Origin of the sequence: Streptococcus mitis (assembly GCF_946188695.1) — a bacterium.
Lineage (GTDB): Bacteria > Bacillota > Bacilli > Lactobacillales > Streptococcaceae > Streptococcus > Streptococcus mitis_DF.
Map to the genome: position 1 here is coordinate 1 of NZ_CAMHWI010000005.1, position 99874 is coordinate 99874.

Genomic DNA, 99874 nt, shown 5'->3' on the forward strand with positions numbered 1-99874 from the left:
TCTTCTAGAGTGAGATGTTTTTGTTTTTTCGTCATGAGGTGCCTCCTCACGAAAAGTCTCAGACTTAATTCTAGCATCATTCGTCGTCTGAGACTAACTTCCAGTTTTGGGAGAGAGATGGAAGTTACTTTTAGAAGTTACGATTTTATCATATTTTTCAGAAAATTCATCAAAAACTTGCCAAATTGTCAGAATTATGAGAAAATAGAGGATATTTATCATGTGGAGGGACTGTTATGAGAGACGATATCAAAATCAATGACCGTGCTTTGGCCTTACAAGACCAAATTATCGAAAAACTAGAGAAGGTTTTTGATACAGATGTGGAATTGGATGTATACAATCTAGGACTGATTTATGAAATTAATCTGGATGAAACAGGTCTCTGCAAGATTGTCATGACCTTCACTGATACTGCTTGCGATTGTGCAGAAAGTTTGCCTATCGAAATCGTTGCAGGTCTGAAACAAATCGAGGGTATCGAAGATGTCAAGGTTGAAGTTACCTGGTCGCCTGCCTGGAAGATCACACGAATCAGTCGCTACGGCCGTATTGCCCTTGGACTACCACCTCGTTAATACTCTTCAAAAATCTCTTCAAACCACGTCAGCTTAGCCTTATCGTATAGATGTTACTGACTTCGTCAGTTCTATCTGCAACCTCAAAACGGTGTTTTGAGCTGACTTCGTCAGTTCTATCCACAACCTCAAAACAGTGTTTTGAGCAACCTGCGCCTAGCTTTCTAGTTTGCTCTTTGATTTTTATTGAGTCTAAGCAGGCAAATCACTTTTGAAGATGAAAAGAAGCAAGCCGAGATTGGCTTGCTTTTTAAGTTTATTTTTTACCTGACTTGTCCATATTCCAGAAGTCTGTAACGGCTCCGCGTGAAGCAGATGATACGATATGGGCATATTTACCAAGGACACCACGGCTGTAAAGCGGTGGCAAGGTTGTTTCTGCCTTGCGTTTTTCAAGTTCTTCTTCGGATACGGCCATGGAAATTTCTTTGGTATCCTGGTCAACCGTAACGATATCACCTGTACGGAGGTAGGCAATCGGTCCACCATCCTGAGCTTCAGGAGCGATATGTCCAACAACCAGACCATAAGTACCACCAGAGAAACGTCCGTCTGTCAAGAGGGCAACCTTGTCTCCTTGACCTTTACCAACAATCATGGAGGAAAGTGACAGCATCTCAGGCATACCAGGACCACCCTTAGGTCCAACGAAACGAACAACGACAACATCGCCATCAACGATTTCATCTGTCAGAACAGCCTGAATCGCATCTTCTTCTGAGTCAAAGACCTTAGCTGGTCCAACGTGACGACGCACCTTAACACCTGATACTTTGGCAACCGCACCATCAGGAGCGAGGTTCCCTTTCAAGATGATAAGCGGACCGTCTGCACGTTTTGGATTTTCAAGTGGCATGATGACTTTTTGGCCTGGTGTAAGGTCTGCAAAATCAGCCAAGTTTTCAGCAACAGTCTTACCAGTACATGTGATGCGATCGCCATGAAGGAAACCATTTGCCAAGAGGTATCTCATAACCGCAGGCACACCACCGACTTCATAGAGGTCTTGGAAGACATACTGACCAGATGGTTTCAAGTCGGCCAAGTGAGGAACGCGTTCTTGGATTGTATTGAAGTCCTCAAGTGACAAGTCAACATTTGCGGCATGGGCAATAGCAAGCAAGTGAAGAGTGGCATTTGTAGAACCACCGAGAGCCATAGTCACAGTAATGGCATCTTCAAAGGCTTCACGAGTCAAGATATCTGATGGTTTAAGACCAAGCTCCAGCATCTTAACAACAGCACGTCCTGCTGCTTCGATATCTTCTTTCTTGTCAGCTGATTCAGCTGGGTGAGATGAAGAGCCTGGCAAACTCATCCCTAGAACTTCGATAGCAGTCGCCATGGTATTGGCAGTATACATACCACCACAGCCACCAGGGCCAGGGCAAGCATTACATTCAAGACGTTTCACGTCCTCAGCTGTCATGTCACCGTGGTTCCATTTCCCGATTCCCTCAAAGACAGAAACCAAGTCAATGTCTTTACCATCAAGATTTCCCGGTGCAATAGTCCCACCATAGGCGAAAATAGCTGGAATATCCATATTGGCAATGGCAATCATAGAACCAGGCATGTTCTTGTCACAGCCACCGATAGCAACAAAGGCATCCACATTGTGACCACCCATAGCCGCCTCGATGGAGTCCGCGATGATATCACGAGATGTCAAAGAGAAACGCATACCAGGCGTTCCCATGGCAATCCCGTCCGCTACGGTAATGGTTCCAAACTGTACAGGCCAAGCACCTGCAGATTTGACACCTTCTTTCGCTAATTTCCCAAAATCATGCAAGTGGATGTTACATGGCGTATTTTCCGCCCAAGTTGAAATCACTCCCACAATCGGTGTTTCAAAGTCCTTATCTGTCATACCAGTCGCACGAAGCATGGCACGGTTTGGTGATTTAACCATGCTGTCATAAATGCTACTGCGGTGACGTTTATCTAATTCAGTCATTTGTTCCCTCCCATTTCAGTTTTTACTATTATAGCACATTTTAAAAGCAATGAACAGAAGAAAATTCTTGAATTTTCAGAAAATTCTATATACATATGAAATATTTAAAATTAAAAACAACAAAGCGGATTAGTGCACTTTCTGGTGACCAGAATATGCTTTGTAATCCGCTTTCTTTAAATAACGTAATGTAATTTTCACAGAAATTCTTTCAGATAAGTGTATTTAACATCTATCTTGCATTATAAAACTCTAGAACTTTCTCTTTTATATTCGATTCACTCAAACCATACTCATTAAGAAGATAATCCATTTTCCCTACTTGACCGAATCTTTCTTGAACACCCATCCGATGAATTTTTGTTGTTCCATCGTCAGAGAATAATTCACATAAAGCACTGCCAATTCCACCTATCTGATTGTGGTTTTCTACAGTAAATATAGTTTTTCCACTTAACATTGTTTTTATTTGTTCTGGTATTGGTTTGATTCTAAATAAATCTATGACACCTACTGAATAACCTAATTTAGACAGTTCATCCGCAACTCGAATACTTGGAGCAACCATTATGCCAGAAGCAACTATTACAACATCTTCACCGTGTCTTAACTCAATATAGCCTTTAGAAAAATCTTCTCCACCTTGATATACAGCCTCTGGAGCTTTTCTAATTGTTCGAATATATTTTAGTCCTTTTAAGTCTAATGTCTGGTTCAAGATTTCACGAAATTGGATATCATCAGTTGCTTCGAAAATGATTGATTTAGGAATTAAACGTAACAATCCAATTTCTTCAAATGGCATATGTGTCCCACCATTCATTTCTGCAGTTACTCCTGCATCTGATCCAATCACAGTGGCATCCAATTGTGCGTATCCAAGAGAAATAAATAATTGATCAAATACTCTTCGTGAAGCAAAAGGGCCAAATGTATGAAGATAAGGTCTAAAACCCTGAATAGATAAACCTGCTGCAAGGCCTACCATTTCTGCTTCCATAATCCCAACATTCACATAACGGTCTCCAAAGTCCTTTTCAAGATTATTAGTAGCCATCGAACTTGACAAATCTGCTTCTAAAACTACTATATCAGAGTAACTTTGGTTAGCTTCTAGAAGGAAATCTCTATACACATGTCGTAATTCTTTCGTACTTCTCATCATTCTGTTTCCTCCAATTCCTGACTTAATCTTTCTACAACTGAAGTTAACATTTGTCTCTCCTCTACAGTAGGGCGGAGATGATGATTGGATTTCATTTCTTCCAGCTCTTGAACCCCCTGACCTTTAATAGTATCTAATACAATACACTTAGGTGATGAATTATTTGACTGTTTTAATTGAACAATCCCTTCATAAATTTCTCTAATATCTGAACCATTGACCCTAATGGATTCAAATCCAAATGCTGAGAATTTTTCTACAAAATCTCCTGGATTACAAATATCCTTTGTAAAACCATCTAATTGTTTTTTGTTATCGTCTACAAATACAATTAAATTAGATAACTGTTGATGAGAAGCAAACTGTATAGCCTCCCAACATTGTCCCTCATTTAACTCACCATCTCCAACAATGGCATATGTATAAAAGGGACTTTTTCTTATTCTCTGACCATATGCAAGTCCGGTTGCGACACTAATTCCTTGTCCTAGAGAGCCAGTTGTCATATCTATGCCCGGCGTTAGATTTCTATCAGGATGAGACGGTAATTTGGTTCCATTTGTATTTAAAGAATATAAGAATTCTTTGTCAAAGAAACCATTCAAATAGAGTGTGCTGTACAAAGCTGGTCCAGCATGACCCTTGGATAAAACAAAATAATCTCTATCTCGTGATGCAAATATTTCTGGAGTCATTGGCATTATTTCACCATAAAGCACCGCTAAAACTTCTACTATAGACAGACTCCCTCCATAATGGCCGAATCCAAGATGATTCAATGTTCTAAGAGTATTTAATCGGATTTTCGTTGCAAATTTTCTTAACTCATCTTCTCTATTTTCACTTAAAATCATCCCTTATTCCTCCTTTGCAGATGGCTTTTTAATAAAGGATACTCCAAACATAACTGCTAGAATAAGAACAAGACCAATAATAATGCCTGCTTGTGAGCCAAATTGATTCAACATTCCTAAAACAATTCCTGATAGACCAAAATCTGCATCTGAGAAAGTTGATCCTTGGAAACCAAGTCCTCCCAAAACTGGCATTAAAAAGACTGGAAGAAAACTGATTAAAATACCTTGTAAAAATGCTCCAATAGTGGCTCCTCGAACACCACCAGATGCATTCCCAATGACACCTGCGGTCGCTCCACAGAAGAAATGAGGCACAACGCCTGGTAAGATAACAACTGTTCCTGAAGCAATCATAATTGCCATACTTACTAAACCACCAACAAAACTAGAGATAAATCCAATTAGAACTGCATTAGGTGCATAAGTATAAACAATCGGACAATCCAAAGCAGGTTTTGAATTAGGTACAAGACGCTCTGAAATACCTTTAAAGGCTGGAACAATTTCACCCAAAATAAGGCGAACACCTGCTAAAATAACAAATACCCCTGCTGCAAATTGACCTGCTAATTGTAAAGCATAAACTAGACCACTTGTACCACTACTGATTTCTTTTTCTATATATTCTGACCCTGCAAAGATAGCTACAATAATGTAAATAACTGCCATGGATAAAGTAATACTAACAGTACTATCACGTAAAAAAGCTAAACTCTTTGGAAATTTAATGTCCTCTGTTGATTTTGATTTGTCACCGATAAGGCTACCAGTAAAACCACTCAACCAATATCCCAAAGAACTGAAATGACCTAAAGCCACCTTGTCATTTCCAGTTAATTGAACCATATATTTTTGCACAAATGCTGGGGAAATACTCATAATAATACCGAGTGCTAATCCTCCTAGTAAGATAAGAGGCAAACTTGTAAAGCCAGCAACTGATAAAATAACCGCAATCATACATGCCATATATAGAGTGTGGTGCCCTGTTAAAAAGATATATTTGAATCGAGTAAAACGAGCGATTAAGATATTGAACACCATACCTGCAAACATTATCATTGCAGTAGCTGAGCCATATGTTGTTAAAGCTACAGCTACAATTGCTTCATTATTCGGAACAACTCCAGATAAATGAAAAGCATGTTCAAACATGGTACCAAATGGATTTAAAGAATTTTGTACAATTCCTGCACCACCAGATACAACTAAGAACCCAACAAAGGTCTTAATTCCACCTTTAATAATATCAGGTAATTTCTTCTTCTGAAGAACTAATCCTAAGATTGCAATTAAAGCTACTAAAATAGCTGGTGTACTAACAATATCCAATATGAACTTCATCATGACGCTAGCCTCCTATATAAGTCCTTTTTCTTCACAAATTTTAGTAATTAATTCTCGTAGTTCGTCCATATCAATAATACTATTTAAGATACGAACATCTCCAAGATGACTAGCTGAATCAGCTAGATCACGACCAACAATCCAAATATCAGCTGCATTTGGATCTGCTCCACCTAAATCATAGTGTTCAACTTCTACATCTGAAACATTCAAATCACTCAATACAGATTCAATATTCATCTGTACCATAAAACTTGAACCTAATCCTGAACCACAAGCTGTACCAATTTTTAACATTATCTAATCCTCCTGTTTAATTATCATTTCAATGTCATCATAGTTTTTTGATGATATTAAAGTTTGAACATGATTTTTATCTCTTAAAATTGTTGTTAAATGTGACAAAGCCTTTAAATGACTCTCATTATCAATGGCTGCAATACAAATCAACAATCTTACCTCTTGTTCCGGATCATCCAATAAATAAATCGGTTCTTCCAAAACTAACATTGACATTCCTATTTCATTCACACCTTCATCTGGCCGAGCGTGAGGAATTGCTACTCCCTTCCCTAAATTAATAAAAGGCCCAAACTCTTCTACTTTTTGAATCATTGCCTCAGGGTAGTTCTCAGTTATCTTATCTTGATCCAAAAGTGGTTTAGCTGCTAAACGAATTGCCTCCTTCCATCCTAATTTTTCCGAACTAACCTGATAAGTCTCTTTTGTAATTAATTCTTCTAACAATGGTAACACTTCCTTTCTGTTCATTTCTTGATAGAGATACCTCTTTAATGCTAATTTTAACTCTAATTCTTGTGTGATTATACTATATCGTCTTACTATGCTAATTATCTGATTAAGCTCAATATCTCGATAACCTGTATCTGGGAAATCTTTTGATACCAATTCAACTAACTGCGTTGTTTGCTCTTCCGTCATCATAACAGAAACTAGATAATTTGGCTTCTCTGTTTCTACCTTTATAGTAGAAAAAACCATATCATAGTCACTACTAGTTTTCGCCTGTAAATCATCAATCTTTGAGGTTCCTATAAACTCAATTTGAGGAAATAATGCTAATAGATTCTCTTTTAACATCAATGAAGAACTAATCCCATTAGGACAGATAATTGCTGCTTTATAACATTTTTGAGGCAAAGTATCTGCTTTCTTTAAATAACCTCCAAAATGGATAACAAAATATGCTGTTTCACTATCAGGTATGGGCTTGTCAATAGCGTCCATCAAGGGAGTCAAAGAATCTTTTACTAGTTCAAATAAATCAGGATAATGTTCTTTAACATGCAACACATATTCATTTGAACTAGGTAAGCCGAACTTTAATCTATAGTAAGCCGGTATAAGGTGGCGGCGAAGATTTTCTCTCAATACTTCCCTTTGTTTAAAATGTAACAAAGAAATATCTTCCATTCTACTTATAATAGCCTCTGTTAATTGATTAAAGTAAACCGGAGCAACATCTACTTCCCCTTCAAAGCAACTTGATAATAAAACTGTGATATAGCGATAATCATCCTCTGAAAACACCGTATCTATAATTCCCAAATCAACTACTGTATCCAATAAAATAGTCGTTATATCTTGAATAGTAGGAGATACTAATGTCTCTGAAAGATATACTCTTTCAACATCTCTTTGATACCTACATACAATGAATACTAAACCGAAAAGGCAAACTTTTAATTGATTAACAATAGGTACTATCTGTAGCTTTTCATAATAATCTTTAACCACCTGATCAATCAAATCATAAGTTAATGAATACCCCCAACTGGATAAAACATAATCCAAACCCCAAATCCCTATGGAGGATTCCAGCAGCTCACTAACCATTTGAAAAGCTAAACGATGCTTATTCCACTCTGAACCGTGTAAAGTATAACCTTTTGCTCTACTGTACCCTAGCTCCAAATCATTATCTAACATAATCTTTCTTAATGATTGAATATCAGATAAGGTTGTATTCTTACTTACTTTCAAAAAGTCTTGGTAATGATTATTCGATATAAAATCTAATCGGCAAAAAGTGTAAAGATAGATTAATGCTAAGCGAGTCGACTTTGGTAAAACCAATTCATCCGACTTAATAATATCTGTCAAAGACTGCTTCGTACGATTTGATAAACTATAGCGACCTTGTTTTTTATCCAGCACTATCCCTTTATTAGCTAGATAAGGCACTAAATAATCTATTCCTTCTTTGACTTCCTTTATAGGTAAGCTCACCTTAACAGATAATTCATATAATGATAGCTCACAATGATCCATCAAAGTCATCAAAATAACTAGTGCTCTATAATCAAACATTTCTCTTCCTTTCTAACTACAATTATAGTGTAAAAGTTATAAGAATAAAAGAGTATTTCAGCACAATATAATCTCACCTCCTACAAGTAATTATTGGGCTGAAACTTTTTATTAATTATTTTTCAACTTTCTATTGACTTTATAAATTAAAGTGATATCATTTAGATATCAAATAGCAGGAGGTCATTCTTATGACTGAAAAACTCATCAATTCAAAACCAAATGGTGTATTCGCATTGATTCTCATTGAGTTGACACTCGTACTTGGTATCTTTATACTTATAATGGGTGCTGGTTCGGAAAACGTTTTCGGAATTATTATCGGACTTTTATTAAGCTTAATTGCAGGCCTAGCTCATGCTGGTTTAAAAGTTGTCAAACCTCAGGAGGCTCTGGTTCTTACACTCTTTGGTAACTATACAGGTACCATCAAAGAACCTGGTTTTTACTTTGTCAATCCCTTCAGCGTAGCAGTTAACCCTGCAAACCACACTCGACTTGGACAAAGTGGTGACGTTAGCACGAAATCTCCTTTTTCAGGGATGAAATCATCAAATGGCAATGATGTAAATCTTGAAATTGGTAAGAAACAGATTTCCCTCAAAGTCATGACCTTGAGCAATTCTCGCCAAAAAATCAATGATTGTCTAGGAAATCCTGTAGAAATCGGTATCGCGGTAACTTGGAGAGTTGTCGATACCGCTAAGGCAGTCTTCAACGTTGATAACTACAAGGAATATCTCTCTTTGCAATGTGATAGCGCCCTTCGTAATATTGTCCGCATCTACCCTTACGATGTGTCTCCTAATGTAGATACTACAGGTGACGGGCAAGCTGATGAAGGTAGTCTTCGTGGCTCTAGTGAAATTGTAGCTAACCGTATTCGTGAAGAAATCCAAAGTCGTGTTGAGGATGCTGGCTTGGAAATCCTTGAAGCACGTATTACTTACCTAGCTTACGCTCCAGAAATTGCTGCCGTCATGCTTCAACGTCAACAAGCATCTGCCATTATTGATGCCCGGAAGATGATTGTCGACGGTGCTGTAGGAATGGTTGAAATGGCACTAGAACGTCTCAATGAAGGGGAATTGGTAGAGCTTGATGAAGAACGAAAAGCTGCCATGGTTTCAAATCTCCTAGTCGTTCTCTGTGGCAATCATGATGCACAACCAATTGTCAACACAGGAAGTCTTTACTAAAGATGGCTGAAGCTAAAAAAAAGCAGATCCCCCTTCGACTCTCAACAAAGTTATACGCTGCACTCGCATCATGGGCAGAAGACGACTTTCGTTCAGTCAATGGGCAAATCGAATATCTCCTCACAGAATGTGTCAAACAACGGAAGAAAGACGGAAAATACGTATCAGAAACCATTGATGAACCATTTGAGATTGATATTTAACACCTTCTCCTGTCTGCTGGGTCGGACGGGAGAATTTTTTCATCTTTTTTTGTCAAGTAACTTTACTTTACAAAAAAAATGTGTTATCCTAGTATGGTTGATGAAAATCAGTAGATTGAATCGAATATAAATACCTAAAGGAGAAATCAAAATGGCAGTACCTGCACGTCGCACTTCAAAAGCGAAGAAAAACAAACGTCGTACACACTACAAAGTAACAGCTCCATCTGTAAACTTTGACGAAACTACTGGAGATTACTCACGTTCTCACCGTGTATCACTTAAAGGATACTACAAAGGACGTAAAATCGCTAAAGCTGCATCAGCTGAATAATAGAAGGGAGATACCATGCGCGTAAATATTACACTTGAACACAAAGAATCTGGTGAACGCTTGTACCTTACTTCTAAAAACAAACGTAACACTCCAGACCGTCTTCAATTGAAGAAATACTCACCAAAACTTCGCAAACACGTTGTGTTTACAGAAGTTAAGTAAGCATTCAATACGAATCAATACAGAAGAAAAACGCTGATTCAAGCGTTTTTTCTTTTGGTTAATTTCAGTACATTTCAATAAAAATCATTCAAATAACTACATTTTTTGTGAAATAAATTAGATATTCGGATATATAAGAAACAGGAAGAACTAACTTCACAACAAAATTAAATGTAATACATTCTTCAATTTCTAGAAAATTGATTTTGAACCAATGTAGAAATACTGTAGTATAATAGGTTTAAAGAATTAATAGTAATAAATCAATAAAGTAGGATGGACATATCATGAAAAATCATGAAGATCAAGATTTGGAACAATTAAAATTAGATTTAGAAGATTATTTTAAAGAAATCATACCCCAAGACAACGTAGAGATTTTTTACTTTAAAGATAAGAAATTTTTTTTAGAACAGTTTAGCCCTTGGCATCAAGATAAGGGTAACAATCTGATTAATGAATTTATAAAAAAAGTTGAGAAGTCTGAAACAACTATGGACTTCTCTTGGCTGAAGATTCTATCAGATGACTTAAAAAAAGAAATAGAAAAAGCAGGTAGTCATTTGAATATGCGCTACCAAATTCCAACTCATTTTCATGGAGATATAGATACAGCTACTATTTTCCACTGTTTGGAAAATCCTAGAGGCTATTTAGGGGCTTATCAAGATAATCAAATTGATAAAGGTCTCGAGGAAACAAGCCTAAAAGGATATTATGGAAAAACCGAGATTTTGATAGCTGGTACTGAAAAAAAGAAAACTATTAAAAATATCAAAAAGATCTTAAAAGGATATAAAGAAAAGGAAATTGATATTAAATCAATTATAGAAAGAAGATATAAATTAAAAAGTATTAAAGACGTCAAAGATATCATTTATAGTAATCAAAGCAATTTAATGAGTGAGATTAAACATATGTTTGATTTAAAATCTGAGTTCGATTTCAAAAACAAGTCTAAAAAAAGTCAAAAAAATCTGTTAGAAAATTATTACTATTTGAGAGAGTATTATTCTCAACTTATTCAGATAAATAAGGTATTAGATTTTATAGAACTGGAAGGAAAGCAAAAGGAAATTGAAAATATTGCTCAACAAATATGTAATTTAGAAATTTATCCTTTTTCATGTGCTCAACCTGATTTAGGTGAAAATGGCATTGGTGAAAAGATTATTCTCAATTCAGACTTATCTAAGTTGGGTGCGTTCATTGTACTGAGAAGAATCTATAAATATTTATATAATAAGGAATCACAAAAACCGGTTTTTGTTTTTCGTAAATATGATGCAGCATGGGAGAAATTGTTTAGAAAATTATTTAAAGAAGCAAAGGGAGAAGATTTAGCTAATAAAGTTATGGAAAATCTAGAAAATAATTTCTTTTATTGTCAGTTACGACCAATAGGTGGAGGAATAACCGATGGAAATGTAATATCAGTTCCAAACTATAGAAAATTTATGGATATGAAAGAGTCTGCTTTTTATGAAATTACAAAATTACTACCTCGAATTGATGTAAAAATAATTGAAAAAGATAGCTTATAGCCAAATGGAAAAATTACAAATAAGCAATACGTCTAAAATCAAAAAAGAGCAATATTGCTCTTTTTAATATACGTATAAACTCTCAATCACGGTCTTCTGGAATAAATACATGAATATCAGCTTCATCACTTTGATTCCAATGAATGAATATTCTGCGACCTAATACCTTTTCTTCTATCTTAATTTCCTCAATTTCATAATAAACTTCTTCATTCGCATTAGTACTTTTCTCAAGATACTTTCTCACTTTTTGCTCAAATCTCAACTGTCCAGCATATTCCTTGGAGTTTCGATTAGCTCTAAAATCTTGAGGTGAGATATTGCTCTTGTTCCCTAGACCAAAAAATTGTTGAACCTCGTATTTATTTTCCTTAAGTTCATCCTCTGTAAGTAGGAATTTATCAAATGAATCGGCAATAAAATGCCCTTTGTCCTTAACACTCTCTTCTGAAATAGAATCTATTTCAGTAATATTATGATTAATAATATTTAGGCTAGAAACGAAATAGTTAGCGTTTGGTTTTTTTCTAAGTATAACCTTCCACATTATTGGATTTTCCCGATATATAGGTTTTTGGTCTACTCTATAATCCCTTTTTACTTTATTCAAAAACTTATAATATTGACCATCTAAAATCAACTGCAATTCCCATTTTTTAAACTCACAATTCCAATCACGAATGTTTAACTCATCACCATATCTATTACGAGTAATTGACATTAATGTGATTTTTGAATCTATATTCTCTGTCGTCATAATTCATTTTACCTTATTATTGATTTTTCTATTTTTATCAAGATTGATATTTCAATTTCAATATATTTTACATTAATTTTTAAATCTCTTTTTGTTTATTATCAAAAACTTTTTTTGAATCAATGATTTTTTGGTAAAAATCATATTCAATCTCTGTAAAGTGACAGAATACTTCAGCACACTCAATTAAAATAGGATTTAGTTTTTCTCTTGGGGGCAATCCAACTGAAAATTTAATTTTGTCTCCTTTTTCAAAACATTCGGTCCAAAAAGCTTCATGAAATGCGACTTCAGACAAATGAACATAACCAGATGATTTATTATAAATTTCTTTAATCTCAGGATAATACTCCGATATCCTTTCCTTAAGATTGGCATCAGTCATCTTTCTGTTTTGATTATCTTTCAAATTTCTAATAGCTTTACCACTTAAAGTCTCTTTAATAAATAATCTTCTGTCTTCTGATATAAAAGCCGCGAAAACTCTCATAAGGTTATCAAGTTGTGTTCGTACTAAAATTCCTGCACAAGTCAGATTTCTCGTTCTTAATAAGTCTATTATTCCATCAATAAATTGAACTCGTCTGTTAAGTGCTGAAAGAAAAAATATATCATCTTCAGTAAGATTTTCACCAACAATACCTTCAGCTATTCTCTTTGATTCTTCACGATATTCTCTTAATTTATTGAAATATGTCTCTATTTCATTGAAATACTCATCATTTGTCATTAGATTTCCTCCTAATCTATCTTTCTAATATGGATTCAATCATTGGTTCAATTCCATTTTCAATCAAGTAATCTATCTTATGCTGAGCAGAAAAGCGCCCAACTTCATAGGCTATATAGCGTAAAATCTGAGCAGCCACTTCATTAACGTTGAAGGAAAATTGTCCCTTTAAAACTCTATAAGAAAGGGAAGCGAAAGGATCTGCATCTTCAAATCGTTTCAAATATTGCTCGTAGTTAGAATGAATCGTCTGAATGATATAAATCGCGTGTGTATCATCTAACTTCATAAAAATCATTAAGCTTTCAATAAAAACATTACTTTTTTTAATACATGCTTGGCATAACTCTCTTGCTGGCATTTCATAAATATAGTTTTCTATATCGTCATCAAAAATACCGCGGTCAATTTTTTCCCATATTGTTTTCTTAAAAGTTTCGTCGCTTCTAATTCTCAACCATGCATTTAATGCACTCAACATTTCAGCAGCATCTTGATACCTATAATCAGGTTCTAAATTCGTAGCTTTTTCACTAATAGAACGAAGTGAATGAGAAAAGATATTAGGATTCTTAGTCATAACAAAATTAATAATACGTCCTAGTGAATACACATCGCTTCGTTTATCAGCATCTTTTAAAAGCGTTAATTGCTCTGGTGCGCAATAAAAGAGTTGACCAAAGGAAGTTGTATCCATTGTTTGATGAGATGTCAGAGTGTTTAGGTTTTTTCCTAAACCAAAATCAGCAATCTTAATTATCCCATTCACGAAAAAAACATTGGTCGGACTTAAATCTCTATGAAGAACATCTCTTTGGTGGACGAGAGCCATAGTATAAAGTATTTGACGCAATATATTGAGCTTAGAATCCTCTGTAAGCTCACTTTCTTTAATGTAATTTGCCAATGTATAATCAGCTTTTTCCATTGTGTATGAACAATTACTACTATCGAAATCAAATACTTGAACAATACTTCCAATATCTGAACAAGATTTAGTTATTTCATACTCTCTTTTTAACCTACTTCTCAACGATTGTCGTCTAACAGATTCCTCATTTAGTTTTTTTAACACTAATCCTGTAGATTTTTGGAAATAAATATCAGCAAAGCCTCCCTTTCCAATCTCAACTAAATCTAAATCAATTTCTACTAAATAAAATTCATTTCCTCTTCTTGAGAGTTTTAAAGAATAAACAGAACAAATTTTATCTAATTCATTTATTATTTTCTGCTGATGCTCTAAAGCATCCACTTCACTTATCTGACGCTCTGTTAAAAGATATTGTTTGCTGAGTATAAGGTTGAAAAATGAATTGATAATGCCTCTAGATGAAAAGTCCAACAGCTTGTAATTCACATATATCCATCTTGTAGGAAAACCCTGTCCATAACTATCTTGGGTATGGAAATGGGTATTGAAAAAAGAAACTAGCTGAGGCCCTGATTTATAAGTAAATAGCTCTATCTCATCTCCACAGAATATCTTTGCTAGTCTTTTGTAAAAATCTGGATTGATCAATAACTCGTCCTCCTTATAGATGGTAATTCTTTAATTTAATAAATGTTGGCAGTAACATACAATCTACTTTCTCAATTAAACAGAGGGTATCGTCAAGAATAGAAAAAATATAAAATCTATCTTGAAATATAGTTACAAAATAGGTATCAAATCCCTTCGCTTTTAAACTTCTGTATTCAAATAGTGAGTGGAAATCATAATTTAACGCGCTTACAATAATATCATCCGAATTATTTGTCTCGAGTATATCAATTAGCTCAAACGAATATGGAAAAAATAATAAAAGGTTTTTCTGTTTTTCAAGCATTTTCAACACTTTTATGATATCTCTTTCAATACCATAATTTCTAATATTTAAAAAGTTTTCCCTTAATCGAGTGAGCTCTGATATATATCTTGTTCGGAATGCAACATGAATCTTAGTAGCTTTTACTTCACCGAATTTCTTTTTACTTTCATGAATACCAATTATACCATTGCCATAATTGCTAATGCCCGGAGAAAACAAATGACTAGCTTGTAATCTAGTGCTAGATGATAATAGTTTAAAGTCTATTTCATAATTTTTCGATATTGTATCACATTGACCATTATTTTCATTTAACAGTTTAGAGAAAAGAGAGTGTCCTTTTTCTTTAAAATGAGATGATCTATTAAGTAGCTCTAGCAAATAATTCTCATAATTACAATCAGGCTCTCCGTCAACAAAGTTTTTAATAATAGTAGCCGGTGGTAGCAGTTTAAATTTTATTCGTGGATCAATATTAAGGTTTAGATTCTCTTCCATAGTAGTTTCTCTATACCATTAATATGTTATGATTTAGATTTTTGGTAATAATAAACAATTATTTCTAATTAATTATACGTCGTTCAAAAAATTATTAATAACAAAAATAATAAAATCTTATGGAACAAACTTAATATATTAGAACGTACGAGAGATATCCTAGACATATTAATCACCATGATCTTTTGGCTAGCATTTCATATACTCTATGTTGAATGTTAGCAACATCTAACCTATTTGTTAGACTTTTTTTATTCATTGTGATATGCTATGTATATTAATCTATGCGATGTATGTATTTATCTATATAACTAGAAAGGAATAATTATGCCTGAAACAAATAAATATCAGTATTGTATGTACAACAATGAAGTGCTTGAACTTTACGTACTAGAAGAGGAATTCTATAAAAACAAACAAGTAACAAGCAACAAATACAGAGGTCAGCTACTATGTCCTGGCTGCCAACTAGTCCGATTATCTATAAAAGAGAATAGTAATGGGATTTACCTTTCTGCTTATCCAAACTCACATCATACCGAAAATTGCGAGTACCTACTTAATTCTGCAACAAAACGAGAATTAAGAGTATTCTATGATCAAATTACTCCTGAGAGAGCTGAACAAATATTAGAACGTATTTTAGAAGACAGAGTAGCTTTGCTAGATCTACCTCAAAATCAGAATCCTAATGATGATGTTGATGAAGGTGATGATGAGAATTACGAATTGACAAATGAAAACAGGACTAGAAAATACTTGCCTAGAAGGTCATTACAGTTACGAAAAATGGAAGAATCTGACCACCTAGTAATGTACTATGGAGAATGCAGATTGTTTATAGCGCAAGATAAGTGGGACAACTTCTATCTGAGAATTTTTCGTAATGATGAAACTACCAATTTTCTATGTAGTCTAAAAATTCCAACAAATGTTTTCAATCACTTATCAGATGATATTAATTTTATTCCTTGTGAAAAAGATTTAGACGTAAATAACTCTATGGAGAATTCCGTTCTTGCAAGAATAGCTTTTATCTCTACAATTGAGAAAAAATCATCATTTTTTAATGGGAAAATAATCCATTCTAAGCTATTAAAGGTAATTCAACTATAAATTAAACTTCTTCATAAAACCCTGTAAGTATGGGACAATAGTCTTTCTTTTGTTAATTTCAGTACATTGCAATAAAAATCATTCGAATGACTATATTTTTGACTACATTTTTCAATTGAATTTTGATTACAAATATTCGCGTGATTTTCGCGTGAATATTTTAAAATATATCTTAGAAACACGATAAAATCAAAGATTTTAATTATCAATCAAATTTACTTTTTCGCGTGACAATCGTCTTAAAAAACAAATTTAAGCAACATTATATTTTAGGAAGAAAAAATAATTCTCGGAACATTTTCGGAAACCAAAACGCAGGCTCACTTATAGGCGCTATTTTTTCTTGAACAAGCAGATGTAGTCCTGTTTACCATGAATAATATCTGATACAAAGACTTCTTTTCTATCCTCTAAAATATGATAGAAAGCTAGGTAATCGCCTAAAATAATGCATCGAGTTTTGTGGGGTAGGTATGTAATACCTCCTAATCTTTCATCAGCATCAAATCCTGCTTCTGGAAAAACTTCAAGCCGCTTCAAACCATAAAGAATATTCTTAACTGTGTTTGCTCCTGCCTGCTCTAAATCTAACTTGATTTTCTCAAAAACTATTAAATTCAAATAAGTTGAGAAAACATAAAGGGTAACAAAAAGGAACTTAAAATGATGAGTTCAGCAGGCAAGAAACTAGCACGGTCAAACGTGCTTTTTTATTGCTGATAGGTTCATTATATCACGTAGTATATAAAAGGCAAAAATAACTCATATCAAAAAAGCACTTAGATTTCTCTAGGTGCTGGAATAGGCGGGACGGGAATCCCCCGCTTTTCAGATACCCCAAGGGTGCGTAGTTCCCGATATTTCTCTACTTCTATTCTTTATCTATATTATACACCTTTTCTAACACTTTTCAACCACAAAAGCCCCCACAAAAGGACAATCAATCGTGCTTTTTTATTACCTAATAATACTATCATACCACATCTGGAATACACACTCAATTATTAGCAATCCCTCTCGGTTTGCAGTATAATGATGGAAAGGTGGGTTGATACCCACGGTTCACCAAAAAAACTGGGTTGGCGAATTTATGGAGGAGGGATTTATATGGATAAATCAAAAGATACGTGGGAAATTGATGGATATCTATGGTTACATTGTCCTGTTTGCGGAACTGAAGTTATGGACTATGATATCTGTGACGTCTGTCGTTGGCATAATACTGGTATTATAAATATTGACGGTGGCCCAAATAAATTGACTCTAGCTGAAGCCAAAGAAGCTTACGCAAGGAGAAAAATCGTAAAAATTCGAGAATTTGATACAGTGTTGTTAAAAAACGGTCAAACAGCGACAATTGTCGAAAAGTTAAGTGAAGATACTTTTATTGCTGACATAGGAGATTCCCCGAAAGACTGGGATACCATAACAATTACAATCAATGATATTGAAAAATTAGTGTATTGAAATAGCTAATATATTTGTATAGTGTTGGGAGTAACCTTAAATGAATAAAACTGGAAAAGAGAATTTAATCATTATTAACGGTAGCGAATATGTCCATTGTCCAGTATGTGGTACTGTTACAGCAGTATATGATATCTGTGATGTTTGTCAATGGCAAAATACAGGAGAAACTAATATAGATGGTGGTCCTAATAAAATGACACTTGCGGAGGCTAAAGAAGCGTATGTTAAGGGAATTCCAATAATATAACAGACTATAGTACCACGAAAGGAGAGACTGATGGAACTTAAAGAATTTAATAACAAGGTTGTCAGAATCACCGATATTGATGGCCAAATATTTAAAGGCGTAGCTCTTTACGAAGACAAAGATGTCTATGATGAAGAACTTGATGGATTATCCGTTAATTCTGGAACCAGATGGGTTAAACTCTTTGAAAATGAAATCAAGAAAGTTGAAATTACTGATAAAATCGACCAGTACCTCATATAACTGAAATAGCTTTAATCTATCTATAAATCGTCTTGCGAATATCTCACGTCGTACATCATACAATCACTTATCTTCAAGTCTAAGTCTAGTCTCTGAGTTGCTTTTTCAAAATTTTTAATACTTTTTGTTTCTTTTCTGCTTCGTCAGTGGTCAAGCTGCCACTCCTTTATGATATAATTAGTTTAAAGAGAAGTGAGGTAGAAATGATAGTGTCGCTACGCAACTTCATAGTATGAGATGACGGGACAGGCACACCGTCCACTACTCTCGAGCGCTTAGATTATGCTAAGTGCTTTTTTACATTTTCTCGATGTTCGCTCTTGGTTCAAGTCCATTCTCCATACTATTTGGTAAGGAATTAAGAGACATTTTTATCTCTCCTATCTCCTTGTCATTATGCAAGCAATTAAGGCAAGTTATTGCTTTGCTTATCTGCTTATCATTTTGTAAACATCAAATTTAAAATGATAGACTTTTAAACTTCTCTAATTTCCTCAATACCCAAACAATAAAACACTAGCAACACGTTTAAACACACGTTTCAAACATGCTGGTGTACCTAATATTGGATTCCATGGTTTTAGACACACACACGCTAGTCTCTTGCTAAACTCTGGAATACCATATAAAGAATTACAACACCGTCTAGGTCATTCTACACTGGCTATGACTATGGACACTTACAGTCATCTCTCCAAAGAAAAAGCAAAAATAGCCGTCTCATTTTATGAGAAAGCTGTTAGTTCGTTATAAGGGCTCTTTGTCAACTGTAGTGGGTTGAAGAAAAGCTAAGATCGAGAAAGGACGAAATTCGTCCTTTCTTTTTTGATATTCAGAGCGATAAAAATCCGTTTTTTGAAGTTTTCAAAGTTCCGAAAACCAAAGGCATTTCGCTTGATAAGTTTGATGAGATTATTAGTCGCTTCTAATTTGGCATTAGAATAAGGTAGTTGAAGGGCGTTGACAATCTTTTCTTTATCCTTGAGGAAGGTTTTAAAGACAGTCTGAAAAATAGGATGAACCTGTTTAAGATTGTCCTCAATGAGTCCGAAAAATTTGTCTGGCTCCTTGTTCTGAAAGTGGAAAAGCAAGAGTTGATAGAGATTGTAGTGGTGTTTCAAGTCTTCTGAATAGCTCAAAAGCTTGTCTAAAATCTCTTTATTCGTTAAGTGCATACGAAAAGTAGGGCGATAAAATCGTTTATCACTCAGTTTACGACTATCCTGTTGAATGAGTTTCCAGTAGCGTTTGATGGCCTTGTATTCATGGGATTTTCGCTCAAATTGATTCATGATTTGGACACGGACACTACTCATAGCACGGCTGAGATGTTGGACAATGTGAAAGCGGTCGAGAACGATTTTAGCACATGGAAAAAGCTGTTTAGCTAAGTCATAGTAAGGGCTAAACATATCCATAGTAATGATTTTCACCTGACAACGAACAGCTCTATCGTAGCGCAGAAAGTGATTTCGGACGACAGCTTGTGTTCTACCCTCAAGAACAGTGATGATATTGAGCTTATCAAAATCTTGTGCAATGAAACTCATCTTTCCCTTAGTGAAGGCATACTCGTCCCAAGACATAATCTCTGGAAGACGAGAAAAATCATGCTTAAAACGGAAGTCATTAAGCTTGCGAATGACAGTTGAAGTTGAAATAGCCAGTTGATGAGCGATATCGGTCATAGAAGTTTTTTCAATCAACTTTTGCGCAATCTTTTAGTTGATAATACGAGGGATTTGATGATTCTTCTTGACGATAGAAGTCTCAGCGACCATCATTTTCGAGCAATGATAGCACTTGAATCGACGTTTTCTAAGGAGGATTCTAGTAGGCATACCAGTAGTTTCAAGGTAAGGAATCTTAGAGGGTTTTTGAAAGTCATATTTCTTCATTTGACTTCCGCAATCAGGACAAGATGGAGCCTCATAATCCAGTTTAGCGATGATTTCCTTGTGTGTATCCCTATTGATGATATCCATAAATTGGATATTTGGGTCTTTGATATCGAGTAGTTTTGTGATAAAATGTAATTGTTCCATATGAATCTTTCCAATGAGTTGTTTGGTCGCTTTTCATTATAGATCTTATGGGACTTTTTTTCTACACAAAAATAGGCTCCATAATATCTATAGGGGATTTACCCACTACAAATATTATAGAGCCGTTATAAGTGATGACAAAAATGATGACAAACCCAGAAATCAACCTTTTAAGACAAAGCAAAAAGCCCACTGTTGTAGGCTTTCTGTAAGATATATCTTAAAATTAAAGCATTTTGTTGTAGAATTCAACGACAAGTGCTTCGTTGATTTCTGGGTTGATTTCGTCGCGTTCTGGCAAGCGAGTCAATGAACCTTCCAATTTTTCAGCATCGAATGATACGAATGCTGGACGTCCAAGAGTAGCTTCTACTGCTTCAAGGATAGCTGGAACTTTCAATGATTTTTCACGAACTGAGATCACTTGACCTGGAGTTACGCGGTATGATGGGATATCAACGCGTTTTCCGTCAACAAGGATGTGACCGTGGTTTACGAATTGACGAGCTTGACGACGAGTAGTCGCAAGACCAAGACGGTAAACAACGTTATCCAAACGACGTTCCAAAAGAAGCATGAAGTTGAAACCTAGGATTCCGCCTTTAATTTTTGTAGCTTGTACGAACAAGTTACGGAATTGTTTTTCACCTACACCGTAAGTGAAACGAAGTTTTTGTTTTTCGGCCAATTGCAAACCGTATTCTGACAATTTAGAACGGTTGTTTGGTCCGTGTTGTCCTGGTACGTAGTTACGACGTGCCAATTCTTTACCTGTACCTGTAAGTGAAAGGCCAAGGCGACGAGCTTGTTTCCAAGATGGTCCTGTATAACGTGACATGTGAATGTCCTCCTGATATAAATAATATTTCGGTGGAAATAGTCACTTAGAAAGCCCTGATTCGTGCAGATGCCCTTCGCCTAAACAGCCAAGGTTACTTGTCATAAGACACCTGTTGACGAGCTTCATGCTTTCCTGCTGATATTTCACACAAAATCCATTTTACCATGAATGGCTAGATTTGTAAAGGGGTTTTAGACTTTATTTTCATTGCCAGAGAGGTTAAGAAGGAGGGTAAAGGTGCTTCCTAGGCCGTACTGGCTGGTAACTGTGATTTCTCCACCCAATTGATGGGCCAATTCACGCGCAATCGCAAGCCCTAATCCATGACCACCTGTTTTCATATTGCGCGAAGTTTCGACACGATAAAGGCGTTTGAAAATATTCTCCAAATCCTCTGGGGCAATCCCCTGTCCCTCATCGGTCACACTGATTGAAAGCTGGTTATTTTCCAGCTTAGCTACCACCTCCAGCTTGGTTCCTGGAGCTGAGTATTTAAAAGCGTTATTGACCAGATTCACCAAGATGCGAGAAAGTTTGGCATAATCTCCTTCAATCCGGGCAGACTCTGGGATTACCTGCAAATGAACATCTCGCTCCTCCTGCTCAATCAAGAACTGAAATTCACTCATACACTCAATTAAGAGCTGATCCAGAAAAATGCTGTCCTTGCTGGTAGTTTCCACCTGTTTTCTAGCTGTGTTTAGGGTCAAAAAATTCAATTCTTCAACCAGTTTATTAAGTCTTTCTGTCTGGCGTCCAATGGTTGCTAGATAATGGTCCTGTTCTCCTTCCTTGATAACTCCATCCAAAATTCCTTCTACCGTCGCTTGGATTGAAGTGATAGGAGTCTTGATATCATGCGATAGCTGGGCAATCATTAAGCCCTTTTCTCGTTCGCTTTCTTCCAAGGAATCAAAGGTTGCCTGCAAATCATGGGACATTTCATTGAAGGCTTGCCCTAACTGCTGAAATTCTGCAGGCCCTTGAACCTCCAGATTTAAAGGAAAATCCTTGTCCGCTACCCGCTTGGCATGTTCCTTAAGTTTGGCCAATGATGTAAAGACTGGCGACAGGAGAAAGAGACTAATCCCAGCACCGACAAAACTTGCGATTAAAGTCATGCCAATCAGGAAATAAATTTCTCTTTGCTCAATTAACATGCGCTGGATGGCCCAAAAAACCACGATAATCGTTAGAAGTGTTGAAATGATATACCCCACTAAAATATAACTTTTTAATTTCATTGACTACCTCGTGCTTTCTCAATTTTGTAGCCCAAGCCCCAGACGGTTTTGATGGTGGGCGTTTCTGCACTAGCATGTTTAGCCAACTCCTGTCGAAGAGCATGAATATGAACATTCAAGGTATTGGTATCATCCACATAGTCTTCTTGCCAGACCTTTTCATAGAGATCTGTCTTAGAGAAAACCCGCTCTGGATTGCCGGCTAAAAGCCATAGAAGTTCGAAGGATTTGACTGTCAAATCAAGCGCCACATCTCCAACTTGAACCTCATGGCTACCGTGATTCATCCGTAAATCCCCAAGGCTGACGACTTCTGTCTCACCTCCACGATGAAGGCGACGCAAGATATTATGAACACGCAAAACCAACTCACGAGGGCTAAAGGGCTTGGCAATAAAGTCATCTGCTCCTAAGCTCAGGCCATAAATCTTGTCCTGCTCGCTTGTCTTAGCCGTAATAAAGAGAAAAGGCTGATCCGGAGATTGATACTGAACTTCGCTAATCAAATCATAACCATCCATCCGAGGCATCATGATATCTGTAATAATCAAATCAATCGGTTTTCGCTTGAAGATTTCTAAGGCCTCTACTCCATCATGAGCCACCAAAACCTGATATCCTGCCTGAACCAGATAGCGTTGATGAATATCTGTGATTTCTACCTCGTCGTCAACGAGTAAAATTGTCTTTCCCATCTGTCTCTCCTTTGAAAAAAACAGTGCTATACCACAATAGTATAACACTATTTTAATCGCTTTACGAACATTCTAATCGATATCTGAATTTTTCAAATCCTAGATAGAAAGTCTGTAGTTAGACTAGTCATTTTCCTCTTTTTTAGCTTTCAAACCGAGGCCACCTAATAGTCCTGCCAAGGCGAGTCCAAAGAATCCAAGAGTAGCCATTGATGTTTGAGCTTCACCAGTATATGGAAGCATGTCTTTTTGCTCTTTCATTTGATCAGCCATCATTGGATTTGACATCTTGTTATTAGCTGCCATCTTGCCTTCATCAGACATTTTGCTTGAGGCTGCTGGAGCTTGATCTTGTTTCATGCTTGGTGTTGCCATTGGCTGGCTAGCATCCATGGTTTTATCCTGCTCTTTGTTAGGCATCATCTTATCCTGGCTAGTAGCTGGCATTTGAGATTTCATCTCATCTTGATTGACACTTGGCATTTGAGCGTTCATCTTAGACGCATCTTGATGACTATTCATCATTGGAGCCGACATAGCTGAACCATTAGAAGATGGGACAAAGCCTGATTGCATCGGAGTAAGAGACTGATGTCCATTCAAGTTCACTGTCAAATCCTTAGTCGCTACAAGGTTGCTCAAGTCTGCCTTGCCATCTTTCGCGCCGTACACTTTGATAGTAGCTTTATAGCTTTGCGTACCATTTTGTTTCAAGAGGTCTAGAAGGTCTTTATCTGATTTTCCTTGAGTGCCAGCCAAATCCACTTCGTAGAAGTAAAGACCTTTGCCCAATTTTTCTACTGGTGGGATAGCAGGGTTTTTAGCTGAACCGTTGTCTGACCATGGAGCTTTGTCAGAAGCTTTCAAAATCAAACGAGTTAACATACCATCACCAGCGAAGAATTCGTATGGAATGACTTGGTTGACACCGGCTGTGAATGGGCCTGGGAAGTTAGCCTTATCCAAGTAAGTGGCTGGAACGTCTACTGTGTCTTTGGTATTGTCGGCTACACCTTTTTGGACTTCAGCTGGTGTAGTTAAGCCATTCAAATTGACATCCAAATCCTTAGTCGCTACGAGATTGCTCAAGTCTGCCTTGCCATCTTTCGCACCGTACACTTTGATAGTAGCTTTATAGCTTTGAGTGCCGTTTTGTTTCAAGAGGTCAAGTAAGTCTTTATCTGATTTGCCTTGAGTGCCGGCCAAATCCACTTCGTAGAAGTAGAGGCCTTTGCCCAATTTTTCTACTGGTGGAAGAGCTGGATTTTTAGCTGAACCATTGTCTGACCATGGAGCCTTGTCTGATGCTTTCAAAATCAAACGAGTTAACATACCGTCTCCAGCGAAGAATTCGTATGGAATAACTTGGTTGACGCCAGCTGTGAACGGTCCAGGGAAATTAGCTTTGTCTAGGTAAGTGGCTGGAACATCTACTGTGTCTTTGGTATTGTCAGCCACACCTTTTTGGACTTCAGCTGGAGTAGTTAAGCCGTTCAAGTTGACATCCAATTCTTTAGTCGCTACGAGGTTAGTCAAATCGGCCTTGCCGTCTTTTGTACCGTAAACCTTAATGGTAGCTTTATAGCTTTGTGTACCATTTTGTTTCAAGAGGTCTAGAAGCTCTTTATCAGATTTGCCTTGGGTACCAGCCAAATCCACTTCGTAGAAGTAGAGACCTTTGCCCAATTTTTCTACTGGTGGAAGAGCGGGATTTTTAGCTGAACCGTTGTCTGACCATGGGGCCTTGTCGGATGCTTTCAAGATAAGACGAGTCAACATACCGTCACCGGCGAAGAATTCGTATGGAATGACTTGATTGACACCAGCTGTGAATGGGCCAGGGAAGTTGGCTTTATCCAAGTATGTAGCTGGAACGTCCACTGTGTCTTTAGTGTTGTCAGCCACACCTTTTTGCACTTCAGCTGGAGTGGTCAAACCATTCAAATTTACTGTCAAATCCTTAGTCGCTACAAGATTGCTCAAGTCTGCCTTGCCATCTTTGGCACCGTACACTTTGATAGTTGCTTTATAGCTTTGAGTACCGTTTTGTTTCAAGAGGTCAAGCAACTCTTTATCTGATTTACCTTGGGTACCAGCCAAGTCCACTTCGTAGAAGTAGAGGCCTTTGCCCAATTTTTCTACTAGTGGAAGAGCGGGATTTTTAGCTGAACCGTTATCTGACCATGGAGCCTTGTCAGAAGCTTTCAAGATAAGGCGAGTCAACATACCGTCACCGGCGAAGAATTCGTATGGAATAACTTGATTGACACCAGCGGTGAATGGGCCTGGGAAATTAGCTTTATCCAAGTAAGTGGCTGGGACGTCTACTGTATCTTTAGTATTGTCAGCCACGCCTTTTTGCACTTCAGCTGGGGTGGTTGCTGGTTGCGCTTCACTTGCTTCACGGTCTTGTCCAGCAACTGTAGCTACAGGACTTTCCGCAGATTTAAGCGCATCTTCTGTTTCTTTCTTAGATTCTGGTTTTGCTTGCACTTCTTCTTTTGGCGCTACCACTTGGTCTTTATCAGCTACATTCACTTTTTCTGGAGAGCTTGTAGCATCCAAGCTTGCTTTAGGTGTTGAGTCTACCTGTTCTGAAGGAAGAGCTGTATCGACTGCTTCTTTGAGAAGTTCTACTGGTAAGTCGCTCTTTTCACTCACCGAAGTAGCATCTGGCACAACTTGAGCAGGGGTCGGATTGACCACATCGGCACGTACAGAACTTGGCTGACCAACTAGGACAAAAAAGCCACTGGCTACAACAACTGAGGCAACACCGACACTAAGACGGCGAATAGACCAACGTGTATATCTTTGATTTGGATTGAATTTCATAGGATTCTCCTTAGAGTTTTTCTTTATTTGATGACTCTAGTATAATCTCCTAAAATTAAAAAGGATTAAGAAAAAGTTAAAATTTTTCTTAAATCCCTCTTATAAAATACTTATATTAATTAAATCCATAAACAGACTTTGTGATTTGATAAACGACATTGGAAAGTTTGCGAGCTGGCAAGACTGAATGTTTGGTCAAACGGCTGAGCATGGTTTTGCGAATGGCCTGAAATACCTCTGGATTTTCCTGCTGAATATAGGTCCACAGCTCACGTTTTTTTGCAAGATGCTCCGCTGTTCCAGATCGGTTGAGCAGGGCACTGGAAATAACCGTCGTGATTTCAATATGATTCAGCAGATATTCTCGCATTTTGGGGTGGCTTACTTTAGATAAATTAAGCTGGTCTACCAAGAGTCGATTAACCTTGAGTTGCTGGTCAATGCGCTTAATCATCACTTGCTCATTGACAGACTGGTCCTCACGCCCAATCAAATAACGATAGAAATCGACAGGCAGATAGTACATGGTCTTAACCTGCTGAAGGGGGGTAAAGACAAAGAGATTATCGACATAAAAAGTATGCTCAGGCAATTGGAACTGGCTCGCTCGCAACAAATCTGTTCGATAAATCAGCGAGTGCATCATGATATACTGGCCTTTTGAGAAATTTCCGACCTGATCCCAGCCAAAAATCTGCTGGACAGGCAAGACTGACTCGTAACTCATACTCTTCTTACGAGACTGACCTTCCTTTTCATAGACAAAATTAGTCACAAAGGCATCTACCTCTTGACCCTCGCTCTCTAGTTCCTGCAAGGTTTCAAGAATCTTTAGGTAAGCACGAGGATCCACCCAGTCATCACTATCAACTACTTTAAAATAGCGCCCAGAAGCCTCCGCTAAGCCGCGATTGACGGCACCCCCATGGCCTTTGTTTTCCTGATAGATGGCTCTAACGATGCTAGGATACTTGCTGGCTAAACGCTCAGCGATTTCCTGAGTCTGGTCCTGAGACCCATCATTGATAATCAAAATCTCAACTTGCTCACCACCAATCACTAGCGACTCCACACAGTAATGAAGATAGGTTGCGGCATTATAGCTAGGGATGGCGATAGACAATAACTTCATAATCTACTCCTTTAGGGGACTGATTTTTTCTTATACTCAATGAAAATCAAAGAGCAAACTAGGAAACTAGCCGCAGGTTGCTCAAAGCACTGCTTTGAAGTTGCAGATAGAACTGACGAAGTCAGTTACCTATACCTACGGCAAGGCGACGTTGACGTAGTTTGAAGAGATTTTCGAAGAGTATTACTCTCTCTTGTCACTTCTTTCTATTCTACCATAAAGTCCAGTTTTTGAAGGACTTTTACTGGAATACAAGGTGTTCTGCCTCTATTTGCTATCTAGGACATCAAAAAAGAGGGGGTGCTCCCTCCTTACGAATTTAATTCTGCCAAGTCATCTAGATACTGGTTGTTAATGACCGCCAAGATATAGGCATCCGCCTTCAAGAGGTCATTGGGTCCAAACTGGACATCCAAGGGTGAATTTTCTTGTTCACGAAATCCTAGGACATTGAGGTTATATTTGCCACGTAAATCTAGCTGGCTTAGGCTTTGACCTGCCCAAACACTCGGAATTTTCATCTCTACGATAGACACATTTTTGTCCAGCTGAAAGACATCAACATTGTTATGAAAGAGAATGGTCTGCGCTAGAGACTGCCCCATTTCATACTCAGGTGAAATCACCGAGTCGGCACCGATTTTTTCTAGCACCTTCTTGGCTGTCTGGCTTTTGACCTTGGCAATAACCCTTGGTACACCTAGACTCTTACAATGCATCACTGCAAGCACACTCGACTCCAGATTTTCCCCTGTTGCCACTACAACCGTGTCACAGGTATCAATCCCTGCGGTTCGGAGGAGTTCCTCATCTGTGATATCACCAACAACTCCACGCGCCAAAACTGGCTCAAATTGATTGATGTGCTCGGCATGGTCATCAATGGCAATAATATTCATATCTTGCTTGGCTAGGGCCGTCAGGACACTACTCCCGAAAATCCCCAAACCTAAAATTCCAATCGTACGATCTGACATAGTTCTTCCTTTCTTATCCAATACTAATATCTGCTTTCATATACTGAATCAAATCTTTCTTATCAGGCTGGTAATCCGCTAGACTAACCAGCAAGGTTAAGGGACCGATACGGCCGATAAACATGAGCACCATGACAATGCTGAGAGCTAGCTTACCCAGTTCTGGCGTCAGATTTGCCGTTACCCCAACTGTCGCAAGGGCTGAAATGGTCTCAAACATAAGATAGATAAAGCGCGGTGTTCCTTCTGCTGTAATTCCCAACAACATCAAGCCCAACAAGAAGGTCATCAAAAAGATAATGAAGACACTAAAGGATTTTTGGACTGTTCGAGCCTCAATGGTTCTCTGCGCAACATTAGCATGAGGTAAGCCCAACAATTCACTACGCGCAAAGACCAATAAGACAAAGAAAGTCGTAATCTTGAGACCCCCAGCCGTCCCTCCAGGCGCCCCACCCAGAAACATCTGTAGGATATAGATAAACAGGGTCACAGGCCGAGCTTGGGTGTAATCAATAGAGGCAAAACCAGCCGTTCTCATGCTGACGGTTTGGAAAAAGCTAACCAGCACTTTCTCTGGAACACTGAGATTACCAATCGTTCCAGGATTGTGCCACTCCGTAAAGAGAGTAGATACTGTCCCAAACAGCAAAATCCCTGCAGTCAAGAAGAGGACTAGTTTGGTGTGGAAACGCAGACGGCGTTTTTTCTTCTTGTCAAACTGGGTTGCCAAGTCAAACCAGACCATAAAGCCAAGACCACCCGTGATAATCAAACTAGCAATAACCAGATTGATTAAGGGATCCGTCTGAAAAGCCACTAAACTGCTACTGCCGAAATTATCAAAACCAGCATTACAAAAGGCTGAAATAGCTAAGAAGATAGAGGTAAAAATACCCCGTCCCCAACCAAACTCAGGAATAAAACGAAAACTTAGTAGGAAGGCACCCAAGCCCTCCACCAGAAAAGTCGTCAAAAAGATGGACCGCATAAAAGCCTTCAGCGACCGAGTCTCCCCGTAACTGAAGCTCTCCTGAATGGTTTCACGACTGCGAAGACTAAGCTTTTGCTTCCCCTGAATATAAAAGACCCCGATAAAAGTCATGAGACCTAAGCCACCAATCTGTATCAAGAGCATACAAATCAACTGCCCCCAGACATTATAGGTAGTAGCCACCGGTTGCGTAGAAAGGCCGGTTACACAGACCATAGACACCGTCGTAAAAAGATGGTCAAAATAAGTGGCCTGCGAACCGCTCGCCTGAACAAAAGGCAAACTCAAAAGGAGAGAACCTATAAAAATAACTCCAGCGAAACTTAAAAAGATGCGACGAGCTGGTGAAAGTCCACCCAAGGCCCTTTCAATTTTTTTAACAAATAATTTGAATAACATACATCCATTGTACCATAAAAAGAAGGAGAGTAGCTAGATCTGAAAGGCAATTTCAAGGCAGAGTTCCAAGGCCTTCTCGAAAGCTTCTGAACCCCAGTCACGACTATCGTACTGGTCCAAGTCTGCTAAGGAATCAGCTGTGAACAACAATTCTCCCCAGAGAACCCCACGCAGTTGGGCTACTGCCGCAAGCGCAGAACACTCCATCTCCACAACAGCACAGCCTTCTTCCTTTCGATAAGCCACCTTTTCAGCCGTTTCTCGGTAAAAACCGTCTGTTGTCCAGGTCATGACTTCTTCATAGGGAATCTCTCTATCATCCAACACTCGCTCAATAGCAGCAATAGCCTCTGGCTGCATTTCCATATAACGAGAAGGTGCCACATAGTGATAACTAGCTCCTTCATCTCGCAGAGCGCGAACAGGGACTAGAAAGGCATTTTCTTCTATATCAACCAGCACACCACAGGTTCCAGTGGAAATAATCTGCTCCACACCATAGCCAATCAACCAATCCATAAGCTGAGCTGCTGGAGCTGAACCAACAGGAGCCTGAGCCAGACAGATCTCCTCGCCTTTGTAGTTCACGACATAGACCGGATAAGTCTTGGTGGCAGAAACAAATTCGCCGACACAGTCCGCCCCTACTTCCCTCGCATAACGGTCAATCTCCTCACCTAAAAATGCATAGACGCACTTCTTGGGCAAGTGCAAGTCCAGCCCCTCGTGATCAGGCATGATGACCGCTTGAGGATTATCATCAAACTCTAAAATAGGAATCGCATGTTTCTGAATCATAGCCTGCCTCCTCTAATTTTGTACTATTGTATCAAAAGCTGACCGAGTGTCAAGGAGGAAGCTGAGGAACTGAGGAGAAAAAATACAATCGCAACCAATCTCCACCAAGTCAAAACAACTTGCTTGACAAAAGCTTGACTTCATGGTTTAATATACCCCATAAGGGTATATTTGGAGGTGCCTATGTTTCACTTATTTACAAAAATTGACAGTATTTCTACCAGCGAGTTAGAAGCCAAACTCAAGGAACCGATTCAGCTACTAGATGTTCGGACGCCAATGGAATTTCGTAGAGGTCATATCAAAAATGCCAAAAATGTTCCTCTAACCGAAATTGGTTCCTACACACCAACAACAAAAGAAACACTTTATGTCATTTGTCATTCTGGTGTGCGTAGTAAGATGGCTGCTAAAAAGCTAAAGAAAAAAGGCTACGATGTCATCAATGTCCGAGGCGGTATGAGCTCTTGGACAGGAAAAGTCATCTAGAAGCATAAAGGAGAAAATCAATGAAAATTATCATTGTCGGGGGAGTTGCAGGCGGAATGTCAGCAGCAACCCGTCTCAGACGTCTCATGGAAGACGCTGAAATCACTATTTTTGAGAAAGGTCCCTTTGTTTCCTTTGCAAACTGCGGGCTTCCTTACTATGTTTCAGGAGAAATTGCAAACCGTGATAGTTTATTGGTCCAAACTCCTGAAAGTCTCAAGGCACGCTTTAATCTCGATGTGCGACCATTTCACGAGGTCATCCAGATTTCGCCAGAAGAACACACTGTGACGGTACGTCATGATGGGAAAGAATTCACAGAAAGCTACGACAAGCTGATCCTCTCCCCAGGAGCTAAACCATTTGTTCCTACCATTGAAGGCTTGGCAGAAGCTAAGAATGCCTACACGCTCCGCAATGTTCCCGATCTCGATGAAATTATGGCAGCCTTGGACAATTATCCAAAAGAAGCTGTCATTATCGGTGCAGGCTTTATCGGGCTTGAAATGGCTGAAAACCTGGCGAAACGTGGATTGCAAGTTACTATTGTTGAGAAAGCACCCCATGTTTTACCATCATTAGATCAAGAAATGGCAGCCTTTGTCCAAGCAGAATTGGTTAAAAACAGCGTTCGCGTTATCACTTCTCAGTCTGCAACTCGATTTGAAGAGCAAGGAAAAGTCATCGTTCTCGAAAACGGTCAAAAGATCACTTCTGACCTCACCATCCTTTCTGTCGGTGTTGAACCTGAAAACGGACTGGCCAAAACTGCGGGGATTGAACTGGGACTTAGAGGTGGGATTCTTGTAGATGAACATTACGAAACCAGTCAAAAAGATATTTTTGCAGTTGGGGATGCCATCGTCGTCAAGCAAGAGATTACGGGCCAAGACGCTCTCATCTCTCTCGCTTCTCCTGCCAATCGTCAGGGACGCCAAGTGGCAGACGTCATCGCAGGACTAGAACGTACAAACAAGGGCAGTATCGGCACTACTATCGTTCGTGCCTTTGATATGACAGCTGCTTCGACTGGTCTCAGCGAGCGTATCCTTAGCATGAATCAACTTCCTTACAAGGCCCTTCATGTCAGTGGGAAAGACCACGCTAGTTATTATCCAGGCGCTACTGATATGACCTTGAAGCTCCTCTTTGACCCAAACACTGGAAAAATCTATGGTGCCCAAGGAGTTGGGAAGAAAGGTGTTGACAAGCGAATCGATATCCTATCAACTGCTATCAAGGGAAATCTCACCGTCTTTGACTTGCCAGAATTGGAGTTCACCTATGCGCCACCATTTGGCTCGGCCAAGGATACAGTCAATATGCTGGGCTACGCAGCCTTAAACCTTATCGAAGGTCTCAGCGACAATGTTCAATGGTACCAGCTCGAAGACGAACTGGCTAAGGGTAAGAAATTCCTAGATGTGCGGACAAGTGGCGAATTTCAGAGTGGTAGACTCAAAGTCGACACCATCCACATCCCCCTAAACGAACTACGGGAACGCTTGGACGAACTGGACAAGAACCAAGCCTACATCGTTAGCTGCCACAGTGGTTTGCGCAGCTATATCGCAGAGCGTATCCTCAAACAAGCAGGATTTACCGTCCAAAACCTTAACGGCGCTTATTCACTATACAAAATGGCTAAGCCAGAAGGAGTAGAATATGGAAACTAATATCAGCATGGCTGACTTTTATGAAAAATATCAAAATGAAAATCTAGAGCTTATCGATGTCCGTGAAGTACATGAATTCCAAGCAGGACATGCACCAGGTGCCAAAAATCTTCCGTTAAGTACCTTGGAACAAGGATACAAAGAACTCAAACCTGACCATGAATACCATGTCATCTGTCAAGGTGGAGTGCGTTCTGCCTCTGCCTGCCAATTTCTCAGCGCCCAAGGCCTCTCCGTTACCAATGTAGAAGGTGGCATGAATGCTTGGCCTGGTCAAGTAGAATAAGCCAAAGGAGCTGGGCAAAAACTCAATTTCAGGAGAAAATGAAGTAATACTCAATGAAAATCAAAGTGCAAACTAGGAAGCTCGCCGCAGACTGCTTAAAACACTGTTTTGAGGTTGTAGATAAGACTGACAAAGTCAGGAACAGATTTCTACGGCAAGGTGAAGCTGACGTGGTTTGAAGAGATTTTCGAAGAATATAAATCTCCCCACAATAAAACGCATACTATCAAGGTTTTTAACACCTGATAGTATGCGTTCTTTTATTTTAAAGACTTTTTCCAGCATCTCTTGATTCACATTAAACTATTCTATTAGTAGAAATCTTTCAACTCTGATCTCTTTATTTCCGTTTAATCAAGTATCGGATAGCCTTTTCTAGACGTTCCTTTTGAGCTTCAGGATCATCTAGCGGTTGATTGATACATTCAGTAAGGTTTTCGGTAATTATCATCTCAATCACGCGCTCCACACTAGATTTCACAGCTGTCAGTTGCGTCACAATATCAGCACAGTCACGATCTTCTTCAATCATCTTTTGAATTCCACGCAACTGACCCTCTGAACGTTTCAAACGAGTAATATACTTTGAGTTTGTCATTTCTTTTTCCTTGCTCGATTTTTCTTCATTATATCTCTAATCAGCTTCTTTGTCAAAATTCTCGCCCATCCAGCGCACACAGTCCTGTTACCAAAGACCTTTCAAAAGACAAACTAGCAATGCTGATAACTTGCTGGAGATGCCTCGTTTTACCTTGCTAAACGAATACGAATCATAATTCCGTCTGGATCTGTAATTTCCAACTGGCTCGATGTCAGCCATTTGATTGGTGCATCAATTTCTTGTGCTCGCTGGGCAATCGTTAACAGTTCTTCTTTATGTTTGACTTCAATGACATAATAGGCCAAACCTGGCAAGCCTTGCTTACGCAAAGCCAAACCTTTTCCTCCCCATTCGTTGACGGCTAAGTGATGATGGTAGTCCCCAGCTGCAATCCAACTAGCACTAGGTACACTGAATTTATCCTCTAGTCCTAACACCTTTTGATAAAACTGGCTGGACTTTCGACTATCCTTGACAGAAAGATGAATATGGCCCATTCTCGTACCATCTGCTAGGATAAAGGGCTCTACTCTTTCCCCCAACTCATAGATATCCTGCGCCTCAAGGGCCTCCGTCACCCCGATAATTCGTCCATCGTCTCGAATATCCCATGTAGAAACCGGCTTGTCTCGATAGAGTTCAATGCCATTTCCCTCCAAATCCTCCAAGTAAATGGCCTCGCTGTAACCATGGTCTGCACCGCCCACAAGAGGAATCTGTAAATCTGTCAGATGTTTCAAGACATCAGCCAAAGCCTTTCGTGTCGGCAAGAGAATAGCCAGATGGTAAAGACCATAATGTTCCCTTACTTCTCCGCTCTCTTGTGCTTGAATCAAGTGTACCAAGGCTTTCCCTCCAAGTCCCAGAACGACCTCTGTCTCCGTTTGAGATAGGATTTCTAAACCAATAATCTGCTGATAAAATACTGTTTGACTTGCCAAGTCCTTCACATTTAAAACTGCCTCTGCTAAATAAATGTGGCTCTTATATTCATAGGTCATAGGATATCTCCTTTGTTGTAATTTTTGTTGTTACAACTATTATATAATCTCCATCAAGAAAGTCAAGCCAGACAACTTGACGCCTCTATTCTAACAAAAAGAGGCCAATGTTTGCCGAGTCCACTGAAAAAATAGGCCTCTTACTTTTAATGAAATGAAAACCGAGGAATCTCTCGTTAATTTGAGCGAGTTCCTCGGTTATTTTGTATTTATTAAGGTCATAATTCGTTTCATATTGACCACGAAGATGGTTGTTGCTGCCTGTAACTCCATGCTGAAAAGACCCGATGCTCTCGCGACATCAAAGCCATGTCTCTGTTTTAGTTCGGCATTCTTTGCTTCGATTTTATAGCGATGTCTGGCCATTTCTTTAAAATAAGGTGTTTCCTGAAATTTCTTCTGGAAAAGATGGTCGTCACTCTTAATGGCTATTGAATAAGTTTTAGACTTTGCCCCCTCCTTATAACATCCTTCCTTGGAAAGGCAACTCTTGCACTTCTCAATGTCAAAGTAATGAGTGACAACTTGATTCTTATTTTGATGTTTTTTCCCTGTCCTTGCTTTGCGAACAGCCATGTGTCCTTCTGGACAGACAAATAGCCCTGCATCTTTATTAAATTCAAACGCATCCTCTTCTTTACGGTAACCTTTTGAAACAGAAGGATTCAGTTTTGAAACCAAATGAATCTTTTCTTTGCGAGCTAGTTGAATATTGTCCTTTCCTGAATAAGCCGCATCACCAATAATAGTCTCGATGTCCAGACTATTTTCCTTTGTTTTGGCATATAACTCAGGTAAATATTTCCCATCGCTTTGTTCACCAGAAGTGACCACGCAAGCAGTAATAATCCGTTCATCCGTCATAGCGATATGACTTTTATATCCATAGAAAGAGGTGTCGGCTGTCTTATGTCCAAGCCTAGCCTCCTCTTTAACAGAAGCTTCCAAGTGTTCTAAGTCGTCCTCGACAGCCTCTTTTAGGTAATTGAACTTTTGAGACACAGCCGGTAGAGCTAAGAGTTCCTCGTATTTTTCAACCACAGCCATTAACTCCTCTGTATATGTCAACTCTGCTTCGAGGTTATCTTCTTGAGGTTTCTTTGGAAATTCTATTTTGATATCTTCTGAATGTTGATAAATTGTTTTACGTAAAGCTTTTGAACGCTCTCTAAGGATTTCTTGGGGTTTCTTATGATTATAATGAGATTTGGTGTGAGTGGCATCCACAATGAGGATTTTACTCTTAATCAAGTTATGTTCGAATGCAATTTGAACAGACTTCTGAATCAATACATCAAGCAGTTTGTCATCTTTAATTCTTAGCTTTCTAAATTTTGTCAGAGAGGATGGCTCGATAACAGAATCCTCAGGAGCCAGACCAAGAAAAAATTTAAAGGCCATATCTGACAAGGAACGTCCTACCACATCTACATCTGATAACTTATAAATATCTTTTAACAAGAGATATTTGAACATCATAATCGATGAATAAGCTTTACGCCCAAAATCGGGACGATAATTCTTTTCTAGTTCATCATAAATAAAGCTAAAATCACAGAGTTCAGTTAGCTGACGTAAAAAGTGGGTTTTAGGAACCACGATATCATATAAACTAGAATAAGGACTGACATCCATAGTTAACTGATTATCAAGCATTATTTTACCTCATCTCTAGTATAACAAAAAAGCCATCAATTTGATGACTTTTTCAGTAGGCTCATGTTTGCCATCAACCTCTTTCTTATCGTTCATTCTTTTTGCTAAGTAAGATGAATACTTTACCTATGACTTACTATCTTCAGCCTAGTTTACCCATTCACCATTACCATTTACACGATAACCATCTGGTGTCGTTGTGCTGACTGCCAAAGCTCCTGAACCATATGCATAGTACCAGTATTGACCAACTTTAAACCAACCTGTCTTCATGATACCTGATTGATCAAGATAATACCAGGTACCATTTTCCTTATACCAGCCTGTCTTCATAGCTCCTGAGCCATCGAAGTAGAACCATCTGCTACCATCTGTTCCCCAGCCTGTAAACATCGCGCCAGAACTATCAAGGAAATACCATGTTCCATCAACTTCTACAAATCCAGTCTGCATGACACCTAAATCATTCAAGTAGTACCATTTACCACCCGTTTTCACCCAGCCTGTCTTCACATCACCAGACTCATAAAAATACCATTTTCCATTAGACTTCACCCAGCCAGACTGACTAGATGTAGATGTTCTAAAATCTTTCAGCGGTTTTTCTACAACCGTAGCTTTACTTTTAACGGTTGAAAGGTTTGAGGCAGTCACTTCTGTATACTGAATAGCAGAGCCATATCCACCAGCCAATTCCTCTGAAGAAGCGTCATCACCTAAAGCTAACGAAATCGTTGCTACTTGCTGAGAACTAGCTGCATTTCTAAAAGCCGCGAGACCCACATAGGTAAATTTAGAATTAATCAAAACCTCATAATAACCTGTAAATTCTTTAGAGGTTCCACCCTTCTTTTTCGCTACATAATTCGCCTTCTCAGCATGCCAGTTTTCAATTGCTTTTAGAAAACCTTCATAGTTCACATCTAACGCTTCTCCTCTTATGCTATTACTAGATGGAAAAGCAGTCCAGATTTCTTTAGTAGAAAGACGCTCAGGTTTCAGAGCTACTGACACTTCAGTAGCGCGTACAAAAGCAGTTTTCTCAAGATCAGTAGACCATTTAATAGGGACATACTTATCTACCAAACCTTCATCAGCTGCTTCCTTACGAATTTTATTGATTGCATCCAAAATAGATTGTTTATTTGGAGTCAAAAATTCTCCCTTGATTCCAACCAAAACGTTGCCACTAGAAGGTTTTAGCACCTCTGAGGTCAATACATGTTCATTTTTACCATTAACAGATTGTGTTGCCACCAGTCTGTCATTAGCAAAAACATCATTTGTCAAAACTGCTCCAGCCAAAGTCAAAGCCAAGGCGCTAGCAAAAACAATTTTCTTCATCTTTTTCTCCTTTTATCCTTTAGATAGGACAGGTATTTTCACTATTAAATTATATCATATTTCCCTACTCTTTGCCCGTTTCTACCAATGTTATAAGGTAAATACTATTCCCCAAAAAGTAGAAATTCCTATCCTTTTATTTCACAACAAGCTCATAACGTGTCTTACTGGTAAAGGTTTGACCGGCTTTGAGAATGACTTGGTCTTTAAGGTCACTGTGAATGGCATCTGGTAAAGCTTGCGCTTCAAGGGCAATTCCATTGTGCTGCACCATTGGCCGACCTCCTATGATGACACTTTCATCCACAAAGTTTGCTGTGTAGACCACAAAGCAAGGGGCCTCTGTCTTGAAAAGCAGGAAGCGACCTGAATTTTGGTCATAAAGGAAACCAGCATTGTCATGACCTGCAGGAAGGGCAAATGGATGATCCAAACCTGATACCAGCTGGATTTGCTCATCTTCTTCTGCAAAGATGTCTTTCAATAAGGCACCATTGTAGATGTGTTTAACCACATCACGATTGGCATCTGGAATTTTGGCAGGAACGCCGTCGGGAGCGATTGGATAGATTCCCTCTGTGTTTAGCTGAAAGACATGACGGTCAATCGTCTGCGTGAAATCACCAGACAAGTTGAAATAGCTGTGGTTGGTTGGATTGACCAGCGTATCCTGATCGGTCGTTACCTTGTAGCTGATTTCATAGGCACCAGTTTCTTCCAAGTGATAACTAATCCAAATCTTGAGATTACCAGGGAATCCTCCTGTCCCATCTGTACGCTCTGTATAAAGGGTCAAGCCATGGTCGCTCACTTCAACTAGTTCAAACAATCTGGAATCCCAACCAGTTGAACCACTGTGGTTACAGTTGCTAGCATTGTTGACTTCCAGATGATAGGTCTTGCTATTCAGCTCAAAGATCGCACCTGCAATACGTCCCGCCACAGGACCTACGCTCGCTCCATGCTTAGGACTATTGCCTACATAGCTATCAAAGTCATCAAATCCCAAAATAACGTTGGCAAAATTTCCAGCCTTGTCAGGCGCGACATAACGCAAGATAGTCGCACCATAAGTCATGACTTCAAGCTGGTAGCCACCGTCCGTCTCAAAGCGATAGGCCAAGACATCCTTGCCCTCAACATTTCCAAATACACGCTCTGTGTATGCTTTCATTCTATTCTCCTTTTACTATTTCTATCAAGCAAACAAACCATAGAAAGCCTACTGACAATCTATGGTTTACTTGTATGATTTACAAATCCTCTTGTCAAGAATTCATAAACACTGTCTTACTTTTGGTATTCGTGAATAATCACACCTTGTACCACACGGTTTACTGTACCTGTAGGAGACGGTGTATCAGGTTTATTTTCTACCTTGAGTGAAGTCAATAGGGCAAAGAGTTGGGCATAAACGATGTAAGGGAAGACACGGTAAATATCATTCAAAACACCTCCACAACCAAGTGCCACTTCTTTGACATTTTCAAGACCAAAGGCTTGATCACTCAAAAGCACAACACGACGAGCAATCTGATCACCCGCAACTTCACGAACCAAGTCCAAGTCGTACTTGCGAGTATAGTCTGTCGTTGTACCAAAAACCAAAACAACTGTATCTTCGTTGATCAGTGATTTTGGACCGTGACGGAAGCCAACTGGACTTTCATACATGGTCGCAACTTGGCCAGCTGTCAATTCCAAAATCTTGAGCTGAGCTTCATGAGCAAGACCAAAGAAAGGACCAGCGCCTAGATAGATGACACGGTTAAAGTCTAGGTCAACAAGTTCTTTGACATCTTCTGCATTGTCTAGAATTTTACGAGCAAGACTAGATACAACTTCAAAACGTTCAGCTTTCACAGCAAATTCTGTAGGATCAAAAACCAAGAGAGCTGTCAACATCATAGACGTAAAGCTAGAAGTCATAGCAAAGCCAGCGTCATTAGAAGCAGCTGGTTGTAACAGCAAGAGATTACGGTCATCACCGTGGGCTTGAAGAGCCAACTTACCGTCCGCTGCACAAGTAATCGTCACTTGATAAAGCTCATCCACCAAGGCCTTGGCCAAATCAACAGTTGCAACACTTTCAGGCGAATTTCCACTACGGGCAAAGGAAACAAGGACAGTTGCCACATCTTTTTTCAAATAAGTTTCTGGATTGGCAACGATATCTGTTGTCGCAATAGCATTGAAATTCCATTTGCGTTCGTCATAGACTTCCTTAAAGTAAGGCACCAAGGTATCTCCTACATAGGCAGAAGTCCCCGCACCTGTCAAGATTACCTTGATATAGTCATGTTTATCAGCAATCCCTTGTAGGAAGGCTGCAATTTCTTCACGTTTTGCTTGATAAGATTCAAAAGCTTCTTTCCAGACATCAGGCTGTTGGTAGATTTCACGTGTAGTGATTTCTGCACCCAATTCGAGCAAGTCTTCTTTTGTATAATGTAGCATTGAATTCCTCTTTTTCTATTAAAGATGGGAATAGGAGTAAGCCCCATTCCCATGTATATTCTATATAAGATGCTCTAATGATTTTCACGTTGTCACATGAATTGAATCGAGTTCCAACTAAAATCTTTGGGAAAAAGACCGATTATCGTCGGAGCATCGCTCCATCCTCCTATCGCCTATTTTCCCTGTGATTTTCACGTTGTCACATCGTATACTCAATGAAAATCAAAGAGCAAACTAGGAAGCCAGCCGCAGGCTGCTCAAAGCACTGCTTTGAGGTTGCAGATAGAACTGACGAAGTCAGTAACATATATCTACGGCAAGGCGACATTGACGTGGTTTGAAGAGATTTTCAAAGAGTATTATTCATCTTCGTCATCATCGAAGCCCGCTAACAGGTCATTGACTTTCACAATGCTTTCTGCAGCACGGCTCTTGTAGTCCGCATCTGCGCCTGTAAGGCTCGCATTGATAAATTCAATCACCATTGGAAGATTCATCCCTGCATAAAGTTCGATGTCACGACCTTCCATGATCAAACGGCTTACCACGTTACATGGTGTTCCACCGAGAAGATCCGCAAAAACTAGGAAATCATCTAATCCTTCAATAGCAGCTTCAAATTTTGCAGTAAATTCTTCTGGGCCATCTTCTGGAAGAAGAGCCACTGCATGAATGTTGTCTTGTGGACCCATGATCATTTCAGTGCTACCTTTAAGTTCTTCACAGAAGCGACCATGACTCACCAAAATTAATGATTTAGCCATAAATTATGCGCCCATTCCAAGTACAAATTTACCAAAGGCAGAAAGAGCCAAAGCAAGTACGATAATAATACCGATAGCTTTAGTAGAGTTCATACCTTTCTTACCAAGCAACCAGAAGATAAAGGCAGTAAAGATTGCTGGAAGCAAGCGTGGGAAGATTTGGTTCAAGATGTCTTGGAAGTCAATCATCTTCTCACCGATTGCCCATTTGTAAGAAATTTCAAAGTTGATCATTGTTGCTACAAGAGCACCCATCATGAAGACACCAAGTACAGATGCAGCGTCAATCAAAGCTGTCAAGGTACTTTGCATGTTGTTGATAAGGTTAACCCCTTCTTTGTAGGCAAATTCCAACTGTTTCCAACGGAAGATGTCATAAGCAACTGCAACTGCGATCCAAAGGAAGATACCCCAAGGTTGACCACCGATAGCCATAGTTGCTGCGATAGATCCCATGATAGCAGGTACAAGTGAACCAAAGATTGTATCTCCAAGAGGAGCGAATGGTCCCATCAAACCTGTCTTGATACCATTAACGGCATCTTTTGAACCTACACCATCTTTTTCTTCCATGGCAAGATCAAAACCAGCGATAATGGTGTGGAAGAATGGTGAAGTATTGAAGAATTGAGTATGAACTTTCATCATTTCTTTCAATTCAGGAGTTCCATCTCCATACATTTTACGCAATTGAGGCAAGATCATGTAAAGGTAACCAGAAGCTTGCATACGTTCGTAGTTCCAACCCAATTGGAAAGTAAACAAGCTACGTTTATTGATTTGGTTAAAATCTTCTTTTGTAAGTTTATAATTAGAATTCGTCATCTTCGATTTCCCCACTTTCTGATGGTGTAGAAGGTGCTGCTACAGCTACTTTTTGGCTATTTTTGAAGTGAAGCACTGCAAGGAAGATACCTACGATAGAGATACCAATCATAGACAAACCTTTGAAGTTGTTCACGAAACCAATTTTTTCAGCAACATCTTTCGGTAGAGTGCCTACGATACCAGCAACAGCGCCACCAAGACCAGTTACATATGAGTAAAGAACAGTCAACATAGCTGTCAAACCAAATCCCATAGCAAGGTAGTGAAGGTTACGTTTAACTGGAAGGTAACGAAGCAAGATTGCAAATCCAAGACCTGGAAGCATACGTCCTGCGAGTGTCAAACCATCTGCAACCCATTGGTATTTTGTAACGAAATCTACTACGTGTTGTACAAATTCACCACCAAAAGCAAGCGCAAAGAAGACTGGAAGGGCACGAGATAGAGCCCAAGGAATCGCACCAAGTAGGTAGTTGCGTTCAATACCTTTATAGTCAAAGCGTTCGATTGCAGCATCCACACGGTGAGCAAAGAAAGTAGTTGTCATACGTCCAAGAACGTCGAAGTAAGTCAAGAGAGTTGCTACTGGCACAGCGATTGTTGTAATCGCAAGTGCTGTATCAATTCCTTGTGAAACAGAGAAGGCTGTCGCAAGAACTGCACCAGAAGTTGCGTCAATACGAGAAGCACCACCGAAGGTACCAACCCCAAGAACGAATAGTTGCAAGTTACCACCGATAAGTAGACCAGTAGTCACATCTCCCATGATTAAACCAGTAATGAAACCAGCAAATACAGGGGAACCTGCAGATGAAACGATCGTCAACTCATCACAGATTTGATAAGCTGAGTACAAAGTGAGAAGTAAAATTTGCCACCATTGTATCATAACAATGACCTCCTAAAAATTTTTTCCTATTTTAATAAGCTCAAAAAGTCTGAAATTGGATCATTTGGAACCATTTGAGCAGTAAGTTTAACACCTTTTTCTGCCAGTTTGTGGAAGTCTTCCACATCCTTATCTACTACGTTGATAGAACGTGTGATGGCGCGAGTTTCTGGTGTTTGAGACATATTCCCAACATTAAGGGTTTCAAGTGGTACACCTGCTTCGACCAAACCAAGGAAGCGGTCTGGTTTGCGAGCCACGATAAAGAGACGTTGGCTATCGTATTTTCCAGCAAGAATATTGGCTGCCGCTTTTTCAATTGGCAAAATACTCAATTTCACACCTGGTGGTGTCGCAAGTTTCAAACCACTCTTTTCAACGTCGTTGTTGACAACTTCGTCATCTACAACCATAATACGCGAAACATTTAGTTTTCCAGCCCATAGATTGGCTACTTGTCCGTGGATCAAACGTCCATCAATACGGCATCCTACAATTGTCATAAGTTTTCCCCCTTTATGTGTTTTAGTGTAGGTTTTCGAGTTAAATGAATCTCTTCTTTATATTCACCCTCTGTTTCAAAGATGATGATGCGGTTGGCCCCTTCCTTGAGGTAGCTATGAGGAATATAAAGCGAGAGGGTCGGGCCGACGTTCCAAAAACGTCCTAGATTCTGCCCATTGACAAAGGCAACCCCCTTACCAAACTCAGACAAGTCTAGGTAAGTATCTTTTGGCTCTTGGACTGTAAAGTCATAAGCGTAAAAAGCTGGTTGTCCTTGATTCCATCCTTTTGAAAAATCAATTTTCTCAGGATTATCTAGTGGGAGTGGATAGTGTTTCCAGTTTAGTAAGAAGTGCAAATCCTTACAAACCCCTGTCCGAATTCCCTTACGTTGCGTATCTGCTAAGAACTTATGTCCATAGTTGACACGCCCCATATTTTCTACCAAGATATCCAATCTAGACAGCGCTTTCTTTTCACCTTGATAAAAAATATCTTCCCCAATCTCTGTCTGATATTGGGTTTTGACCCATTGACCATCGACATAAAGCTGGGCCCTATCTCGACCATCAATGATACGAAGTCTTTCTTCTTCTGCATCCCAGTTTGTTTCTGTTCGATAGAGTAGGTAGCCATAACTTTGTCCCAATTCCTCCATCTTTTTAGGATAGAGACTTTCTACAGGACTTGACAAGCTATCTAAGGTTTCAAACAAGGAAACTTTTTCAACTAGTGGAATAGCATCCAACTCCATACTCTCTTTGTAGAGTGGTTCCAACTGCGGATACTCTGGAAAATGTGTTGCCATCATCTTCTTGACCGCCAGATATTTGGCAGTTGGATTTCCTTCTTCATCCAGAAGGGCATCGTAATCATAGGATGTGACTTGTGGCAAGTCCAAAGTCCCTCGAGCCGAGCAACCATTCATGAAGCCAAAGTTTGTACCACCGTGGAACATGTAAAGATTGATGGAACCTTGCTCCAAAACCTCTCGAACTGCATCTGCCAATTCCTTAGGATCCCGTGTGATAATCGGTTCTTTCCAACGATTGAACCAGCCATCCCAGAACTCCATACACATGAGTGGCCATTTTTTGCCATGTTCATCAAAGAATTCCTGCATCTGTGAAAAGTTGTACGGAGCTTTAGAACCAAAATTTCCTGTCACAAAGAGATCATCTTCGATTAAGGTTCCTGCTTTCAGAGTAGCTCGCCATGGACCATCTGATGTGAAGAGGGGACAGGTTACGCCACGCTCTTCCATCAACTGTCGAATTGCTCTCAGATAAGCCTTATCTTCTCCATAAGAACCATACTCATTTTCAACCTGCATCATGAGGATATTGCCACCCTTGTCCAACAAATGTGGAACCAATCGTGACAAGAGCTGGTCATAGTAGCGACCGACAGCTTCAATATAAGCAGGATCTGAGGAACGAATCCTCATGTCTTTGGTTAAGAGCCAGGCTGGTAAGCCACCGAATTCCCATTCCGCACAGATGAAGGGTGACGGACGAACGATAGCGTAGAGACCCAAATCTTGCGCTGTCTGGAGAAATCGCTCCAAATCCAGAGCTCCTTCAAAGTGAAACTCACCCTCACGAGACTCGTGTAAATTCCAAGCCACATAAGTCTCTACTGTATTAAAACCAAGAGCCTTCAAGTTATAGAGCGAATGATACCAATCTTCTGGAGGAACCCTAAAATAATGAATGGCGCCAGATAAAATCTTAAATGATTTTCCATCGAGATAGAAATCATCTCGTATCTCAAATCGTGTCATATTCTTACTTTTTGACATTTTAGGTTTACGCTTTCATTTGTTGATATATTGAATATAACTCAATACACTACATTTGTCAATAGCTTTTCACAATTTTTTTCATTTTTCCCCAACTTTTACACAAAAAACTTATAAAGATATAAAATTTACAGACATATAGCTTCAAACAGGTGGCATGTATAAAAATGTATAAAACCTCCTATTTTTTATGTAAATTAACCTTATAGCCTATTATTCTAATTTTTTTATTCAAAAGACTACTATTCTTTCCGGTTTTATGGTAAAATCTTTAACGGAGAAGGAAAATCGAGGTGAAATTATGGCAATTCCAAAGTATCAATATATAAAAGATGAATTAAAGAACAAAATCATTTCTGGCCAATTCGCTAGTGGAGATAAATTTTACACTGAAGCTGAATTGATTGCTATGTATGATGTAAGTTCTATCACAGTTGTCCGCGCCTTAAACGACCTTGCCAAAGATGGCTATATTGTCCGCCAACAAGGAAAGGGTACATTCGTTTCACGCGCACGCAAACACAAACTCGTAGAGTTTTCTGATGTAGAAGTTTTTGAAACTAAAGATGATAAAGTGACCGTCCTTTCTATTGAGCGTGGAAACAAACTAAGCTACTTAGAAAAACTTGGACTACGCGGTAACCAATTCTACTACAAGATTGAACGCGTACGCGAAACAAATGGTGTCGTATACATCTATCATACATCTTATATTCCAGAACAATACATCAACGCAAATTATCCAAATCTTGAATATTATAGCTCTATCTATAACCGTTTCAAATTGGATTATCACATCCACATGAATGATGAACATTTTGAAGAAATTAATGAAATAGCATTTCCAACTCCAGAACATGCGGCTTCAGTCCTCGGAGTCGATGAACAATTCCCTAGCGTTTTACAAACCAAGACTACTAAATTAGAGTCTACTGGTCAGGTTCTCGCTTACAGCGAAACTTATAAACGAGCGGATTACTACAAAATCAAATTCATTTCATGTGACCGTGATCACTAAGAAGAAAGCCTGAGCCTAATCGCTTGGGCTTTTTTCTATGATTATTATATGACATTAAAAATATATTTTCTATATGTCAATTAAGATAAACTAAATTTGTTTAAATTTTACTAAAATATAGGTAATTTTTATCAAAAATACTTGAAGACAAAATAAAAATCGAAGTTCTGCTACTCCTATAAATAGAGTAATAGTACTTCGATTTTTTCTAATTATCCTAATCCAAGACGTTCAAAAATATCATCCACTCGTTTAGTGTAATAAAGAGGGTTGAAAATTTCGTCGATTTCTTCTTGTGTGAGGCGTGATGTCACCTCTGGATCTGCTTCTAGCAGTGGTTTAAAGTCGACTTGATTGTCCCAAGAGTAGGCCGTTTTTGGTTGCACCAAGTCATAGGCTTGCTCACGAGTCATGCCTTTTTCAATCAAAGTCAACATAGCCCGTTGGCTGAAGATAAGACCGAAAGTTGAGTTCATGTTGCGGATCATGTTTTCTGGGAAGACTGTCAAGTTCTTAACGATATTCCCGAAACGGTTGAGCATGTAGTCAATCAAGATGGTCGTATCCGGTGTGATGATGCGCTCAGCTGATGAGTGAGAGATATCACGCTCATGCCAGAGAGCGACGTTCTCATAGGCTGTAATCATATGACCACGGATAACACGCGCAAGACCTGTCATGTTCTCAGAACCGATAGGGTTGCGTTTGTGAGGCATTGCTGAAGACCCTTTTTGACCTTTGGCAAAGAACTCTTCCACTTCGCGTTGCTCAGATTTTTGTAGACCACGAATTTCTGTTGCCATACGTTCGATTGAAGTCGCGATGCTGGCAAGAACTGCAAAGTACTCAGCGTGAAGGTCACGAGGAAGTACCTGTGTAGAGATTTCTTGAGCACGGATACCAAGCTTGTCACAGACGTATTGCTCTACAAATGGTGGGATGTTGGCAAAGTTACCAACCGCACCAGAGATCTTACCAGCTTCCACACCAGCAGCCGCATGCTCGAAACGCTCGATATTGCGCTTCATTTCGCTGTACCAAGTCGCTAATTTAAGACCAAAGGTTGTAGGCTCAGCGTGCACACCGTGGGTACGACCCATCATGATGGTAAACTTGTGCTCCTTAGCCTTATCAGCGATGATGTTGGTGAAGTTTTCAAGGTCACGACGAATGATGTCGTTGGCCTGCTTGTAGAGGTAACCGTAGGCCGTGTCCACCACGTCGGTAGAAGTCAAACCATAGTGGACCCACTTGCGCTCTTCACCAAGAGTCTCAGAAACCGCACGCGTAAAGGCAACTACGTCATGGCGAGTCTCCTGCTCAATCTCCAAAATACGGTCGATGTCAAAATCAGCTTTCTCGCGAATCAAAGCCACATCTTCCTTAGGGATTTCCCCCAACTCAGCCCATGCCTCGTCAGCTAAGATTTCCACCTCAAGCCAAGCACGATATTTATTTTCTTCACTCCAAATGTTCGCCATCTCAGGGCGAGAGTAACGGTTGATCATGTTGTTTCTCCTTAAAATTAACTTTACTATTTTCTTCTTTTTTTATTTATTCTATTTTTTAATTTCCTTTGGAAATTATCCTTCACTTCATCATCTGACATTACTTTAGAAATTTCTTCGTTCTTTATCCAATAAATACTTGGTGTAATGCCATCATTTATAAATTTCAACTTTCGAAATGTGTAAATAATTTCCAAAATATAAATTATCAAAGAAAAGTTGGCTAAACATATTTTAATAAAATCTACAATAGAATACTCTTCTTGTCGAACCCTTCCTTGATGGCGGTCTTCAAAAATAATTTTTTGATTATCATAATCAACTTGGGAGCTGAAGTGTTGGATTGCATTCCTGATTTTATTGTTTAAATTATTTACGGGTTTGCTAAATGGCTCTGAAACATCAAGATAAGCTTGTCCTGGATTGTACTGATTAACTTTATTAAATTTACTTGGTATGCTCTCTAGATTATTGTGATAACTTCGTCCATTACAACAATTATCATAACCATTTCTTGCAAAAATGTTATTCAATGCAATAACAAGGTTGATATTATCGAGAATCCATTCATAACTTGAAGCATAAAAATCATTTAACTTTTTATAGTTCGCTGCAGACACCCCACTACTAGCTTGATCTAAGCGATTATATCCATTAGAATTTAGCAAAGTAACTACGGGAATCATGATAGAGTAAATACCTGAAAACGTTTCAAGTATTTCAAAAGCTTTACGCTCAACCGTATCAAAATCTCTCTCAATATGATCTATATACCTAATAATTTCATCTCTATGTTCCTCAGAAGAATATATTTTTTTAGCTAAAGAAGTGTATTCTGCTAATGTACCATTTCCAAGAATATTACTGATTCCTGAGGTTGTCAAAAACATCTGGTGTAAGACCATCGTCGCATCACTAACATTCTTTACTTCTCTAAACGGGGTTAAATGCTTATTTTCATCTAATAATTTCTTTAAATCACGATACAAATATTTTTCTTGTTTATTCCAAAACAAATTGAACAAACGAAGAATATTGTTAAATTTTCCTTCCGTAACAAAGTCTGCAAACTTCATTGCTTTAGAAATCTCTGTCACACCACCATACTCCGAGTCACTTTTCAATTTATCCAAACGCATTGCTTGGTTGAGGAATGGTGAGGACAATATTCCATCTATGACAGTCTCTTTTAAATATAGTTTATTTGTTGGAAATTCTGAGGAAACATCTAAACGCCAAATAGGTAATTTTGTATATTTTTGATAGTTAGGAGCTTCTTCATTTAGCTCTGTAGCGTTTTTTAAAATTAGTTCAAAAGGTTCAAATTTTACCTCACCACTAATCGGTGTTTTGCAGTCTTTACATTCAAATTGGAAAGTAGCAGGATATACTCCCATTTGAATACCTAACTCATAGCATTTTTCACACGTTATACATAAAATATGCTTTGGATAAATCATTTAACTTATCTCCCTTGATTTTCTATAAATTAAAACTACACCAACAGTCGTCGAGAACCTGTCTTACACTCCAAACTCCTCTTTCCCTATCGCCACAGACGGATAGTGTCCAAGTTCATTCAAGTTGGTATCCAGTGGTAAGTCGTAGATTACGAGATAGTTGTTAGGAAATTGAGCTATAAGTTCTTGGTACTTTTCTTGAACTTTGTCGTGATCAGCACTTGCAAAAACAACTTCCACAACAGCATTTTCCTTACTATCTTCTATAAATGCATTAACGATGAGTTGAATCATAAAACCTCCTAAATCGAAAGACCCTTCATATTTGCTTCCAGAATAGGCATCTTGACACCTAACTCCTTACCGGTCTGATAAACACTTTGACAACAATAGAAAATGTCCTGTTTATCATTATGCAAGGTCATGATTTTTCTTGTCAGCTCATTTTTCGCAAACATGATTTTCATGGCTTTTCCTGCAATCCATGAGGGAATTTTGTATGGTAAGAGTTCAGCCTTGTAAAGCTTCAAATTTACGCCACGTGCTTCTACGACTTTCAAAGCCTCTCGAATGGCCTTGATGGCTAATGATAATTCCGACGAACTATTCATCAAGTTTAGAGCTAGCTGTTCTGGATTTTCCAGATTCCCCGAACGTGCAGCTGTCGAAGTGACACCTGCGTTAATCGCCATATGAATCCAAATCCACTCGACCATATCATGAGGAACTTCCCACTTCAAATCTACAGAAGTCAGTAAAGCCGTCAGATCAGCATAGTTAGAAATCTGCGCTTTTTGCTCACCTTCTAGCATTAAATGGTCGAACAAGACACCATCTAAATGATTCTCCTGCATGTGACCTCCAGCAGTTGGAAAAGCCAGAATATAATCGTAGTCCCCTGCCCACTCCTCTACCTCTCTTCGAGTATCCCAGAAATTGCAGAAGAAAACGAGGGTGCCTTTGATATTATTTTTACGCAAGGTTTCCACAGCTTCTTTGACAAACCCATGACGAACACTCAGAAAAATAAAATCATATTCCGAATCAGCTTCTGCCACATGAACCTCATAGGTGTCGTGTTTATTTTTACCCTTAGAATGATAGCGACCATCTAGCAGATCAACCGACAACTCCTTCGGAGCAGTGTTTTTCTTACTGTCTCTCAATACATGTTCTACTTGGTGGCCTGCCTGTTGAAAAGCATAGGCATAAGTAGTCCCAATGACACCAAGTCCTAAAATCGCTATTTTCACTTAAAAATCAATCCCTTTCCCAAATTCCTCAACCTCATCTGGTTCACTACTAAACAAAGTCACATGTCCCATCTTGCGGTTGTGCTTCGCTTCTATTTTACCATACATGTGGAGGTGAGCGCTTGGATTTTCTGTGACATATTTTTCAGCAGCCTCAACGTGTTGACCGAGAACGTTGAGCATGACTGCTGGTGTATGTAGTTTGATAGCTGGCAATGGTGCTCCCAGAACTCCCAGAATATGAGTGTCAAACTGGGAGAAGTCGCAGGCTTCAATCGAGTAGTGCCCAGAGTTGTGTGGGCGTGGGGCGATTTCGTTGACAATGATGTCATCAGCTGTCGCAAACATTTCCACGCAAAGGGTTCCAGACAAGTTGAGTTGCTCAGCGATTCTCACTGCCATGGTTTTTGCTTTGGCTGCTAGACTTTCTGAAATGCGAGCTGGGACGATAGTCTTTGAAAGAATGTTGTTGCGGTGGATATTTTCCTGAACTGGGAAAACTGTCACATCCTTGCCATTTCCTGACATGATGACAGAAATCTCAAGGTCAAAATTGACAAATTCTTCCAAAACACAGTCTGCTGAGTCAGCTAGTACATAGGCTTCTTCCAAGTCTGCTTCTGAACGAATGACCTTTTGCCCATGACCATCGTAGCCACCAGTCGCAGTCTTAAGGACATAGTTTTTCGATAGATCGATATCTGCCAAATCTTGACTTGAAGTCACAACCTTGTAGGGTGCTACAGTGACTTGAGCCTTGTTTGAAAGAAAGTCCTTTTCAAAAATGCGATTTTGGGAAATGCGGAGCAGATCTGTCCCTTGAGGGAGTTGTCCATCCTTGATAACCGCATCCAAACCGTCAGCATCGACATTTTCAAACTCATAGGTGAGGACATCGCAACGCTCAGCCAACTGACGCAGAGCATCCACGTCATTATAAGGCGCCACGATGATTTCCGCCACGCAAGAGGCCGGGCAATCTGCCGCAGGATCCAGCGCTACAACCTTGTGCCCCATGTAGATAGCTGAGATGGCCATCATCTGACCCAGCTGACCGCCACCGATAATTCCGATTGTTTTAGATGAGCTCATTCGTTGACTCCTCTGCGATTTTTCCTTGTTCTTCTGCGAAATCTGCCAAAGCTGTCGCGATAGCCTGATCCTCTACTGAAAGAAGACGGAGGGCGAAGAGAGCCGCATTTGTCGCACCAGCTTCACCGATAGCCATAGTTGCGACTGGTACTCCACCTGGCATCTGAACGATGGAATAGAGTGAATCCACGCCACTAAGGGCACGAGATTTGACTGGCACGCCGATGACTGGAAGAGTTGTTTTGGCAGCTACCATTCCTGGCAAGTGGGCTGCGCCTCCAGCACCTGCGATGATGACCTTAATACCACGGCTACGGGCTTCTTCTGCATGCTTGAACATGAGGTCTGGTGTACGGTGGGCAGAGACAACTTTATTTTCGTAGGCTACACCGAAGCGGTCTAGGACTTCTGCTGTTTTTTGCATGGTTTCCCAGTCGGATTTTGAGCCCATGATGATGGAAATTACTGGTTTCATTTCTTCTCCTTTTTCCTCTTTTTCAACAATCACCTTAAGTTGTGAGGGACGGCAGCAGCCACCAAAGGTGTCTCATGCCTAAATTGGAAGCCCAAGGTCTTCCAATTTCCCTGAACGATTGGCTTATAATCCAATCGTTCTTTCACAACGGCGGTGATTGCTCTATATCAGCTCGCTAATGCTCGCAAATCAAACGACCATTATCGGTTTTGGCGACTGCGTCGCTTTTTCTTATACTTTTACTTTATGGCCTTGCTTCCGATATCTGTTCGGTAGAAGAGGCCTTCTGTGTTTTGTTTGTTAAGTTCGCTGTAGATGGTGTTTTGAGCTTCTTTGACGGTGTCGGCTGTGGTAACCAGCATATAGACACGTCCGCCGTTGGATAGCAGTGCTCTGCTATTTTCCGAAAACTTAGCCCCTGCATAGTAGGTGATGATGTCGCCTTCTGTCTTGGCTGGCAACTTGACACCTTTTTCATAGTCTAGCGGATAACCGTTGGATGCGACAACCACACCCAGAGTCACACCCTTGTCCGTCCACGTGATATTCGGCTCCTTGCCATCGAGAATATCCGTGATATTTTGCGCAAAGTCAGATGTTAAACGAGGCAGGATAATCTGAGTTTCAGGATCTCCAAAACGAGAGTTGAACTCAATGACTTTCGGTCCATCAGCTGTTAAGATAAGACCTGCGTAAAGAACACCAAGATAAGGACGACCTTCTTTGATCATGCCTTCAAGAACTGGCTTGATAATCGTGTCAACTGCTATGTCAACCACACTCTGTGGCAAGTGAGGAACTGGCGCATAGGCACCCATACCACCTGTATTAGGTCCCTTATCGCCATCATAGGCACGTTTGTGATCCTGAGCCGTTGGCATGATGTAGAACTTGTCGCCATTGACAAAGGCAAAGAGAGAGAACTCTTCCCCGTCAAGGAATTCCTCGATGACTACACGCGCACCTGAATCACCGAATTTATTATCCAAAAGCATCTCATGAGCTGCTTCGACTGCTTGCTCGACTGTCTCAGCAACAACGACACCTTTTCCAAGGGCCAATCCATCCGCCTTGACCACGATTGGAGCGCCTTTTTCTTCGATATAGGCCTTGGATTCCTCAAAATCAGAAAATGTGCCGTAGGCTGCTGTCGGAATGTCGTATTTGACCATGATTTCCTTAGCAAAATCCTTAGACCACTCCAGCTCAGCTGCAACCCTAGTCGGACCAAAAGCCTTGAGCCCAGCTTTGTTAAAATCATCTACAATCCCAGCAGCCAGGGCATCATCTGGACCGATGAAGGTCCAAGCAATATCGTTGACCTTTGCGAAGTCAATCAACTTAGAATGTTCGGAAATGGAGATATTTACCAATTCCAGACCATCCAGAGTCATCCCGTCATTTCCCGGAGCCACAAAGACTCTTTCAACGTCTTTTGACTCAAGCAACTTCTTAGCAATGGCATGTTCACGACCACCCGATCCGACAACTAACAGCTTCATCTTACAACCTCTTTTGCGAATTATTTACTAATATTATATCATAAATGTTCGTTATAATCTAATTATATCTACAAGTAGAAAAATACAACATAGAGTAAACTTACTGAAGCTAGTTCATTTTTTAAATCTTTAAACACTTAATGAGGCTGGGACAAAAAAATTTTGACTTTAGAAATTCTATAAGATAAATTCTTAGACTTGGTAAATGAAATAAAAAAAAAGCGAACAAGAAAAAATTCTGATTGTCAGAAAACTATCTTTGTTCGCTTTTTATATTTAAGGCTAGACTTTTGTCCCAAGCTCATTAAGTGCAGAATATCTCTAAAGTATGTAGCCATGTTTGTTCATGATTTTCATTGAGTATAAGACTACTCAAAAATCCTCGGTTCATAACGAACCGGGGATTTTTAAAATTATTGAATGTGTAATCTGGATTCTTCCTCTGCTAATTGAACTAAATTTAAATGATTATACTTTTGAACATGTTTTATTGGATATGTATCATAGACATACTCAATAAATCCGTTCCAATAAAGATTCCTTGTCTTATCAATTACATCATCAATTATCGCTTGTGTTTCTCTATCTAAATCAGGATAGTCTAGCCGTTCCCTATCATTTTTAGATTGAACTATGTACTTTGTTGTACCAAATGCTGATTGCTTTTTCACAATACTCAATTCCTTATCTTCATCAGCTGCATCATAAACATCTGAAACAAAAGGTCCAAAATGATCAAATTTCCATTCAATATCAGTTAACTGCCTGTGTTTTCTCTTAGCCATTTCCCAATCAACCAAGTACACTAACTTCGTTGTTCTTGTTTTAGTTAATTCTTCAGGAATGGGATAGTTTTTTACTATATAGCGTAATACTTGATCTACCATATTTTTCATTATTAATTTCCTCTTAATTTATTATCCATAAGTTGATATAGATACTCCATCATATCAGAATCTAATTTACTTTTCAATTGTTTCTCACTTAAATTCGCGATTCTAGAATTTATAGATTCGATAACAATAACGCCTATAGACTTATCCCTATTCTTGTCCTTCACATTTTTTATATAAAATGCGCGGCTTTTCATTTTTAAATGTCTTAGTGTTTCAGGAACCATATTCATTTCACTAGCAAAATAATCAATGTTTTCAGTATAGCTTGCTTCAGGAATAGCCTCCACATAAAAATCATCATCCTTTGTTTCCCAACATTTGGAAATATAGCCCTGATCATGTGGATACGAAGGGCGACTATGCTCTTTAAAGCGATTTGATGTACTATATCGAGCTACAATTTCAAAGTCTTTATCAATACTATTTCTATAATATAATGATATTCTATCTGATTCCGTTAACCCTAATTTTCTATAAAGCATGATTAAAAAATATTTTTGATTATCTTCAATTGTTAAGGCATAAAATTCATTTTCATTTTCAAGACGCTCTTTTTCTTGTCTAGCTCTTTCGACTTCTTCTTCTAATTGTTGAATTTTTTGAACATGTTTTATATCATTTTTATATTCAAAAAAAGTTTGAGCTGCAATTAAAAGTAAAATTATAATTATTAGAATCAGAACTCCCCACCAATGCTTCATCAAAACTTGTAAAGGCAATATTGGCAAAGACAATAATATTGGAATTACAATTATAAAATATTTAGGAAATAATTGTTTTACATAATTTTTTATCCCTACCTCCTCTTTTACATAATTCCACCATTTAAACCAATTACTATCATTTTGTTGCTCAGGCATAACTTGTCCAATCTATATAATTACATCTTGTTCAAAATAATTATAACAGAACCTATTCAAAATTTCATAGTTAGACGATAAATTTACAAAATAAAACAACCAACTTTTAGCTGATTGCTTTTCGCTATTTATTAACTTCTTAATGTCTAAAATGTCTCACGCCTGTGAAGACCATGGTCAAGCCATACATGTCCGCCGCTTCGATAGACTCTTGGTCACGGACGGACCCACCTGGCTGGATGATAGCCTTGATACCTGCTTTGGCAATTTCTTCCACGTTATCCGCAAATGGGAAGAAGGCATCCGAAGCAAGCACAGCGCCATCCAGACGGTCTTTGGCTTGGTCAATAGCGATACGAACAGAGGCCACACGGTTAGTTTGACCTGGACCAACACCCAGTGTCATGTGGTCGTTGGTTACAATGATACCGTTTGATTTTACATACTTGATAGCCTTCCAAGCGAACTCAAGAGCAGTCGCCTCTATCTCAGTTGGCTGACGTTTGGTCACCACTTGCCAGTCAGCTGGGCTTTCCTTGACCACGTCTTGGTTTTGCACCAGAAGTCCACCGACAACACCTGTGTATTCTGCTTCTACTTCGCTAGCCTCTTGAGCATCAAATGGCAAGGCAAGGATACGCAAGTTTTTCTTTTTATTGGTCAAAATGGCTAGCGCTTCATCCGTATAGCTTGGTGCAATGATGATTTCAAGGAATACACCATGCATCTTCTCAGCTGTCGTAGCATCCACCTCACGGTTGAGAACGACAATCCCACCAAAGATAGAAACTGGATCAGACTCATAAGCGTAGTCCCAAGCAGTCTCGATGTCATCAGCCTGACCGATTCCACATGGGTTCATGTGTTTGAGAGCCACAACGGTTGGACGGTCTTTAAAATCACGGATGATACGGATTGCAGCATCAGCGTCACGGATATTGTTAAAAGATAATTCCTTACCGTTAAGCTGTTTCGCTGAAGCAATGGAGTAATCTGTCGGTAAGGCTTTTTGATAGAAGTCCGCATCCTGCTGAGGATTTTCCCCGTAACGCATTGCTTGTTTAAGATCATAAGTCAAGGTCAGTTTTTCAGGCTTGCTTTCGCCGACCTGAGCTGTAAAATACTCTGCAATCAAGGCGTCATAAGCCGCTGTGTGACGGAAAACCTTGGCTGCCAAACGTTGACGCGTTTCGTAAGTCGTTTCACCATTGGCTGACAACTCGTCCAAAACCACTGTATAGTCAGCAGGGTCTACCACAACCGTCACGCTGGCATGGTTTTTAGCTGCTGAACGAAGCATAGATGGCCCACCGATATCAATGTTTTCAACTGCATCAGCGTAAGTCACGTCTGGTTTAAGAATCGTTTCCTTGAAAGGATAGAGGTTGACCACTACAAGGTCAATCAATTCGATATTATTATCCTTAGCTGCTTCCAAGTGACTAGCCAAATCCCGACGAGCGAGAAGAGCACCATGGATATTTGGATGAAGGGTCTTAACACGACCGTCCATCATCTCCGGAAAACCAGTCACATCATCGATGGCAATGGTGTCTACTCCTGCATTATCAAGGGCAACCTTGGTCCCACCTGTCGAGATGATATCCCAACCAAGTTTTTTGAGTTCTTGGGCAAATTCGACAATGCCCGCTTTGTCTGAGACGCTGATTAAGGCGCGTTTAGTCATGTTTTTTCCTTTCATTTTCAAACTCTCTACCTACGAATTTTTCGATTCATAAAGTGTAGGGAGACGATTACCAAGACTCCCAAAATTACTGTCAGTAAAAATCTCCCCCAATAGGGAATCTCTGGGAACAAAAAATTTACTAGTAAACGTAGAATGATTACCAAGGTAATCAAGGCAAGTGTTTCCAACCATTTTTTCATTTACTTGTCCAACAATTCTCTAATAACTTCTGGATACAACTTGTACTCTGCCTCATGAATCCGAGTTTCAAAACTTTCAATGGTATCATCAGCCAACCGTGGTACACGTACTTGTTTGATGACCTTTCCTGTATCCACACCTGAATCCACCCAATGAATGGTAACGCCGCTCTCAGCAACACCAGCATTCCAAGCATCCTCAATTCCGTGAGCTCCTGGAAATTCTGGCAGATAGGCTGGATGAATGTTGACAATCCGACCTTCATAAGCCGCCAATAAGGTTGACCCAACGATTTTCATGTAGCCTGCTAGGCAAACCAAGTCAATCTGATGTTCTTCCAAGAGTTCGACAAGTGCTGCTTCGTAGTCTGCCTTGCTCTCAAACTCCTTGAGTTCAAAAGCATAGGACAGAACGCCGAGCTTGTCTGCACGTTCGAGAACATAGGCATCACGATGGTCTGAAAAGACAAACTCTACTGGAAATTGCTCCGCTATCACCTGAAAATTTGAGCCATTCCCAGAGGCAAAAACCGCTATTTTTTTCATTTGATGATGACACTTTCGTTTTCTTTCTTGACGATACGACCAATTTCATAAACTGGTTCATCCAACAATTCCTTGACACGACTTACATTTTCAGGGCTAACTGCCAGAATAAGCCCCACACCCATATTGAAGATTTCAAACATTTCTTCATGTTTGATTTTACCATATTTTTCAAGAGCTTTGAAAATAGGAAGCACTGGAACTTTGCTTTCCTCAATCTCAGCAGCCAAGTCAGCTGCAAACATGCGAGGGACATTTTCGATAAAGCCACCACCAGTGATGTGGGCAATGCCGTTGACCAACCCTTCCTTGATGAGTGGTAAGACAGCCTTGACATAGATACGAGTCGGCTCAAGAAGAACTTCCTTGAGTTGCTTGCCTTCCAATTCTGGCAAGATTTCCTCACCTGTGTAATCCGCAAAGACACGACGGACGAGAGAGTAACCATTGGAATGAATCCCACTTGAAGCAAGTCCGAGAAGAACATCTCCTTCTGCCACCTTTGAACCGTCAATGATTTGAGATTTTTCAGCCACACCGACCGCAAAACCTGCCAAGTCATAGTCATCTGCGCCATACATACCAGGCATCTCAGCTGTTTCCCCACCAATGAGGGCTGCACCTGCCTGCACACAACCTTCTGCCACACCAGCAACCACTTGTTCTAGCTTAGCTGGTTCATTCTTCCCTGTCGCTACGTAGTCAAGGAAATAGAGGGGCTCCGCACCTGCAGCGATGATATCATTGACACACATGGCCACACAGTCCTGACCGATGGTATCGTGCTTGTCGTACTTGATAGCCAGCATGAGCTTGGTTCCGACACCATCAGTTCCTGAAATCAAGACGGGTTCTTTAACCCCTGTCTTTGAAAGGTCAAACATACCACCAAAGCCACCCAGAGCTCCCATGACACCTGCACGCTCCGTACGAGCCACGTGCTTTTTGATTCGTTCAACAACTTCATAACCCGCTTCAACATCCACACCAGATTGAGCGTACGCATTTTTATTTGCCATTTTTATGTTCCTTTTCTTTAATGGAGGATCTATTGTCTATTTGTAAAAACTGGTCTTTTTTTCCAAACTTCTACGATAGTCTTCTTCATAATCATAGAGAGGTGTTGGGTAGTCACCGTCAAAATAAGCGACACATAGACCACCATTTGGCGCATCTGTTTCAATCCCAATTGAATCAATCAACCCCTCAACAGAAAGATAAGTCAGACTGTCCGCACCAATGATTTGACGCGTTTCTTCAACAGTATGATTGGCCGCAATTAGCTCCTGACGGGTCTGGATATCAATTCCATAGAAGCATGGATAAGCTAGCGCTGGACTGCCAATAGCAACGTGAACCTCAGTTGCACCCGCTTCTTTCAAGAGCTGAACGATACGACGAGAGGTTGTTCCACGTACAATAGAGTCATCAATCATAACCACACGCTTGCCTTTAACAACACCCGAAACAGCAGATAGTTTCATCCGCACCCCTTGCTCCCGCAATTCTTGAGTCGGTTGGATAAAGGTGCGTTGTGTATATTGATTCTTAATAAGGCCCATTTCATTTGGTAGCCCGGACTCTTCCGCAAATCCCATAGCTGCGCTGAGGGAAGAATTGGGCACACCAACTACGATATCCGCCTCATGCTTAAATTCACGCGCTAATTGAGCCCCCATACGTTTGCGAGCCGTATGGACATTGACACCATGAATGTTAGAATCAGGGCGAGCAAAATAGATATACTCCATAGAACAGATTGCTAACTGGGTATCATCTGTATAGCTGTCATACTGGATACCCTTGTCATCAATGATCACAATCTCACCTGGCTTCAAATCACGAATCCACTCTGCACCAATGACCTCAAAAGCACAAGTTTCAGAGGAAACAACCACCGCTCCATTAGCCATTTTCCCGATCGAAAGCGGTCGGAAACCATTGGGGTCAAGAGCCGCAATCAACTTGTCCTCAAACAACAAGATATAAGCAAAGCCACCTTTAACAAGACTGAGCGCCTCCTTAATTTTGCCCATCAGACTAGGATTGTGACTACGACGAATGAGGTGAGCCAAGATTTCCGAGTCCGAAGTCGCGCTGAAAATCGCACCTCTTTCCTCCAATTCTTTCTTGAGAGAGGCAGCATTGGTCAGATTCCCATTATGAGCCAAGCCAAACTGCATATCATGAAAACGGAAGAGGAAGGGCTGGATATTATCTACAGAAGCTTCGCCAGCAGTCGCGTAACGCACATGCCCAATCGCACCAGTTCCTGTCAATTTATCCAAATTAGCAGGATTTCTGAACACTTCTGATAAAAGCCCCATATCGCGATGGCGCTTCAATTGTCCTTGGTCATTAGAGAGGATTCCTGCCCCCTCCTGACCACGGTGCTGAAGACTGTGGAGACCAAAATAGGTCAATTTAGCAGCATCTGGATGCCCCCAGATACCAAAAACACCACATTCTTCATTAAGAGATTTTACTTCGTATGTCATTTTATATACCTTTTATTTCCCTGTGAAATAACACACCGCTGACGCGAATAGGTGCTGGTCTTTATTTCCTGGGATGTTTTGGAAAAGACCGTCTTCATAACGTTCTGAGTGTCCCATCTTACCGATGATTTGACCATTCTTGCTGGTAATTCCTTCGATGGCATTTACAGAACCATTCGGATTGTACTTAGAATCCATACTTGGTTTTCCATCAAAGTCAACATATTGACTGAAAATTTGTCCATTGTCACGGAGCTCAGCGAATTCCTCAACCGTCACGACAAACTTCCCTTCACCATGCGAAACAGGAATAGCGTGGATGTCACCCACTTGCACCCCAGTCAACCATGGTGAGTTGGTATTGGCAATCCGAGTTTCCACCATCTTGGCCACGTGTTGGTTGGCATCATTGTAGAAGAGGGTTGGACTAGTACTTTTGGCATCTTCAAAGTTTCCGTATGGAAGAAGACCTGATTTGACGAGGGCCTGGAATCCATTACAGATACCGATAATCAAGCCACCACGGGCGATAAAGCTATCAATAGCTGCACGCACTTTTTCATTAAGCAGAATATTGACAATAAACTTGGCTGAACCATCTGGCTCATCCGCAGCTGAGAATCCACCTGCAAAGAAGAGAATGTTAGCCTTGCCGATGTTGTCAACCATAGTTTCAACTGAATTGACAATGGCTTCTTCATTCAAGGTCACAAATGGCACCAAGTTGACCTCTGCGCCTTCTTTTTCAAAGGCCTTGGCTGAGTCATATTCTGAGTTAGTTCCTGGGAAAACTGGGATGTAAACCACAGGTTTTTCAACCTTTTCTTTGGCTTTAATCACAACATCTGATGCAACAGCTGGTACTTCAGCCAGTTCTTTGGCTTGGGCAAATTCTGTTGGGTAAACTTCTTCCAATTTTCCTTGGAAGGCACTGTCAAGTTTGTGTCCATCTAGCTTCACACCGTTTACAAGGAGTGTAAAGTCTGCTTTCGTTTGACCAATCTTCTCTACTCCAGCGATTTCTTCAGGAGATGTGAAGATAAATCCGCCTAATTGAGCTGTCAAAGCCGTTTCAAGTTCAGGCAAGGTTACTTCTGCACCGATATGATTTCCAAAGGTAGCAAGTGCCAAACTTTCCACAACACCACCATATTTGACAGCTGATGCAGATGTCACTTTGTGAGCCTTTTGAAGGGCTTCAAACTGAGCAAAATTTGACTTAATTAAGTCAAAATCAATTTCTGCAGAGAGGGCTTGACCTGGGATGTAGTAGATGTTTTCCCCGGCATCTTTGAACTCAGGAGAGAGCACATTACGGCTATCCGCTGTCGTCACACCAAAGGCTACCAAGGTTGGCGGTACTGTCAATTCTTCAAAGGTACCAGACATAGAGTCCTTCCCACCGATAGATGGCAAACCAAGTTGAATCTGAGCTTCGATAGAGCCTAGGAGAGCTGCTACTGGCTGACCAAAACGCTCAGCTTGTTTGTCCATGCGCTCGAAATACTCTTGGTAAGAGAAACGAGCCTTAGACCAGTTGGCACCAGCAGCCACCAAACGAGCAGTTGCTTCGATCACCGCATAGGCAGCACCGTGGTATGGAGACCATTCTGCTACATATGGATTGAATCCTTGAGCCATGACTGACGCAGTATGAGTCACACCATGTTGAACTGGCAATTTTTGTACAGATGCCTCAGTCGGTGTGAGTTGGTAACGACCACCAAGTGGGTGGTTGACCGTAGAACGACCGACCGAACAGTCAAAGATGGTCTGCAAACCTTTTTGACTCGCATGGTTCAAGTCAGATAGAACCGCAAGGGTGTCTGCTCCAAGAGTTTCAGCACTTGTTTTACGTTCTTCTGGGAGTTTAACATCCTTGTCCACAACCTTGGCATCGACGACTACGCGCACACCATTGGTATCAAGGAAACTGCGTTCCAAGTCCACGATTGTTTCACCATTCCAGTGCATGACTAGATTTGGTTTTTCCGTCACTGTCGCAACCACAACAGCATCAATATTCTCTTTGTTACATTCTGCAACAAAGGCGGATACGTCTTCAGGACGAACCACGACTGCCATCCGTTCTTGTGATTCAGAGATGGCAATTTCTGTACCATTCAAGCCTTGGTATTTAAGAGGTACCTTGTTGAGGTCGATTTCAAGACCGTCTGCTAATTCACCGATAGCCACACAGACACCACCAGCACCAAAGTCATTGGACTTCTTGATGAGGCGAGTAACCTCACCATTACGGAAAAGGCGCTGAATCTTGCGTTCTTCGATGGCATTCCCTTTTTGAACCTCGGCACCAGCAGTCTCTACAGACTCAACTGTTTGAACCTTAGAAGAGCCTGTTGCACCACCGACACCATCACGTCCAGTCTTGCCTCCAAGGAGAATAATGACATCGCCCGCTTCCGGTTTTTCACGAACAACATTGCCTTTGGGAGCCGCACCTACAACTGCACCTAGCTCCATACGCTTAGCAACGAAACCTGGGTGGAAATACTCACGAACATAGGTCGTCGCAAGCCCAATCTGGTTACCATATGAAGAATAACCATGAGCAGCTGTTTTAGAAATCACTTGTTGTGGCAATTTACCAGCACGAGTTTCAGCAATCGGTGTTGTAATATCACCAGCACCTGAGATACGCATGGCTTGGTAAACGTATGAACGACCTGACAATGGATCACGAATAGCACCACCGATACAAGTAGCTGCTCCACCAAATGGCTCAATTTCCGTTGGGTGATTGTGGGTTTCGTTTTTGAACATGAGGAGCCATGGCTCTTTGATCCCATCAACGTCCACTTCGATTTCAACTGAGCAAGCATTGATTTCGTCAGAGACTTCCATGTCGTCCAAACGTCCATTAGTACGCTCATAACGACCGAAAATAGTCGCCATATCCATCAAGGTTTGTGGTTTTTCAGAACGTCTCAATTCCTCACGCATAGCGATATATTTGTCATAGGTTGACTGTAATTGTTTTTGAAATTTAGAAGCTGAAAAGTCGATATTCTTCAACTCAGTCTCAAAAGTCGTATGACGGCAGTGGTCAGACCAGTAAGTATCCAAAACCTTGAGTTCCGTCTCAGTTGGCACACGCCCAATTGATTTGAAATAGTCTTGGATAAAAAGCAAATCATCCACTTCCATGGCCATCCCTTGATCGGCCTTGTAGCGTGCAAAGTCTTCTGCTGTATAGCTTTCAAAGAAAGTCAATTTAGGAATGGTTTTATCTGACTCTGAAAATTCCTGCTTGGCAATCCCCGTCGTGATGTCCTTAAAACGAGAATCGACTGGATTGAGCAAGTAGTTTTTGACTGCTTCCAACTCAGACGCATCAATATCTTTATTCACCAAGTACAATTGTGCTGTATTGACCGTCACATCACTCGAACTTCCCAGCAAAAGTAAGGCTTCTTGCGAAGAAGCCGCACGCTGGTCAAATTGACCTGGCAAGCTTTCAATAGCAAAGAAAGCATAGTTAGCCAGATCCTTCTGCACAGCCGTTTCGTCCAAGACATGGTCTGTCACCTGCTCAGAGAAGATGTGTTTCTCTGCAGGTACAAACAGGTCCTCTACCAAGTCAAATACATCATATACTTGCACGATGCGAATACTTTTCAAGCTTGACAGTCCCAAGTTGTGCTGGAGCTCTCTAACCAAACTCTCTGACTTAACCTGAAAATCAGCCTTTTTCTCAACAAAAATACGTTTATCCATCAATTCTTATTCCTTTATTTCAGCTCTTGCAATGTTCCCAAACAGCCTTTAGATTGTTATTTCAATTCTTGCAACTTCTCCCAGACAATCTCGTAAACATCTGTTAATTCACCCAGACCTCTACGGAAAACATCCTTATCCATGTGGTTGCCATCTGCATCCCACAAACGGCAGTTGTCTGGTGAAAATTCATCTGCTAAGATAATCTTGCCATCCTTGTCAAAACCGAACTCTAGCTTAAAGTCAATCAACTTAAGCCCAATCTCAGCAAACCAGCCTTTCAAAAGTTCATTGATACGACGGGTTTCTTCCTTCAAGTAGGCAATCTGCTGATCATCCGCAATCTTTAAAAACTTCACATGCTCGTCATTGATAAATGGATCATCCAAATCATCATTTTTATAGTAAAATTCGACAATCGGAGTCTCAAATGCGATTCCTTCGTCTACGCCAAAACGTTTTGAAAAGGAACCAGCTGTGTAATTGCGAAGCACGACTTCCAAAGGAATAATCTCAACCTTTTTATTGAGTTGTTCCGTGTCCGAAAGTTTCTCCACAAAGTGAGTCGCCACACCAGCCGCATTTAATTTCTCAAAAATAAAAGATGAAATCTGATTATTCAACACTCCCTTACCTGCAATCTGCTCCTTCTTGACACCATTAAAAGCAGTCGCCTGGTCCTTGTAAGTTGAAATAATAAGATTTTCATCCTCAGTTGTATAGATATCTTTAGCTTTTCCCGAATAGATTAATTGTTTTGACATTTTAAAGTTCGCCTTTCGTATTACTTGAGCACATTCTACCACAAAAAACATAAAATTACAAGAATTTAACCGTATAAATAACAGTTTGGTTTCGAAAAATGTAAAGAAAAAAACTGCAAGAAAAATCTTTCTCACAGTTTTAAAATCATTTAACTCTAAAAATACGAACATTACTCTTTATTCAAAAATTGATCCAAATAATAACGCAGGTAACTTTTCTTGCCCGTAATCATCTGCAGGCGACCTTCCACCCCGTACCGAAGTTTTTCAGCCTGCTCAGAAGTTAGATTAGTCTCCGCCTCAATTTTAAAGAAATTCCCAGTTTCAGTCTTAGTAGCTGTCGCATCAATACTTGTAATAGTAGAATCTAGGAAAAGTTGATTCTTGGCATCATGAGTCGTCGTATAACGAACAGAATCACCGACCTTAATCCTTGCTACATCTTTTGAACTAAGATAAGCTGTTAGTTTGGCTTTCCCTTCTTTTTCCAAGGACGGATAAAGTTGGGCTAGTAAGGCACCTTCTGCTACCATGGTAGAAGTACTGGTCTCAGGATTAAGATGAAGCACCCCATCCTCACTCGCCGTAATTTTCCCCTTGTCTAAAAGATTTCCCTGTACCTTCTTACCTGACTCCACCTCCAAGATTTTCTGGTCTAGAAGGGTCAATTCCTGACCAACCTTTGCCAAATGTTGTGATTTGAGGGATTCCAATTGACTGCTTAAGCCTGACGCATAGGCTTGCTGGGTACCTGAACCTGCATACTGGACACGGTAAGTAGCAAGACTAGATTCTAACTGAGAAAGCTGCGCTTCAACCTGCGCCACTGCCTGAGCCTTAGCTTGCGGATTTTCCTCGCCCTGAGACTTGTAGGACTGGTAGAGAGAGTAAGCTAGATTCTGACTGGCCAAGGAAGCGCCTGTTTCAATAGCTGACTTAGCTGTCTGGTAATCGCGAATTTTAGCCTCTGTTTGACTGATGAGGTTGCCGATTTCGGCTTGGGTTTGGCTAGCTGCTGCATTCTGGGACGCGATGGTCTCGTTTTGTTGCGATGTACTAGCCCTAAGACTAGCCGCTTGGCTGAGGTAGTCGCGAAAGGTGGCTTGGTAGCCAAATTTATCCTCCTCTGGAAAGTAATCCGTCCCTTCTTGCAGACTCTTTTGCAAATACTCCAATTGCTGTTTTTGATCCTTGAGCATGTCCAACTGGCTGGCATAAGACTCCACTTGGACACCCTCTGCCCCTTCCTGATATTGAACCAACAGTTCTCCCTTTTTAACCAGCTTATTTTCTTCCAAATGATTGACAAGAATACGATTGTTGCTAGTTGACTGGATATTTGCTAGGATACGACTAGGCTCGATAGTAGCCCGAGTAGACAAACTCATCTCCTTCTCTGCAATAGTTGCAAAGCCAAGTAAAAACACAAGCAGAAGGGACATGGGTACAATCACCCGACTGGAAAAATTATGATAACGACGATTATAAAACTCCGCACTTTCTAAAAATTCTGGTTTCATCCTCTCCTCTTTCTAGCTATTCACCAAATGGGCGTAAAAACCACCCTGTGCAAGCAAATCAGCATGCTTTCCTTCTTCAACAATCTTGCCCTGATCCAAGACAACAACCTTCTCTGTCCGCTCAGCAATTGTCAAACGGTGAGCAATGAAAATCAAGGTCTTGTCTAAAGCCATGAGATTATCAACAATCCGCTTCTCTGTCAGAATATCCAAACTGCTGGTCGCCTCATCCAAAATCAAGACCGGCGCATCTGTCAAGAGAGCACGCGCCAAAGCAATTCTCTGACGTTGTCCACCTGAAATCCCTGCCCCATCCGAAGTCAATTCTGTCTGGTAATTCAGGGGCATCCGCTCGATATCCTCTCGAATCTCCGCCAACTCGACCGCCCGTAAGATATCTTCCTGTGTCGTCCCCTCCTTGGCTCCAAGGAGAAGATTTTCCAAAATCGTTCCGTTAAAGACATAGGGCTGTTGAGGCAGATAGTTGATATACTGGCGCAAGGCCTTTTTATCAATCTGATTGAGATTGACACCACCCAGACTAATCTCTCCCTGACTTGGGTCGTAAAAATTAACCATCATCTTGGCCAAGGTCGTCTTACCTGACCCCGAAATCCCCACAAAAGCTACTTTAGAACCTTGAGGAATGGTCAAATTGATATCCGACAAGACATCTCGACCATAACCATACTTGTAGGAAACCTGCTTGAAGTCCATATCTCCCTTCATCAAACTCAAATCCTCGACCGTTTTCTTCTCCTCAAACTCAGAAGCTACCAGATAAACCTCATTTAGACGATTATTGGCAACCTGCGCTGTCTGAAGCTTGGTTTGCAGATTGATGATATTTTCCAAAGGATTGGTAAAGTAAACAAGCAAGGTATTATAGGTAATCAACTGCCCCAAACTCATCTTGCCATCCATGACCAGAACAGCCCCCATCCAGAGAATGCCGACATTGAGCAAGAGATGGGCAACTTTTTTCAGAGCCTTTTGCTGACTCTCTGCCCTACTATAGGTAAAGGATTTTTTCAGATAATCCACAAATTCCTTGTCAATTTTTTGGTAACGCTGACTCTCACTGGTCAAGGACTTAATAGTCTCAATACCGTTGATGTCCTCAATGATAGAAGAAGACAGAACTGCATTGGCTTCCATGGTATCCCGATTCATCTTTTCAAACGGCTTCATAAAAGCAAAGATAATCACTGTATAGATAGGAAGTGCCAATAAAGTCATGAAAAAGAGATTGGTATTTTGTGAAAATAAAACAAGGGAAATAATGACAACCGTTGACACATCTAGGAAAATCGAAAGAATGGTCGAAGCCAGCGCATCGATAATACTGTTAGCATCTGTAAAACGAGAAACGATTTCCCCTGTACGACGTGTCGCAAAAAAGGACATAGGCAGGTGAAAAACATGCTTGATATAGGACAAAATCACATCAATCGACAAGCGTTGCCCCAAAACAAGTAAGAGATACTCCTGAGCATAAGACAAGACCTGCTGGAGAATATAGACGATGACCAGTCCGATAGAGATAATCCCCAGCGTCGAACGCATCTGATCTGGCACATAGGTATCAATGATAGACTGCAGATAATAAGAACCCACAATGTTAATCACGGTAACCAAGAGTGTTGCCAAAACGATATTGGCAATCAAGCCACGCTGCTTCACTAATATAGGGATAAAAGAGAGCAGGCCATTCTTTTGATCCTTATGGGGCTTATAGTCTGGACTAGGTGCCATAAACAGAGTCACCCCTGTCCATTCTTCCGCAAAACGCTCACGTGGCAGTTTGGTCAATTTCACCCCAGGATCTGGATCGGCAATATGAATGCTATCCTTATCCTGCCCAGTCACCACATAGTAGTGGAGCAATTTCCCTTCCTTAAGCACATGGGCAACAAAAGGAAAGGTCAAATCTGGCAAGTCAAAGAGCGTCATATCCGCCTTAATCGCTCGCGTCTCAAAGCCAATCTCCTCTGCCACCTTGACCAAGCCCAAAGCCGTCGTCCCATCCATGGTCGTCTTGGCCAATTCTCGCAAGTGAGCTAAAGAATAGTAACTACCATAGTAGCCAAAAACCATGGCTAATGAAGCTACACCGCAGTCCATCTGATCCACCTGCGGACGATAGTGACGTTTCCCAAATTTCATATTCATCTCCTTTTTCTAATACTAAATGAAAATCAAAGAGTAAACTAGCCGCAGGCTGCTCAAAACACTGTTTTGAGGTTGTAGATAGGACTGACGAAGTCAGTCACATATATACGGCAAGGCGACGTTGACGTGGTTTGAATTTGATTTTCGAAGAGTATAAACTCATCTGATAATAACTATCTTACCCCAATCCCCAAACAAAATCTGGACTTCCTCCCCAAATGCGCCTATCCCCCTCCCAACTGTACTTTTTGGATAAAAAAATAGGCAGAACAAAAGTCATGCCTAAAATATATATTTATTTCTTTTTCTGCCTAATTCTTTTGTCAATCATATATAAAACGATAATCGAAAACAGCGGTGGTACAATATAACTCTTTTCACTCATTGTCAGCTGAAATCCCAGAGTTGCTAGTATCTTAAAGATGAAAATATTCATCAAAAATAGAAAAACAAATACTAAAAAATATTTTAAAACCTTCTTCATTTCTTTTCTTCAACTCTCCTAATTTCTATAACTATTTTATCAAAAATATATGTAAAACTCCAAATAAACATCTCAACTGCACTTTTGGCAAAAAATAGGCAGAACAAACGTCCTACCTACTAAAAATATGCTATTGAAAGGAAAATGATTTTTTTCGGACACCCTAGGCAAGATTGGGACAAATAAATCATTGATAGTAACATTTACGACATCCTATTTAAAGTTACTTCAATTTCTAATGTCCCCGCTATTCATAAGCCACCTCTGGTATGATCTATTCCTAGTCAGAATAGATAACACCGTTCTAAATTACGATTCATAGTTACTCCTTTTTTGATTCGTTACTATAAGACACCTATTCCCTATAGAGCGTCTACTGCCTCAAATTTATCCATTCTTTTTTTCTTTACTTCTATATAAAAGAATGAATACCATCACAAATAATGCAATCGTTGGTATATTGAAACTATCAAGCCAAGTAGGTAAAGATACTTTATTCATATCAGCTACTAATCTGATGATGATATAAGACATTGAACTAAGTAATACCATAATTTCAGGCCAAACTTTCAGTATTGATTTAACAAATTTCATATTAAACTCCAATGTGATGCATTCTTAGATTCTACCCTAGTCATTTTAGCACAGACTAACAAGTCATTCCTAACTGCTCACTCTACTTGCTTTTTATTGACCTTATATCCTAGATAAAAGAACCCAAATAAAACAGGGTAAATTTCTGGATAAAATAGGGTATTGATCGGATTTTTCAAAATCAAATACGTTGAGATGTAGATAATGAGTGATACGGTAAAATAACCCTCAGCAAAACCTAATAAGAATTGTTTCATAGTAGACTCCTATTTACCTGACAAGAATGGCGGAAAAATGCTGCCATTCATATACACAAAATCCTTTTGATTCATGTTCTTCATTTATAGTTTTGATTATTTTTTGACAAATCTTTGCGAAAAATACCAAAATATCCTGCGAAAAGCAAACCAACTAAAGTCCATTGCCAATTAAAGGATACTAACGAACCTGTACGAATCACATGAAGCGCGACATTAAGAGCTATTCCCAACAAAGGACATATCGTGGCTAATTTAGGTAACAATGTATTGAGATTAAGGTTGCGATTATTCATTATCTAACGCCCACGACGAGCCAAATCTGAACCAAATTTGTAACCAGCATTAAAAATTTGTACAGCAGCATTCAGTACTCCTGCAATCCCAACTGCTTCCGCAAGACCAAAACCACCTTTTGTTCCCACTAATTCATCGTCAGATAATTGATAAAATTGTTCTAAGTTCATATTCGTCATTACTCCTTTGTATTATATTTTATTGCTATGTAAATAATTAAAATGAGTATTGGATAAGTAAATACTTCTGAAATATCCATAAAATTTACACTATACTGTCCTGATAATATTTTATAGTCAATTAAAATTTGAACGATAGTAAAAATAATACGTAGCGATAACAATACCCCTAATAATATCACTTCTTTTTTTAAAAACATAGAAATGCCTCTCTGACTACAATCAGATTATGGTCTATTCGCATAATACCCTAAAGCTGCTCCACCAGCAAAAAGCGCTGCTGCTCCACCTGCTACTGCTGCACCTATCTTCCAAATAGATACTCCAGCGACTACAAGAGGTAATGCTCCCCCATCTACATTCATCAACTCTTCTTCTGTAAGAGCTACAAAGTTCTGTTCCATTTTGTCAAAATTTGTCATCTTTTTTCTCCTCTTGTTCTATTTTTTCTAAATCTTATCTTCTAAAAAATGGGGTGCCAATAAATACACCGCGTAACAATAGACCTGTAATTAGACCCCGTTGATAACTTTCGTTGCTACCACCCACCAGCAAAGCTAAGTCGCTTTCCTTTAATACCTCAACAGTATACTTATCATTCATTTCATTCATCGCTTATCCTCCTAAAAACCTAAACCCCTACGAAATCCAAGGTACCAATCTGCAAGGGTCTTCGCCCAACTTTCTCCACCTTGAATATCGGTCAATTCTTCCGAAGTTAGCTCAACAAATCCATAGTAATGTTCTTTCATTATTTTATTCCTTTCTTTTTCCTCTCACTTATTTATTCGAAAAATAATTCGAAAATGTACAACTAAATTAAATTTTATTTCAAAAATAATTTAATGTACCATGAATAGAAAATCGGTAGATACATAAGCCAGACTCCTTTCTGTTTCCTCTTACTTATCTATTCGAAAAAAATTTCGAAAACGTACAACTAAATTAAATTTATTTAAAAAATAATTTAATGAACCACGGATACAAGATTGGTAGATACATAAACCAGACTCCTTTCTGTTTCCTCTTACTTATCTATTCGAAAAAAATTTCGAAAATGTACAACTAAATTAAATTTTATTTGAAAAATAACTCAGTGAACCATGGGTGAAACATTGATATAAACATGAACTAGGCTCCTTTCCTTTTCCTCTTACTTATCTATTCGAAAAAAAGTCAAAAAAATAAGAATATCAGAAAATTTTCCGACATTCTTATTGATAAACTCATCCAAGTCTAACAGATATTAGATATTAAGATGTTTTTTAAGGGTTCTTCTGGCTGTTCGTGATACGGGGAAATGCAAGCCTTCTAACAAGGTCACTTCTGTAGCAGTCATCTCTTCAATCGCCTGTAAACTGACTAAAGTATTGCGATTGGCATAGACAAAGTAATCTTTTTCAGCCTTTGCAGCGATATCCTTGAGACTGCCATAAATGGTCTTGATAGAATGATTGGCATAATAAACCTTGATACGGTGGGATTCCACTGAGGTTTCAAAGGCTAAAATCTCATGGTAGGGCAGAGTAAAGCCCCGTCTTCCCTCAAAACTATAGGTGAAGAGACACATATTTTCCCTCTTATCCACTGCTAATACATAGTCCAAACAGCGCTCCAGCTGATAACGGTAATCCTCCTCAGACTGATCCTTGGAAATAAAATCCAAGGCAGACAAGTGGTAGCTAAAAGCTAGAGGCAAGGCCTCCGAGTGCGTAGACACAAAGACAATGCTTGTAAAAGGATCCTGCTCCCGAACCTGTTGAGCAACCTGAAAGCCCCGTTCACGCTCTCCATCAATCTCTAAATCCAATAAATAGAGCTGGTAATTGTCAAAATACTGAGAATACTTTTCAACATCTCCATAGTTTTTGGCAATATCAATCTCCAATCTTAAATTACGAGAGCGACCGATATCTAGTAAAGTCTGCTCTATCCGTCCCTGCTGGACTCTATCGTCTTCCAAAACTAAAATTCTCATTCCTCTCCCCCTCGTTTCTCATCCTTAAATGGCAATTCTAAATCTTGTCTAAAGGTCGTCTCTCCTAGCTGGGTATCTAAGTTTAAATCATAATGAAAAATCATATCCTCCAAGGTTGCTAAGCCCAGTCCACTGTGGTTTCCCTTGGTCGAATACCCCTTTTGACTGAGAATACTGGGATTCAGTTCTTCTTTCTTACGAGTGTTTTCAATGATAAAACGGACACTCCTATCTCCTGCCAATAAAGCAACTCGAATCTGCGGATTTTCTGCATCACTGGCTGCCTCTAAGGCATTTGTCGTAAGGATAGAGAGGATACGGATAGCCTCCAACATCGGTAATGCCAGCTCTTCGACAACCCCCACCGTCTCCAAACTAAAATGAATTCCCTGATTATCTGCCACAATCATAGCTTTTGCCAAGGTATTACGAATGGCTATGTCATGGATATTGTGAAGATTAAAGGCTGTGTAATCTGCCTTTCTCAGCTTTTCATTGGTCTTTAGAAAGACATCTTGATAAATGGTAGACACCTCAGCCATGTCTTGATTCGCTATGGCAGGCTCCATGCTAGCGACAATCCCTGCAAAATCATGGCGGAAACCTCGAACTTCATCATAAAGATGACCCAGCTTATCCACCATCCCTTGCAAGGAACGATTTTCTTCTTCCTGTCTCTGAATGGTCTGCTCATCACGATAAACCTGCTCTAAGTGTCTGATATAAAAGAGCCAGGAGAAAAAGAGAATGAAAATCAGGAGAGAAATGGTCGTGTCAAAGCGAACGTAAAAAGAACTATTTCTATTGGTCATGAACGAAGAGAATATCCTAAATCCAGTCAGAGGTAGGATAATGAAAAAACTCTTACGATAGTGGGTTTTAAAAGTATCTGAAAAGAATAAATCCAAATCCAAAGACCAACGCTTCATAATTTTACAACATAGAAAGATTGATAATAAATCAAATATAGATATATATAAAGTAGAAAACGAATCTACGAAACAACAATGCTCACCAGATAATACACGAATCCAAATTGTCAAAAATAAATAACGAATACTTTGAAAGAAGAGAAAAAGATACAGAGAAAGAAAAAGAGATTCCCCTTTTCCCTTGTGCAATACTAATAAAAAAATACAGTAAAAGAAGAGAAGAACTCCTATATGAAATAATTCTCCAAATGTTTGACGAGCAGATAAACTAATTAAAAATATAAGTATCCAATAACGTTTTTTATAAAATTCTGGGGAAATTTGAGCACCCAAATAAATAGTAGGCACCATGGTTGAAACGACTACCAACAGAATATATAGCACAGAAACTAAGAATTCTAAAATAATCATAGAATAAAACGACTCCTAATTTATTTAAGCGAAATAATATTTATCTCCCCGATACAACTCTCTAGTTTTTCATACTTTCTGAAAAACAATACATCCACAAAAGGCTTTAGTTTCTTTTAAAATACAAGAAATCTAAAGCCTCTTGAAAATGATTTGCACGTTTTAATTTTATATTCGTTGTGAAGATTGCTTATCTATTTATTTTACCACAAGAACCTTGTAATATTCATACTTATTTGGCTGTGTAATCTTAATTTTTTGACCATAGAAACCATCGATTTCTTTGTCAAAATAATCTGAAAATCTTGATGGCAAGCGTTTCATCTTAAGAACCTCACCAGATTGGTCTGCATATACAAGTAAGTGATGGAGGGTTGTAGCCATACCATCATCAATCAGTACAAAGTAACCTGTTTTGAGCTTACCTTGTCCATTTTCTAAATAGTATAGTTTATTGTTATTGATTATAAAGTTATCAAATCGAAGTCGTACACCTGGGTCTTCTAGATAAAGATCATTGCCAACTTTTTTGATTTCTGATCTAGTTGTCATCTCTGGAAGTGGTAATACTCTACGACCATCTGCTCCAAAGTAATATCGACCTGGTAGATTTTGGAAATTACGAATAACTGCCTTAGGATCAATTTCTTGTCCTTCTTCTTTATTATCCACTAGAGCTAAGGTTGTATTTGCAACCTCATCCCCATATTTGTCGGAAAACTTCTTGAACTCAGGTTTGATGTACCAAGTATTTTTTTCAATAATAACATCGTCACCTTTAACATTTAGCAAATATTCTTGCCCATCTCCAAGTTTGACAATATCATGAATACTGTATCCAGCATCTTTTCTATTTGCTAGATAGCCATCCTTACCAATGACATAACTTTCCCCATCACTGGCTGGAACAGCTCTATCTGCGACCATAGCACCTGATTTTTCAAAGTAAGACCATTTACCATTTGGAGTCGCCCATCCTGTTGCCATAGCGCCACTGTCTTTGAGATAGTACCAAGTAGATCCTTCTTTGTACCAACCTGTACGCATGGCACCACTATTAGCTAGTGAGTACCATGTGTTACCTTCCTTGTACCAGCCTGTGCGCATAGCACCACTATCTGCTAGAGAATACCAAGTATTGCCGTCTTTGAGCCAGCCTGTCTGCATTTTTCCAGAACCGTCAAAGTGGTACCAAGAACCAGCATTTTGTACCCATTTATTTTTAGCAAGACTGCCATCTTGAGAAAGATTCCAGTCAGAACCATTTTTAACCCAAGTATCTGCAGCCTGTGCTTGATTGATAGACAAAAGTAGACCAGCACCTGCAAGCAAACCAAGTGTAAGTAGTTTAGATTTTTTCATAGCCATTTCCTCCTTTATCGAATAGTTATAAAAAGATATTTTTTCATCATAAACATTCTACATAACTCCTAATAATCCTTAAGAGTCAACCAACACCTTCTTTCTATCATCATTGCCCACCCCACACCTTTATGATATACTAAATATAAATATTTTCCTAAAACTTCTACTTTTGGAACATTTTTGGAGGCAAAAATATGCGGTGGGATATTGGTTCAGTTTATAAATACATTCGTAAGTCAAAAGGGATTACACAAAATGAGGTCTGTGGTGACTACATTACTCATTCTAACTTATCTAAGTTTGAAAATAATCATTCTACTCCTAGGTATGATACTATGGAGTTGCTTTTGAGGCAAATTGATATGAGTTTCGATGAATTTCATTATATTTGTCAACATTACCAAATGGATTCTCGTAAGAAATTATTTTCAGAATATTATCAAGTCATTTCTTCACCTAATCTAGAAGAAATGAAGACACTGCTATCAAAATGTCAAATTTATCTAGATGAAGTGCAGAATGATATCCCAATAGAACATGCTGTGAAAGAACTAACCATTTTTATAGAAGTGATTGAAAATCAGTTTTCCGATAAAGCTCAAGCCTTGGCTGAGGAATTATGGAAAGAATTGGAAAAAAGAGATCAGTGGTTCCTCTCAGATTTACGATTGCTAGTGATGATTATTTTCCATTTCCCTATTGATTCACTAGAAATGCTACGTCAAAGACTTGTAAAATCTCTAAATAAATACACAGATTATCGTCCAATTCAAAGTATTCATTACTCCATTCTAGCCAATATGACACGAATGTACCTTGAAGCAGGGAAGAAAGATGACTGTCTATGCTTAATTCAAGAATGTCTTGATTTAGCAAAAATATTGAAAAGATACGATTTATTAGGTGTAGCTCAAGTGCGTCTGGGAATCGTTAATGAAGATCATGCTATGATTAATAAAGGATTATCCTTACTCGAATCAACAGATGAAAGTCGATTACTAGAAGAAATGAAAAGAGAAGTTCGTGATTATTATCAAGCAGATTTTTTTGAAACAGAGGGCTAATAGTAACTATTACTTTATGAATAAAAGCGAACATGACTTCCTAGTAAACAAAGCTGTTCGCTTTTTCGTTTTACTCTGTCAGACGTCTTATTTCACAACAGAAACATTTCCTGTCTTACTATCGATTTTAACAGTTTGACCGTAGAAACCATCGATTTCTTTGTCACGATAATCTATAAATCTTGATGGCAAGCGTTTCATTTTAAGAATTTCACCAGATTGGTCCGCATATGCTAGGATGTGCTGGTGAGTAGTGGTTGCTCCATCATCAATTAATACAAAGTAACCTGTTTTGAGCTTACCTTGCTCATTTTCTAAATGGTATAGTTTATTGTTATTGATTGTAAATCTGGTACCTCCAAGACGAAGTCGTGCACCTGGATTTTCTAAATAGACATCATTGCCAACTTTTTTAATCTCTGAATAGGTGGTCATTTCTGGTAAATTTGTTACGCGACGACCATCTGCCCCAAAGTAATACCTGTTTGGTAAGTTTTGGAAATTCTTTATAACAGCTTTAGGATCAATTTCCTGTCCTTGATCTTTATTATCTATTAAAGCTAACGTCGTATTGGAAACGTGATCCCCATATTTATTAGAAAACTTTTTAAACTCTGGTTTGATATACCAGGCATTCTTTTCAACAATGACTCCATCTTTTGTATAAATAAGGTGATAATCATAACCATCAGACAAAGTAACAATATTTGTGATAATTGTATCATCCGCTTGAGATTGTTCAACCTGACTTGGGAGTTTGGTTAACAGATATCCATCCTTACCAATTACATAACTTTCCCCATCACTGGCTGGAACAGCTCTGTCTGCGACCATTGCACCTGATTTTTCAAAGTAAGACCATTGACCATTTGCAGTTGCCCATCCTGTTGCCATAGCGCCACTGTCTTTGAGGTAATACCATGTAGACCCTTCTTTGTACCAACCTGTACGCATAGCGCCACTATTTGCGAGTGAGTACCATGTGTTACCTTCCTTGTACCAGCCAGTACGCATGGCGCCACTGTCTGCTAGAGAATACCAGGTATTCCCATCTTTGAGCCAGCCTGTCTGCATTTTTCCAGAACCGTCAAAGTGGTACCAATAACCAGCATTTTGTACCCATTTATTTTTAGCAAGACTGCCATCTTGAGAAAGATTCCAGTCAGACCCATTTTTAACCCAAGTATCTGCAGCCTGTGCTTGGTTGATAGATAAAAGCAGACCAGCACCTACAAGCAGACCAAGAGTGAGTAGTTTAGATTTTTTCATAGTTATTTCCTCCTAAAATAGATAAATCCAAAGTAAGAAAATCTAATAGAAACAAAGTCAAAATAGAACTCCTAAAATTTCCAAGAACATAAGATAGAGACTAGTTTATCAAAAGTACATAGCCATCACCTTCTCCCAACTATAAAATAAATCCTTTTTTATATCTACATTATAGTCCTGGAAAAAAGGAAAGTCAATCAAAATTGTGATTATGTTAACATTTATATTTCAACAAAAATCAATCTATCTCTTCTTTTGATCTTCATTTCTTATCTCCTTTTGGAGATTGATTTTTCTGATTTCATTATATCCCTTATTTGTCCCCATATCTCTTCTGTCCCTAGAAAGACTAAATCTGTTCCTAAACGGTCACTTGAACCAAAGAAAAATTCCAAAGCAAATGCCTTGGAACTTCTTATCTTTATTTTGCTTGAATGATTTTAACCACATCTCCTACACTTTCCAGCTGGTCAATTTCCTCATCGCTGATTTCGATATTAAATTCATCTTCCAGTGTCAAGATAAACTCCATCAAGTCAACTGAGTCAGCATCCAAATCGTCTTTCAGACTCAAGGATTCTGTCACGACAAAGTCCTCTCCCTGTCGCTCTTGGATAATGGTCACAATACGGTCAAAAATTTCTTTTTCTGTCATCTCTTTTATTCTCCTGAAAATTCGCGCGCAGTCTGGGCAACTACGTCTGTTTTTAACATAGTACGAATCTGGCGAATCGTACTATAAACAGCCTTGGCATCGCTTGATCCATGAGTCTTGACAACCGGTGCCTTGACACCAAACAAGACTGCTCCACCAACATCTGAATAGTTGAGCTGTTTTTTCAAACCTCTGAGGCTGTCCTTGAGAAGAAGGGCTCCTAGTTTCGCTCGAAGACCACCACCTGTAATAGCTGTCTTGAGCAAGCCCATGATTCCCATGGCTGTCCCTTCAATAGATTTGAGCACAGCGTTTCCCGTGAAACCATCTGCCACAACAACATCCGCAACGCCATTCATCAAATCACGCGCTTCCACATTTCCGATAAAGTTTAAACTTTCATCAGCTGCTAGTAATTCGTAAGTTTCCTTACGAAGCGGGTCGCCCTTACTACTCTCTGTTCCGTTGTTAAGTAAGCCAACACGTGGTTGCGCAATTCCGCGGACATTTTTAGCATAGAAAGAACCTAGAACCGCGTATTGATGGAGGTGCTGGGCTGTATTTTCCGCATTAGCACCGAGGTCTAGCATGTCAAACCCCTTCCCATCTACAGTCGGCAAAGTCGACATAAGCCCAGGACGGTCAATATTCTTGATACGACCCACGATGAAAAATCCTGCTGCTAGTAAAGCACCTGTATTTCCAGCCGATAGGACAGCATCTGCTTCACCCTCTTTGACAGCCTTGGCCGCCAAGACCATACTGGCATTTTTCTTCTTCCGAATAGCTCTCGTAGGTTCATCGCCTGAATCAATCTTCTCATCCGTATGGATAATGCTGACGCGCTCTGTCGCTGTCAAATATTGCTTGATTTTAGCTTCATCTCCGTAGAGTTGAACCTCAATATCTGAAAAGTCAGCAAGGGCTTGATTGACACCCTCAACGATGGCCTGAGGTGCGTAATCGCCTCCCATGGCATCTACTGCGATTTTTTTCATTTCTTTTCCTCTTTTAGTAATTGTCCCCAGTCTGCTAGGGAATCAATAAATTTCTTTGATTTTAGGTGAATCCCAACGTACTCTTCGTAGAGTTGATCCATAAATTGGCGTAGTTCTTGCTTGATTTCAGACTTGAGCGAAATGGTCTCCAAGGTCTCAAAATCAATGGCTTGAAATTGATTGAGCAGATAGGGGATATTGGGATTGAGATGGCAACGTCTCTCATCTTCATGATAATGATCTGGACAGAGGCAGGCTCCATATTTGAAAGAAAAGTCAAAAGCCTGACCGACCCGATGGCAGAAGGCACACTCATTAAAATTGAGGCTAATTCCAAATCTGGTCAAGATTTGGATTTCAAAAATATTGGTCAAGACCTGATAATCCAAGCCTGCTTCCATCAACTCCAAAGTCTTTTGCAAAAAAGCAAACAAGGAAGCATCCTGCTGATTATCCTGCAAACTCGCATCTGCAAGAGCTGCTATGTAGGTCGCATAGGCCATGACAAAGAGGTCACTATTAATCTTGGGAAAAGTCATGACCTCGTGATAGTCCTCTATGTAGCTGAGCCCGTCATCATTGATTCGCAAGAGAAATCGTGCCAGCACCAAGGGCTGAATAACAGGAGCCAGTTTGGACTGACCAGCGTGTTTAACGAAAAACATGCGCTTGCCAGCCTGCTCTGTAAAAATCTTGACTAGCTTATCATCCTCACGAAAATTACGATTGTAGAGCACCAAGCCTTGACTCGTGATAGACTGAATCATGCTTCTCTCATGTACTCCTCAAGTCGTTTCATAGCTTCTTTGATAGTCTCCATGCTGGCTGCATAAGATAGGCGAACATAGCCTTCTCCGTAACGCCCAAAGGCTGCGCCAGGGATAAAGGCAACGGCCTTCTTCTGAGCAAAATCCTTCAAAAAGGCAAAGGAATCTTGATTGTAGCCCGCTGGAATCTTAGCAAAGATATAGAAGGCACCGTCTGGTTTGATAATCTCAAAACCAAGAGCAGTCATTTTCTCGATGATATAGTCCCGACGCTGGATGTATTCCTTCTTCATAGGTTCCGCATCGTTTTTACCAGCTGTCAGGGCTTCTACCGCAGCGTGTTGCGCCATGGTATTTGCGGCAGTGACCAAGTACTGGTGACTCTTGATCAACTGAGCTGTAAAGGCTGCAGGAGCGAAAATCAGACCCAAACGCCAACCTGTCATAGCATGCGATTTAGATAAACCATTGATAATGATAGCCTGATCTCTCAACATAGTTCCTAGAGACACATGGGCTTCGCCTGTGTAGGTCAATTCTGAGTAAACCTCATCACAGACAACAAAAATCTCATACTTGCGTAAAACAGCTGCCAAGGCTTTCAACTGCTCCCGACTATAGGTAATTCCTGTCGGATTAGCTGGATAGTTGAGAATAACCGCCTTGAGCTTGTCTCCCTGCTCCAAAATGGCCTTTTCCAACATCTCTGGAGTCAAGACAAAACCATTTTCAGTTGTGTCAATCTCGACAATCTCTGCACCAACCAGATTGACAATTGGTTCATAACCCGGATAAGCAGGAGCTGGCAAGAGCACCTTATCTCCTTCTTCTAAAATAGCTGTCAAAGTCGCAGATAAGGCCTCTGTCGCCCCAATTGTGACCAAGATTTCATTCTCAGGAGCATAGTCCAGTTGGTACTTTTCCTTAACAAAATCACTGGCTGCCTGACGTAAGGTCAGCAGACCACTCATCCCTGTATAGTAGGATTGGTTCTGGTCAATGGCTCGCTTGGCCGCCTCCTTGACATGATCTGGCGTTGTAAAATCAGGTTCCCCCAAGGTCAAACGCAAGACCCCAGGAATCTCCGAAATAGCCTGGTCAAACTGACGAATCAACGAAACTTGAATCTTATCTAACTGTTTATTAAAGCGCTTAGTTAAATCCATAGATACCTCCTACTGTCAAAACGTATCTCTATTATACTACAAAAGCCCCCCGACCGCAAAAATACATTAGAGAATAACGCTAGCATAACAAATTGAAGTATGTTAAAATGAATTTGTCTCAACTCCACTAACGGACTTAGTTTGGATTAGATAAGCGCGACAAAAAAATATAACCTGAGTTTAGTTTTAATGTAACTGGACAAAAAGAAATACCAGAGGTGGAGCTCTGGTATTTTTGTTTTTGCCAAGACTTCGTTACAGTTCTTGTAAGATTATTATCACATAATTAGCACTACTTGTCAAATAATTGTTAGCTCCACTTTCTATTTTACTTTTCCTGTTTACAGGTCTATAATGGTAACAGATTCTATTTGGAGGTTTTTATGTCATTTCTATCAAAAAATGGAGCAGGCATCTTGGCCTGCCTTCTCATTTCCATCCTATCTTGGTACTTAGGAGGATTCTTCCCTGTTATTGGCGCGCCCGTGTTTGCCATTTTCATAGGCATGCTTCTCCATCCCTTTCTCTCATCCTATAAACAACTGGATGCGGGATTGACCTTTAGTTCCAAGAAATTGCTCCAGTATGCCGTTATCTTGCTTGGTTTTGGTCTCAATATATCGCAAGTCTTCGCAGTTGGGCAATCTTCGCTCCCTGTTATCCTGTCCACCATTTCAATAGCCTTGATTGTTGCCTACCTCTTCCAGCGTTTCTTTGCACTGGACACAAAACTGGCTACCTTGATTGGGGTGGGATCTTCTATCTGTGGTGGCTCTGCCATTGCAGCGACAGCTCCCGTTATCCATGCCAAGGAAAAAGAAGTAGCCCAAGCCATCTCCGTTATCTTTTTCTTCAATGTCTTGGCTGCGCTCATCTTTCCAACCCTCGGCACTTGGCTTCATCTATCCAATGACGGCTTCGCCCTCTTTGCAGGAACTGCGGTCAATGATACTTCCTCTGTAACCGCCACAGCCAGCGCTTGGGACAGTCTCTACCAGACCAATACCCTCGAATCCGCAACCATTGTCAAACTCACACGAACTCTGGCTATCATCCCCATCACTCTCTTTCTCTCCTACTGGCAAAGTCGCGAGCAAAAAAATAAGCAAGACCTGCAACTGAAAAAAGTCTTCCCACTTTTTATCCTTTACTTCATCCTTGCCTCTCTCCTCACTACACTACTCACCTCTCTCGGTGTGTCCAGTAATTTCTTTACCCCTCTCAAACAACTCTCTAAATTCCTTATTATCATGGCCATGAGTGCTATCGGTCTCAAAACCAATTTAGTAGCTATGGTCAAATCCAGTGGAAAATCCATTGTTCTCGGAGCTATTTGCTGGATTGCCATCATCCTCACTAGTCTTGGTATGCAGACCCTTATTGGCATTTTCTAATACTCTTCGAAAATCTCTTCAAACCACGTCAACGTCGCCTTGCCGTAGGTATGGTTACTGACTTCGTCAGTTCTATCCACAACCTCAAAACTGTGTTTTGAGCTGACTTCGTCAGTTCTATCTGCAACCTCAAAACTGTGTTTTGAGCTGACTTCGTCAGTCTTATCTACAACCTCAAAACTGTGTTTTGAGCAACCTGCGGCTAGTTTGCTCTTTGATTTTCATTGAATATAACACAAAAGGTAGCCCATCAGCTACCTTTTCTTATGCTTCCTCAATTAAGCGGGTATGTTCTCTCTTAATGCAACGATTCATCACGATATCATCACATCCACCAGCACGCAAGATTTCTTCTGCTTCTAGACTTTCAAGTCCTAGCTGTGCCCAAAAAATCTTGGCATCAGCCTTAAGAAAATCACGCGCCACATCAGGCAAAAATTCACTGCGACGGTAAACATTGACAATATCTACAGGAAAAGGAATCTCAGCGAGACTAGCATAAGCCTTTTCACCCAAGATTTCGCCACCTGCCGCCTTGGGATTGACTGGGATAATTTTATAACCCCGAGCCTGCATTTCCTTAGTCACTCGATTGCTGGTTGTTTCCTCACGGTCTGACAAACCCACAACAGCAAGGGTTTTACTCGTTGCGAGATACTGACGAATCACGCCATCACTTGGATTGATAAATTCTTGACTCATAGAAATCCTCCTTTTTCTTCAGTATAGCACAATTTGAAAAGGCTTGCAGAATTCTACTACAAAAAAGGAGGACTAGCCCCCTTTTTATTTAGCCTCGTACCAGGTTGCCCCTTCATTTTCATCTGCGATGAGGGGAACACTGAGTTGAATAGCTTCTTCCATGGTTTGTTTGACCAATTTTTTCATCTCTGCCAATTCAGATTTAGGAACTTCAAGGACGATTTCATCGTGCACTTGTAACAGCATCTTGGTCTGATAACCACCTGCAACCAAGGCCTTATCTAGCTGGATCATGGCAATCTTGAGAATATCTGCCGCAGATCCCTGGATAGGAGAGTTGATGGCAGTTCGCTCCGCAAAACCACGAATGTTGAAGTTGCGCGAATTGATATCTGGCAACTCACGACGACGCTTGAAGAGAGTCTCTACATAACCCTTATCACGCGCCTCACGCACTACTTCATCCATGTAGTTTTTAATGCCCGGGAAGCGTTCAAAGTAGGTATCAATGTAGGCTTTGGCTTCCTTACGACTGATGCCCAGATTATTAGACAAGCCAAAATCTGAAATCCCGTAAACCACTCCAAAGTTAACTGCCTTGGCATTACGACGGTCATTTGCAGTCACATCCTCAGGACGCTCAATGCCAAAGACACGCATGGCTGTAGAAGTATGGATATCCGCCCCCTCTTGGAAGGCCTTAATCAAGTGTTCATCCTTAGAAATATGAGCCAAAACGCGCAATTCAATCTGTGAATAGTCGGAGCTCAGAAGGACACTATCCTCCCACTCAGGCACAAAAGCCTTACGAATGAGACGGCCTTGCTCCAAACGCACAGGAATATTTTGCAAGTTTGGATCCACACTAGACAAACGCCCAGTCTGGGTCAAATCCTGCACATAGCGAGTATGAATCTTGCCATCAGCCAAAATCCAATCCTGCAAGCCAATTACATAAGTCGATTGAATCTTGGCAATCTGACGGTAGTCTAGAATTTTCTTAACAATCGGAACAATAGGAGCCAGACGCTCCAACACATCCACCGCTGTTGAGTAACCCGTTTTAGTTTTCTTAGTGTATTCTAGAGGAAGACCCAACTTTTCAAAAAGAAGCACGCCCAACTGCTTAGGCGAGTTGATATTAAACTCCTCACCAGCCAACTCGTAAATCTCTTGAGTCAGTTTTTCAATGACAAGCTCATTTTCAGCCTGCATCTCAAGCAAGGTCTCTTTCTTGACCGTAATCCCAGCAATTTCCATCTTGGCAAGGACAAAGGCAAGAGGTTGCTCTATATCATAAAGAAGCTCTAATTGTCCATTTTCACTGAGTTTTTCAAGCAAAATAGGCTCTGTTTCGACCAAAACAGCAAGTTTACGCGCCAAATGTTCCAAGAATTTCTCGCGTTCAGGAATGGCTTTTTTGACACCCTTACCATAGAAAGTCTCATCATCGGCCAAATAAGTCTGACCATAAAGACTAGCGATGGTCGCAATTTCATTGTCCTCCACAGTCGAAAGGAGGTATTTAGCCAAACGGCTATCAAAGGCAGGAGCCTGCAAATCCACATCAAAACGATTCAAGAGAACTTTAGCCTTTTTAAAGTCATACACTTTCAGAGGTGTTTTTTCTAGAAAATCCTTGAAAATCGGGTCTTCCAAAAGTTCAAGCTTGTCTGTAGCATAAAGCTTATCCCCACAAGACCAGGCAAAACCAATCAAATCATCCGTATGGTAATTCTCACCAAAAAGCTCAAAATGGAAGATAGATTCTTCACTCAGCATATCTTGACTAACTTGGTCAACGATAGTAAAGTCCAAACTCTCAGCCACATCAGTCGAAGATGCATTTAAAGCCTGTTTGAGCTGTTTGAAGCCCATCTCATCGTAGAATTTCCCGAGATTTTCAACATCTGGACCACTATAGACCAAATCCTCCAAACCAATCTCAATCGGTGCCTTGGTATCAATGGTCGCCAGTGTTTTAGACAAAAAGGCCTGTTCCTTATCATTGATAAGATTTTCCTTCATCTTAGAAGCCTTCATCTCATCGATATTTTCATAAATCCCCTCAAGCGAACCATGCTCCAGCAAGAGCTTGATACCCGTCTTTTCTCCGATTTTGGTCACCCCAGGGATATTATCCGACTTATCTCCCATAAGCGCCTTGAGATCGATAAACTGAGTCGGTGTGAGACCCATCTTTTCCATGAGATAATCTGGCGTAAAAGCCTCAAATTCAGCCACACCTTTCTTGGAAATCTCAACCACCGTATGCTCATCCGTCAGCTGAATCAAGTCCTTGTCCCCACTGACAATGGTAATATCAAAACCATCCTGCTCTGCTAGCTTATCCAGCGTCCCAATGATATCATCCGCCTCATACTGAGCCAACTCATAATGACGAATCCCCATATGATCCAGCAACTCACGAATGAAGGGAAATTGCTCACGAAACTCATCAGGAGTCTTAGCCCGACCACCCTTATAGTCCGCATACATCTCTGTCCGGAAGGTCGTCTTTCCCGCATCAAAAGCCACCAAAATATGACTAGGCTCAACCCGCTCCAACAAATGGCTCAACATCAACTGAAAGCCATAAATCGCATTGGTATGCAAACCAGCCGCATTCTTAAAACGGTCCAACTGCTGATAGAGTGCAAAAAACGCCCGAAAAGCAACAGAAGACCCATCAATCAATAATAATTTTTTCTTATCCATACACCCATTATAAAGGAAAGCATCAAAAAATACCATTGGGAAGAGCCAGACCGAGTATTTTTCATCCTTTTTCCGAATAAATAGATAGAGCCAGAGAATCTAGTAAACCTAGGTTTGAAAATGTGCTATAATGAAAGGAGAAAGAGTATGGCATTACGTCATCCGGGCATCAGCCCAACCAATGACTTGGTAGCTAAGAAAATCTTTAGCAACCCAGAAATCACTTGTCAATTTATCCGCGATATGTTGGACTTACCAGCCAAAAATGTGACCATTTTGGAGGGAAGCAATATTCATGTCTTGCCCACTACACCGTACTCGGCGCAGGATTTCTATACCAGTATAGATGTTTTGGCAGAGTTGGATAATGGTACGCAAGTAATTATTGAAATCCAAGTTCATCATCAGAATTTTTTCATCAATCGCCTGTGGGCTTACCTTTGCAGTCAGGTCAATCAAAACCTAGAAAAAATTCGTCAACGTGAAGGTGACACCCACCAGAGTTACAAACACATCGCACCAGTTTATGCTATTGCAATTGTGGACAGCAATTATTTCTCAGATGACCTAGCTTTTCATAGCTTTAGCATGCGAGAGGATACGACAGGTGAGGTCTTAACCATCACAAACAATGGACAAGAAAACCATCTGGTTAAGATGGCATTCTTGGAATTAAAAAAATACAGAGAAACCAGCAAAGATGAGGTTCGTAAACCGTGGTTGGAGTTTTTTGGTAATAAGCCCTTTACTCAAGAACCCGAGCGAGCCATCAGCCAAGCAGACCAACTGCTAGATTACAAGAGCTGGTCCGAGGAGGACAGGAAAATGTTTAGCCAACTACGTATGCGAGAAGAACAGGCATTGTTAGCACAGGACTATGCCTTGGAAACTGCTAGGGCGGAGGGTATCGAACAAGGACTGGAACGAGGACGAGCAGAGGGTATCGAAGAGGGATTAAAAGTAGGTCTAGTAAATCTCGTTCGTCAAGGCCTTCTGACTTCAGAGGTTGCCATCCAGCAGTTAGGTATGACTGTCTCTGAGTTTGAAGAACTATTGAAAGAGCATCTCAAATAAGAACTAAAACAATACAGAGAAACCAGCAAAGACAAGGTTCGCAAGCCCTGGTTGGAGTTTTTCGGGAATAAACCCTTTACCCAACAACCTGAGCGAGCCATCAGCCAGGCAGACCAACTGCTAGACTACAAGAGCTGGTCCGAGGAGGACAGGAAGATGTTTAGTCAACTACGTATGCGTGAAGAACAAGCTTTGTTAGCGCAGGACTATGCTTTAGAAACAGCTAGGGCGGAAGGCATTGAAAAAGGACTGGAACGAGGCCGAGCGGAAGGTATTGAAAAAGGTTTAGAACGTGGGAAAGTTGAAGGAAGTTTGTCTATGCTATTAAATCTAGTCCGTCAAGGCCTTCTGACTTCAGAGGTTGCCAGCCAGCAATTGGGCATGAGCGTCGCGGAGTTTGAGGAGCTCTTGTAAGACCATACAATCACTAATAACATAAAAGTGAACAGGACTAAAATACTATCCTGTTCACTTTTTATGTTTTGCTATCCAACAAAGTACTCACAGAATTCTACACGACAAAAGAGAAGGCAAAGCGTCCCTCTCTTTCATATTTTTAATTAATTAGTTTTTGCGTTTCACAAATGGAAGTGCACCAAAGAATAATCCAAGGAATCCTAATGATGTAACCACAACATTATCTTTTCCACTAGTATTTGGAAGTTCTTTCTTGTCTTCTATTTTTGTAGCTTAAGCTTGATAAGTATTATATCAGCAAGTATCTGCTATAAAAAACTAAGCTAAAAATCTCCTAGTGACATAAACAAATTCAAACTACACCCACTCACCGTTTGCATTTACTTTGTAACCATTGATTGTAGTGCTAACAGCAAGGGCACCTGAGCTATAAGCATAGTACCACTTACCATCTACTTTGAACCAGCCAGTCTTCATAGCGCCTGAACCATCAAGATAATACCATGTACCACCTTGTTTCAACCAGCCAGTTTTCATAGCACCTGAATCATTAAGATAATACCACTTACCATCTACAAGTTTCCAACCTGTCTGCATAGCACCTGAGCCATCAAGATAATACCATGTACCATTTTCTTTTATCCATCTAGTACTCATTTTACCTAAACTGTCGAGATGGTACCAACTACCATTTATAAGTTTCCAGCCAGTTTGCATAGCACCTAAATCGTTTAAATAATACCAATTACCATCAACTTGTTTCCAACTAGTTCTCATCACACCAGTTTCATCCAAGTAATACCATGAACCATCTTTCAGCCAACCTGTCTTCATTCCATCTTCTTTAGAGAAATAATACCAGTCACCGTCAATTTTCTTCCATCCAACAGAACGGTTTCCTTCACTATCAATAAAGAATTTTTTACCATCAATTACAGCAATATTTGGTGTCAGAACACCATCTTTTAGATAGTAAGTTTTTTCATCTATTTTGATAAATCCAGTTTTCTTCTCACCATTTTCAACGAAATAATAAGTCTTGTCAGCAACTTTTACCAATCCCAACTGTTTGAAGCCATCTTTTTCATTCAGATAGTATTGTTTATCCCCTAAGATTAGTAGACCTTTTTTCATTACTCCATCAGTTTCAAAGTAGTAAGTCTTACCATCAATCTTTTGCCATCCAGTAACTTTTTTACCATCCTTGATATAGTAGACTTTACCACCCTCTGCTTTAAACTGACCGCTACTTGTGCTATTGTTAGTAGTAGCACTATTGTTCTGATTGGTATTAGCTCCGTTATTAGCTACATTTCCATTAGTCTGGTTGCTACTTCCTCCATTATTAGCACTACCATTATTTTGATTGGCATTACTTCCATTAGTTTGGTTATTATCTCTACGATATGGGTTTGTTTGAGAGGTATTGCTAGTATTACCTGAGGTACTAGTAGGTGCATACATATGGTAAAGAATACCATCTTCTACTCTGCTAGTAGTATACATATAGTTATCAATAGCTGGATGACTTGTATCAGATGTTGCTGCCCCTGTAACCGCTGCTTTGATATCAACTGGTCTACCATTTTGGAATGTCACAAAATGAATTTCCTTAAATGATGAAGTCGATTGAGCACCTGTAGACGATGTACCAGTTTCCGTACTTTCAGCACTTACTGGCTGAACTGTAGCTATAGCTAGCACTGAAGTTGCTAGCAAGATACCTGTAAGTGTTTTCTTCATAAGAAAACCTCCTTTGTTAACCTATTAAATTTATTTCATTATATCCCTTTTCTATAATTAGTGCAATAAAAAACATAAAAAGTGTAGAAAAATTTAAAAGTAAAAAAATAGAAATATTCAGAGTATTTAATTTATTATTTTATTTCCAAAACTCAGTATACTACAGTTGACAAAGAGCCAACAAAAAAAGCAGGAGATTCATCTCCTGCGATATTAAATAATTAATTATTTAACCCATTCACCGTTTCCGTTTACAGTGTAACCATCTACAGTAGTATTAACTGCAAGGGCACCTGAACCGTTTACGTAGTACCATTTACCACCAACTTCAAACCATTGGCTAGCTTTCATAGCACCTGAGTTTTCAAGGTAGTACCAAGTTCCGTTGTCTTTAACCCAACCAGTTGCCATCCAACCAGCTTGGTCGAAGTAGTACCAAGTTCCGTTGATTTTTTCCCAACCGTTAGTTGTGTAAGAACCATCAGCGTGTTTGTACCACCAGCGAGAACCTGATTGAATCCATTCTGCTTTTTTAGCAGGTGTTTCAGTTGATTGAGCAGTAGCAGATTGTCCTTGGAATGTTACATCTGTACGAGTAGCAACAACGATCTTTGCATTAGTATACAAATCTTTAGAAACTTTTAATTCACCTTTTAATTCTACATCTTTCCCATCTGTAGCAAGAGATTTTACTAGACGATATTTTACTACTGTTCCTTCAGCGAAACTTACTGGGAGTTCAGCGTCTACTTCAGTTCCAGCTGCATCAGCTTTAACTTTAGCTGTTGTTGTAACGATAGCTGATCCTGTTGCATCTGTAGTAACCGATACATATTTGACACCTTTAGAAGTAGGATATTCAAAATCAATAGCTACACCTGGGATTGGGTTTCCTTTACCATCTACAACATTTACACGAGCATGGTGTTTATCTTGTTCTTTAGCAGCTTGAGTAACCAATTTACCTGTTGCTGGATCTACCATACCAGGTTTAAGAACTACATTATCTGCTGAAACAGCTTGTACAGCACCAAATGCTGCAAGAGCGACTGCGCTTGTCAATAAAACTTTTTTCATCGTTTTATCTCCTTTATTTTTCATTATATTATTTTTCGTAAGACTACCTTACTACCATACAGTATATAAATATTTGCAGGATTTGTCAAGAGTTTTCTTATGTTTTTTAAACTTTTTACCTATTTCTTCGAAAAAAGGAGAAGAAAACTAACTCGCGAAAAATTCCCCCTGAAATACTCTAGCCTCCAAGTTGACATTTCACAAATACTCATCCCTCAGATGATATCTTTTATATCTAAACTATATAGATAGTTAGACAGAACTTACTTCCTTGGTATTATCTTACAAACCCTTGTAAAAGTCAAGTAAAAACGGCAAGTATTTTGATAACACTTGCCCTTTCATCAACTTCCTACTATTAGATTAGATGAAAGATCGAACTCACAGTAAAGCCTCAAACTCAGCAACGGTCATACCCAATTGCTGGCTTGCTATCTCGGAAGTCAGAAGACCTTGTCGAACGAGATTTACTAAACCTACTTTTAATCCCTCTTCGATACCCTCCGCTCGTCCTTGTTCAATACCACGTTCTAAACCTTGTTCGATACCTTCTGCTCTAGCTGTTTCCAAGGCATAGTCCTGAGCCAATAATGCTTGTTCTTCTCGCATACGTAGTTGACTAAACATTTTCCTGTCCTCCTCGGACCAGCTCTTGTAGTCCAGCAGTTGGTCTGCCTGGCTGATGGCTCGCTCGGGTTGTTGGGTAAAGGGTTTATTCCCGAAAAACTCCAACCACGGTTTGTGAACCTTATCTTTGCTGGTTTCTCTGTATTTTTTTAGTTCTTATTTGTGATGCTCTTTCAATAGTGACTCAAATTCAGCAACGGTCATGCCCAATTGTTCACTCGCAAATTCGGAAGTTAAAACATGTTGGCGAACCATATCTAGAAATGCGAAAAGTTTCCCACGTTCTAAACCTTGTTCAAGACCTTGTTCGATACCTTCCGCCCTAGCTGTTTCCAAGGCATAGTCCTGTGCTAACAAGGCTTGTTCTTCTCGCATACGTAATTGACTAAACATTTTCCTGTCCTCCTCGGACCAGCTCTTGTAGTCCAGCAGTTGATCTGCCTGGCTGATGGCTCGCTCGGGTTGCTGGGTAAAAGGTTTGTTCCCGAAAAACTCCAACCACGGCTTGCGAACCTCATCTTTGCTGGTTTCTCTGTATTTTTTTAATTCCAAGAATGCCATCTTAACCAGATGGTTTTCTTGTCCATTGTTTGTGATGGTTAAGACCTCACCTGTCGTATCCTCTCGCATGCTAAAGCTATGAAAAGCTAGGTCATCTGAGAAATAATTGCTGTCCACAATTGCAATAGCATAAACTGGTGCGATGTGTTTGTAACTCTGGTGGGTGTCACCTTCACGTTGACGAATTTTTTCAAGATTTTGATTGACCTGACTGCACAAATAAGCCCACAGGCGATTGATGAAAAAATTCTGATGATGCACCTGAATCTCAATAATTACCTGAGTGCCATTATCCAACTCCGCCAAGACGTCTATACTGGTATAGAAATCCTGTGCCGAGTAAGGCATGGAAGGCAAGACATGAATATTGCTTCCCTCCAAAATGGTCACATTTTTTGCTGGTAAATCCAACATATCGCGAATAAATTGACAAGTGATTTCTGGATTGCTAAAGATTTTCTTAGCAACCAAATCATTGGTTGGGCTGATGCCCGGATGTCTTAAAATCATCCTTTTCCTCCTTTTATTATACCACAGTTTTAAATCTAGGTTTGCTAGATTCACTGACTCTATCTATTTATTCGGAAAAGAGACGAAAAAAACCTGAGAATTATCTCAGGCTTGGTCATTAAATCTTTTTCTCAATACTGAAAAGTGGAGAAAGTGGGCGTTTTTCATGGATACGTACGATAGCATCACCCAGTAGATGAGCAATCGAAATCTGTTCAATCTTATCAATCAAACGCTCTTCTGGCAGATAGATGGTATCCAAAACAACCAATTTCTTAATAGCTGATTTTTGGATATTGTCCATAGCAGGACCAGAAAGAACTGGGTGCGTACAGCTTGCATAGACTTCAACGGCACCAGCTTCTGCAAGAGCATCTGCCGCATGACAAATCGTTCCAGCAGTATCAATCATATCATCAATCAAGATACAAGTCTTGCCTTCGACCTTACCAATGATGTTCATGACTTCACTAGTATTCATCTTATCAACGCTACGACGTTTATCAATAATAGCGATAGATGTTTTCAAAAATTCTGCCAACTTACGGGCACGAGTCACCCCTCCATGGTCTGGGCTGACAACCACATAGTCAGAACCAACCATGCCACGACGCTCAAAATAATCCGCAATCAGAGGAGCTCCCATTAAATGATCCACAGGAATATCAAAGAATCCTTGAATCTGCGCAGCATGCAAGTCGATGGTCAATAAACGATCCACTCCAGCTACTTCAAGCATATTTGCGACAAGTTTTGAAGTGATTGGCTCACGCGCTCTCGCCTTTCTATCCTGACGTGCATACCCATAGTAAGGCATGACAACATTGACAGATTCTGCACTCGCACGCTTCAAAGCATCCACCATAATCAAAATTTCAAGCAGATTGTCATTTACAGGCGAACTAGTTGATTGTAAGATAAAGACGTGTTTCCCACGGATTGATTCTTCGATGTTGACCTGAATCTCTCCATCTGAAAATTGGCGAACACTTGATTTCCCCAACTCTATCCCAATCTCCTGCGCCACACGTTCTGCCAATTCTTTATTAGAAGAAAGGGCAAACAGCTTTAAATCAGAAAAAGACATGATTTCCTCCGGTATATATGTATCACTTGTGCTTTTCACAAGATTTTCCATCTACCATTGTAGCGCTTTTTACACTATTTTTCAATCAAAAATAAAAGAAGGGCACCATATTTGTACCCTTGCATCATTCTTTTGAAAAATATTCTAGTTCATCAACTCATTGTGCTTCTCAACAAAGCGATAAGCCTGATAAAAACCATAAAGAGTAATAGCCGTAACCACTGGAATCGCTAAAGGCAACTCTGTCTCCAATTCAACAAAAGGAGAGTTAAATAAGAAGTGAGTTCCCAAGGCTAAACCTAGGAAAATAAACCCCTGTTTCTTGCCAACCTTCTGCCCTTTATAGGCTCTGTAAAGCAAGTAAACACCTACTACAGCCAAACCTGAAAAAGTCCAGTGAGAGGCAATTCCTGAGATGATACGCTCTAAAATTCGCGAAATAGTAAAGTCAAAACCCTCTGGTAAATCCGTACGAATGTAGCCAATATCCTCAATCATTTGGAATCCCAAACCAGAAGCAATCCCTAGTAAAAACAAAGATTTTAATTTTCGCACAGGAATCAAAGCTAAAACAAAGACAAGTGGCAATAATTTCAAGGGTTCTTCTACCAAAGGAGCCACAATCGCACTTTCAAAGGCATTTAAAAATGCACTATCTGGGAAAAGAACCCCCAGCAAATCATGGATATAGGTATTAGCAAAACTAGACAACCAGCCTGAAAGGAACATTCCCCCCAATAAAGACAAGATCAAGGAGTTCTTTGGCAATTCCCATTTTTTCCCAAAACGGAAAAGGAAATAAAGAGCCGGAATCATGTAAAAGAGAGCTAGAAAGATAGAAACTCCCATTAGTCCATATTCCGCAGCTGACATCGAACCGTCCGTATAGTAGATAGTTTCATACTGCAAACCAATACATAGCAATAAAATAAAAATAAATAAAATACTGTTTTTCTTCATACACTTTCTTTCTAAATAAAGTATTTACAATTCTACGACTGTCATACTTCCTGTATCCACATCGTAAATAGCACCAGAAATAATGACATCATCTGGTATTAGGGGAGACTCGATAAGGAGTTGCATATCCTCGCGTACACTCTCCTCTATATCCTGGAAGGGCAAAAAGTCCTGATCTGACACATCGACACCTAGTTCCTCTTTTAAATACTCCTGAAAAGGACCATTTTCAAAGGTCTGAGCACCACAGTCTGTATGGTGCAATACCACAATCTCTCTTGTCCCCATTTGTTGCTGGGAAATAACTAGCGAACGAATCATGTCTTCTGTCACTCGACCACCTGCATTCCGCAAGATATGAGCATCCCCAAGTGCTAATCCCAAAGCTTGAGCAACGTGCAGACGTGAGTCCATACAGGTCACAATGGCTACTCTAGTTTTGGGTTTAAGTGGCAGATTTAACTGCCCATGTAGGGCAACATAAGCCTGATTGGCTTGCATAAACTGTTCAAAATACGACACGATTCCCTCCTCGAAAATTTGATAGTCAAATATTTCTCCTATCTTATCATTTTTAAGAAGATTTGTCACGGATTATGCAAAGACCTTTTTCAAAACTTCCTGAATCGTTGTCACTCCAATAACCTGAATTTCCTTAGGCGGAGTGATTCCTGTCAAGGAATTCTTAGGTACATAAATCTTAGTAAAACCCAGTTTAGCAGCTTCATTGATGCGCTGCTCAATACGATTCACGCGCCGAATCTCTCCCGTCAAGCCAAGTTCTCCTACAAAACATTCCTGAGGATTAGTTGGCTTGTCTTTATAGCTCGAAGCAATGGCAACCGCAACGGCCAAGTCTATCGCAGGTTCATCCAATTTGACACCGCCAGCAGATTTAAGATAAGCATCCTGATTTTGCAAGAGAAGACCTGCCCGTTTTTCCAAAACAGCCATAATCAAGCTAGCACGATTAAAATCAAGTCCTGTCGTAGTACGCTTGGCATTTCCAAACATGGTAGGTGTCACCAAAGCCTGAACCTCCGCCAAAATCGGACGCGTCCCTTCCATGGTCACAACGATTGATGAACCAGTCGCCCCATCCAAACGCTCTTCTAGGAAAACTTGACTCGGATTGAGTACCTCAACCAATCCGCCTGACTGCATCTCAAAAATCCCAATCTCATTAGTGGAGCCAAAACGGTTTTTGACCGCTCTCAAAATACGAAAGGTATGGTGGCGCTCTCCTTCAAAGTAAAGCACTGTATCCACCATATGCTCCAACATTCTCGGCCCAGCTAAGGTTCCTTCCTTGGTCACATGGCCTACGATAAAAATAGCAATATTGTTGGTCTTAGCCAACTGCATAAGCTCAGCGGTTACCTCACGCACTTGAGAAACAGATCCCTGTACCCCTGAAATCTCAGGAGACATGATGGTTTGAATGGAGTCGATGATGAGAAAGTCTGGCTGAATTCTTTCTACCTCTGCGCGAACACTCTGCATATTGGTCTCTGCATAGAGATAAAACTCGCTATCAATATCTCCCAAGCGCTCTGCTCGTAGCTTAATTTGCTGGGCAGACTCCTCCCCACTGACATAGAGAACTGTCCCCACTTGGGACAACTGGGTTGAGACTTGTAGGAGAAGCGTTGACTTCCCAATCCCAGGATCCCCACCTATGAGTACGAGACTTCCTGGTACCACTCCGCCTCCAAGTACACGGTTAAATTCCTCCATCTCCGTCTTGGTTCGATTGACGTTGATTGACGTCACCTCAGCCAGTTTCATGGGCTTGGTTTTCTCACCTGTCAAGGACACACGCGCATTCTTGACCTCGGCAACCTCAACCTCTTCTACAAAAGAAGACCAAGACCCACAGTTGGGACAACGCCCCAGATATTTAGGGGAATTATAGCCACAATTTTGACATACAAATGTCGCTTTTTTCTTTGCGATAATAAACCTCTTTCTATATTTCTAACTCACACTCAATCACTTGGCAAAAATCAATCTTCTCATTTGGCACAAACTGACGCATGAGCATTCGATGAGCAACAACTACCACAGTCTGATGTTCTCGATACTTAGACATACATTCTAGAAACCGAGACTTCATCTCCGCAGCTGTCTCATATTGAATAGGACTATTAGGAAGTAATTCCCCCTTATTTTCTAGAAACATAGTACGAGCTTTTTCAAAATTATCTGTGCCACTTTCATAGACCTGCCATTCATGCAATAATGGCTCTACTCTCAAAGGAAGTCCCGTAGTACAAACTACATAAGAAGCCGTTTCTAAAGCTCTTGTGACTGCAGAAGATACGATTATTTCAGCTGACGAGAGTAAAGAATTTTTGCTCAGTTCCTGAGCCTGCTGCCGTCCCTTCTCAGACAAGGGCGCCAAATCTATCCCAAAACCCGTATAAGAACGCTCCTCTAACTCACGGTAATCTGGCTCCCCGTGACGTACAAAGATAATCTTCATTCTAGTGCCCTGTTGAACCAAATCCACCAGTTCGAACGCCATCAGCCGCATCTCCATCTGCAATTAAGAAAGGAGCAAAGACAGCCTGGACCACACGTTCCCCAACTTTGAGAATCACTTCTTGGTCTGTGATATTCTTCATCTGCGCAAAAATATGCCCTTCATTTCCAGGATTTCCATAATAATCCCCATCAATGACACCAACCGAGTTAATCAAGACCAGACCCTTCTTACGAGGATTTGAAGAACGATCATAAAGGTAAAGAACCTCAGTCGGCTGCATATAAGCCTTAACCCCTGTCGGAACCAAGACAATCTCTCCTGGCGCAATAACCGTACGCACAGCAACCTTTAAGTCGTAACCAGCCGCATGCGCCGTCTCACGCTTCGGCAATAAATTTTCATCTGTAAAAGTCGAAACCAATTCAAAACCACGAATTTTCATCATCTTCTCTTTTCTATTATCATTTATTCTAGATTATTCTATCTTATTTATTCGGAAAAAGCACGAAAAAAAGAGCACACAATTCAAATCGCTTAGGGCTGCTGGATTCCTCCCCTGACCCGCTTCACGCAGAACTGTTGCTCCATTATTAATTATATCACATTCCTATTCATTTTAAAAGCAAAATTATTTTTTCCGTCTATTTCTAAAAAAGTCCTGCATAATAGCTGCGCATTCATCTTCCAAAATTCCCGTTTCAACATCCACACGATGATTGAGACGCTCATCTGTCAAGATATCGTACAAGCTTCCAGCAGCGCCAAATTTCTGGTTTTTAGCCCCATAGACCACGTTTGGAATACGGGCAAGTCCAATCGCCCCACTACACATGACACAAGGCTCAATGGTCACAAAAAGAGTGCAATCCAGCAAGCGCCAGCTCTCCTCACTCAGGTTCGCATGCTCTATAGCCATAATCTCCGCATGCATAACCGCTCGTTGCAATTCCTCACGTGCATTATGCCCGCGACCAATGATTTCTCCGTCCTTAACAATCACACAACCAATTGGAATTTCATCGTGTTCGAGAGCAATCTCAGCCTCTTTCAATGCCTCTCTCATGAAGCTTTCTTTTTCTTCAACTGTATAATTCATCAATTTCCCTTTTTCTACTTGTCGATTTTATTATTATATCATGAATCCCAAGACAAAAAAAGTCACCGAATGCGGTGACTTTATAGGGAGATTATTATGAAAAAGAAAAGTTTAGGATATTTGTTACAACAAGTTAGGAGGTCTTCTTGTAACTGTCTATAGTATACCCGACCTATCTTAAACAAATCTTAAAATTCTCTTAGGACCAAACACTTTCTAAAATATTTGTTTGTTCACGACCAGGACCTACTGAGAAAGTAGAAATACGAACTCCAACCAATTCACTCACACGACGAACATAGTTACGCGCATTCTCAGGAAGATCTTCCAAATTACGAACTCCAGTAATATCTTCTGACCAACCTGGCAACTCTTCATAGATAGGCTTGCAACGTTTCAATTGCTCAAGACTAGCTGGATAGTAGTCAATACGTTGACCATCAAGATCATAGGCCACACAGATTTTCACTGTATCTAAACCACTCAAAACATCGATAGAGTTCAATGAAAGATTAGTAATACCAGAAACGCGACGACTATGACGCATCACAACTGAGTCAAACCAACCCACACGACGTGGACGACCAGTTGTTGTACCATATTCATGACCTACTTCACGGATACGTTCTCCCACTTCATCAAACAACTCAGTTGGGAAAGGACCGTCTCCTACACGACTCGTATAGGCTTTACATACACCTACAACCTTGTCAATCTTACTTGGACCAACACCAGAACCAATTGTCACACCACCAGCTACAGGGTTTGATGACGTAACAAATGGATAAGTACCTTGGTCGATATCTAGCATAACTCCTTGTGCACCTTCAAAAAGCACACGTTTACCGTTATCAAGCGCATCATTCAAAATGACAGATGTGTCTGTCACATATTTCTTGATTTGTTGACCATATTCGTAATATTCTTCAAAAATATCATCGAAATCAATCGCTTTACTGTCATACAATTTTTCAAAAAGACGATTCTTTTCAGCAAGGTTACGTTCTAAACGCTCACGGAAAATATCTTTATCCAAAAGATCGGCGATACGAATTCCAACACGAGCAGCCTTGTCCATATAAGCTGGACCAATTCCCTTGATTGTAGTCCCAATCTTATTGTCGCCCTTAGCTTCTTCTTGCAAACGGTCTAACTCGATATGATAAGGCAAAATAACATGCGCGCGATCAGAAATACGCAAGTTATCAGTTGTCACACCCTCCTCATGAAGATAGCTCAACTCTTTTACAAGAGATTTAGGATTTACAACCATACCATTCCCAATAACAGAGATTTTTTCAGGGAAGAAAATTCCAGATGGAATCAAGTGCAACTTAAATTTCTTACCATCGATCACAATCGTGTGACCTGCATTATCACCACCCTGGTAACGTGCAATCACTTCTGCATTCGCTGAAAGGAAATCTGTAATCTTCCCTTTACCTTCATCACCCCATTGGGTACCTACAACAACAACTGAAGTCATAATCTTGTCTGAGCCCTCAGGCTCTTCCTTTCTCACATACATGGCAGGAATCTCACCTGCAATTATATCTTACAATTTATTATAAGAAAAAATCGCCTTTTTATCAAGAAGAAACAATAGAAAGATTTGCTATTTCCAACTATTAAAAAATGATTTAGAAAAATAACTAGCTATTTATTATTATCTTTCTATAAAAAAGTAAATTTGTTCGGAAATTAACTCAGACTATCTCAACAAGAAATAAAACCTTGTTTCATTATCATCTTTTCAAGATACAAACGATAAGCAACACGATAATGGTAAACAATAAAATCCCTACGACACCCAATACCATATCTAACTAAATAATAAATCAAAAATTTAAAATGAAAATGTTCCCAGTCCCAACTATTACCAAAGAAAGTAGCATACTCTTCTTCGATACTGTCATAGAAATCAGTCATCTGATCATAAATATTTTGTAGCATAAGCATACACTCCTTTACTTTTTATGATCTTATTCTAACAAAAAATTTTAATTAATCATTAATAACTCCTGAATTGTTAAAATACCAACCTCAACAAGAGAAAAAATAGGAAAAGTTGACAGAATAGAAATAAATTTACTACCTAAATTAGACTTTGATAAAAACCTTATTGACTGCGTTAAATACTAAAAGAGACTGAGGAAAAAATCTTAAAATAAGAAAAACGCATATTATCAGATATTCAAATCTATGTAATTTTGCATTATCTATAATAGCTGATGGTATGCTTAATTTTGTATAGTCGCTTAGTTTAAAATGCGCATGTTATAATAAAGCTATGCATATCTAGTAAATTGAAATAAGAGATGAATAAATCGATTAGGAAAGTCAAATTAATTTCTAGAAATATTTTTAGCAGTTGTAACATACTATTCTAGTTCCAATCTACTATATTGACGAAACGGGAATCGCCCCTACCTCTATCGTCCTTATGATGCACGGGCTCCTAGAGAGGAGAAAGTCTATGAAAATATTATCAGACGGCGTTTTGAGCGGACTTCAATTGTTTCAGGAAAAGTAGAGGGAGAGTTTATAGCTCCTATTTATAAAGTGGTTCAAAATGCAACTCCTACCTGCTTTGAAGAGACTTCATATTACGACGCCAAATTAGAAGCAACTAATAATCTCATTAAACTTATCAAGCGAAATGCCTTTGGATTTCGGAACTTTGAAAACTTCAAAAAAAGGATTTTTATCGCTCTGAATATCAAAAAAGAAAGGACGAAATGTGTCCTTTCTCGATCTTAGCCTTTTCTTCAACCCACTACAGTTGAAAAAAGCCTAGATTATTAATTACATAATAAAAAGAGGCTGAAACCTCCTTTAACTAACTACTCCGCCAGTAGGACTCGAACCTACGACATCATGATTAACAGTCATGCGCTACTACCAACTGAGCTATGGCGGAATAAAGCTAAGCGACTTCCATATCTCACAGGGGGCAACCCCCAACTACTTCCGGCGTTCTAGGGCTTAACTTCTGTGTTCG

General features: G+C 39.9%; 96 protein-coding genes, 1 tRNA gene, 1 other RNA gene and 7 pseudogenes. 20 read left to right on the top strand and 85 right to left on the bottom strand.

The window, feature by feature from the left end; all coding sequences use genetic code 11:
• Positions 1 to 236 precede the first annotated feature (236 nt).
• The gene (locus N8L33_RS03305) at positions 237 to 578 is read left to right on the top strand and encodes a metal-sulfur cluster assembly factor (protein WP_001204052.1); all 342 of its coding nucleotides are present in this window, start codon (positions 237 to 239) and stop codon (positions 576 to 578) included.
• Positions 579 to 834: 256 nt separating this feature from the next.
• Here N8L33_RS03305 and ilvD read toward each other — a convergent pair whose 3' ends face one another.
• The 6 genes from ilvD to N8L33_RS03335 all read right to left on the bottom strand — a co-directional run bounded on the left by ilvD (position 835) and on the right by N8L33_RS03335 (position 8238).
• The gene (ilvD, locus tag N8L33_RS03310; RefSeq protein WP_261058416.1) at positions 835 to 2538 is read right to left on the bottom strand and encodes a dihydroxy-acid dehydratase; all 1704 of its coding nucleotides are present in this window, start codon (positions 2536 to 2538) and stop codon (positions 835 to 837) included.
• Positions 2539 to 2770: 232 nt separating this feature from the next.
• Positions 2771 to 3703: a transketolase family protein gene (locus N8L33_RS03315; RefSeq protein WP_261058417.1), complete on the bottom strand. Its 933-nt coding sequence runs from the start codon at positions 3701 to 3703 to the stop codon at positions 2771 to 2773.
• Positions 3700 to 4557 (bottom strand): transketolase, encoded by an 858-nt coding sequence (locus tag N8L33_RS03320; protein ID WP_033682908.1) that lies wholly within the window; start codon positions 4555 to 4557, stop codon positions 3700 to 3702. Before N8L33_RS03320 ends, N8L33_RS03315 begins: the two co-directional genes overlap by 4 nt.
• 3 nt (positions 4558 to 4560) lie before the next feature.
• Complete coding sequence (locus N8L33_RS03325) at positions 4561 to 5907, bottom strand: PTS ascorbate transporter subunit IIC (protein WP_261058418.1); 1347 nt, start codon at positions 5905 to 5907, stop codon at positions 4561 to 4563.
• A gap of 12 nt (positions 5908 to 5919) precedes the next feature.
• The gene (locus tag N8L33_RS03330; RefSeq protein ID WP_000912474.1) at positions 5920 to 6204 is read right to left on the bottom strand and encodes a PTS sugar transporter subunit IIB; all 285 of its coding nucleotides are present in this window, start codon (positions 6202 to 6204) and stop codon (positions 5920 to 5922) included.
• 3 nt (positions 6205 to 6207) lie between these two features.
• Entirely contained in the window at positions 6208 to 8238 is a 2031-nt protein-coding gene (locus N8L33_RS03335) for a BglG family transcription antiterminator (RefSeq protein ID WP_261058419.1), read from the bottom strand.
• A 191-nt stretch (positions 8239 to 8429) separates the two neighbouring features.
• On the opposite strand from N8L33_RS03335, the gene N8L33_RS03340 reads away from it, so the two are divergent.
• From N8L33_RS03340 to N8L33_RS03360, 5 genes are all read left to right on the top strand, one after another.
• On the top strand, positions 8430 to 9437 hold the full coding sequence (locus N8L33_RS03340; protein WP_261058420.1) for an SPFH domain-containing protein: 1008 nt from the start codon (positions 8430 to 8432) through the stop codon (positions 9435 to 9437).
• 2 nt (positions 9438 to 9439) lie between these two features.
• Positions 9440 to 9640 carry a type II toxin-antitoxin system antitoxin gene (locus N8L33_RS03345; RefSeq protein ID WP_000796544.1) on the top strand — a complete coding sequence of 67 codons (201 nt, stop codon included), beginning with the start codon at positions 9440 to 9442 and terminating at the stop codon, positions 9638 to 9640.
• Between the two features lie 151 nt (positions 9641 to 9791).
• On the top strand, positions 9792 to 9974 hold the full coding sequence (gene rpmF / locus N8L33_RS03350) for a 50S ribosomal protein L32 (protein WP_000290417.1): 183 nt from the start codon (positions 9792 to 9794) through the stop codon (positions 9972 to 9974).
• Between the two features lie 15 nt (positions 9975 to 9989).
• Positions 9990 to 10139 carry a 50S ribosomal protein L33 gene (gene rpmG / locus N8L33_RS03355; RefSeq protein WP_001265622.1) on the top strand — a complete coding sequence of 50 codons (150 nt, stop codon included), beginning with the start codon at positions 9990 to 9992 and terminating at the stop codon, positions 10137 to 10139.
• A 287-nt stretch (positions 10140 to 10426) separates the two neighbouring features.
• Complete coding sequence (locus tag N8L33_RS03360; protein ID WP_261058421.1) at positions 10427 to 11683, top strand: hypothetical protein; 1257 nt, start codon at positions 10427 to 10429, stop codon at positions 11681 to 11683.
• A gap of 82 nt (positions 11684 to 11765) precedes the next feature.
• On the opposite strand, the gene N8L33_RS03365 is transcribed toward N8L33_RS03360, so the two are convergent.
• The 4 genes from N8L33_RS03365 to N8L33_RS03380 all read right to left on the bottom strand — a co-directional run bounded on the left by N8L33_RS03365 (position 11766) and on the right by N8L33_RS03380 (position 15479).
• Positions 11766 to 12440 (bottom strand): hypothetical protein, encoded by a 675-nt coding sequence (locus N8L33_RS03365; RefSeq protein WP_261058422.1) that lies wholly within the window; start codon positions 12438 to 12440, stop codon positions 11766 to 11768.
• A 79-nt stretch (positions 12441 to 12519) separates the two neighbouring features.
• Positions 12520 to 13170 (bottom strand): hypothetical protein, encoded by a 651-nt coding sequence (locus N8L33_RS03370; protein WP_261058423.1) that lies wholly within the window; start codon positions 13168 to 13170, stop codon positions 12520 to 12522.
• Positions 13171 to 13186: 16 nt separating this feature from the next.
• Positions 13187 to 14692 carry a serine/threonine-protein kinase gene (locus N8L33_RS03375; protein WP_261058424.1) on the bottom strand — a complete coding sequence of 502 codons (1506 nt, stop codon included), beginning with the start codon at positions 14690 to 14692 and terminating at the stop codon, positions 13187 to 13189.
• 13 nt (positions 14693 to 14705) lie between these two features.
• Positions 14706 to 15479 carry a hypothetical protein gene (locus N8L33_RS03380; RefSeq protein WP_261058425.1) on the bottom strand — a complete coding sequence of 258 codons (774 nt, stop codon included), beginning with the start codon at positions 15477 to 15479 and terminating at the stop codon, positions 14706 to 14708.
• Between the two features lie 327 nt (positions 15480 to 15806).
• On the opposite strand from N8L33_RS03380, the gene N8L33_RS03385 reads away from it, so the two are divergent.
• Positions 15807 to 16595 carry a hypothetical protein gene (locus N8L33_RS03385; RefSeq protein ID WP_261058426.1) on the top strand — a complete coding sequence of 263 codons (789 nt, stop codon included), beginning with the start codon at positions 15807 to 15809 and terminating at the stop codon, positions 16593 to 16595.
• A 333-nt stretch (positions 16596 to 16928) separates the two neighbouring features.
• Here N8L33_RS03385 and N8L33_RS03390 read toward each other — a convergent pair whose 3' ends face one another.
• Positions 16929 to 17216, bottom strand: coding sequence for a type II toxin-antitoxin system RelE/ParE family toxin (locus N8L33_RS03390; RefSeq protein ID WP_314725979.1), 288 nt, complete (start codon positions 17214 to 17216; stop codon positions 16929 to 16931).
• Positions 17217 to 17702: 486 nt separating this feature from the next.
• On the opposite strand from N8L33_RS03390, the pseudogene N8L33_RS03395 reads away from it, so the two are divergent.
• The 4 genes and pseudogenes from N8L33_RS03395 to N8L33_RS03410 all read left to right on the top strand — a co-directional run.
• Positions 17703 to 17888, top strand: a pseudogene (locus tag N8L33_RS03395) (CPCC family cysteine-rich protein); the annotation flags it as partial.
• A 214-nt stretch (positions 17889 to 18102) separates the two neighbouring features.
• Positions 18103 to 18312 (top strand): CPCC family cysteine-rich protein, encoded by a 210-nt coding sequence (locus N8L33_RS03400; RefSeq protein ID WP_001044017.1) that lies wholly within the window; start codon positions 18103 to 18105, stop codon positions 18310 to 18312.
• 30 nt (positions 18313 to 18342) lie between these two features.
• Positions 18343 to 18555 carry a hypothetical protein gene (locus N8L33_RS03405; RefSeq protein ID WP_261058427.1) on the top strand — a complete coding sequence of 71 codons (213 nt, stop codon included), beginning with the start codon at positions 18343 to 18345 and terminating at the stop codon, positions 18553 to 18555.
• 495 nt (positions 18556 to 19050) lie between these two features.
• A pseudogene (locus N8L33_RS03410) lies at positions 19051 to 19308 on the top strand (tyrosine-type recombinase/integrase); the annotation flags it as partial.
• Between the two features lie 35 nt (positions 19309 to 19343).
• Here the strand turns inward: N8L33_RS03410 and N8L33_RS03415 are convergent.
• The 10 genes and pseudogenes from N8L33_RS03415 to N8L33_RS03455 all read right to left on the bottom strand — a co-directional run bounded on the left by N8L33_RS03415 (position 19344) and on the right by N8L33_RS03455 (position 30515).
• Positions 19344 to 20600 (bottom strand): annotated as a pseudogene (locus tag N8L33_RS03415) (ISL3 family transposase).
• 226 nt (positions 20601 to 20826) lie between these two features.
• Positions 20827 to 21438: a 30S ribosomal protein S4 gene (gene rpsD, locus N8L33_RS03420; protein ID WP_000092756.1), complete on the bottom strand. Its 612-nt coding sequence runs from the start codon at positions 21436 to 21438 to the stop codon at positions 20827 to 20829.
• A gap of 194 nt (positions 21439 to 21632) precedes the next feature.
• Positions 21633 to 22685 carry a sensor histidine kinase gene (locus N8L33_RS03425; RefSeq protein ID WP_261058429.1) on the bottom strand — a complete coding sequence of 351 codons (1053 nt, stop codon included), beginning with the start codon at positions 22683 to 22685 and terminating at the stop codon, positions 21633 to 21635.
• Positions 22682 to 23380, bottom strand: a complete 699-nt coding sequence (locus tag N8L33_RS03430; protein ID WP_261058430.1) for a response regulator transcription factor — start codon at positions 23378 to 23380, stop codon at positions 22682 to 22684. Before N8L33_RS03430 ends, N8L33_RS03425 begins: the two co-directional genes overlap by 4 nt.
• Before the next feature lie 123 nt (positions 23381 to 23503).
• A complete protein-coding gene (locus tag N8L33_RS03435; protein ID WP_474104146.1) occupies positions 23504 to 26059 on the bottom strand; it encodes an SSURE domain-containing protein in 2556 nt (851 codons plus the stop codon).
• A 54-nt stretch (positions 26060 to 26113) separates the two neighbouring features.
• Positions 26114 to 26215 (bottom strand): annotated as a pseudogene (locus N8L33_RS10220) (YSIRK-type signal peptide-containing protein); the annotation flags it as partial.
• A gap of 115 nt (positions 26216 to 26330) precedes the next feature.
• Positions 26331 to 27347 (bottom strand): glycosyltransferase family 2 protein, encoded by a 1017-nt coding sequence (locus N8L33_RS03440; protein ID WP_261058433.1) that lies wholly within the window; start codon positions 27345 to 27347, stop codon positions 26331 to 26333.
• 311 nt (positions 27348 to 27658) lie between these two features.
• On the bottom strand, positions 27659 to 28324 hold the full coding sequence (locus N8L33_RS03445) for a potassium channel family protein (RefSeq protein WP_001283905.1): 666 nt from the start codon (positions 28322 to 28324) through the stop codon (positions 27659 to 27661).
• Between the two features lie 13 nt (positions 28325 to 28337).
• Positions 28338 to 29717 (bottom strand): TrkH family potassium uptake protein, encoded by a 1380-nt coding sequence (locus N8L33_RS03450; protein WP_261058434.1) that lies wholly within the window; start codon positions 29715 to 29717, stop codon positions 28338 to 28340.
• A 33-nt stretch (positions 29718 to 29750) separates the two neighbouring features.
• The gene (locus N8L33_RS03455) at positions 29751 to 30515 is read right to left on the bottom strand and encodes a nucleoside phosphorylase (protein WP_261058435.1); all 765 of its coding nucleotides are present in this window, start codon (positions 30513 to 30515) and stop codon (positions 29751 to 29753) included.
• A gap of 183 nt (positions 30516 to 30698) precedes the next feature.
• On the opposite strand from N8L33_RS03455, the gene N8L33_RS03460 reads away from it, so the two are divergent.
• Genes N8L33_RS03460 through N8L33_RS03470 form a run of 3 tightly spaced genes read left to right on the top strand, consistent with a single transcriptional unit; the run spans position 30699 to position 32966 of the window.
• Entirely contained in the window at positions 30699 to 31004 is a 306-nt protein-coding gene (locus tag N8L33_RS03460) for a rhodanese-like domain-containing protein (protein ID WP_000468857.1), read from the top strand.
• Between the two features lie 20 nt (positions 31005 to 31024).
• Positions 31025 to 32680, top strand: coding sequence for an FAD-dependent oxidoreductase (locus N8L33_RS03465; protein WP_261058436.1), 1656 nt, complete (start codon positions 31025 to 31027; stop codon positions 32678 to 32680).
• Positions 32670 to 32966, top strand: a complete 297-nt coding sequence (locus N8L33_RS03470; protein ID WP_219967289.1) for a rhodanese-like domain-containing protein — start codon at positions 32670 to 32672, stop codon at positions 32964 to 32966. The genes N8L33_RS03465 and N8L33_RS03470 overlap by 11 nt, the downstream gene beginning before the upstream one ends.
• A gap of 340 nt (positions 32967 to 33306) precedes the next feature.
• Here N8L33_RS03470 and N8L33_RS03475 read toward each other — a convergent pair whose 3' ends face one another.
• From N8L33_RS03475 to N8L33_RS03525, 11 genes are all read right to left on the bottom strand, one after another.
• A complete protein-coding gene (locus tag N8L33_RS03475) occupies positions 33307 to 33564 on the bottom strand; it encodes a metal-sensitive transcriptional regulator (protein WP_000185159.1) in 258 nt (85 codons plus the stop codon).
• Between the two features lie 149 nt (positions 33565 to 33713).
• On the bottom strand, positions 33714 to 34568 hold the full coding sequence (locus N8L33_RS03480) for a VOC family protein (RefSeq protein WP_261058437.1): 855 nt from the start codon (positions 34566 to 34568) through the stop codon (positions 33714 to 33716).
• Between the two features lie 198 nt (positions 34569 to 34766).
• Positions 34767 to 36224, bottom strand: coding sequence for an IS1182 family transposase (locus N8L33_RS03485; RefSeq protein ID WP_261058438.1), 1458 nt, complete (start codon positions 36222 to 36224; stop codon positions 34767 to 34769).
• A 147-nt stretch (positions 36225 to 36371) separates the two neighbouring features.
• Complete coding sequence (locus N8L33_RS03490) at positions 36372 to 37568, bottom strand: CAP domain-containing protein (protein ID WP_261058441.1); 1197 nt, start codon at positions 37566 to 37568, stop codon at positions 36372 to 36374.
• Between the two features lie 136 nt (positions 37569 to 37704).
• Complete coding sequence (locus N8L33_RS03495; RefSeq protein WP_261058443.1) at positions 37705 to 38742, bottom strand: aldose epimerase family protein; 1038 nt, start codon at positions 38740 to 38742, stop codon at positions 37705 to 37707.
• 116 nt (positions 38743 to 38858) lie between these two features.
• The gene (locus N8L33_RS03500; protein WP_153193704.1) at positions 38859 to 40025 is read right to left on the bottom strand and encodes an SIS domain-containing protein; all 1167 of its coding nucleotides are present in this window, start codon (positions 40023 to 40025) and stop codon (positions 38859 to 38861) included.
• Between the two features lie 362 nt (positions 40026 to 40387).
• Positions 40388 to 40792, bottom strand: coding sequence for a PTS sugar transporter subunit IIA (locus N8L33_RS03505; RefSeq protein WP_081093993.1), 405 nt, complete (start codon positions 40790 to 40792; stop codon positions 40388 to 40390).
• Between the two features lie 3 nt (positions 40793 to 40795).
• A complete protein-coding gene (locus N8L33_RS03510; protein WP_000185294.1) occupies positions 40796 to 41617 on the bottom strand; it encodes a PTS system mannose/fructose/sorbose family transporter subunit IID in 822 nt (273 codons plus the stop codon).
• The gene (locus tag N8L33_RS03515) at positions 41604 to 42509 is read right to left on the bottom strand and encodes a PTS mannose/fructose/sorbose/N-acetylgalactosamine transporter subunit IIC (protein WP_000617019.1); all 906 of its coding nucleotides are present in this window, start codon (positions 42507 to 42509) and stop codon (positions 41604 to 41606) included. The genes N8L33_RS03510 and N8L33_RS03515 overlap by 14 nt, the downstream gene beginning before the upstream one ends.
• Before the next feature lie 26 nt (positions 42510 to 42535).
• Complete coding sequence (locus N8L33_RS03520) at positions 42536 to 43012, bottom strand: PTS sugar transporter subunit IIB (protein ID WP_000156970.1); 477 nt, start codon at positions 43010 to 43012, stop codon at positions 42536 to 42538.
• Entirely contained in the window at positions 43009 to 44796 is a 1788-nt protein-coding gene (locus N8L33_RS03525; RefSeq protein WP_261058444.1) for a glycoside hydrolase family 35 protein, read from the bottom strand. Before N8L33_RS03525 ends, N8L33_RS03520 begins: the two co-directional genes overlap by 4 nt.
• 319 nt (positions 44797 to 45115) lie before the next feature.
• Here N8L33_RS03525 and N8L33_RS03530 point away from each other — a divergent pair, with 319 nt between their 5' ends.
• Positions 45116 to 45832 carry a GntR family transcriptional regulator gene (locus N8L33_RS03530; RefSeq protein WP_001007194.1) on the top strand — a complete coding sequence of 239 codons (717 nt, stop codon included), beginning with the start codon at positions 45116 to 45118 and terminating at the stop codon, positions 45830 to 45832.
• Positions 45833 to 46044: 212 nt separating this feature from the next.
• On the opposite strand, the gene purB is transcribed toward N8L33_RS03530, so the two are convergent.
• The 30 genes from purB to N8L33_RS03680 form a co-directional block, all read right to left on the bottom strand.
• Positions 46045 to 47340 (bottom strand): adenylosuccinate lyase, encoded by a 1296-nt coding sequence (gene purB / locus N8L33_RS03535; RefSeq protein WP_012972422.1) that lies wholly within the window; start codon positions 47338 to 47340, stop codon positions 46045 to 46047.
• Between the two features lie 26 nt (positions 47341 to 47366).
• The gene (locus N8L33_RS03540; protein WP_261058446.1) at positions 47367 to 48800 is read right to left on the bottom strand and encodes a hypothetical protein; all 1434 of its coding nucleotides are present in this window, start codon (positions 48798 to 48800) and stop codon (positions 47367 to 47369) included.
• 63 nt (positions 48801 to 48863) lie between these two features.
• Complete coding sequence (locus N8L33_RS03545; RefSeq protein WP_261058447.1) at positions 48864 to 49094, bottom strand: phosphoribosylaminoimidazole carboxylase; 231 nt, start codon at positions 49092 to 49094, stop codon at positions 48864 to 48866.
• An 8-nt stretch (positions 49095 to 49102) separates the two neighbouring features.
• The gene (locus tag N8L33_RS03550; RefSeq protein WP_261058448.1) at positions 49103 to 50053 is read right to left on the bottom strand and encodes a ketopantoate reductase family protein; all 951 of its coding nucleotides are present in this window, start codon (positions 50051 to 50053) and stop codon (positions 49103 to 49105) included.
• Positions 50054 to 51145: a 5-(carboxyamino)imidazole ribonucleotide synthase gene (gene purK / locus N8L33_RS03555; RefSeq protein WP_261058449.1), complete on the bottom strand. Its 1092-nt coding sequence runs from the start codon at positions 51143 to 51145 to the stop codon at positions 50054 to 50056. It lies immediately after the preceding gene.
• Positions 51132 to 51620 carry a 5-(carboxyamino)imidazole ribonucleotide mutase gene (gene purE / locus N8L33_RS03560; RefSeq protein WP_261058455.1) on the bottom strand — a complete coding sequence of 163 codons (489 nt, stop codon included), beginning with the start codon at positions 51618 to 51620 and terminating at the stop codon, positions 51132 to 51134. The genes purK and purE overlap by 14 nt, the downstream gene beginning before the upstream one ends.
• Positions 51621 to 51649: 29 nt before the next feature.
• Positions 51650 to 51766, bottom strand: coding sequence for a phosphoribosylaminoimidazole carboxylase (locus tag N8L33_RS03565; RefSeq protein ID WP_096423014.1), 117 nt, complete (start codon positions 51764 to 51766; stop codon positions 51650 to 51652).
• Between the two features lie 93 nt (positions 51767 to 51859).
• Positions 51860 to 53122, bottom strand: a complete 1263-nt coding sequence (purD, locus tag N8L33_RS03570) for a phosphoribosylamine--glycine ligase (protein ID WP_261058458.1) — start codon at positions 53120 to 53122, stop codon at positions 51860 to 51862.
• Positions 53123 to 53535: 413 nt separating this feature from the next.
• Positions 53536 to 54018, bottom strand: coding sequence for a Panacea domain-containing protein (locus tag N8L33_RS03575; RefSeq protein WP_078353063.1), 483 nt, complete (start codon positions 54016 to 54018; stop codon positions 53536 to 53538).
• Between the two features lie 2 nt (positions 54019 to 54020).
• Positions 54021 to 54878 (bottom strand): hypothetical protein, encoded by an 858-nt coding sequence (locus N8L33_RS03580; RefSeq protein ID WP_261034296.1) that lies wholly within the window; start codon positions 54876 to 54878, stop codon positions 54021 to 54023.
• A 139-nt stretch (positions 54879 to 55017) separates the two neighbouring features.
• A complete protein-coding gene (purH, locus tag N8L33_RS03585; RefSeq protein WP_261058463.1) occupies positions 55018 to 56565 on the bottom strand; it encodes a bifunctional phosphoribosylaminoimidazolecarboxamide formyltransferase/IMP cyclohydrolase in 1548 nt (515 codons plus the stop codon).
• Between the two features lie 200 nt (positions 56566 to 56765).
• Positions 56766 to 57311, bottom strand: a complete 546-nt coding sequence (purN, locus tag N8L33_RS03590) for a phosphoribosylglycinamide formyltransferase (protein WP_261058464.1) — start codon at positions 57309 to 57311, stop codon at positions 56766 to 56768.
• Positions 57308 to 58330 carry a phosphoribosylformylglycinamidine cyclo-ligase gene (gene purM, locus N8L33_RS03595; protein ID WP_049546411.1) on the bottom strand — a complete coding sequence of 341 codons (1023 nt, stop codon included), beginning with the start codon at positions 58328 to 58330 and terminating at the stop codon, positions 57308 to 57310. The genes purN and purM overlap by 4 nt, the downstream gene beginning before the upstream one ends.
• Positions 58331 to 58366: 36 nt before the next feature.
• Complete coding sequence (gene purF, locus N8L33_RS03600) at positions 58367 to 59809, bottom strand: amidophosphoribosyltransferase (RefSeq protein WP_261058465.1); 1443 nt, start codon at positions 59807 to 59809, stop codon at positions 58367 to 58369.
• A 12-nt stretch (positions 59810 to 59821) separates the two neighbouring features.
• Entirely contained in the window at positions 59822 to 63547 is a 3726-nt protein-coding gene (locus N8L33_RS03605) for a phosphoribosylformylglycinamidine synthase (RefSeq protein ID WP_261058467.1), read from the bottom strand.
• Between the two features lie 56 nt (positions 63548 to 63603).
• A complete protein-coding gene (gene purC, locus N8L33_RS03610) occupies positions 63604 to 64311 on the bottom strand; it encodes a phosphoribosylaminoimidazolesuccinocarboxamide synthase (RefSeq protein WP_261058469.1) in 708 nt (235 codons plus the stop codon).
• A gap of 170 nt (positions 64312 to 64481) precedes the next feature.
• On the bottom strand, positions 64482 to 65831 hold the full coding sequence (comB, locus tag N8L33_RS03615; RefSeq protein ID WP_261058470.1) for a competence pheromone export protein ComB: 1350 nt from the start codon (positions 65829 to 65831) through the stop codon (positions 64482 to 64484).
• Positions 65832 to 65843: 12 nt separating this feature from the next.
• Positions 65844 to 67997, bottom strand: coding sequence for a peptide cleavage/export ABC transporter ComA (gene comA, locus N8L33_RS03620; protein ID WP_261058472.1), 2154 nt, complete (start codon positions 67995 to 67997; stop codon positions 65844 to 65846).
• A 301-nt stretch (positions 67998 to 68298) separates the two neighbouring features.
• The gene (locus N8L33_RS03625) at positions 68299 to 68487 is read right to left on the bottom strand and encodes a hypothetical protein (RefSeq protein ID WP_224219038.1); all 189 of its coding nucleotides are present in this window, start codon (positions 68485 to 68487) and stop codon (positions 68299 to 68301) included.
• A 387-nt stretch (positions 68488 to 68874) separates the two neighbouring features.
• The gene (locus tag N8L33_RS03630) at positions 68875 to 69081 is read right to left on the bottom strand and encodes a bacteriocin immunity protein (protein ID WP_077804540.1); all 207 of its coding nucleotides are present in this window, start codon (positions 69079 to 69081) and stop codon (positions 68875 to 68877) included.
• 77 nt (positions 69082 to 69158) lie between these two features.
• Positions 69159 to 69338 carry a hypothetical protein gene (locus N8L33_RS03635; RefSeq protein WP_261058474.1) on the bottom strand — a complete coding sequence of 60 codons (180 nt, stop codon included), beginning with the start codon at positions 69336 to 69338 and terminating at the stop codon, positions 69159 to 69161.
• Between the two features lie 80 nt (positions 69339 to 69418).
• On the bottom strand, positions 69419 to 69634 hold the full coding sequence (locus N8L33_RS03640; protein WP_077804538.1) for a bacteriocin immunity protein: 216 nt from the start codon (positions 69632 to 69634) through the stop codon (positions 69419 to 69421).
• Positions 69635 to 69637: 3 nt separating this feature from the next.
• A complete protein-coding gene (locus N8L33_RS03645) occupies positions 69638 to 69805 on the bottom strand; it encodes a class IIb bacteriocin, lactobin A/cerein 7B family (protein ID WP_001047583.1) in 168 nt (55 codons plus the stop codon).
• A gap of 8 nt (positions 69806 to 69813) precedes the next feature.
• Positions 69814 to 70014 carry a hypothetical protein gene (locus N8L33_RS03650; RefSeq protein WP_023940558.1) on the bottom strand — a complete coding sequence of 67 codons (201 nt, stop codon included), beginning with the start codon at positions 70012 to 70014 and terminating at the stop codon, positions 69814 to 69816.
• A 27-nt stretch (positions 70015 to 70041) separates the two neighbouring features.
• On the bottom strand, positions 70042 to 70236 hold the full coding sequence (locus tag N8L33_RS03655; RefSeq protein ID WP_000180824.1) for a class IIb bacteriocin, lactobin A/cerein 7B family: 195 nt from the start codon (positions 70234 to 70236) through the stop codon (positions 70042 to 70044).
• A 34-nt stretch (positions 70237 to 70270) separates the two neighbouring features.
• On the bottom strand, positions 70271 to 70426 hold the full coding sequence (locus N8L33_RS03660; RefSeq protein WP_261024449.1) for a hypothetical protein: 156 nt from the start codon (positions 70424 to 70426) through the stop codon (positions 70271 to 70273).
• A gap of 11 nt (positions 70427 to 70437) precedes the next feature.
• The gene (locus tag N8L33_RS03665; protein WP_033686096.1) at positions 70438 to 70566 is read right to left on the bottom strand and encodes a smi_0059.1 family bacteriocin-like peptide; all 129 of its coding nucleotides are present in this window, start codon (positions 70564 to 70566) and stop codon (positions 70438 to 70440) included.
• Positions 70567 to 71060: 494 nt separating this feature from the next.
• Positions 71061 to 71792 carry a response regulator transcription factor gene (locus N8L33_RS03670; RefSeq protein ID WP_261058476.1) on the bottom strand — a complete coding sequence of 244 codons (732 nt, stop codon included), beginning with the start codon at positions 71790 to 71792 and terminating at the stop codon, positions 71061 to 71063.
• Positions 71789 to 72604, bottom strand: coding sequence for a GHKL domain-containing protein (locus N8L33_RS03675; RefSeq protein WP_261058477.1), 816 nt, complete (start codon positions 72602 to 72604; stop codon positions 71789 to 71791). The genes N8L33_RS03670 and N8L33_RS03675 overlap by 4 nt, the downstream gene beginning before the upstream one ends.
• A gap of 729 nt (positions 72605 to 73333) precedes the next feature.
• Complete coding sequence (locus N8L33_RS03680) at positions 73334 to 74497, bottom strand: N-acetylmuramoyl-L-alanine amidase family protein (protein WP_261058478.1); 1164 nt, start codon at positions 74495 to 74497, stop codon at positions 73334 to 73336.
• Positions 74498 to 74694: 197 nt separating this feature from the next.
• Between N8L33_RS03680 and N8L33_RS03685 the strand changes: the two genes are divergently transcribed.
• Positions 74695 to 75564: a helix-turn-helix domain-containing protein gene (locus tag N8L33_RS03685; RefSeq protein ID WP_219967316.1), complete on the top strand. Its 870-nt coding sequence runs from the start codon at positions 74695 to 74697 to the stop codon at positions 75562 to 75564.
• Positions 75565 to 75651: 87 nt separating this feature from the next.
• On the opposite strand, the gene N8L33_RS03690 is transcribed toward N8L33_RS03685, so the two are convergent.
• From N8L33_RS03690 to N8L33_RS03710, 5 genes are all read right to left on the bottom strand, one after another.
• Complete coding sequence (locus N8L33_RS03690) at positions 75652 to 76833, bottom strand: N-acetylmuramoyl-L-alanine amidase family protein (protein ID WP_261058479.1); 1182 nt, start codon at positions 76831 to 76833, stop codon at positions 75652 to 75654.
• Positions 76834 to 77254: 421 nt separating this feature from the next.
• The gene (locus tag N8L33_RS03695; RefSeq protein ID WP_219967318.1) at positions 77255 to 77488 is read right to left on the bottom strand and encodes an acyl carrier protein; all 234 of its coding nucleotides are present in this window, start codon (positions 77486 to 77488) and stop codon (positions 77255 to 77257) included.
• Positions 77489 to 77493: 5 nt separating this feature from the next.
• A complete protein-coding gene (plsX, locus tag N8L33_RS03700; RefSeq protein ID WP_261058481.1) occupies positions 77494 to 78486 on the bottom strand; it encodes a phosphate acyltransferase PlsX in 993 nt (330 codons plus the stop codon).
• Complete coding sequence (gene recO, locus N8L33_RS03705) at positions 78483 to 79253, bottom strand: DNA repair protein RecO (protein ID WP_261058484.1); 771 nt, start codon at positions 79251 to 79253, stop codon at positions 78483 to 78485. The genes plsX and recO overlap by 4 nt, the downstream gene beginning before the upstream one ends.
• On the bottom strand, positions 79250 to 80419 hold the full coding sequence (locus tag N8L33_RS03710; RefSeq protein WP_261058488.1) for a pyridoxal phosphate-dependent aminotransferase: 1170 nt from the start codon (positions 80417 to 80419) through the stop codon (positions 79250 to 79252). Before N8L33_RS03710 ends, recO begins: the two co-directional genes overlap by 4 nt.
• Positions 80420 to 80802: 383 nt before the next feature.
• On the opposite strand from N8L33_RS03710, the gene N8L33_RS03715 reads away from it, so the two are divergent.
• The gene (locus N8L33_RS03715) at positions 80803 to 81813 is read left to right on the top strand and encodes a YeiH family protein (RefSeq protein WP_261058491.1); all 1011 of its coding nucleotides are present in this window, start codon (positions 80803 to 80805) and stop codon (positions 81811 to 81813) included.
• Between the two features lie 264 nt (positions 81814 to 82077).
• Here the strand turns inward: N8L33_RS03715 and N8L33_RS03720 are convergent, their stop codons facing one another.
• Complete coding sequence (locus N8L33_RS03720; protein ID WP_000076477.1) at positions 82078 to 82515, bottom strand: CoA-binding protein; 438 nt, start codon at positions 82513 to 82515, stop codon at positions 82078 to 82080.
• 84 nt (positions 82516 to 82599) lie between these two features.
• Positions 82600 to 85233, bottom strand: a complete 2634-nt coding sequence (polA, locus tag N8L33_RS03725; protein ID WP_261058492.1) for a DNA polymerase I — start codon at positions 85231 to 85233, stop codon at positions 82600 to 82602.
• 147 nt (positions 85234 to 85380) lie between these two features.
• Between polA and N8L33_RS03730 the strand changes: the two genes are divergently transcribed.
• Positions 85381 to 86307: an Rpn family recombination-promoting nuclease/putative transposase gene (locus N8L33_RS03730; protein ID WP_261058494.1), complete on the top strand. Its 927-nt coding sequence runs from the start codon at positions 85381 to 85383 to the stop codon at positions 86305 to 86307.
• Positions 86308 to 86721 (top strand): annotated as a pseudogene (locus tag N8L33_RS03735) (RpnC/YadD family protein); the annotation flags it as partial.
• Positions 86722 to 86871: 150 nt separating this feature from the next.
• On the opposite strand, the gene N8L33_RS03740 reads toward N8L33_RS03735, so the two are convergent.
• The 15 genes and pseudogenes from N8L33_RS03740 to comW all read right to left on the bottom strand — a co-directional run bounded on the left by N8L33_RS03740 (position 86872) and on the right by comW (position 98826).
• Positions 86872 to 86988 (bottom strand): LPXTG cell wall anchor domain-containing protein, encoded by a 117-nt coding sequence (locus tag N8L33_RS03740; protein ID WP_261034378.1) that lies wholly within the window; start codon positions 86986 to 86988, stop codon positions 86872 to 86874.
• A 93-nt stretch (positions 86989 to 87081) separates the two neighbouring features.
• Positions 87082 to 88467, bottom strand: coding sequence for a PspC family transcriptional regulator (locus N8L33_RS03745; RefSeq protein ID WP_261058496.1), 1386 nt, complete (start codon positions 88465 to 88467; stop codon positions 87082 to 87084).
• A 225-nt stretch (positions 88468 to 88692) separates the two neighbouring features.
• A complete protein-coding gene (locus tag N8L33_RS10190) occupies positions 88693 to 89544 on the bottom strand; it encodes an Ig-like domain-containing protein (protein ID WP_049534001.1) in 852 nt (283 codons plus the stop codon).
• A 381-nt stretch (positions 89545 to 89925) separates the two neighbouring features.
• Positions 89926 to 90327, bottom strand: a pseudogene (locus N8L33_RS10160) (hypothetical protein); the annotation flags it as partial.
• The gene (locus N8L33_RS03765; protein ID WP_261058500.1) at positions 90328 to 91242 is read right to left on the bottom strand and encodes an Rpn family recombination-promoting nuclease/putative transposase; all 915 of its coding nucleotides are present in this window, start codon (positions 91240 to 91242) and stop codon (positions 90328 to 90330) included.
• Positions 91243 to 91360: 118 nt separating this feature from the next.
• Positions 91361 to 92329, bottom strand: a complete 969-nt coding sequence (locus N8L33_RS03770) for a ribose-phosphate diphosphokinase (RefSeq protein WP_000010158.1) — start codon at positions 92327 to 92329, stop codon at positions 91361 to 91363.
• A 144-nt stretch (positions 92330 to 92473) separates the two neighbouring features.
• Positions 92474 to 93289: a PrsW family intramembrane metalloprotease gene (locus N8L33_RS03775; RefSeq protein WP_261058504.1), complete on the bottom strand. Its 816-nt coding sequence runs from the start codon at positions 93287 to 93289 to the stop codon at positions 92474 to 92476.
• A 24-nt stretch (positions 93290 to 93313) separates the two neighbouring features.
• Positions 93314 to 93811 (bottom strand): beta-class carbonic anhydrase, encoded by a 498-nt coding sequence (locus tag N8L33_RS03780; RefSeq protein WP_004237611.1) that lies wholly within the window; start codon positions 93809 to 93811, stop codon positions 93314 to 93316.
• Between the two features lie 72 nt (positions 93812 to 93883).
• Entirely contained in the window at positions 93884 to 95245 is a 1362-nt protein-coding gene (radA, locus tag N8L33_RS03785) for a DNA repair protein RadA (protein WP_077804517.1), read from the bottom strand.
• Positions 95246 to 95258: 13 nt separating this feature from the next.
• Complete coding sequence (locus N8L33_RS03790; RefSeq protein WP_180948763.1) at positions 95259 to 95816, bottom strand: histidine phosphatase family protein; 558 nt, start codon at positions 95814 to 95816, stop codon at positions 95259 to 95261.
• Entirely contained in the window at positions 95776 to 96219 is a 444-nt protein-coding gene (locus tag N8L33_RS03795; protein ID WP_060805345.1) for a dUTP diphosphatase, read from the bottom strand. Before N8L33_RS03795 ends, N8L33_RS03790 begins: the two co-directional genes overlap by 41 nt.
• 55 nt (positions 96220 to 96274) lie before the next feature.
• Positions 96275 to 96373, bottom strand: an RNA gene (gene ffs, locus N8L33_RS03800) — signal recognition particle sRNA small type.
• 32 nt (positions 96374 to 96405) lie between these two features.
• The gene (gene tadA / locus N8L33_RS03805) at positions 96406 to 96873 is read right to left on the bottom strand and encodes a tRNA adenosine(34) deaminase TadA (protein WP_261049372.1); all 468 of its coding nucleotides are present in this window, start codon (positions 96871 to 96873) and stop codon (positions 96406 to 96408) included.
• Between the two features lie 199 nt (positions 96874 to 97072).
• Complete coding sequence (locus tag N8L33_RS03810; RefSeq protein WP_004237599.1) at positions 97073 to 98359, bottom strand: adenylosuccinate synthase; 1287 nt, start codon at positions 98357 to 98359, stop codon at positions 97073 to 97075.
• Between the two features lie 230 nt (positions 98360 to 98589).
• Complete coding sequence (comW, locus tag N8L33_RS03815) at positions 98590 to 98826, bottom strand: sigma(X)-activator ComW (protein WP_000940045.1); 237 nt, start codon at positions 98824 to 98826, stop codon at positions 98590 to 98592.
• A 651-nt stretch (positions 98827 to 99477) separates the two neighbouring features.
• On the opposite strand from comW, the pseudogene N8L33_RS03825 reads away from it, so the two are divergent.
• Positions 99478 to 99633: pseudogene (locus tag N8L33_RS03825) on the top strand (transposase); the annotation flags it as partial.
• Between the two features lie 86 nt (positions 99634 to 99719).
• Here N8L33_RS03825 and N8L33_RS03830 read toward each other — a convergent pair.
• Positions 99720 to 99793, bottom strand: a tRNA-Asn gene (locus tag N8L33_RS03830).
• Positions 99794 to 99874 lie beyond the last annotated feature (81 nt).

Bases quoted from the DNA above. Each gene is read 5' to 3' on its own strand.
- N8L33_RS03730 (WP_261058494.1), top strand. From the start codon at position 85,381: ATGGCATTACGTCATCCGGGCATCAGCCCAACCAATGACTTGGTAGCT.
- N8L33_RS03795 (WP_060805345.1), bottom strand. From the start codon at position 96,219: ATGAAAATTCGTGGTTTTGAATTGGTTTCGACTTTTACAGATGAAAAT.
- plsX (WP_261058481.1), bottom strand. From the start codon at position 78,486: ATGAAAAAAATCGCAGTAGATGCCATGGGAGGCGATTACGCACCTCAG.
- N8L33_RS03495 (WP_261058443.1), bottom strand. From the start codon at position 38,742: ATGAAAGCATACACAGAGCGTGTATTTGGAAATGTTGAGGGCAAGGAT.
- N8L33_RS03695 (WP_219967318.1), bottom strand. From the start codon at position 77,488: ATGACAGAAAAAGAAATTTTTGACCGTATTGTGACCATTATCCAAGAG.
- N8L33_RS03545 (WP_261058447.1), bottom strand. From the start codon at position 49,094: ATGATTCAACTCATCGTTAATGCATTTATAGAAGATAGTAAGGAAAAT.
- N8L33_RS03540 (WP_261058446.1), bottom strand. From the start codon at position 48,800: ATGATTTATCCAAAGCATATTTTATGTATAACGTGTGAAAAATGCTAT.
- N8L33_RS03655 (WP_000180824.1), bottom strand. From the start codon at position 70,236: ATGACAAATTTTGACAAAATGGAACAGAACTTTGTAGCTCTTACAGAA.
- polA (WP_261058492.1), bottom strand. From the start codon at position 85,233: ATGGATAAGAAAAAATTATTATTGATTGATGGGTCTTCTGTTGCTTTT.
- N8L33_RS03360 (WP_261058421.1), top strand. From the start codon at position 10,427: ATGAAAAATCATGAAGATCAAGATTTGGAACAATTAAAATTAGATTTA.
- N8L33_RS03580 (WP_261034296.1), bottom strand. From the start codon at position 54,878: ATGCCTGAGCAACAAAATGATAGTAATTGGTTTAAATGGTGGAATTAT.
- N8L33_RS03450 (WP_261058434.1), bottom strand. From the start codon at position 29,717: ATGTTATTCAAATTATTTGTTAAAAAAATTGAAAGGGCCTTGGGTGGA.
- tadA (WP_261049372.1), bottom strand. From the start codon at position 96,873: ATGAATTATACAGTTGAAGAAAAAGAAAGCTTCATGAGAGAGGCATTG.
- N8L33_RS10190 (WP_049534001.1), bottom strand. From the start codon at position 89,544: ATGAAAAAAGTTTTATTGACAAGCGCAGTCGCTCTTGCAGCATTTGGT.
- comA (WP_261058472.1), bottom strand. From the start codon at position 67,997: ATGAAATTTGGGAAACGTCACTATCGTCCGCAGGTGGATCAGATGGAC.
- N8L33_RS03485 (WP_261058438.1), bottom strand. From the start codon at position 36,224: ATGCTTGATAATCAGTTAACTATGGATGTCAGTCCTTATTCTAGTTTA.
- rpsD (WP_000092756.1), bottom strand. From the start codon at position 21,438: ATGTCACGTTATACAGGACCATCTTGGAAACAAGCTCGTCGCCTTGGC.
- N8L33_RS03765 (WP_261058500.1), bottom strand. From the start codon at position 91,242: ATGATTTTAAGACATCCGGGCATCAGCCCAACCAATGATTTGGTTGCT.
- N8L33_RS03500 (WP_153193704.1), bottom strand. From the start codon at position 40,025: ATGCTACATTATACAAAAGAAGACTTGCTCGAATTGGGTGCAGAAATC.
- N8L33_RS03625 (WP_224219038.1), bottom strand. From the start codon at position 68,487: ATGAAGAAGGTTTTAAAATATTTTTTAGTATTTGTTTTTCTATTTTTG.
- purC (WP_261058469.1), bottom strand. From the start codon at position 64,311: ATGTCAAAACAATTAATCTATTCGGGAAAAGCTAAAGATATCTATACA.
- N8L33_RS03490 (WP_261058441.1), bottom strand. From the start codon at position 37,568: ATGAAGAAAATTGTTTTTGCTAGCGCCTTGGCTTTGACTTTGGCTGGA.
- N8L33_RS03430 (WP_261058430.1), bottom strand. From the start codon at position 23,380: ATGGGAAAGACAATTTTACTCGTTGACGACGAGGTAGAAATCACAGAT.
- N8L33_RS03385 (WP_261058426.1), top strand. From the start codon at position 15,807: ATGCCTGAAACAAATAAATATCAGTATTGTATGTACAACAATGAAGTG.
- N8L33_RS03465 (WP_261058436.1), top strand. From the start codon at position 31,025: ATGAAAATTATCATTGTCGGGGGAGTTGCAGGCGGAATGTCAGCAGCA.
- N8L33_RS03650 (WP_023940558.1), bottom strand. From the start codon at position 70,014: ATGTTTTTAAAAAAAGAAGTGATATTATTAGGGGTATTGTTATCGCTA.
- N8L33_RS03440 (WP_261058433.1), bottom strand. From the start codon at position 27,347: ATGAAGTTATTGTCTATCGCCATCCCTAGCTATAATGCCGCAACCTAT.
- purB (WP_012972422.1), bottom strand. From the start codon at position 47,340: ATGATCAACCGTTACTCTCGCCCTGAGATGGCGAACATTTGGAGTGAA.
- N8L33_RS03370 (WP_261058423.1), bottom strand. From the start codon at position 13,170: ATGACAAATGATGAGTATTTCAATGAAATAGAGACATATTTCAATAAA.
- N8L33_RS03720 (WP_000076477.1), bottom strand. From the start codon at position 82,515: ATGAGTCAAGAATTTATCAATCCAAGTGATGGCGTGATTCGTCAGTAT.
- recO (WP_261058484.1), bottom strand. From the start codon at position 79,253: ATGATTCAGTCTATCACGAGTCAAGGCTTGGTGCTCTACAATCGTAAT.
- rpmF (WP_000290417.1), top strand. From the start codon at position 9,792: ATGGCAGTACCTGCACGTCGCACTTCAAAAGCGAAGAAAAACAAACGT.
- purK (WP_261058449.1), bottom strand. From the start codon at position 51,145: ATGAGCTCATCTAAAACAATCGGAATTATCGGTGGCGGTCAGCTGGGT.
- N8L33_RS03525 (WP_261058444.1), bottom strand. From the start codon at position 44,796: ATGACACGATTTGAGATACGAGATGATTTCTATCTCGATGGAAAATCA.
- N8L33_RS03645 (WP_001047583.1), bottom strand. From the start codon at position 69,805: ATGAACTTAGAACAATTTTATCAATTATCTGACGATGAATTAGTGGGA.
- N8L33_RS03640 (WP_077804538.1), bottom strand. From the start codon at position 69,634: ATGAATAATCGCAACCTTAATCTCAATACATTGTTACCTAAATTAGCC.
- N8L33_RS03470 (WP_219967289.1), top strand. From the start codon at position 32,670: ATGGAAACTAATATCAGCATGGCTGACTTTTATGAAAAATATCAAAAT.
- N8L33_RS03330 (WP_000912474.1), bottom strand. From the start codon at position 6,204: ATGTTAAAAATTGGTACAGCTTGTGGTTCAGGATTAGGTTCAAGTTTT.
- N8L33_RS03630 (WP_077804540.1), bottom strand. From the start codon at position 69,081: ATGAAATTTGTTAAATCAATACTGAAAGTTTGGCCTGAAATTATGGTA.
- purD (WP_261058458.1), bottom strand. From the start codon at position 53,122: ATGAAGCTGTTAGTTGTCGGATCGGGTGGTCGTGAACATGCCATTGCT.
- N8L33_RS03380 (WP_261058425.1), bottom strand. From the start codon at position 15,479: ATGGAAGAGAATCTAAACCTTAATATTGATCCACGAATAAAATTTAAA.
- purN (WP_261058464.1), bottom strand. From the start codon at position 57,311: ATGAAAAAAATAGCGGTTTTTGCCTCTGGGAATGGCTCAAATTTTCAG.
- comB (WP_261058470.1), bottom strand. From the start codon at position 65,831: ATGAAACCAGAATTTTTAGAAAGTGCGGAGTTTTATAATCGTCGTTAT.
- purH (WP_261058463.1), bottom strand. From the start codon at position 56,565: ATGACTAAACGCGCCTTAATCAGCGTCTCAGACAAAGCGGGCATTGTC.
- N8L33_RS03770 (WP_000010158.1), bottom strand. From the start codon at position 92,329: ATGTCTTTTTCTGATTTAAAGCTGTTTGCCCTTTCTTCTAATAAAGAA.
- N8L33_RS03675 (WP_261058477.1), bottom strand. From the start codon at position 72,604: ATGACCAATAGAAATAGTTCTTTTTACGTTCGCTTTGACACGACCATT.
- N8L33_RS03365 (WP_261058422.1), bottom strand. From the start codon at position 12,440: ATGACGACAGAGAATATAGATTCAAAAATCACATTAATGTCAATTACT.
- N8L33_RS03400 (WP_001044017.1), top strand. From the start codon at position 18,103: ATGAATAAAACTGGAAAAGAGAATTTAATCATTATTAACGGTAGCGAA.
- N8L33_RS03520 (WP_000156970.1), bottom strand. From the start codon at position 43,012: ATGACAATTGTAGGATGCCGTATTGATGGACGTTTGATCCACGGACAA.
- N8L33_RS03605 (WP_261058467.1), bottom strand. From the start codon at position 63,547: ATGGATAAACGTATTTTTGTTGAGAAAAAGGCTGATTTTCAGGTTAAG.
- N8L33_RS03530 (WP_001007194.1), top strand. From the start codon at position 45,116: ATGGCAATTCCAAAGTATCAATATATAAAAGATGAATTAAAGAACAAA.
- N8L33_RS03460 (WP_000468857.1), top strand. From the start codon at position 30,699: ATGTTTCACTTATTTACAAAAATTGACAGTATTTCTACCAGCGAGTTA.
- N8L33_RS03665 (WP_033686096.1), bottom strand. From the start codon at position 70,566: ATGAAAGAACATTACTATGGATTTGTTGAGCTAACTTCGGAAGAATTG.
- N8L33_RS03445 (WP_001283905.1), bottom strand. From the start codon at position 28,324: ATGTCAGATCGTACGATTGGAATTTTAGGTTTGGGGATTTTCGGGAGT.
- N8L33_RS03635 (WP_261058474.1), bottom strand. From the start codon at position 69,338: ATGAAACAATTCTTATTAGGTTTTGCTGAGGGTTATTTTACCGTATCA.
- N8L33_RS03345 (WP_000796544.1), top strand. From the start codon at position 9,440: ATGGCTGAAGCTAAAAAAAAGCAGATCCCCCTTCGACTCTCAACAAAG.
- N8L33_RS03320 (WP_033682908.1), bottom strand. From the start codon at position 4,557: ATGATTTTAAGTGAAAATAGAGAAGATGAGTTAAGAAAATTTGCAACG.
- N8L33_RS03315 (WP_261058417.1), bottom strand. From the start codon at position 3,703: ATGATGAGAAGTACGAAAGAATTACGACATGTGTATAGAGATTTCCTT.
- N8L33_RS03305 (WP_001204052.1), top strand. From the start codon at position 237: ATGAGAGACGATATCAAAATCAATGACCGTGCTTTGGCCTTACAAGAC.
- N8L33_RS03575 (WP_078353063.1), bottom strand. From the start codon at position 54,018: ATGAAAAATATGGTAGATCAAGTATTACGCTATATAGTAAAAAACTAT.
- N8L33_RS03685 (WP_219967316.1), top strand. From the start codon at position 74,695: ATGCGGTGGGATATTGGTTCAGTTTATAAATACATTCGTAAGTCAAAA.
- N8L33_RS03425 (WP_261058429.1), bottom strand. From the start codon at position 22,685: ATGAAATTAAAAAGTTATATTTTAGTGGGGTATATCATTTCAACACTT.
- rpmG (WP_001265622.1), top strand. From the start codon at position 9,990: ATGCGCGTAAATATTACACTTGAACACAAAGAATCTGGTGAACGCTTG.
- N8L33_RS03340 (WP_261058420.1), top strand. From the start codon at position 8,430: ATGACTGAAAAACTCATCAATTCAAAACCAAATGGTGTATTCGCATTG.
- N8L33_RS03475 (WP_000185159.1), bottom strand. From the start codon at position 33,564: ATGACAAACTCAAAGTATATTACTCGTTTGAAACGTTCAGAGGGTCAG.
- purE (WP_261058455.1), bottom strand. From the start codon at position 51,620: ATGAAACCAGTAATTTCCATCATCATGGGCTCAAAATCCGACTGGGAA.
- N8L33_RS03480 (WP_261058437.1), bottom strand. From the start codon at position 34,568: ATGACCTATGAATATAAGAGCCACATTTATTTAGCAGAGGCAGTTTTA.
- purF (WP_261058465.1), bottom strand. From the start codon at position 59,809: ATGACATACGAAGTAAAATCTCTTAATGAAGAATGTGGTGTTTTTGGT.
- N8L33_RS03710 (WP_261058488.1), bottom strand. From the start codon at position 80,419: ATGGATTTAACTAAGCGCTTTAATAAACAGTTAGATAAGATTCAAGTT.
- N8L33_RS03515 (WP_000617019.1), bottom strand. From the start codon at position 42,509: ATGATACAATGGTGGCAAATTTTACTTCTCACTTTGTACTCAGCTTAT.
- comW (WP_000940045.1), bottom strand. From the start codon at position 98,826: ATGCTACAAAATATTTATGATCAGATGACTGATTTCTATGACAGTATC.
- N8L33_RS03810 (WP_004237599.1), bottom strand. From the start codon at position 98,359: ATGACTTCAGTTGTTGTTGTAGGTACCCAATGGGGTGATGAAGGTAAA.
- N8L33_RS03715 (WP_261058491.1), top strand. From the start codon at position 80,803: ATGTCATTTCTATCAAAAAATGGAGCAGGCATCTTGGCCTGCCTTCTC.
- ilvD (WP_261058416.1), bottom strand. From the start codon at position 2,538: ATGACTGAATTAGATAAACGTCACCGCAGTAGCATTTATGACAGCATG.
- N8L33_RS03790 (WP_180948763.1), bottom strand. From the start codon at position 95,816: ATGGCGTTCGAACTGGTGGATTTGGTTCAACAGGGCACTAGAATGAAG.
- N8L33_RS03405 (WP_261058427.1), top strand. From the start codon at position 18,343: ATGGAACTTAAAGAATTTAATAACAAGGTTGTCAGAATCACCGATATT.
- N8L33_RS03325 (WP_261058418.1), bottom strand. From the start codon at position 5,907: ATGATGAAGTTCATATTGGATATTGTTAGTACACCAGCTATTTTAGTA.
- N8L33_RS03505 (WP_081093993.1), bottom strand. From the start codon at position 40,792: ATGGCTAAATCATTAATTTTGGTGAGTCATGGTCGCTTCTGTGAAGAA.
- N8L33_RS03510 (WP_000185294.1), bottom strand. From the start codon at position 41,617: ATGACGAATTCTAATTATAAACTTACAAAAGAAGATTTTAACCAAATC.
- N8L33_RS03745 (WP_261058496.1), bottom strand. From the start codon at position 88,467: ATGAAGAAAACACTTACAGGTATCTTGCTAGCAACTTCAGTGCTAGCT.
- N8L33_RS03455 (WP_261058435.1), bottom strand. From the start codon at position 30,515: ATGATTCAGAAACATGCGATTCCTATTTTAGAGTTTGATGATAATCCT.
- N8L33_RS03660 (WP_261024449.1), bottom strand. From the start codon at position 70,426: ATGAATGAAATGAATGATAAGTATACTGTTGAGGTATTAAAGGAAAGC.
- N8L33_RS03775 (WP_261058504.1), bottom strand. From the start codon at position 93,289: ATGAAGAAAAACAGTATTTTATTTATTTTTATTTTATTGCTATGTATT.
- purM (WP_049546411.1), bottom strand. From the start codon at position 58,330: ATGGCAAATAAAAATGCGTACGCTCAATCTGGTGTGGATGTTGAAGCG.
- N8L33_RS03335 (WP_261058419.1), bottom strand. From the start codon at position 8,238: ATGTTTGATTATAGAGCACTAGTTATTTTGATGACTTTGATGGATCAT.
- N8L33_RS03690 (WP_261058479.1), bottom strand. From the start codon at position 76,833: ATGAAAAAATCTAAACTACTCACTCTTGGTCTGCTTGTAGGTGCTGGT.
- N8L33_RS03680 (WP_261058478.1), bottom strand. From the start codon at position 74,497: ATGAAAAAATCTAAACTACTTACACTTGGTTTGCTTGCAGGTGCTGGT.
- N8L33_RS03670 (WP_261058476.1), bottom strand. From the start codon at position 71,792: ATGAGAATTTTAGTTTTGGAAGACGATAGAGTCCAGCAGGGACGGATA.